The organism is Mycobacterium lacus (assembly GCF_010731535.1).
In the GTDB taxonomy this organism is placed as follows: domain Bacteria; phylum Actinomycetota; class Actinomycetes; order Mycobacteriales; family Mycobacteriaceae; genus Mycobacterium; species Mycobacterium lacus.
Genome location: NZ_AP022581.1, coordinates 749,085 through 864,427, shown reverse-complemented (window position 1 = coordinate 864,427; position 115,343 = coordinate 749,085). Strand labels below are relative to the sequence as shown.

The following is a 115,343-nucleotide window of genomic DNA, read 5'->3' as shown; positions in this document are numbered from 1 at the left end:
AGTTCCGGGATGAACGACGGCGCAGGTCCGAAGCCGACCCCAGCGATGGCGTGCATGCCGACCATAGCCGCCACGAACAAAATGGGCTCTCCGCTATCGATGAGCGGCATCACCACAAACGACCACGCTAGACACCCCGTCGCCCCGACCAACATCATGCGGCGGCGCCCGACTCGATCGCTCAAGCTGGCTGACAACGCGATGGACGCGATGCTCGCCAGCCCGCCCAGCAAGCCGGCGGACAGGATGAGGTCGCGGGAATAGCCCAGGTGGGCGCGGGCGTCGGCGGTCAGGAAGGTGGTGGACATGTAGGTGAGACCAAGAAAGCCGACGATGCTGCCCGTGGCCAGAGCGATCTCACGAGACTCTAGGCGAATGATCTCGATCAGCGGTGCCTCGGGCGCCTCGTTGGGGGTGTTTTCTCGGGCTTTCTCGCGGGCGAACACGGGGGTCTCGTCGATGTTGACGCGGACGTATACAGCGATGACGATCAGCCCCGCGCTAATCAAAAACGGTATGCGCCAACCCCATTGCATGAACGCGGGGCTGTGTTCTCCGATGGTGTGGTTCACTGCGAGAAAGATCAGGCTCGCCAGCACCACCGCGATTCCGGCGCCGACCGGTGTGAACATGCCGTACCTGCCGCGTTTGTCGGCGGGCGCGTATTCCGCACTCAGCAACGCCGACCCCGCCCATTCGCCACCGACGGCAAACCCTTGCAGCAGCCGCAGGCTGATCAGGATCAGCGGGGCTGCAGCGCCTATGGTCGCCGCGCTGGGAACCATGCCCACCATCACGGTCGATACGGCCATGATCAGCAGCGTGGCGACGAGGGTCTTCTTGCGGCCTAGCCGGTCCCCCCAGTACCCAAAGACGACGGCACCGAGCGGACGGGACAGAAACGCAGCGGCAAATGTCCCAATAGAAGCGACCGTGGCCACGGTGGGACCGAGGCGGGGAAAGAACACCGTCGGAAACACGAGCGCTGCCGCGGTGCCGTAGATAACGAAGTCGTAGAACTCGACTGCCGTGCCGGCAACACAGGCGACCGCAACCCGCTTCATCGGCGCGCCCCCGGGGCTGTCCGCAGCCGTCACGGCAAAGTCCCCGTTGCCCGCGTCCGCACACGACGACGCTACGTGAAGACGCGTCGCCCGGCCCAGGTGAAAATGCTGGCAGTTTCCTGCGTGTCGGGGCGCACGGGGCGGGCTGCTGCCGGGGCACGCATTATCGGCACGCTCGGCGCATGTCAGCGTTGTCGGCCAGCCCAGGGCTAGAAATCGGCCCGAAAACTCGCCATGAGTTCACGCTGGGCGCACGTCCGACAACCTTGGTTGACAGTTTGCTCCGCCGCGGCTATCGTTCATATTGTCAACCGTGTATGACAATTTGGCCAGGTGTCCGGTGCTCTCAAACGCGGCATGACGGCGACCGGGTGAGCCGGCACCAACACCTACGTGGAAGGGAGTTTGAAATGTCAAAGATTCGGACCCTATCGGCGGGTGTTCTGTGCGCGGTCGGCCTGTCACTCGCCGGAGCACTGGTGGGACCAGCCGTGGCTTCCGCCGAGCCGGGGCAGCCGATGGCGCCCGGGTCGCACGCGATGGCACCCGGGCTCCGCCCGGGCGCAACATCGATGCATCCGATGACACCTCCGATGCGCCCCGAGCCGCCTCCGACGCACCCGGTGTACCACTACACCGATGACCTGACGCACCCGGTGTGGTCGGTCACCCATCCGGTCTGGGCGCTGGTCCCCTAACCATCGGGCAGCCGGCATGTGGGTCACGTCGGCCGCATTCGGACCGGCTGGGAGCTGGGACGCGTGCGAGGTCCCAGCCGGTCCGGAATCGAATCGGTTCAGCTGCCGCTGCGAGCCTGCTTCTGCCGCTCGTCGTGGCTGGCTTTACGACGCCTCGTCCGCCACGGTCTGGCGCGCACCTCGAAGCGGCCCGCCATCTCCCCCATCGCACGCGGATCGGTCCTGAAACGCGTGCTCATGTCAGCTGCTCTCTGTGTTGAAATCGATTACAGCTCAGGCTGGTTCGGCTATCCGGCCGCCGGGATACGCGGCATCGAGTAGGCGCGGGGCGGCATCCGCAAAGCACTGGCCACACTGCCGCCGCCGACGTTGTTGGCCATCTGCCCGAGCGGCAACCCGCCCACCATGTGGCCTGGTGCGGCTCCAGCTCCAGCTTCGGCAGCGCCGGCCAGGCTGGTCAGCGGCAGCGCACGCGCCGCTGGGGTGACAGCCTGGTTGGCCGCGGCCCAGGCCTGCGGCACCGACAAGCCGCCGACCGACGCCGCCCGACCCAGGCCCGCCGCCACGCCGCCGCCCAAGCCCGAGGAACCCAGCCCGCTGCCCACCGACCCCATCGCGTTAGCTGCGTTTTCGACCGCCGTTTCGGCAGCCTTGGCCGCGGCGGGAGCGAAACCCTTCAACATCGAGCTCATGGTGTTGGTCATCGAAACGCCCGAGTTGGTCATCGACACGTGGTTGTTGACCATCGAGATGATGTTGCTCATGGGCGACAAGTGCGGCGAGACGGTCTTCCACAGCGCACCCAACTTCGACGTCGACGCGGTGTTTTGCGTGGGGGTGGCCATCTGCTGCAGCGCCTGGGGCACATTCGTCATCAGCTGGTTGGCCGCGGCGGTGTCGGTGGCCTCCTCCACCGCGGCGGCCTGCTCGACGAGCCCACCGGCGTTGGTTATCTCCGGAGCGTCCTCGAACGGGGCCAACGTCTCGGTGGCCACCGCCGCGGAGGCCGCATAGCCATACATCGCCGCGGCGTCCTGGGCCCACATCTCGCTGTACTCGGCCTCATTGGCCGCGATCGCCGCGGTGTTCTGCCCGAGCACGTTGGTCGCGATCAGGATCATCAGCTCGGCACGATTCTCGGCGATCACCGACGGGGGCACGGTCAACCCAAACGCCGCCTCGTAGGCCGCCGCAGCGGCCCGAGCCTGGTTAGCGGTCAGCTCGGCCTGAGCCGCGGTCACGCTCATCCACACCACATACGGCGAGGCCGCCGCGGCCATCAAACCCGACGAGGGGCCCAGCCACGACCCAGCCGTGAGCCCCCAAATCACCGACTGAAACGCCGACGCCGCCGAATAAAGATCGGCAGCCACCCCATCCCAGGTTTCCGCGGCCACCAGGATCGAGCTCGAACCCGGACCGGCATACATTTTCGCCGAGTTGACCTCAGGTGGTAACGCTCCGAAATCCATTGCTTTGCCCTTACTTTTCCGTCGGCTCGAATACCGTCGAGTCGGCTACTGGGTCGCCACGGCGTTGGCGGCCTCGGTCGCCGCATACGAACTCGCGCTGGTGGCCAGGGTGACCACAAACTGGTCGTGAATTGCCGCGGCCTTGGCGCTGACCGCCTGATACATCGCCCCGTGCGCGCCGAACTGCGCCGCCAGCAGCAGCGACACCTCGTCAGCGGCCGGGGGAACGACCCCGGTCGTCGTGGCGGCGGCGGCGGCATTGTTCGAGGCGGTCGAAGTGCCGATGGACTGCAGGACACCGGCTGCCGCCGCCAGCATCTCTGGCTGTGCATTCACAAACACGCGTTTTTCCTCCTGTAGCAACCCGAGCAATTGCCTGTGCGGATCACGATTTTGCTTGGTAGTCAAGAGATCCGGTCGCTTTGATTCCTTCGCACCATCGCCGTTGGTGGTGTCGAACTGGCCCCAATGATTGCGAAGACATAACGGAGACAACAGGTTAAATCCGCCCAACTTGCTGCGTCCGCAGATGCAAAATGCACCCGCCGGCCGGGCCAATGGTCGGATCTTCCCAAGCAGCCCAGACCGGGGGTGCAAAGTGCACACAGGGCTTCGCGTCGCGACACCCAAAGTACTTCTGTTGTTTACCTCATGTTCGCTTTCGCTCGATTTTTCGCGCGACCGCCGCCCGTGCTGGCCGCCCCGGACGCGGCCCCGCCGCCTAGAGCCCCCATAACATCCGTGTATTTTGCATCGCGGTGATCAGAATCGTTGGCGGTCACACGATCCGGTCCCTTCCGCAGCCAATGATTACCGTTGCGCCACGGCTGCCCAAAGGTGAAATCTTCACCAAGAAGTCCTGTCTCAGGGTGCAAAGTGCACACCCTGGGCCCTAAAGTCGGCCCATGGCCGCGCAACGCCCGTCGCCTCGTGTGCGCGAGCTCATCCGTGAGGGGGCACGGATCGCGCTCAACCCCAGCAAGGAGTGGATCGAAGAGCTCGACCGCGCCACCGTGGCGACCAACCCCGCCATCGCCAACGACCCCGTCCTGGCCAAAGTTGTCCGCCGCGCCAACCATGCCCATCTGGTCCACTGGGCGACGGCCAACATGCGTGACCCAGGAGCCCCGGTGCCGGCCAGTCTCGGCCCCGAGCCGTTGACCATGGCGCGGGACCTGGTGCGACGCGGGCTGGACGTGCTGGCGCTCGACATCTATCGCGTGGGCGAATACGTAGGTTGGCGACGCTGGATGGAGATCGCGTTCGACCTCACGTCCGACCCGCGGGAATTGCGCGAAATGCTCGATGTATCGGCGCAATCGATCAACGAGTATTTGGCAGCCACCCTTGAGGGCATCACCGCGCACATGCAGTTGGAGCACGACGAACTGACGCGCGGCACACACGCCCAGCGCCTCGAAGCCGTCGACCTCATTCTCGATGGAGCTCCCATCAGCCGCGAGCGCGCCGAAGCGCGGTTGGGCTATCGCCTCGACCAAAACCACACGGCCGCCGTGATCTGGAGCGACGACCTCGACGGTGACCACAGCTACCTCGACCGAGCGGCAGACGCCTTCAGCCACGCCGTCGGATCGGCACAACAGCTGATCGTGGTCGCCGGTGCCGCCACCCGCTGGGTCTGGCTGGCCGACGCCGCCGCCCTGGGCGTCGACGAGGTGCAGCGGGCGATCAGCACGCCCCACGCGCGTATCGCCATCGGGACCACCGCCCCCGGAGTCGAGGGCTTCCGGCGCAGCCATCTGGACGCTCTCACCACGCAGCGCACGTTGGCCCGGCTGGAGTCACACCAGCAGGTCGCGTTCTTCGCCGACGTGCAGTTAGTCTCGTTAATCACCCAGAATCCGCAAGCCGCAAGCGAATTCATCACGAGCACCCTCGGAGACCTCGAGTCGGCCAGTCCGGCGCTGCAGCAAGCCCTGCTGACGTTCATCAACGAACAATGCAACGCCTCCCGCGCCGCGAAGCGGCTTTACACCCACCGCAATACTTTGTTGCGCAGGGTAGAGTCCGCTCAACGGCTGCTTCCGCGGCCCCTGGACCACACCACCGTCCACATTGCCGTCGCCCTCGAAGCGCTGCAGTGGCGCGGCAAACACGCCACCACATCGGGTTCGGCCACCGGCCGTCGTGACGGCGTTCCGGCATAAATTTTTCAGCCTTCGTCCAGCAACTGCTTCTTGAGGACCTTGCCCAGCGCGTTGCGCGGCAAAGCATCCACGATCCGCACCTCGCGCGGACGCTTGTGCACCGAAAGCTGTTGGGCGACATAGTCGATCAGTCCGTCCGCCGCGACATCGGCGGAGCCTACGACGTACGCGACGATCCGCTGGCCCAAGTCCTCGTCGGGCAGCCCGACGACCGCCGCCTCCTGCACATCTGGATGGCCGAGCAGCGCGGTCTCGATTTCGCCTGCGCCGATGCGGTATCCGCCCGACTTGATCAAGTCGACCGACTCGCGTCCCACGATGCGGTGCATCCCACCACCGTCCACGACCGCGACATCACCGGTGCGGTACCAGCCGTCGGTGTCGAACGCCTCGGCGGTGGCGTCCGGCCGATTCAGGTATCCGTCGAACAGCGTGGGACCGCGAACCTGAAGCTTTCCAACGGTTTCCCCGTCGTGTGGGACCGAGCCGCCATCGTCGTCGACCAGCCTGGTCTGCACACCGGACAGCGGAAGGCCCACCCAGCCAGCACGACGGTCACCGTCGGCCCGCGTGGACACCGTGATCAGCGATTCCGAGGTGCCGTACCGTTCGATCGGACGGTGCCCCGTGAGTTCCGCGAGCCGGTCGAACACCGGCACCGGCAATGCGGCACTGCCGGACACCAACAATCGGGCCGATCTGAGCGCCTCGGCGGCCGCCTGGTCGGCGACCACGCGCGACCACACCGTCGGCACCCCGAAATACAGCGTCCCTGCGGCGGCACCGTAGCCGGCCGGCGTCGGTTTTCCGGTGTGCACGAACCGATTTCCGACTCGCAGCGAACCGAGCAAGCCCAGCACCAGGCCGTGTACGTGATAGAGCGGCAATCCGTGCACCAGAACGTCGTCGGGCGTCCATTGCCAGGCGTCCGCCAACGCGTCGAGGTCGGCGGCGATCGCGCGACGGCTCACCTGCACGCCCTTGGGTGGGCCGGTGGTGCCCGAGGTGTAGACCACCATCGCGATGGCATCGGGTGACGGTTCGGGATAACGGTGCCAGGAGCGGGCGTGCAAGCGCACCGGGATGTGCGGCAGCCCCTCCGGCGTATCGGGTACCGGGCCCAGCCAGGCCTGCGCCCCGGAGTCGCCGAGCATGTGCCGACGTTCGGCCACCCCGACGTCGGCGGGCACCGGGACGACGGACACGCCGGCGATCAGGCAGCCGGTGATCGCCAGGACCGTCGCCGCCGTCGGCGTGGCCAGGACCGCGACCCGGTACGCGCCGGCGACCCGCTCGGCCACCGACGTCGCCGCACCCACTAGATCGCTGCGGCTCAGCACGGCGCCATCGATGGTCACCGCGTCGCCGACGTCGGAGCCGGTGACAGCCGAGGGATTCAGGGAGGCCAGCAGCACGTGAGCGAGGCTACCTCGGGCAGCCGCCACGATGCTCGATGACCTGGTTGATGCCGCACAGCGGTAGCCATACCGCTGCTCCCAGATAGGATTCGGCGAGCGTCACACCGATCTGCTGTCGAACATGCTTCGCGCACGCATTGCGACTCTGATGTCGCGCCTACGTCTGCCTCACGCACATGTTCCGGTCGTGGGCGATGCACGGCGGGTAGTCCGGTCTTGGGAACAGCGGCCGCAGCACTGCCGGCGGCCGGAACGGGGTCCAGGTGCCGAGCGGCTGCGCCAGCCGGTCCGCGATGGCCCAGACCGTGGCCGGGTGGTGGCCGTAGCCGATGTGACTGCTGAGCACCGCAATGTTCTCCGCACGCTCCGATGGCGTGTCGATGCACGTTTGCCAGGCGACCATGCCGTCGTAGCGCGAGTAGATCGAGGTCGCCGGCACCAGGAGGGGTTCGGTTTCGGACGCCAGGGGTAAGCTGTGCCGCTCAGCATGTAGGGGCGCAAAGAGGTTGAAATGGCTTCCGGCGCGGGATTGGGCGTGGTCTTGCATCCGATATGGGCTGCCAAGGGTGATGACCTGACGCACCGCCGACGGATGACGGCGAGCGAGCGCCCGCGCGAAAATGCCGCCCAGGCTCCAGCCGATCAGGCTGACCGGGGTGTTGTATCGGGCGTGCAGCTCCTCGAGGCGGGCGTCCATCCCCGCCACCGCTTTGGCGGTGGGGCCGATATTGAGGCCAAGTCGCCAACCATGCACCCGATACCCGAGGCGACGCAACAGGCGGCGCAGGGTCCAGGTAGAGCCGTCGCCGGCCAGCAGGCCGGGCAGCACCAGCACCGGATGCCCGTCGCCGACCGGTAGCGCCCGCCGCAGCGGCAGCACGGAGACCAACTGGCCGTACTCGGCCACCGCACGCGGGATGTCGGTGAGATAGAGAGCCATTCTGGGCGCGATTGCGGACGCGACCGCAGGGGCGACCCCCGGGCGGTCCACGCGGTCCACAACTGCGGCTACAGACATGAGTCAGTCCTCCTCGTCCCAGATCTTCATAAGGGTAGCGAGAATCTCCTCGCCGCGGCCCAATCCGGCGAGATGACTTTCACCAGGCAAGTGAAACAGCTCGGCGTCGGGCAACCGGGAAACGACATGCTCACCGTGGGAGAACGGGATGATGTGGTCGTGGTCTCCGTGCCACCAGCGAACTGGGACTTTCACCTCTTCGAGGCGGAATCCCCAATCGCGAGCAAACAAGGTCACATCGTTGAACGGCGCGGCCAGCTGCTTGCGGCTGCCATTGAGCAAATCATCGAGAAACATCGCCTTGAGCTCGGGCCGGGCCAGCAGGTGCCGGTCAGCCTCGGGTGAGAGCAGGCCGTACACGTCGAGCGCCGGCGAGGCGATCGGGCGGGCCGCCCGAATCAGCAGGCTGGCGGCGAGCCGCAGCGGGCTGCCGCCCACTCGCAGCAGCGGCGCGACCCACACTCCGAGGCTCATCAAACCGCCGCTGATCGCATCGACGCCACGCGTGGGGGCCACGCCACCCAGGACACCGGCCGCCACCACCCGGTCGGGAAGCCCGGCCGCGCACGCGAGGGTGTACGGACCGCCGCCGGACAGCCCCACGACGGCCATCTTGCCTATTCCGAGTGTGTCCGCGATGGTCCGCAGGTCGTCAGCGAAGGCGGAGATGGTCTCGTACTGATGTGGTGTCGACGAGCCGATTCCGGGCCGGTCGACGCCGATCAGACGGATGTTGTGGTGTTCGGCGTAGACGCGGGCTTCGGTCGGGATCTGACGGCGGGCACCCGGGGTGCCATGCAGCCAGAAGACCGCGCGCCCCTGGGGGGCGCCGAACTCGGCGAAGCCGATCTGTCGGTCCTCGCCGACGGCGATGTTTCCCTCGAGTTTCGGACGGGCAATAGCGACGACCATGCCGGAGAGCTTCGCATGCGGAGACGCCATGATGCACCTTTTGGCACCGCGCGGGACCGTGTCGTGCGGGTCTTATGGTGCTGACGTGAAGGGGCAGCGGCCGCGACCGTAACGCCACGGCGAAAATCGGCGCGGAATTTCGCAGTGGCGTTACGCTCGCGCTGGACCGGAAGGGTAACCCGACGTGGAGCCCGGCGACGGGTCCCGTCATGCGGGCATCCCGATGGCCTTCGGCTCCATGTACTGGTGCAGGCCGGCGATCCCACCGCCCTCCCGACCGAACCCGCTCAGCTTGAAGCCGCCGAACGGCGCGTCACCGGGACCGCAGCCGTTGACCGCGATCTGGCCGGTACGGATGCGCCGGGCGACGCCGACGGCGCGGTCCACGTCGGCGCCCCACACGGCGCCGGAGAGTCCGTACCGGGAGTTGTTCGCGATGGCTATCGCGTCGTCGTCGTCACGGTAGCGCAACACCGTCAACACCGGCCCGAACACCTCCTCCTGGGCGATCGTCGAATCCGGGTCGACGCCGGTGAGAATCGTCGGTTCGAAGTAGAAGCCGACATCCAAGCCGGCCGGGCGACCACCACCGGTCACCAGCTTCGCTCCATCATTGAGCGCGCCCGCGACGTGCGCCGCAACACGCGCTAGCTGCGCCGCGCTGATCAGCGGCCCCATTTGCGCGTCCGGATCGGCGGGGTCGCCGACCTTCACGGCACGGGCCAGCGCGCCGAGCCGGTCGACGACCTCGTCGTGCTTGGAATCGGGCAGCAGCAGCCGGCTGTGCAGGATGCAGGCCTGCCCGGCGTGCAGTGAGCAGCAATCGAACAGCACCTGCCGCAGCATGTCGTCGGTCACTTGCGCGTCGTCGAGGACGATGCTTGCCGACTTCCCGCCGCATTCCAGCAGGATCCGCTTCATGGTGTGGCCGGCGGCGGACATGACCTCGCAGCCGACGGCCGAGCTGCCGGTGAAGCTGACCATGTCGATGCGCGGATCGGTGGTGAGCAGCTTGGCGGCCTCGACGGTCGACGGCGTGACGACGTTGACCACGCCGGGCGGGATGTCGGTGTGCGCGTCAATGATCCGGGCGAGCGCAAGCCCGGCGAGCGGCGTCAGCGGCGAGGGCTTGAGCACAACGGTGTTGCCCGCGGCCAGCGCGTTGGTCACCTTCATGACGTTCAGACAGTGCGGGAAGTTCCACGGCGTCAGGATCGACACGACGCCGAGCGGTTCGTGGCGCAGCACCGTCGTGCCGGCACCCATCCCGGCGAACGGCTCGTCGGTCAACGTCGCGGCGAGCTGGGCCGCGCGCGCGGACATGTATGCGGAGCTGTCGATTTGCATCACCCGCTCGTTCGCAACGCAGCCCCACTCCACCTGCGACAGTGCGAAGAACTCGTCCGCGCGCTCGCGCAACGCCTCGCCGAGCTGACTCAGGCAGCCGGCTCGCTCTTGCGGAGACATGGTGCCCCATGGCCCGTCATCAAAGGCCCGCCGCGCGGCCGCGATCGCCTCGCCGACCTGGCCGACGCTCGCGTCGGGCGCGGTGGCGATGGTCTCCTCGGTGGCCGGTGAGATGTCGTCGTAGCGGCCGTCCCTCGGCTCGACCCACCGCCCGTCGATGTAGAGCTGGTAATCGCCGACAAGCCCAACAAACCCCGCCATTTTCTTCCCGCCGCTTCGTCGGTCATCTAAACATCTGGTGTACACCCGTTGTATCCGCACGTCAATGACCAGCAGGGTGAATTCCAGGCTATTTCAATAGCTTTGTGGCCGTATTGACAGCGGTAACCGATTCGGAGTAGACACGATTCACAAGACAGATTGCGCTTATCTGTCGGATCGATCCCAGGTTCGGGGAGGCTCGCCCTGCACACCACCGCCTTCCCCCTGCATTCCCCCGATTTCTATACCGGTAACCCTTACCCGGTGTACCGGGAGCTGCGCGCGACGGCGCCGGTGTGCCGCAACGACGTCACCAACTTCTGGGCGCTGCTGAAGTACGAAGACATTCGCTTCGTGTCCAGCAACCCGGCCATGTTCTCCTCGGCCAAGGGCATCACCATTCCCGACCCGGCGCTGGCCAACCCGGTGCAACACGGCAGCCTCATCTTCACCGACCCACCGCGGCACCGGCAGCTGCGCAAGCTCATCAACTCGGGATTCACCCGCCGACGGGTGGCCATCCTGGAGCCGAAAATCCGCGAGATCGTGTGCGGGATCCTCGACGGCATCGACCCCGATTCCACGCACGAATTCGCCGAAGAGATCGCCGCTCCCCTGCCCACCCGCATCATCGCCGAGCTGCTCGGCGCCCCGCCCGACGACTGGGAGCAATTCCGGGCCTGGTCGGACGCGACCACCGGAACCGCCGACCCCGAAATCGAACTCGATACCTTCGCGGCGATCGGCCAGCTGCACAAGTACTTCCGAGGGCTGATCGCCGATCGGCGGGCGCAAGCGCGTGACGACATGCTGTCGATCCTGGTCAGCGCCGAGATCGACGGTCACCGGCTCACCGACGAGGAATTGGTCAACTTCGCCTTGCTGCTGCTGGTGGCGGGCAATGAGACCACCCGCAATCTGATCGCCCTGGGCACCCAGGCGCTGATCGAACACCCCGACCAGCTCCGCCTGCTGGTCGACGATCATGCCCTGATCCCCGGCGCCGTCGAGGAGATGTTGCGGTGGAACAGCCCGGTGGTCCACATGGCCCGCACCGCGACGACCGACGTCGACATTCGCGGTCAGCTGATCCGCGACGGTGACGTGGTGGTGATGCTCTACGGGTCGGCCAACCGAGACGAGGACATATTCGGTGGCGACTCTGAGGAATTCAAGGTCACCCGGCATCCCAACCCGCACATCGCATTCGGCTGCGGCGAGCATTCGTGCCTGGGCGCACAATTGGCGCGTCTGGAGGCATGCCTGCTGTTCGATGAGTTGTTACGTCGATTTCCGCGACTCGAGCTGGTCGGCGCGGTGGACCGAATGCGGGCCACCATGGTGCCCGGGGTCAAGCGGATGCCGGTGCGGCTAAGGTCCTGAGGGCCGAATGGGATGCGACCCGAGCACACGCGCGAGCAGAAGGAGCCTCCCGGTGACGGACCCACAGCCTCAGACCAAACTCCGGGCACTCGGCGGCCGGCCCAGTGGTGTAACGGTGTGCCCGCCAGCGGGCTGATCCTGGCGCCCGCCGACTGAGAGGAGCGTCATGCCCAAGCTCGCACCGCCGGCCTGCGCGATGACCCAGGCGGCTGCATCAACCCAGGGGACGGACACCCGCGACCTCATCGTCGAGTCCGCGTATGCGTGTTTCCGCAAACACGGACTGCAGAAGACGACGATCGTCGACATCGCCCGGGCGGCCAACGTGTCCCGGAGCACGATCTATGAGTACTTCCGGGACAAGGGCGCCATTCTCGAAGCCTGCGCCGAGCACGCTTCCGAGCGGTTCTACCGCGAGCTGTCCAAGGCCATGGACCGGGGCAGCTCACTGGAGGAAAAGCTAAGCAGGGCAGCGGTATTCGTGACCCAGGCACGACGGGCGATCGCCTCCGAAAAGTTCTTCGACGAAGAGGCGATCAGTCTGCTGCTCACCAAAGACGCCGGCGTGCTGTTGCGCGAATGCGTTGTCTTCTTCGCGCCCTATCTTTCCGCGGCCCGGCTCACCGGCGAGGTGCGCAATGATCTTGATGTCGAGGCCGCCGGCGAGTGGTTCGCGCGGATCTTGTTCTCGCTGTTCAGCACTCCGTCGTCGACCCTGAATATGGACGATCCCGTTGTCGTCGCCGAATTCGTGCGCGCGCACGTGGTGCGCGGGTTCGCCGGCGAGCGCCCGCGGCCGAGGCGGGGGGGCCAGGGTTGACGCCGGGCCGTTTCGCGGGCCAGACCGGCCTAGACACGGTCCTGCCCATTGCTGCCGAAGAACCTTCCACCGGACCCGCCGCGGCCCCCAGGCAGACTGGCACTGCCGAACCCGCCGTCGCCGCCGTTGCCAATGAATTGAGCGTTGCCGCCGTTGCCGCCGACGTTGCCGTTTGCGCCGGCACTGGTGCCGGAGTTGCCACCGTTGCCGCCGTTGCCGTACAGCAACCCGCCGTTGCCGCCGGGTCCGCCCGGGCCGGCGACGCTGTCGAGATCCGTGCCGGCCCCGCCGGGCCCGCCGTAACCGCCGTGACCGATCAGCCCCGAAGCGCCCCCGCTACCGCCGGCCCCGCCCGCGAGGGTAACGCCGTTGCCGCCCGGGCCGCCCGGGCCGCCGTTGCCGTAGAGCAGCCCGCCAAGCCCGCCCGGGCCACCGGGCGAGCCGGTCAGGCCCGCACCGCCGCGTCCGCCACCACCGCCGTGGCCGATCAGCCCGGCATCCCCGCCGATACCGGCGCTCCCGCCGGTGCCGGTCGGGAGATCGCCGCCGTTGCCGCCGGCCCCGCCATTGCCGTACAACAGCCCGCCGAATCCGCCGTTACCTGCGATGGCACCCGGGCCGCCGTTGCCGCCTTTACCGCCGTTTCCGATCAGCCCGGCGTTGCCGCCGTTGGTTCCGGACACCCCCGCGGTCGTGCTGGTATAGCCGGCCCCGCCGTTGCCATACAAATACCCGCCGTCGCCACCGGGCTGGCCCGGCATCGTCGCATCGGCGCCGTTGCCGATCAATGGTCGCCCGAAGAGCGTTTGCGTGGGCGCATTGATCACGTTGAGCGCACCTTGCTGCACCGCCTCGAGGGCAGAAGCGTTGGCAGCCTCAGCGCCGGCATACAACCCCGCACCGGCGGCCAGCGCCTGCACGAACTGGTGATGAAACGCTGCCGCCTGCGCGCCGAGCGCCTGGTAGGTCCGGGCGTGCGAGCCAAACAGCGCCGCGATCGCGATCGACACCTCGTCCTGGGCCGCCGCCAGCACCCCCGTAGTCGGTGCCATCGCGGCGGCGTTGGCCGCACCTATCGACGACCCGATACCCGCCAGATGCGAGGCCGCCGCCATCACCAGCTCCGGAAGAACGATCACAGATGACATCCGGCACCTCCCACAAGACCGCATCGTATCGCCGTCGGGGTAGGCGAATGAGCCTTTCCGTCGAAAGCCGTCCTATTCGGGATGCTCAGTGCCCTCGGTGGGCCAGCGCCCGCACAAAGAACGTCAGGTTGGCCGGGCGTTCGGCCAGCCGCCGCATGAAGTAGCCGTACCACTGGGTGCCGAACGGCACGTATACCCGCACGTGGTCGCCCGCGCCGGCCAGCCGCCGCTGCTCGTCGTCGCGGATGCCGTAGAGCATCTGGTATTCGAAATCGCCGTCGCCACGGCCTGATTCGCTGGCGATGAACGGAACCGCCGCGATCACCACCGGGTCGTGCGAGGCCACCATCGGATAGCCACGGCCCGCCATCAGCACGGCGAGGCACCGCAGGTACGCGTCGGTGACCTCGCCGCGGCGTCGGTAGGCCACCGACTTAGGTTCCTCGTAGGCGCCCTTGCACAAGCGAACCCGCGCGCCCACGGCGGCCAGCTCTTCGCAATCGCTTCGCGTGCGCCTCAAGTGGGCCTGCAAAACCGTGCCTAGCCAGGGGAAGTCGACGCGAAGGTCACCGGAGATCGACAAGGTCGAATCGGTGGTGGTGTGGTCTTCGGCGTCCACCGTGACCCAGGCGCCCACCTGCTCGGCCCGCGCGCAGATGCTGCGGGCGTTGTCCAGTGCGATCTTTTGCCCGTCCCGCTCGAGCGCCTGTCCGAGCGCCGAAAGCTTGAGGGACACCTCAAGCGGCCGTACGCCCTCGCGAGCCGTCTCGGCACGCCGGCCCAGCGCGTCGAGCAGCTGCAGGTACGTCCGCACAGTGGCGTCGGCGTCGTTTGCGTCGGTAACATTTTCCCCCAGGTAGTCGATGCTGACGAAGCGACCGGAATCCCGAAGCGCGGCAACGATGTCCAGCGCGCTCTCGATCGTCTCCCCCGGCACGAATCGGCGCACCACGCGGCGGGTGAGCGATGAGCGTTCGACGGTGCGGCGCAGCTGGTCGGCCCGGCCGGCCGCCAGCAACACCGGGCGCACGGTATGGGCGAACATTCCGGACATCAGTCGGCCGCCATGTGCGGGTAGGTGTGGTCGGTGGCCGCGACGAACGTCTCCTTGATGGTGCGCGCCGACGTCCAGCGCAGCAGGTTCAGCGGCGACCCGGCCTTGTCGTTGGTGCCCGACCTGCGCGAGCCCCCGAACGGTTGGCGCCCGACCACCGCCCCGGTCGGCTTGTCGTTGACGTAGAAGTTTCCCGCCGCGAACCGCAGCCGATCCTGCGCGGTCAGCACGGCCTCGCGGTCGTCGGCGATGACCGCGCCCGTCAGCGCGTAGCGGGATCCGGTGTCGACGACGTCGAGGATCCGCTCGTACTGCCCGTCGGGGTAGACATGCACCGACAGCAGCGGCCCGAAGTACTCGGTCGCGAAGGATTCGTCGGTCGGGTCGTCCGACAGCAACACGGTGGGGCGCACGAAATAGCCTTCGCTGTCGTCGTATTCGCCACCGACCGCGATGGTGACTCCCGCCGCGCCTTTCGCCCGTTCGATGGCATCGACGTTCTTGACGAAGGCCCGCTGGTCGATCAGCGCTCCGCCATAGTTGGACAGGTCGGTGATGTCGCCGTAGCGCAGCCCGGCGACCGTGCCCAGGAAGTCGTCTCCCATCTTCTGCCACACGGAGTGCGCGATGAAAGCCCGTGACGCCGCCGAGCACTTCTGGCCCTGGTAGTCGAAGGCCCCGCGAATCAGGGCCGTGCACAGCACATCCGGGCGCGCCGAGGCGTGCGCCACGACGAAGTCCTTGCCGCCGGTCTCGCCGACCAGACGCGGGTAGCTAAGGTAGCGACCGATGTTGGCGCCTACCTGTTGCCACAGGTGCTGAAATGTGGCCGTCGACCCGGTGAAGTGGATGCCAGCCAGCCGCGGATCGGTCAGTGCCACATCGGAAACCGCGAAGCCGTCGCCGGTGACCATGTTGATCACCCCAGGTGGCAGCCCTGCGGCCTCGAGCAGTTGCATGAGCAGATACGCCGACAGGGTCTGGGTGATCGACGGCTTCCACACCACCGTGTTGCCCATCAATGCCGGGGCCGTCGGAAGGTTGCCGGCGATCGAGGTGAAGTTGAACGGCGTGATCGCATAGACGAAACCGTCCAGCGGGCGGTAGTCGGTCCGGTTCCATTCCCCGCGAGCGCTGATCGGTTGCTGCGCCATGATTTGACGGGCAAATGCGACGTTGAAACGCCAGAAGTCGATCAGCTCGCAGGGTGCGTCGATCTCGGCCTGGTATGCGGACTTCGACTGGCCGAGCATCGTTGCGGCGGCGATTTTTTCCCGCCAGGGTCCGGCCAGCAGATCGGCCGCGCGCAGCAACACCGCGGCCCGCTCGTCGAAAGGCATTGCCGCCCAGTCATTTTTCGCGGCCATGGCCGCCGCGATGGCCGCCGCGGCGTCCGCGTGGTTGGCGTTGGTCAGGGTGCCCAGCTTGTTGGCGTGCCGGTGCGGCTGCACGACGTCGATCGGCTGGCCGTCGCCCATCCGGTGTCTGCCGCCGATGACGTGCGGGAGGTCGATCGGGTGGTCGGCCAGCGTATTCAGTTCGGCACGTAACCGGGTCCGTTCGGGGGATTGTGGCGCATAGTCGTGGACCGGCTCGTTGGCCGGCACCGGCACTTGGGTGATCGCGTCCATGCCTGTCAGGATCCCCGCCGCGAGGGCTCAACTGGTTGTCTGATCAGACAGCATTATGAGTATGTGCTAGTAGAATCGGACAATATGCGAGTAGCTGGCGTCGGGCTGGGCCAGCTGCTGCTCGCCCTGGACGCGACGATGGTCAGCCTGGTCGATGCCCCCCGGGGCCTGGACCTTCCGGTGGCATCGGCAGCGCTGATCGATTCCGACGACGTGCGGCTGGGACTGGCAACCGCGGCCGGCTCGGCGGATGTCTTCTTCCTGCTGGGCCTCACCGACGACGAGGCGCTGCGCTGGCTGGACGGGCGGGCGCCGGTGGCGATCTTCGTCAAGGAGCCATCGGACGCGCTGGTGGCCAAGGCGGTCGCGGCCGGATCGGCGGTCGTGGCCGTGGAGCCGCGGGCCCGCTGGGAGCGGCTCTATCGGTTGGTCAACCACGTCTTCGAGCATCACGGGGACCGCGCCGACCCGACAGATGACTCGGGCACCGATCTGTTCGGGCTGGCGCAATCCCTGGCCGACCGCATTCACGGCATGGTCAGCATCGAAGACGCCCAGTCGCATGTGCTCGCCTATTCGGCGTCCAACGACGAGGCCGACGAACTGCGGCGGTTGTCCATCCTGGGCCGCGCCGGTCCGCCCGAGCATCTGGAGTGGATCAGCCAGTGGGGCATCTTCGATGCGCTGCGGGCCAGCGACGAGGTGGTGCGCGTCGCCGAGCGCCCAGAGCTGGGTCTGCGTCCGCGGCTGGCGATCGGGATTCATCAGCCGCCGGTGGGGGCGCGGCGGCCGCCGGTGTTTTCCGGCGCCATCTGGGTGCAGCAAGGCTCCCAGCCGCTGGCCGACGACGCCGAGAAGATGTTGCGCGGCGCCGCGGTGCTGGCCGCCCGGATCATGTCGCGGCTGGCCGCCCGGCCGTCCACCCATACACGCCACGTGCAGCAGCTGCTGGGCCTGGCCGACGGCGACCCCGTGGACTTGGCGGTCATCGCACGGGATCTCGGCCTGGTCGCCGACGGGAACGCCGCGCTGATCGGGTTTGACGGTGCCGACCGTCAGGCACGGCTGGCGGATGTTTTGGCGTTGAGCGCCAGCTCTTTTCGCCGGGATGCTCAGGTTGCGTCGAACGGCTCGCGGACTTATGTGCTGCTGCCGCAGACCACTGCCAGCCGGCCGGTCACCTCGTGGGCCCGCGGCACGATCGGCGCGCTGCGCACCGAGCTGGGCCTGCAGCTGCGGGCCGTCATCGCCGCGCCCGTCGCGGGGCTGGCGGAGGTCGCCGCGGCACGCACCGAGGTCGACCGCGTGCTCGATAGCGCTGAGCGCCATCCGGTTTCGATCGGAGAGGTGACGTCGCTGGCCGAGGCGCGTACCACCGTCCTGCTCGACGAGATCGTCACGCTCGTCGGCGCCGATGCCCGGCTCGTCGACCCGCGGATACGTGACCTGCGCGCGCAGGATCCGGTGCTGGCCGAGACGCTGCGGGTGTACCTGGACAGCTTCGGCGACATCGGCGCCGCGGCCCGGCGGCTGCACGTGCACCCCAACACCGTGCGCTACCGGGTGCGGCGGATCGAGAAACTGCTGTCGGCGTCATTGGCCGATCCCGATGTGCGGCTGCTGTTTTCGTTGGGGCTGCGGGTGACCGAGGGTTCCGCGTAGGGCGTGGGGCGTGATTTCACATGGGTCACATGAGTACCGTCCGCCGACCATAAGGCGATCCACGAACCCGCTATCACCGGCGCTATCACAGGCAAGAATCGCCCAATAGTTGGTCAGGCGCGGCGCCTGCGCCACCCAGGGCCAAGCCGTGCGGCGCCGCGGCCCTGGGTTTCGTCAGCGTGGTGTCATACCAAACTGTCCAGCCCGCCGACCGAACCAAATGATGACTAGGCCCTCCAGCCGGGCGGCCCGATGAGCGATGAAGCTACGATGCGCCTCCGCCGCTTGTTGGCGAGCAACGCGCTCAGCGGGCAAGTGGTGCGAGGAGTTGTTTCACCTCCCGAGGTTTCGATACAGCTGTCAGACATATTCATCAACAGATATGAGCAGCGTGGACGCAGGAGTATTTAGGTCATCAATATATTGATGCCCTGGTCCTTTAATATCAATCAATGGTTCTATCATGTCGAGGATCTCTGCCAGTTTCACATCGTCGAATCGCCACACAACGGTTTGCGATCCTAATTCGATGTCAGCCGCGCCGCTTTGCCGCACTATTTGATGCTGAATTCCGTCAACTTCGAAAGTCGCTTGACCGTCTTCCCGTGCCGACCGCACTGCGGACTGAAAAATGCGAAGCCCATCCCGATCCGCAGCTGCCAGAACTGCATCGCTCCACTTGAAATCGGGAAAAAGATTGACACGAAAAACACTCATGGCCCCTCCTTCAAGTATGGGAGATCGCCTATGGGAACGTTACCCCATCTAGAATTTGGCGTATTGTGGGGATTGTAATCCCAATGCGGATAGTGCCACTTATCGCCGGGATAGTATCGCCATTCGCCACCGTTTTGGTCCCAGAGACTCTGGCCGCCGCGAGCCTGTTCGCTAGGGCGGCTGGCTCGCCCTACCCTCAGGGGCCCTTCGACAGGAGGGGTAATGCCGTCGGGAGGTAAACCTCGGCCCGGAGGTTCGCCGGCGGGATCGGGAGCGGGCGGCTCTTCTCCCTCTATCGGTATGCCCAAGTCCCTTAACCGGGCCCTAATCGCGGCCTGCCTCTCAAGGAGCGGGCCCCTATCGGCAATGCAGGCGTCGTATGCCGCCTGTTCGTTCGGCAAAACGAAGGTGCGCCCGCATCTCGCGCTGTAGCGAGCGATGTCGGCGTTGACGGCGTCCCATGCCGCGCGTGCCTGCGCTGCCGTCATGTCTTTGGGATCGACCGGCACGGGCGGGTCTTGTTTCCAGGTGTGGTTGTCGACCGCGTGGATGGCGCCCTTGCGGTTGTCCGTGGTGGTGGGCGCGGGTGTGGTGGCGCTGGTGTTGCCAAGCACGGGCCTCGCGAACTCGGTGACGGGCTGGCGCCATCGCGCGGGGGCCATGCCCGCCAACTGCGCGGCCCCGGCGTGCAGCTTGGTGGCGATGCTCGCATTGGCGCCCTGCAGCCGGGCGGCCCGATGAGCGATGAAGCTACGATGCGCCTCCGCCACTTGTAGGCGGGCAACCCGCTCAGCGGGCGAATGCCTCAAGCGAGTGTCGGTGACCGACAAATCCTCACCCACACCAAAACCGTCGATCTCGGCCTCAGCAATCGCCTCCAACGCCTCCCCGCGCGCCCCGCGCAGGGCCTCACCGCCCCGCTCGGCGACATCAGCCATCTGGTGCGCGTGGTCGACAGCGGAGATCACCGCCATCTTGTCGGCGTGAGCCATTCGGAAGGCCGATTCGGCGGCCTGCCCCTCCCATTCGGTCCCATTGGGGCTGCCCATTTGGTCGACGTAGGCGCTTGCGGCGCGCTCCAGCAGCGCCGCCCGTGCCCGCCGCAGCGCTCAACATGTCGGCGGTCTGATCAAAGCCTCGATACGCGACCGGGTCAGCGGCCCCTCGGCGGCCATCACGGCTAAAGAATCTGAACGGGGGCGACCAAGGCCAGCGCCGCGCTGTTGGCGTCATCCATCGCAACGAACGCCCCGGACGCCACCGTCAACGCCGCCGATGCCGATGAAAGTCGCTGGCTGAATGCGCCGCAATACTCACCCAAGGCGGCATGCATAGCCGCCGCGGCCACACCGGACAACTCCGCCGACCCGCTCAAACCGCCCGCCGACGACGCCACCTGCGCCGCATGCCCAGCGATGACGACGCGGCCCGCAGCGCTCCGCCAACAACATCCAACGTCTCGGTACCACTCGCCACGCGCCCCCTCCACAGCCAACCGTGATGGTCCGGAACTCTAGGCACCGCCACGTGAGGTTGTCACACCGAAGCCCAAGTCATCTAACCGAGAGCCCGTGATCGCCTACCGGCGAATTACCCACCACCGCAACAGCACAACAACCGCTTTCCCGCCGGCGCGGCGGCATGATGCCCACCAGCCGCCGCCCTCATGGGCCAGCTCGGACTCCGCTCAAGAATCATCTTTGGGCTGAAGGTAACTGAATGTCTTGCAGCGCATTTCCGCCCAGTTAGGCTTTCTGGGTGGCAGATACCCCGTCGTCATACCTGGTGCTGGCCTCCCAGCGCAGCGGCAGCACGCTGCTGGTCGAATCGCTGCGCGCCACCGGCGTGGCCGGCGAGCCTCAGGAGTTCTTCCAGTACCTGCCAACCACGAGCCAGGCCCCGCAGCCGCGGGAGTGGTTCGCCGGTGTGAAGGACGAATCGATCCTGCGCCTGCTTGATCCGTTGGACGAGGGCAAGCCGGACCTCGCGCCGGCCGAGATCTGGCGCGACTACATCCGCACGGTCGGCAGGACACCCAACGGCGTGTGGGGCGGCAAGCTGATGTGGAATCAGACGCCGCTGCTCATGAACCGCGCGAAAGACCTGTCGAACCGATCCGGCGACGGCCTGCGCGCAGCGATCCGCGACGTGGTCGGCGAGGATCCGGTGCTCATTTACGTCTACCGGCCCGACGTCGTGTCGCAGGCGGTGTCGTTTTGGCGCGCGGTGCAGACGCGGGTCTGGCGGGGCAGGCCCGATCCGGTCCGCGATGCGCGCGCCGTGTATCACACCGGGGCGATCGCTCATATCGTCACCATGCTGCGTGCCCAGGAGGAGGGCTGGCGAACGTGGTTTGCCAAGGAAGACGTGAAACCGATGGAGATTGCGTATCCGGTGTTGTGGCGCAATCTGACTCAGCTGGTGGCCGCCATCCTTGAAGCACTCGGACTCGACCCGCGGCTGGCGCCCGCGCCGGTGCTCGAGCGGCAGGCCGATCAGCGATCCGACGAGTGGGTGGACCGCTACCGCGCCGACGCCGAAAGAGAGGGACTGCCAACATGACACGCGTCGGCGACGATGCAGTGGGGGCACCGCCCGCGTGCGGGGGAGAGCGGCGCACATGACAACGACGCTGACCGACGCGCGGCACGTCGACGAACTGCGACTGCTGGAAGCCGAGGCCGTACACATCATCCGCGAGGTCGTCGCCGAGTTGGAGCGGCCGGTGCTGTTGTTTTCGGCCGGCAAGGATTCGATCGTGCTACTGCGCTTGGCGGAGAAGGCCTTCCGACCGGCGCCCCTGCCGTTTCCAGTGATGCACGTCGACACTGGCCACAACTTCGGTGAGGTCATCGAGTTCCGCGACCGCAGGGTCACCGGCCACGGCCACAGGCTGATCGTTGCGTCGGTGCAGGAATCGATCGACAACGGCCGCGTGCCGGACCCTGGTCCGGGCGCGTCGCGCAACCGGGCGCAGACCCGCACCCTGCTCGACGCGCTGGAGGCCGGGGGCTTCGATGCGGCGTTCGGGGGTGCCCGCCGCGATGAGGAGCGCGCCCGCGCCAAGGAACGGATCTTGAGCTTCCGCGACGAGTTCGGCCAGTGGGATCCGCGTGCGCAGCGTCCCGAGCCGTGGTCGCTCTACAACGGCCGGATCAAGAAGGGCGAGCAGGTGCGAGTGTTTCCGCTGAGCAACTGGACCGAACTCGACGTGTGGCGCTATATCGAGTTGGAAAGCCTTGAGCTGCCGTCGATTTACTATGCACACGAACGCGAGGTGTTCGAGCGCGACGGCATCCTGCTGGCGGTGTCGGAATACGCCGGGCCGCGGGACGGCGAAACCGCCGCCGTGGAGTGGGTGCGGTACCGAACCGTCGGCGACCTGACCATCACGGGGGCGGTGCGCTCCACGGCCACCGACATCACCCGGGTCATCGCCGAGATCTCGGCGGCGACGGTTTCCGAGCGCGGCGAGACCCGAGCCGACGATCGCACGTCGGCCGCCGCTATGGAAGACCGCAAGCGCGAGGGCTACTTCTGATGCCCACGGGCGTGACGCGCCAGCTGCTACGCATTGCCACCGCGGGTTCGGTGGACGACGGCAAGAGCACCCTGATCGGCCGGCTGCTGCACGACACCGACAGCCTGCCGCTGGATCACCTGGAAGCCGTCACCGACTCCGACGGCGTCGCCGATCTGGCGGCGCTGTCGGATGGTCTGCGCGCCGAACGCGAACAGGGCATCACGATCGACGTCGCGTACCGATTCTTTTCCACCGACACTCGCAGCTACATCCTGGCCGACACGCCCGGTCACGAGCGCTACACCCGCAACATGTTCACCGGCGCATCCAACGCACATGTGGCGATCCTGCTGGTCGACGCGCGCGCCGGGGTGCTGCGTCAAACCCGCAGGCATGCCCGAATCGCAAAGCTGTTGGGCATCAAGCACTTTGTCGCCACGGTGAACAAGATCGACCTCATCGGCTTCGACCAGGCCGGGTTCACCGAGGTGGCAGACCAGCTGCGCCAGATGGCGGCGCGCCTCGGCGACGTGGACATCACGGTGATTCCGATCGCGGCCAAACACGGCGACAACGTCGTGCGACGCTCCGGCCGCACCCCGTGGTACGGCGGCCCCACGCTGCTGGAATACCTGGAATCCGTCGAGTTGGCCGCGCCGCAGGCCGAGGCGTCGCGGCTGCGGCTGCCCGTGCAATGGGTGTCCCGCCCGACCGCCGACGTGCGCCGCCGCTACACCGGTCGACTCGCCGCTGGAACGCTCAGTGTCGGTGATCCCGTGGTGTCGCTGCCCGCCGGTACGCGTTCGATCGTGACCGCGTTGGATACCCTTGACGACGACCGCACGACAGCCGTTGCGCCGCTGTCTGTTTCGATCGAACTGGCCGACGATATCGACGTCGGCCGCGGCGACGTGTTGGTCAGCGGAGACAGCGATGCGGCGCCGCCGGTGCTCGCCCGAGAGCTCGACGCGACCGTGTGCTGGTTCGCCGACACTCGGCTGCGGGCCGGCGACCGGCTGGCACTCAAACAGACCACCAAGACCGTGCGGGCAACCGTGCAGGCGCTGCACACCCGGCTGGACCCGGAGACGCTCGACGAGCTCGACGGACCGGTTGAATTGGCGCTCAACGACATCGGCACCGTAACTCTGCGAACCAGCTCGATCATCCTCGCCGACAGCTACGACGACAACCGTGACACCGGCGCATTCATCCTGATCGACGAGTCCACCAACGACACCGTCGGCGCCGGCACCATCCTCGAGGCCCGGGAGGTCAAACCCGGCACCCATCCGCGCACCGACATCCGCTGGCATCCGTCGTCGCTGGACCGCGGCTACCGCTGGAGGGCGACCGGGCAAGCGGGTGCGACCATCTGGTTCACCGGCCTGCCCGCGTCGGGCAAATCGACAATCGCGGTCGCCGTGGAGCGCGCACTCGTCGAATCGGGACGGGTGGCTTATTTGCTCGACGGCGACAACCTGCGCCACGGCCTGTCCGACGACCTGGGCTTCTCACCCGGAGACCGCACCGAAAACATCAGGCGGGTGGGGCATTTGACGCGCCTGCTGGCCGACGCCGGGGTGGTCGCGCTGGCGTCACTGGTCTCGCCGCTCAAGTCGGACCGCGAGATCGCCCGCGCCCTCAACGACGCCGCCAAACTGCCCTTCATCGAGGTGTACGTCGCCACATCGCTGGCCGAGTGCGAAAAGCGCGACCCCAAGGGCCTGTACGCGCGGGCGCGCAGCGGCACCCTCGCCGGACTGACCGGTGTGGACGCGCCGTACGAGCCACCCGATAATCCGGACCTCGTGCTCGACACCACCGACGCCGACATCGACGACCTCGCCGCGCGGGTCATCGCTGTACTCGACGAGCGTAGCCCGCGCCTGGCCGGTGGCTCGGCAACCTGAAGCAAAGCTGCGAGCGATCGTGGTCGTGGACTTCCCGTTGCCTGAATCGACCCACAGTCATGGCGCACATATTCTTGTTTCTTGCTGGCCATCGTTCCCAACCCGAAAGTGAGCGGCCGAGTGTCCCATGATTCATGACCTGACCTTGCGTTGGGTGGTCAGCGCACTGTTCACATTGAGCGCAGCCGAATGCGGTATAGCGATCGTCACCCAACGTCGGCCGTGGACCTTGGTCCTCGGCCACGGCCTGCATTTCGCGATGGCGGTTGCAATGGCGGTGATGGCCTGGCCCCGGGGCGCACGGATTCCGGCGACGGGACCAGCAGTGTTTTTCCTGCTGGCGGCCGTGTGGTTCGTCACGATGGCCGTCGTCGCGTCCGGACCGCCCGCCCTGCGGTCATTGCGTGGATATCACGGCCTGATGATGCTGGCGACGGCCTGGATGTATGCCATCATGAGCGATCATCTGCTCCCCGTCCGATCGAGCATCCAGCAGCCCACTCAGCCGGATATGGCGATGCCGGCACAGGACATGGCTGGGATGAACATGCCGACCAGCGGCGCCTCCTCCCTATGGTTCAGCGCGGTGAACTGGATCGGTATGGTCGGCTTCGCGGTCGCCGCGGTTTTCTGGACATACCGGTACTCGATGGAGCGCCGGCACCACGCGACCCGGAGCAGATCGCTGGGCACCCTGGGTCAGGCGATCATGGCGGCCGGTATGGCAATCATGTTCCGCGCCGCGTTATCTCAGGTCTGATCTGACTCGCGCTGGCTGCGCGCGCGTCTGCGGTCCCAGACCCGTGTCGGGTGTTGCCGTCGAAGCGGCGTAGCCGTAGTGAGTTGGTTACCACGCTGACCGAGGAGAACCCCATCGCCGCGCCCGCCACCACCGGGTTCAACATGCCGAGCGCGGCTAGCGGGATCGCGGCGGTGTTGTAGCCGAAGGCCCAGCCAAGGTTCTGGTAGATGGTGCGCAGGGTTTGCCGTGAGAGCCCGATCGCGCGCACGACGCCGTCGAGTCGGTCGGACATCAGGGTGATGTCGGAGGCCTCGATGGCCACGTCGGTACCGGTGCCGATCGCAATCCCGAGATCGGCTTGCACCAGCGCGGGGGCATCGTTGACGCCATCGCCGACCATCGCGACCACCCGGCCCTCGTCCTGCAACCGCCCCACCTCGGCTACCTTGTCCTGCGGCAACACCTCGGCCAGCACCCGGTCGATGCCGACCTGCTGGGCGATCGCGTTTGCCGTGCGGGCGTTGTCGCCGGTGATCATGGCGACCTGCAGGCCCATGGCGTGCAGCTGACGGATCACGTCGACGGCGTCGTCCTTGATGGTGTCGGCCACCGCGAGCACACCCACAACCTGGTTGTCGCGGCCGACGAATACCGCGGTGCGGCCCCGCTCTTCGAACTCGGCGGCCGCGGCGGCCAGATGGTCGGGCAGCCGCAGATCCTGCTCGTCGACGAGCTTGCGGCGCCCGACCAGTACCGGCTTGCCGTCGACCTCGGCGCGCACCCCGTGCCCGGCGACGTTGGTGAACGCGGTGGCGGCCGGGATCTGCAGCCCCCGTTCGCGTGCACCGGCGACGATCGCGGCGCCGATGGGGTGTTCGGAGCCCGATTCGACCGCGGCGGCGATGCACAGCACCTGATCGGGGTGGCGCCGCGTGCCGGCAACGACATCGGTGAGCCGCATCTGGGCGCGGGTGAGGGTGCCGGTCTTGTCGAACACCACCGTGTCGATCTTCTTCGAGGCTTCCAGCACCTCGCCGCCCTTGACCAAGATGCCCAGCTCCGCGCCTCGGCCGGTGCCAACCATGATCGCCGTCGGGGTGGCCAGGCCCAGCGCACACGGGCAGGCGATGATCAGCACCGCGACCGCCGCGGTCATGCCACCGACCGGATTGCCGATCATCGTCCACCCCGCAAACGTCGCGACCGCAACACCAACGACGGCCGGAACAAACACCGCCGAAACCCGATCGGCCAACCGCTGCACCGGGGCCTTGCCGCCCTGTGCCTGCTCGACCAATCGCACAATCTGCGCCAGCGCGGTATCGGCGCCTACGGCGGTGGCCCGCACGGTCAACACACCATCGGTGTTGACGGTCGCCCCGGCGACATGGTCACCCACCGTCTTCTCGACCGGAACGGACTCTCCGGTCAGCATCGACTCATCGACGGCGGCGCGCCCGTCGATGACCTCGCCGTCGACCGGGATCTTCTCCCCCGGCCGCACCCGCACCAGGTCTCCGACTTGCACCTGATCAACCGGGACGCGCAGCTCCTCGCCGCCCACCAGCAGCGTGGCTTCCTTGGCGCCCATCTCCAGCAGCTTGCTGATCGCCTCGCGCGCCTTGCCCTGGGCCCTGGCCTCGAAATAGCGGCCCAGCACCACGAACGCGATGATCAGCGCCGAGGTGTCGAAGAACAGCGGCCCGCCGGCGAACAACTGATAGGTGGAGTAGCCAAACGCGGTCAACGTGCCCAGGGCGATCAGCGTGTCCATATTCGAGGTCAACGCTCGCGCCTGCCGCACCGCCCCCTTGAGGAACGGCCACCCGGCGACGAATTGCACGGGCACCGTCGCGGCGAAGGCCACCCACCCCGCCCACGGGTAGGCGCCGAAAAACATCGTCGAACCCATCGCCAGCAGCCCTAGCGGGAAGGCCAACCACACCCGCCGCAACCACTTTCGCCGCTCGCGCCGACTCTGCTCGTCCGGCGATAACTCGCTGCCGGCGACCGGTTTCGACCCGCAGCCGCCGCAATTCGCGACGTCCGGCGCACGGTCTCGCTCGCCACGGCGCAGGCCAAACAGCGCCAACCCGATGCCGCTGGCAATTCGCCGCACCAGACCGGTCTTGGGGACATCAGCCGAGTGCGGGGCACGCGCGGGCACCGATTCTGCCGGGACGTGCTCGGCTTCGACGATCGCCGACAGCACGTCAGCGGTGTCGCAGTGCTCCGGCGAATACCAGATCACGACGGACGCCGTGCGCGGATAGGCTTGCACGCCTTGCACGCCGGCCACTTGGGAGACCGTCTCCTCGATGGCGACGGCCCGAACTGCGTCGACACGAAAACCGTTGACACGCACCCGCATCCGCCCCGACGCTGTGGAGACAACTTTCAGCGCGTCGTCGGCACCGGTCAAGACACCAGTGGTCATCTGGCGTCACCCGAGTCCACCGCCGTCAGCGGTGAAACTTGCTCCCCGGCAGCCTCTTTGGCCTCGGCCACCACATCGGCGACCGTCAGCCGCACCTGCTCGGCGCTCTCGGCGACCTTGCGCTCGGCCTCGCGGACAACGCGGATGCCCCACGCGGTCGCGGCGACGGCCCCCTTGCGCAGCGGAGCCTTCGCGACCACCTTGCGTATAGCTTCATACGCCGCCACCCCCACCATGCCGGTCACCACAGTCGGCGCCGCCCTCATCAACAATCCATGCACCATCGGTGAAAACTCCCTTCGGATCGTTTGTCCCATGAACGGCGGCCGCGACTTCACTGGCGCGCACTCGCCCCGTGTGATGACACCTACTGGACACCCATAAGCCGCTACCGCTGACCGCCGGCAACCCGCGCTAGCAACTGGTCCGCCGGCCAGAATGTGGCGATCCGGGCCGCCGGTCCTCCGGCATCCGAATGATCCCGTCGCGTCGCCCCGCTCGTGCTAACCACAGACACCGCCCATCTTCGTCACCGGCAGCTGACACGAACCCAGTGTTATCCTTCCAGTACGCTGGAAAGTCAAGGAGAGTGGCATGAAGATCGGCGAGCTGGCGAAGCTCACCAACACCAGCACCAAAACCATCCGCTTCTACGAGGACTCGGGCCTGCTTTCGCCGCCGGCACGCACCGCGTCGGGTTATCGCGACTACGGACCCGAGATTGTGGATCGGCTGCGGTTCATCCGGCGCGGCCAAGCCGCCGGGCTGACCCTGCAAAAAGTGCGCCAGATCCTGGCGATCCATGACCGCGGCGAGGCGCCGTGCGGGCACGTCCGACACGTCCTGAGCGCCCGTCTTGACCAAGTCCGCGCCCAGATCGCCGAACTCGTCGCCCTGGAAGGCCACCTGCAAACCCTTCTCGATCACGCGTCGCACCATGCGCCCTCCGAACATGACCAGTCCACGGTGTGCTGGATTCTGGAAAGCGATCTCGACGCCCCAGCCCTCGGCGAACTTAGCGACTCGCGCTACTAGACCGCGAATTACGTTGGGAAGCCGCTGATTCCGTGTCTGGACCAGACGAGCCGATGCGATGGATCGCCGCGCGAAGCGATCAGCGGCAGGCCGTGTCTGGACCAGCCGACGGGCTCGGTTCCTGTCTCACGGTGCGAGCCTGATAAAGCCCGGCGGTGTGGGTCGCGCCGGCGCCGGCTCGACCGGACCGCCACGGCCGTTGCCGCCACTGCCGCCGCCGCCGATACCGCCGCCGCCGCCGTTGCCACCACTGCCGCCGCCGGCAGCGCCCCCCGGCTGAGGAGCATCAGCGGGAGGCTCCACTACCTCTTGCGGTGGCGGCGGGGGCTCCTGCGGCGGCGGGGGCGGCTCTTGCGGTGGCGGCGGGGACTCTTGCGGTGGCGGCGGCTGTTGCGGTGCCGGCGGCGACTGTTTTGGTGACGGCGCCGCCATCGGCGGGGTGGTGTCAGGATCTGCGCCGTCGGCGGTGGTGGTCCCGGAATCTGCGGCGGGTTCGGTAACAGGGGATCCCCCGCGGGAACCGCTCCGATCAGCGAGCCCGCCACGAAAACCCGGCCGTCTATCACATGAGACAGCCGCACCGCACCGGCGCCCGTCGGTTCCGGCCGCGCCACCGCCATATTGTGCATGTGCCCGGCGACCCGGTACGCCGGTTCCGTCGATCCCGGCGCGAAACTCGCCATGATGGCAGCGATCTTGGGTTGATCGTACGGGCAGTAGATCTGCACTGCCACAGCGATGAATCGGGTCATGGTGGTCGTGAGGCGGGCGGGGTACTGGCGCACGACCGGATCTATGTTGTACGCATCGTTTCTCAGCCCGTCCAGCACGTCGCCCACCGGCATGCCGGCATCGAGTTTGAGACAAACCTTATGGGCCGCGGCAATAACGCTTGGCACGTTCGCGACGGCCGGGATCTCTTTTTCGTTGAGCAGTGCCAGAAACTGCTCGTCTTGATTCGGGTCGGCCGCTGCCGTGCCACCGCGCAGGATTGCGCCCCCGGTGAGCACCACGACGGCGGCCACTAGCGCGCCGGCAAGGTTGGTGAACATGGCTAGGCCGCTCCCGGGTAGCACCACATTACGCCGGCCGTGCTCAGGGCTATGTGGATCAGCGGTCCGCCAGCGACGAGAAGCGTTGTGGCGGTGAGCAACAGCCCGGCGGTCCACAGACGTCGGGCCGCGAAGGGCGCCACCAGACGTTCGGCGCGGTCCAGCACATCGACGCCAGCTGCCGCCACAACGCCCTGCGGTGTCGGAGCACCGAGCGACAACGCCAGTAACGCGTCCAGCAGCGTCTGTGAGCCGTAGCGGCGGGCCGCTGCGTCGTCGGCCGACATCTCCAGCAACCGAGCGATCTCTTGGGCGCCCTTGCTGAACAGCGCCACCCGGGGAACGGCCGCCGCCAACGCGCGAGCGAACGCCAGGACTTGCTGGTGGTGCCCGGTCAAATGGGCACGCTCATGCGCCAGCACCACTTGAAGGTGGCGATCGGTGAGCGCGTCGAGCGCCGCGCTGGTCACGACGATGGTGTCCGGGCGACCAGCCACGCAGTAGGCGGCCCGCTCGGGGGCATCGATCACGACGGCGCCCACGCCATCGATTTGGCGGCCGATCATGCGGGCTTTCTCGGCATGCCCGCGGCTTTGCGCGCGTGCCCGCCACATCGATCTACCCAACCGCCAACCCACCATGGTCAGCGCGCCCACTGCGACCCCGGCCAGCGCCGCTATCCCGGCCTGCACGACTGGCCCGACGCCGCCGTCGAAGAGCCAACACAGCGCCGCGAAACACGCGTGGGCGAGCCGGCCCGGCTGCTCCCAGTGCCACGTGAGGGCCGCGATCAGGAAGCCGGCGGCGATCAGCCACGACGCGACGACGCTGATCATCGCCGCCAGCCACGCAACCACCCCCAGCCGCGGCGCGGTGCCCGCCCCGGTCAAGCGCTGCAGCACCGTCGGCGAGAGCACCGCGACCGCGACGCTGTACAACAGCAGACACATCACGACACTCATCACGGCGTCCTTTCCCGCCGTTCGGCGAGCATGGCATGGGCGGCCGTCGTGGCGTAGTTGACGTGCGCGGATTCGACACCGGGCTGCCTGCTCCGGATCCGTCGCACGCGGATCGCGCACGACGCGCAGGCCATCCCCTCGACCGAAAAATCAAGGCTCGCCGGCGAGATCGTGGTTTGCGTCATGGCGTCAGCCGTTCGCGGCTACCGCGTAACCCTGGTCCTCGATCGTGGCCACCAACGCGTCATGACCGATCAGGGCCTCATCGAAGTCCACGGTGACTCGCCTGCCCGGTATGTCAACAACCGCGGAGCGGACACCATCGAGGGGGCGTAGCGCGCCCTCAATCGCGGCTTTACAGGCCTCACACGAGATTTCGGGTACCGAAACGACCTCTATGCTCACCGCGATCACCTCCGATGCTGGTCGCGGCGTAACTCCGCTACCTGGCATCACCTCAAGTTTCATCCTTCCAGTGCACTGGAGGGTCAAGGGGATTATTGCTCGGGCAGAGACGGCGTCTTCCCGTTGTCTACTATATCGGTACGTAGACCGTAGATCGCGGTTGACTGTGGCTTGTTCCGGTGAAGGTGACGTCATGCAGTCGGTGCGGGGGGCCATGATGGGGCCCCGCATGATGGAAGCCGCCGGACTACCCGTAGCCACTACCGAGGGAGCCGTGAACGAGCCATGTTGCGACCCGGCAATTGTGGCGGCCTGCCAAGCGAAATCGCCAGCCACATACGAGGTCTGGCTACGCGGCAACCCTCACTTCCGTCGGGCGCGTCTGGCCAACCGCTGCAACGCCGCGCGCAAACGCTCGGATTCTTCGGGGCTGATCTGCTCGAGGAAGTGGGTCAGCACCAGTTCGGAACTCCCCCCACCGTCCAGCGCCTCGCGCATGAGCTGGGCGCTGTGCTGCTCCCGAGTCAGCGACGGCCAATACCGGTAGGCCTTACCGTCTCGTTCGCGCGCCAACCACCCCTTGGTGTGCAGGTTGTCCATGGTCGACATCACTGTGGTGTAGGCGATTTCGCGTTCGGCGGCCAGCTCGTCGAAGATCTCGCGGACGGTCGTAGTCCCGTCCCGATTCCAGATGCGATCCATCACCACCGCCTCCAACTCCCCGAATCCGCGCACCCGCACTCTCACGCCTCCGATCTCGATGCCACACTGCCGCCTGTGCCGGGTGACGCCACTCACGACCGTATACTTCCTACGTACACACATAGTAGATAAATGCCACTGCGCACACAATTCATCCAATCGCAACGGCCATGCACGCGAACAGATGGTGTCCGCCTGGGGATCAGGTTCTCGCCAGTGGCCAGTTCGCGACGCCGCACAGTCTCAACGCGTTGTTCTCCGCCTGCGCTCGAGTTCGGTGGCGCCATGCTTTGCCGGCCGCGCCGTTGGGGGCATAGGCGATCGCGCCATAGTGGGCAATCGGAGGGATGGGCAAAGCGCTCGCGCGTGCCGGTTCAACCAGCGTGACGGTCATCGCGGCGGCGGCCCCCCGGCTGGCGCCTGCGAGCGCGACTCGGCGTCGAAGCTCCGTCGCCATTTCGTTGCCCCTTCCGCGGGCCACCATCCCAATCGGTGCGGTGGTTGCCGGTAATAGCTACTATGCTACTACATACGTACATAGTCAGTATTTCTCCGGGCTACTATCTGGCGTCCCGAAGGGTCCGGCGGCCCTCGACCGCCGGCAACGGGCCGCGGCGGTGTTCCGCACGGCTGCCCAAGCCGTTCGTGTCGGTGCTCGAAGTCCGCATTGCCAGTCGCCTGCCTCTCGACTTACTATCTACGTACGCACGTAGTAGCGATAGCCCTCGCGCTTGAGTAGGCAACCTATCGCTTCGACCGTGAAGACGCCGTGGACATCCGAGATGACAGGGGTTGTGGTCGTTGAAAGAAGCCGGAATGCGCCGAAGACGGCGATCGTTTACTCCCCAGTACAGGTTCGAGGCCGCACATCGCATCATCGATGGCAAGGAGCGCGTCGCCGATGTCGCCCGCGAGCTGAACCTGCATAAGAGCGTGCTGCAGACCTGGGTGCGTGATGAACGGTGGCGGATGGCCGAGGCCGGTCCCGCCCGTCGGCCTTACGCCAATGGCGGTGAACCGCTTCTGGCCCACGAGCGCGCGGAGTTAGTGCGACTCCGCGCTCAGGTGTCGACCGTCACGTAATTCCCCAGGGCTGCCGTCACGGAATTCCCCAGGTGCGGGCCTCGATGGTATGTGTACCGTGCCCGCGGTGGCGTTGTCTAGCTGACGCTGCGTCCGGGCCGTTTGCGGGGCCGGTAGCTGGGTCCGTCCATGAGGATCTGGTAGCTGCTGTTGATGATCCTGTCGAGTAGCGATTCGGCGACGACCGGGTTCGGGAATAGGCCGTACCAGTCGTTGGGGGCGCGGTTGGAGGTCAAGATCAGCGGCTTGCCGCTGACCGCGCGTTCGTTGATTAGCTCGTAGAGGTCGTCGGCGTGCATGGTCGTGCTCGCGCATCGCAAAATCATCAAGAATCAACACGAGCGGTTTGGTGTATTCGCGGATGCGTTGGCCCCAACTGCGGTCGGCGTGCCCGCCGGACGAGGTCGGCGAGCATCCGAGAGGTTTTGGCGAAACGGACGTCGCCGCCGCGTCGGGCTACAGCATGCCCGAGTGCTTGTGCCACATGGGTTTTGCCTACCCCAACGGGTCCGTAGAGGATGACCGACTCGCCGGCGTCGAGCCAGCGCAGCGCGGCCAGGTCGCGCAGTATGGCGGCGGGCAGTTTCGGGTTGGCGGAGAAGTCGAAGGATTCGAAGGTGGCTTGTTCTTCGAACTTCGCGCGGCGGATGCGCCGTGTCAGGGCGGCCGATTCGCGGCGGGCGATCTCGTCCTCGCACAGTGCTTGCAGGAATTCGAGGTGCCCGAAGTCGCCGTTGCGGGTCTGGGCTAGCCGGGCGTCGAGGGTGTCAAGCATGCCCGACAGTTTCAGAGTGCGCAGCGCGTTGCGCAGCGCGGGTCACAAATACCCATGAAGTCGTGTTCTCCTTGTGAAATAGCTTATGTGGGTTGTGATTCGGTCAGATTCCGGGACCCGGGTGACTTTCAGCCGACTCCGCCGGTGTCGCCGGTGGCGAACTGGTCGGGGCCACGCAGGAACGCCGCGGTAGTGGCGGCGGCGCCGGTGGCCGGTTCGGCGGTGGTGGCGTCGTGTTCGGTGCCGGCGGCCAGGATGCCCTTGATGGTCCGATACGCCGGGTCGCCGACGGCGATCGCGCGGGCGCAGGCGGCTTCGAGCCGATCACAGCCGTGCTTGTCGCGCAGCCCGAGCACTCCTTGCGCCGAGCGCAGGTGGTGGATCGCGTTGTCGCGCATGAATTCGGCGATCACCGCTTCGCAGGCGGGGCCGACCTGGGCGGCGGTGTGCCGACACCAGGTGGGGGGTTTTCATCGCGAAGGCGACCTTCTCCGGCGGGTAGTGGGAGAAGTCGGTGGAGCGCCCCGAGGCCCGCCGCACATGGGTGGCGACGACCTCGTTGTGGGCAAAGATCTGCACGATGTCACCGGCGGTGCGGGCGTGCAGGCGCCGCCCGATCAGCCGCCATGGCACGCTGTAGAGGGCCTTGCCGACCTTGAGGTGCGTATCGACCCCCCACGGTGCCGATAGACCAGGTGGTGAGTTCGAACGCGTGGCGCGGCAACGGTTTCAACGTATCGGCCTCGATCGCTTCGAACACCCGCAGCGGCTGGCCGCCGTCGAGGGCCCGTGAATGTCGTAGCCCGGCCACCTCCCGGCTCCACCGGGCCGCCTCGCCCTGCATCTGAGCCAGCGAGGTGAACTCGCGGCCCCGCCAGAACGAATCCCGCACATACGGCATCGGCCGCTCGACACGAGGTTTGTCCTGGGCTTGAACGCCCGGGCCGGGTCGATCAAGCAGTCGTAGTGGGCGGCCAGCTCGGCGTAGGTGCGGTTGATCTTCGGGTCATATAGGTCGGGCTTGTCCACCCCGGTCTTGAGGTTGTCGCACACCAGCCGGGCCGGAATACCATTGAAGAATTCGAATGCCTCGACATGGCAAGTGCACCAGGTGGTTTGGTCCATCCTGACCACAGGGCGAACGAACAGGTGCCGCGAGCACGACAGCACCATGACAAACGCCCACACTGCGACTCGCTTGGCTGTGGCCGGGTTCAGCCACATTCCTAACCGGCCGTAGTCGATCTGCGCTTCGCTGCCCGGCGGCACTTCGCCGCGCGGCACGCTCACCCGAGCACGAGCCACCTCATCGGCGAAATTCATTGCCACCCAACGCCGCACAGAGGACTCCGACACGTCGACCTGATGGTCGTCACGTAGCCGCTGCGCGATCGTGGCGACCGTAACATCGGCGTGCAGCCAGTCCTTGATCCGGTCGCTATGCCGGTCGATCAACGGCCACGTCGATGCCCGCGCGCCGCGATCATCCAGTCCGGGAAACCACTGCGCGATCCGCGCCGCCCACTGCTCGGCGCTCAGCGGTTCTCCGCCTGGGCCAATGCCCTCGGCGACCGCCGGGGCCAGATACTTGCGGATCGTCTTACGATCCATCCCCAGCGACTGCCACAACTGCACCTGTGAGCGACCAGCCTGCCAATGCGTGTACAACTCGATCAGATCGAACATCTCGATATCTCTCCTCGCCATCAGTGCCCCTTCGTCCGCCGTACTCCGACGGATCAAGAGCGAACATGTGTGCGAGGCCCACACCCGGCAGACACACCGCCCAGGGTGGGGAATTACCTGACAGCCAGGGTGGGGAATTCCGTGACGGACAACCCCTCAAACCTGGGGAATTGCGTGACCGCTGACAGGTGGCTGAACAGGCAAAGACCATCGCATTCCTGAGAAGCGCCTCGGCATATATTGCGGCACAGCCGAACTGCCATGACGCCGAGCAGGTACGACCGGAGCATCAGGGGCAAGGCGGACCGGCTGGCCGGTGACAATGCCGATGACCATGACACCGGAATAGGCCGACGATGCGCGCGATGTCAGCGCGACTGGTCATGGGATGGATCCGGCGAGCACGTCGGCCCGAGCTTCATCCCGCCCGGCGAACCCATCGCGCGTGGAGGAGAATTCGGCCGGCTCCATCGCCAACCGGTAACCGCGTTTGATGACGGTTTGGACCGCACACGGCGCGCCAAGCGCCGAACGCAGTCTGGTCATTGCGGTATCGACCGCGTGCGGGTCTGCCCCGCCCCCGGGTAGCTGCGCGAGAAGTTCCGCCCGTGACACCACCCGGCCGGGGTTCGCCATCAACCGCCGCAGCATTGCCATCGCGGACGGCGGCACGGTCCGGACGTCGCCGTCGACCGCAACTGTTGCGCTGCGCACGCTGATGTGATGTCCTCCCGCGGTGAGATGGCGAGCGCGGCGCGGAACCTCGTCAGCGATCAACCGGGCCAGCGCACCCAGCCGGTAGCGGTCGGGGTGCATAGTCGGGACGCCCAACTGACGCAGCGGTGCCGACGTGACCGGACCCACACACATCGCCGCGACATCAGCGCGCAGCGCGGCGACGAGGTCGGCCACACTGCCGAGCACCTTGGCGCTCTGCAGCATTGACGCAACCGCCGGGGCGCTGGTGAAGCTCACCGCATCGACCTCGCCGCCGATGATCATCGCGATCAGCTGATTCATCCGCCGGCTGTCCTCGGGCGGCTCCCAGCGGTACACGGGAACCTTGATCACCTGTGCGCCAGCCAAAGTCAGCGGACCGCATATGTCGGCGTTGGGCTCCCATTCGGAGGCGGCACCATGCAGCTGCACCGCGATGCGCAGGCCCGCTGCGCCGTCGGCCAGCAACCGATCGAGTACCTCCTGCGAAGCCTCGGATGCTGGACTCCACTCCTCGCGCAGCCCGGCCTGACGAATGGCCCCGCATGCCTTCGGTCCCCGCGCAAGGATGCGTGTCGACGCGAGCGCGGCGACCAGATCGTCGGCAACGTCCCAGCCGTGCGCGGCTTCGATCCAGCCGCGGAAGCCGATGCCGGTGGTCACGATGACCACATCGGGCGGCGTCTCGACGAGCAGTGTTGTGACGCGCCGCAATTCGATGTCATCGACGAGCGGGATGATCCGGATGGCCGGGGCGTGCACCGCGGTCGCGCCACGGCGCTCCAACAACGTGATGAGTTCTTCGGACCGGCGCGCAGCCGTCACTCCGATGGTGAATCCTGCCAGTGGTTCACTTGCGGGCGATTGCAACGATTCCATCGGTCACCCGCACGTCGTACACCTTCAGCGGAATCACGCCGCTGCCAGCGCCTCTTCCGCGACCTTCGCGGTCGCCGAGGCGGTCGCCCTATTGGGCGTGCGCACATATGCGAACCACGTGATCGCCGCGCACAACACGTAAAAGGCCAGGAAGACCCAGAACGCCATCGTCGCCGACTTCGCCGACGACAGGTACGACGCCCGCAGCACCACGTTGATGCCGACGCCGCCGAGCGCGCCGATGGCCCCGGCGATCCCGATCAGCGCACCGGACATCCGACGCGACCAGTCGGCCTTCTCGACCTGGTCGAGGCCGTCCCTGCTTTGCGCCTTGGCGTCGAAGATCGACGGAATCATCTTGTATACCGACCCGTTTCCGATTCCCGACAGGATGAAAAGCGCGACAAACCCGACCACGTAGGCGGCCAGAATGCCACCCGATAGGGCACCATGCCTCGCGTCGGCGATACCACCGAACACCACAAGCCAGCCGGCGGCGGCGATCATCGCGGCGAACGTGTACAGCGTGACCCGGCTGCCGCCGATGCGGTCGGATAGCCAGCCGCCGACCGGCCGCGCGATCGAGCCCAGCAGAGGTCCGATGAACGCGATCTGCGCGGCGTGCAACGCCGCCTGGGCCGTCATCGCCGGGGTCACCTTGGCGCCAGCACTGAGGTTGGCCAGGACACTGATCTGAAGCACCTGGCCGAACGCGAACGAAAAGCCGATGAACGATCCGAACGTGCCGATGTACAGCAACGCGATCAGCCACGAGTCACGGTATCCCATCACATAGATCATCGAGCGGCCATTGATGCGTTGGTTGGTCAGGTTGTTCATGAACAGCGCGGCGCCGAGCGCGGCGATCGACAGCAGCACGAGATACACCGCGCAGACCCACTGCGGGGAACGGTTGCCAACCGTAGCGATCACCAGCAGCCCGACGATCTGGATTGTCGCGACGCCGATGTTTCCGCCACCGGCGTTCAGGCCCAGCGCCCATCCCTTGAGCCGCTGCGGATAGAACGCGTTGATGTTGGTCATCGACGAGGCGAAGTTTCCCCCGCCAAACCCGGCGATCGCCGCCACGATCATGAATGTTGTGTACGACGTGCCGGGGTGGGCAATGAAATACAGTGTCAACACCGTTGGGATCGCCAGCACCAGCGCGGAGAAGATCGTCCAGTTGCGGCCGCCGAACCTCGCGACGGCGAACGTATACGGCAGTCGCAGGATCGATCCGACCAGCGTCGGCATCGCGACGAGGAAGAACTTTCCCGCAGCATCGATGTGATAGACGTTCTGCGGCATGAACAGGACCATCACCGACCAGATCGACCAGACGGAGAACCCGACGTGCTCGGCGAAGATGGACCAGATCAGGTTGCGGCGCGCGATCGTCGCGCCGCCGTTGGCCCATGCGTCGACGTCTTCTGGGTCCCAGTCATCGATGGAATGTTCGCGCATCTGTAATGCCATGCGATCACCGTAGGAAAGTGTTGTTGCGGCAACGCTGCCCGCGATGACCTGCTTGCTACAAGTTGCTCACAAACCGGCATTGCAGCACCGTGAGTTCGATCTGAAGCCGCGTCACACCCAGCGGCTACGCGCGGGCGGTGCTTCGGGCGCCACCCACGCCTTTGCATAGCGGTTACCGGGCGCCTTCTGCGGGTCGCGACTGCGGTAGACCAAGTACGGACGAATCAGGTATCCGATCGGCGCACTGAACATGTGCACCAGTCGCGTGTAGGGCCAAATCCCCAGCAGTACAAGGACGATCAGCGCATGTGCCTGAAACGTCCACGGTGCACCGGCCATCAGGTCCATCGCCGGGTGCAGAGAGAACAGGCTGCGGAACCACGGCGAAACCGTGTCGCGATAGTTGTACGTCGCGAACACGTTGGTCAGGGTGTTCAGCATCCCGGTCAGCAACGCGCCCACGAGCAGCAGGTACATCAGCTTGTCGCTGCGGGTCGTCGCCTGGCGCACCGCGGGCACCGTAATGCGCCGGTACAACAGGATTCCCAGTCCGGCTACGACCGCGAAACCCGCAAGCGAGCCCATCGTGACGGCCATTAGGTGATACACGAGCTCGGAGATGCCGGCCGCCGAGGTCCACGATTCCGGAATGAGCAAACCAACGACGTGACCACCGAACACACCGAGCAACCCAAAGTGAAACAGCGGGCTGCCCATCCGCAGCAACCGGGTCTCGTAACTCTGCGAAGACCGTGTGGTCCAACCGAACTGATCGGTACGGTAGCGCCAGACATGGCCGAGCACAAACGACGTGAATGCGACATACGGCACCGTCATCCACAGCACGGTGTTCAATGTCGTCCTCCGGACTCCGGTTTCATCGGCGACCGCCCGACATCAGCGGGTCCATCGCGAACGGTTCCAACCCGACCTCTTCCACGGGCGGACCCTGTGCGGCCAGCTCGGCGATGCGGCGCCGGTCGGCGCTGCTGATGGGCGGCAGCGTCGCGAGGATCGCCGCCAGGACCGGGGCATACGCAGAATCGCTGTCCGCCAAGGACAGTCGCAGGAGCTCGAGAACCGGGACGTGCTCGGAGAGTAGTCGCTCCCCCTGAGCCCGATCGACCGTCGCGGCGAATTCGAGTACTAGCGGCAGGAAGTCGGGAAGCTCGCTTTCGTCAAGGCGCATTCCTGCCAGGCGGTAGGCGTGTTTGAAGCGCAGCAGCGCCATGCCCCGCTTTCGGGTGTCTCCGTATGCGTAGTACGTCAGATGCAGGCTGGCGCGCCGACGCATGTCGAAGGTTTCGACGTACCGCGCGGCGAGCTGCAAGGGGTCCGCGGTACCGAGCTCATGCAGGACGTGCAGTAGCGGCTCACGCACCGAATCGGGCAATTCTCCCGCGGCAGCGGTCAGTTGGTCGACCATAGCAAGTGTCGCGGCGCTCGGGTAGTCCAGCAACAGCGCGGCGATGCGCCACACCAGGCGCCGGTCGCGCTCGGACAACCCGGCGGCGCGTGCCGGGTTGCGAGCAAGGGTCAACATCTTCACTTTGTCGGCACCAGCCCGTCGGTGCTTCTGCCGTCCCAGTTGAGCAGGTTGACCCGCGCCGGCTTGCCGTTGCCGTTGCCGCTTCCGTTGCTGAGATGGAACTTGTCGGCCATCGCGTCGAACGCCGTCATCCCCGGCCCGCCGTCGCCGTCGAGGCTACACCCGGTCGCAAGCGCGTCGAGGCGGTGCGCGTCCGATCCTGCTCCGCTTGGAATCACGTAGCGTTCGGCGTATTTGGCGATCGCCAACAGCCGGTACATCGCTTCGATCTCTTCGCCGCTCAGGCGCACGGACGCCGGGATCGAGTCGTCGAATTCCTCGCCCAGGTTCGCGGCGCGCATGTACGAGCGCATCGCCGCAAGGCGTTGCAGCGCAGCGCGAACCGGCTTGACATCGCCGGCGGTGAACAGCTCGGCGAGATACTCGACCGGGACGCGCAGGGCGTCGATGGCGCCGAACAAGTTGTTCGTGTTCTCGCCGTCGTGGCCAGTCTCGGTGAGGATGTCGACGACCGGGGACAGCGGCGGGATGTACCAGACCATCGGCATCGTGCGGTACTCCGGGTGCAGCGGAAGCGCCAGCTGGTAGTCCACGATGAGCCGGTACACGGGCGAGTTCTGGGCGGCCTGTATCCATTCGCTCGAAATCCCGGCGCGCTCGGCCTCCGCGACCACCCGCGGGTCGTGGGGGTTCAAAAAGACACCGAGCTGCGCGGGATAGAGGTCTTTCTCGTCGGGCACCGACGCCGCGGCCGCAACGGCATCGGCGTCGTAGAGCAGCACCCCGATGTAGCGCAACCGGCCGACGCAGGTCTCCGAGCACACGGTCGGAATCCCGACCTCCACGCGCGGGTAGCAGAACGTGCACTTCTCGGCCTTGCCGGTTTTGTGGTTGAAGTAGATCTTCTTGTAGGGGCAGCTGGTGACGCATTGGCGCCAGCCGCGGCACCGGTCCTGATCGACCAGCACGATGCCGTCCTCGCTGCGCTTGTAGATCGCACCGGACGGGCACGATGCCGCGCACGAGGGATTCAGGCAGTGCTCGCAGATGCGCGGCAGGTAGAACATGAAGGTCTGCTCGAACTCGAGCTTCACTTTGTCGGAGACCTTGGCCAGCAGCGGATCCCGGCCAATCTGCTCGGGGCCCCCGCCCAGGTCGTCGTCCCAGTTCGCGCCCCAGGTCACCTTGGTGTCTTGGCCGGTGATCAGAGACTTGGGACGGGCCACCGGCGTGGTGTCCATCGCGGGCGCGGACAGCAGGTTCTCGTAGTCGTAGGTCCACGGCTCGTAGTAATCCGACACCGTGGGCAGGTCCGGGTTGGCGAAGATGTTCAGCAACCGCTTGATCCGCGATCCCGACCTCAGCGCGAGCTTGCCCCGCTTGTTGAGCGTCCAGCCGCCCTTCCACTTCTCCTGGTCTTGGTAGCGGCGCGGATATCCCTGTCCGGGACGGGTTTCCACGTTGTTGAACCAGACGTACTCCACACCACCGCGGTTCGTCCAGGCCTGCTTGCACGTGACGCTGCAGGTATGGCAGCCGATGCATTTGTCGAGGTTCATCACCATCGCGAGCTGAGCCATGACTTTCATCGTCAGTACTCCACTTCCTGCGAGCGCCGCCTGATCGTGGTGACCTCGTCGCGCTGGTTTCCGGTGGGACCGTGGTAGTTCAGCGCGAAGGACTGTTGGGCGTACCCCCCGATCAGGTGTGACGGCTTGATCATGATCCGGGTGAGCGCATTGTGGATGCCGCCGCGCTTTCCGGTCTTCTCGGTGCGCGGCACGTCCACCGCCTTGTCTTGGGCGTGGTACATGAACACCAGGCCCTCGGGCATCCGATGGCTGACGATGGCACGCGCATTCACCACACCGTTGCGGTTCGTGCATTCGATCCAGTCGTTGTCCTTGACGCCGATCTTCGCCGCGTCCACATCAGACATCCAAATCGCCTGCCCACCACGGGAAAGCGTGAGCATGTGCAGGTTGTCCTGGTACGCGGAATGGATGGACCACTTGGAGTGCGGTGTCAGATATCGCACCGTGATCCCGCCGCTGGTGTCGCCAATCGCCGGCTCGTCGAACAGCGCCGTCATGTCCAACGGCGGCCGGAAGATCGGCAACTGCTCCCCGAGCTCACCCATCCAGTCGTGATCGAGGTAGAAGTGCTGGCGACCGGTCAACGTGTGCCACGGCTTGAGTCGCTCGGTGTTGATCGTGAACGGCGAGTAGCGACGTCCCCCGGTTTCCGAGCCGGACCACTCCGGCGACGTGTTCACCGGAACCGGCCGGGACTGCGTGTCGGCGAACGTGATTCGTCGACCCTCGTTCTCCTTCGCGAGGTCGGCGAGCTCGATGCCGGTGCGTCGCTGCAGCGCCTCAAACCCCTCCACCGCGAGCCGTCCGTTCGTCGTTCCGGACAGCGCCAGGATGGCCTCCGCGGCGTGAATGTCCTTGGCCAGCGACGGACGTCCCACCGCCACCCCGCTGACCACGGCACCGTTGACGCCGCGCAGGTAGTCGACCTCCGCCTCCGGATGTGTGGTGACCCCCTTGACCGTGAGGCCGACCTTTTCGACCATCGGCCCCAGCGCGGCCATCTTCTCGGCGACCGCCGGGTAGTCGCGCTCGACCACGACCAGGCGGGGCATCGTCTTGCCCGGAATCGGTTCGCACTCGCCAGCTTTCCAGTCCAGCACGCGCCCGCCCGGCTGAGCGGTGGCGTCGGCGCTGTCATGCTGCAGCGGCACCGCCACGACGTCTTGGCGCTTGCCCAGGTGCTTCTCGGCGAGCCAGCAGAATCCGCGCGCGATCCGGTGAAAGGCCTCGAAGTCCGTCTTGGTCTCCCACGGCGGTGAGATCGCCGGTGAGAAGGCATGCACGAACGGGTGCATGTCCGTGCTGGACAGGTCGTGCTTCTCGTACCAGGTGGCGGCGGGCAGCACGACGTCGGAAAACAGCGTGGTGCTGGTGTTTCGAAAGTCCAGTGACAACAACAGGTCCAGCTTGCCCACCGGTGCCTCGTCACGCCAGCGCACCTCCTGCGGGCGCACGCCATCCTCGTCACGGGCGGCGACGTTGGAATCGGTGCCCAGCAGGTGTTTGAGGAAGTACTCGTTACCCTTCGCCGACGAGCCGAGCAGGTTCGACCGCCACACCGTCAGGCAGCGCGGAAAGTTCTCCGGAGCATCCGGATCCTCGCAAGCGAAGCGAAGATGGCCGGACTTCAGCCCGTCCACGACGTACTCCGACGCGTCCTTGCCCAGCCGCGCCGCCTCGTCGGCCAGGTCCAGCGGATTGCGATTGAACGTCGGATAGCTCGGCATCCAGCCCAGCCGGCTCGCCAACGCGATGTTGTCGGCCGCCGTGCGGCCCGTAAACCGGCCCTCGGCCAGCGGGGACGCCATCACCTCAGAGGTGAAGCGGTCGTAGCGCCACTGGTCGGTCGACAGGTACCAGAACACTGTGCCCTGCATCTGCCGCGCCGGCCGCTGCCAATCGGACCCGAACGCCAGCGTCGACCACCCGGTCACCGGTCGGCATTTCTCCTGGCCGACGTAATGCGCCCAGCCGCCGCCGTTGACGCCCTGACAACCGGTCAACATCACCAGCGTGAGAAACGAACGATAGATCTGATCGGAGTGAAACCAGTGGTTGGTCCCCGCGCCCATCAGAATCATCGACCGGCCGCGCGAACGTTGCGCGTTGTCGGCGAATTCACGCGCAACCCGCTCCGCGGCCTTAGCCGGAACACCGGTGATCGGCTCCTGCCAGGCCGGCGTGTACGGCTGGGTCGCGTCGTCATAGCCCGTCGGCCAGTCGCCAGGTAGACCCTCCCGGTAGATGCCATATTGCGCGAGCAATAGGTCGAACACCGTCGTAACTCGTTGTCCGGCAATGATCTTCGTCGGAACGCCGCGGGTCAGCACGCCCGGGAGGTCGCCGTCGAACCGGGGCAGCCGCACCGCGGTCACGTCCTCATGGGTGCCGTATAGCGTGAGCAACGGGTCCACGCCGCGCAGGTCGAGGTTCCACATGCCCTCGCCGGATGCGGTGAACCGGTGTCCCAGCGAGCCGTTCGGCACTACCGGGTTGGCCTGCGCGTCGAGTAGCACCGTCTTGGACGGGCCGCCTTCGCTGGTATCGCCGAGATCGGCTGCGGTGAGGAACTTTCCGGGCAGCCAGTCACCGTCGCGCTCGGCCAGCGTCACCAGGAACGGCAGATCCGTGTACTTCTTCACGTAGTCGCGGAAGTACGGGGTGGTGCGGTCGACGAAGAACTCCTTGAGGATCACGTGCCCCATCGACATGGCCAGTGCGGCATCAGTTCCCGGCCGCGCCGGCAGCCATTCGTCGGCGAACTTCGTGTTGTCCGCGTAGTCGGGTGAGACCACGATCACCTTTTGGCCGCGATAGCGCGCCTCGGTCATGTAGTGCGCATCGGGTGTGCGGGTGACCGGAACGTTGGAGCCCCACATGATCAGGTATCCGGCGTCGAACCAGTCGGCCGACTCGGGCACGTCGGTCTGGTCGCCGAACACCTGCGGCGAGGCCACCGGCAGGTCGGCGTACCAATCGTAAAACGACAGCATCGAGCCGCCGATCAGCGAAATGAACCGCGCCCCAACGGCGTGACTCACCATCGACATCGCCGGTATCGGCGAGAAACCGGCGACCCGGTCGGGGCCGTACCGTTTGATCGTGTGCACGTGGGCCGCGGCCGCGATCTCGGCGGCCTCCCACCACTCGGCCCGGACGAACCCGCCCTTGCCGCGTGCGGCCTTGTACCGCGCGGACTTCACTGGATCATCGACGATGTCGGCCCACGCCAGCACGGGGTCGTTCAGTCGCTCCTTGGCCTCGCGGTAGTACTCCAGCAGGACGCCGCGCACATACGGATAGCGCACTCGCGCAGGCGAATACGTGTACCAGGAGAACGAAGCGCCACGGGGGCAGCCGCGCGGCTCGTACTCCGGCTTGTCGGCGCCGACCGACGGGTAGTCGGTCTGCTGGGACTCCCAGGTGATGACGCCATCCTTGACGTAGACCTTCCACGAACACGAACCGGTGCAATTGACGCCGTGCGTCGAGCGAACAACCTTGTCGTGCGCCCACCGGTCCCGGTAGAAGTCGTCCGCCGACCGGCCGCCGACCTTGTACAGCGCCCGGTGATCCCGGGAAATCTCCCCGCGATGAAAATACTTGCCGAATCCGAGCAGGGCGTCGGCGGCGGTCTGGCGACCGTGGTTCAAATCGACCACCATGCCTCCTATCGACAACGCCTACCACGGGGTCATTCACCGAGCGTAAGGCAGGTTTTGGGGTGGCCAAAATTTCGCACGGGTACGCGTAGGCGGCCGTGCGATTGCTTTAACACCCCGGTCATATTGCGGCCGGCGAGGACGCCACGGTTTTGCTGCCGGGTCGAGAAAACGCGCTGCTAGGGGACGTAATCGGACGGACGGCGAGGCCAACGAATCGCGGCGGGCGTCACAATGGCGGATGAACAATTTTTCTTGCCGTTAACACGTAAATTGCGTGTCCAGTGGCCCAGGGACCCCCCACTCGGACCACGATTTGGACTCGGCGTCAACTAATTTCACGAACTGCAACATGCAGGTAACGTGGCCTTCATGTCCACCTCGTCGGTCGTCTCTTTGTTGCGGGAACGTGCGGGTCTGCCTGCCCGAGATCCTCGACCACGTCATACGCGGGGTCGCTCATCGTTATGGGCCGGTTGCCGGTCTGGCGGGCCTTTCCGGTGACACGCAGCAGCTGGCCGGGCTGGATGTCGGCGGCGCGCCCAGGATGGAACGTGACGCGGGGTTTCGAAAGGTGCGTCGGCGTTTGGTGATGTCCTCGACTTGGTTGACCCGGCCCTCGAAGGTGGCGCGCTGCCCAGGAATAAGGCCCGCCACCGGGATCACCGACGTCGGGCGCTCCGGGTGCTCATACGCGTCGACTTCCTGTCGCTCACCCTGCGAAACCCAGGCCTCGAGCTTGTCGAGTTCGCGCTCGACCCGTTGCTCGAAGCGATCCGGGTAGGCCTCCTGGATCCGGCTCTGCACGTCGTAGGGCACGATCGTCGCCGCGGCGTCCGGGACCAGGCTGACGGCCGGGGCGATCTTGTCCGCGGTGCGGTCGTGCAGCAGTCGGCCCAGCGGCGGCGCATATGTTCGGCGCGGCAACAGCACGGTCACATTGGTGTCCGGATGTTCCTTGCCCGCTTTGGCGACCAGCACCTGCGCGGCCCGGGTGATCCGCCGGTCCGGGCAGTCCACGACCCGCAGCCGGGTGTCGAGATCGTAGTGTTCCCACCGCTTTCGCAACTGCATGGTGTGGGCCTCGTCGACCATGAAATGCGCCGCGACCAGCTCGTCGGCCCGCAGTCCTTTCCCGTAGCGCAACGCCTCCAGCACGGCAAGGTCGACCGAATTCACGAAGACGAATACCCGATGGCGCGCACTTCACCAGTTCGGGCCGATCGGTGCGGATCATCTCGAGAATTGCGGCCTCGGCTCGATACTCGCGGTTGAGCCGCATGAGCGCCAGCACCAGCAGCGGGACAGGGTGCCGGAAAAGTCGCGTCTCATGAGGTCAGGACCAGTTTGAGGGCATGGTCTGGGTGTGTGGCGTGGTGGCGTAGGCCGGCGGCGATGTTGTCCCAGCCGGTGATTCGCAGGATGCCGATGGCGAGGTTGCGGCAGGTGGCCATCACCCGTGGTGCTTGGCCGGTGCGTACCTGCGAGGAGTCCTCGGCGAAGGTGACGTCTCGGACCCAGTGGAGGCGATTTTCTATGCTCCAGTGCCCTTGGACCCAGGTGGCGAGCCGCTGGGGCGGTGCGGCCGTGTGGTTTGCTGAGGTGATCAGGTACACGACCTCGACGGTTTTGCTTCCGTCAACGGTGACGGTGCGGCGCAGCTGGGCGACTTGGGTTGCACCGGGAAAGTCGATCCAGTCGGGAACGTCGGCGACCTTGATCGAACGGGTGATGTGTCGGCCACGCTCAGCGGCCCGGGTCGTGTGGGCGGGCATGTCCTTCCAGGGCAGTGTCTTGAGCTTGTGGTGCAGGGTCGGCATATTCGCCTTCACTGTGAACACGTAGTCGCCGCCTGCGCCGGTGATGAGTGTGGCGGTATCGGTTTGGGTGTGCATCGCATCGAGGGTCACCACTGCATCGTCGAGATCGAGATGCCTCAACAGTGTTCGCGCAGCGGGTATTTCGTTGCTCTTTGCGTCGACGGCCACCTGTCCTAGCACGACTCCGGCACCGTGGTCGAATGCGGCGATCAGGTGGGGCCTTGCCACCAGCGCGGGTGCGCGCGCCTCGGATCGTCTTGCCGTCGATGGCGATCACGCGACGCTGCTCGACGGTGAAGGTTCGCGTCCACATCCACACGCCCAATGCTTGGTCGAGGGCGTCGGCATCGAGGCGGGCGAACAATTTGCGCAACGTCGATTCGTCCGGGGCGCTGCCGCTGGTGACTCCGAACGAAGCCAGTGTGCCACTTGCCGCCTCTGCGGCCCATTGGCCGATCGCCGCGAACGACCGGCACCCGGCCAGGTAGCTGTGACCGCCAGTGCGAGCACCCCGGCCAACGAGTAGCGCACCCGCGCCGGTCGCGTGGGTCGGGCACTGTCTGCAGGGCTTGCAACAGGCGTTCGTGGCGCGTCGGGTTCGCATCGGCAGGCGGCGTCGGAGAAGATGGCACGTGGGTGTGACCTCGGGTTCGGATGGTTGGCTTCGCAACCTGCATCCAAGCCCGTTGGCCACACCCGCCACATCCGACACGCCGGTCACACACTGATAACGGCCGAGGTCACAGCTCTACGCATCAACCTTTCCGGCGCCCTGAGCAGCGGGAAGACGACGACCAGCCACGCACCCTCGGTGAACTTCGCCACCGCGAAGATCCCGACCACGAACCGTCGACAAGATTCCCGCGGACAGGTTGATCGCCAGCCGGTGTCGCCAGCCGGGTTCTCGGCGCGTCAAATGGTGTTTGGTCATCCCGTAACCGGCCATCGAGAACCCGGTGAACACCCCGATCGCGTAAAACGGGACCAGCGCGTTGACGGAGCCGCCCGTCGTGACCAGCAAAACCACCGACAGCGCCGTGAGCGTGAACACCAGGCGATGGCCGCGCTTCATCAGTTGTCTTGGCAGGAAGCGGTCTTCGGCGACGAAACTGGCCAGTGCCGGGAAGCCGTTGAAGCTGGTGTTCGCGCCGGTGAACAAGATTGCCGCGGTGGACGCCTGGACCAGAATGAAGAAGATGTTGCCGGCTACCCCGTCGCCGAAGACCGCGCGGCCGGCCTGTGACGACACCGACGGATATTCGGTGCGATACGGGGCCGCATGGGTGACGTACGCCAGGTAGGCAACACCGGCGAGCAAGAACCCGAGAATTCCGGCCATGACGGTGAGCACACGACGTGCGTTGTGGCCCTGTGGCTTTCGGAAGACATCGACGGTGTTGGAGATCGCTTTTACCCCCGTCAGCGATGAGCCGCCGTTGGCGAACGCACACAACAACACCAGGATCGTCGCGCCCATCACCAACCCGTTGCCCTGATGAACCGGTACCGTTCCGGCCAGCTGCTGGGGATCGTATATCGGTAATCCCCAGAATATTTCGCGGATGACACCGACGACGGTCGTCAGGGCGATCATGCCGACGAAGGAGTAGGTAGCGACAGCGAACGGCCAACCCGCTTCCCGCAATCCCCGCAGGTTCGCCTAGCAAATGGCAATCACCACGCCAACCGTGATTTCCCAGCTGTAGGGACCCAATACCGGAATCGCCGACACCACCGCAACCGTGCCGGCCGCTGACTGCACCGCCACGGTGACCACGTAATCGATCAACAGTGCCGCGGCGGCCACCTGCGCCACGCGGGCCCCGAAGTTCTCCCGCGCGATGATGTAGAGCCCTCCCGCCCGCGTGTAAGCCGTGACGACCTGCCGATACGAGGCGGCCACCAACACCAGGATCAACACGATGACCCCGGTGATGGGGAGCAGCAATGCAAACGCCGCCAACCCGGCATTCGGCAGCAGCTCGATCAGGATCTGCTCCGGGCCATAGGCCGGACGAGATCGCGTCCGGCGAAAGCGCGCCAAGCGCAACGGGATTCGATAGCTTCTCGGCAGTGAGTTCCTCGGTGATCAGCGGCTTTCCCAAAAAGACACGCTTGGCTATGTCCGCCATCGAGACCGGGATGTGCAGCTTGGCCGTCGAATTACCAGCCGAGGTTGTCACGACCACGTTCCTTTCTGGGGGTTCACCGCCGAAAGAGCCTGCGATGCATTCTGCCGGGTAACCGTCGCCGGCGGGCAGCGCGACTTCGCCGAGCAGACGCAGAATCGCCCTAAAACCGTGGTTTTAGGGCGATTCTGCGTCTGCTCGCGCAGCTAACCGAGCCGGTGCGCGGCGGCGGCGATGCGCTCGTCGGTGGCGGTCAGCGCCACCCGCACGTGCTGCGCACCGCCGGGGCCGTAGAAATCGCCGGGGGCCACCAGGATGCCCCGCCGAGCAAACCACGCAACCGTCTGGTGGCATCCCTCGCCGCGGCTGGCCCATAGATAGAGCCCCGCAGCGGAATAGTCGACGACAAAGCCCGCCGAGCGCAGCGCCGGCAGCAGGCTGGCGCGCCGCCGCGCATACCGCTCCCGCTGCACCTTCTCGTGATCGTCGTCATCCAGGGCTGCCACCATCGCGGCCTGCACCGGTGTCGGCACCATCATCCCCGCGTGTTTGCGCACCGCCAGCAGCTCGGCGACCACGCCCGGATCACCGGCGACAAGGCCAGCCCGGTAGCCGGCCAGCGACGAACTCTTCGACAGCGAGTGCACCGCCAGCAGGCCGGCGTGATCGCCGTCGCAGACCGAGGGGTGCAGCACGGACAGCGGTTCGGCGTCCCAGCCCAAACCCAGATAGCACTCGTCGGAAGCAACGAGAACGCCACGCTCGCGCGCCCACCCGACCACCTTGCGCAGATGGTCTAGCCCCAGCACGCGCCCGGTCGGGTTGCTCGGGGAGTTCAGGTACACCAATGCCGGCGATTGCGGGCCCAGCGCAGTCAGCGAGTCCGCGCGCACCACCGGGGCCCCGGCCAACCGGGCGCCCACCTCATAGGTCGGATACGCCAGTTCGGGCACCACCACCACATCCGCGGCGCCCAAGCCCAGCAGCGAAGGCAACCAGGCGATGAGCTCCTTGGTACCGATCACCGGCAAGACCGCCGCCTCGGTCAGCCCGCTGATCCCGTAGCGGCGGGCCAGCGCGGCCACCGCCGCCTCGCGCAGCCGCGCGGTGCCGGCGGTGGCGGGATACCCCGGCGCCGAACTGGCGGCCGCCAGGGCATCCTGGATCATCGGCGCGACCGGGTCCACCGGGGTGCCGACGGAGAGGTCGACGAGGCCGTCCGGATGCGCCCCCGCCAGCGCCTTGGCGTCGGCCAGCGTGTCCCAGGGAAAAACCGGCAGGGACGCCGACACCGGCCGGCGATGGCGGGGTCCTAGGGGCCCGCTCAGGCGTCCTCGCCCTGCGGCGCCAGATCCTTGACCACCTGCGGGTCGTTCTCGGTCATCCCGACCTTGGCGGCGCCGCCCGGTGATCCCAGCTCGACGAAGAAGTCGGCGTTGATCTGCGTGTAGTGGCTCCACTGTTCGGGTACATCGTCTTCGTAGTAGATCGCCTCGACGGGGCAGACCGGTTCGCAAGCCCCGCAGTCGACGCATTCGTCGGGGTGGATGTAGAGCATCCGGGCACCCTCGTAGATGCAGTCGACCGGGCACTCCTCGATGCATGCCTTGTCTTTGATGTCGACGCAGGGTTCTGCGATCACGTACGTCACGGACGTCTCCTCAAGGTGTCCTCTGTGTGCTGCCCAATGTGGCTGCGGTTGGCGTCGCCCCGGGGCTCAAGGGCAGAGCGTTTCGATTACTGATACTAGACGTTGCACATACACGTCATCCACTTGGCACACCCAACAATGTCCTATGCTCCCCGGGTCGCGCAGGCCGCCGAGGAGAAGTCATGAACGCTTACCCGAATCTGCTGTCCCCGCTGGATCTCGGTTTCACCACGTTGCGTAACCGGGTGGTCATGGGTTCGATGCACACCGGACTGGAAGACCGCGCGCGGCATCTCGATAGGCTCGCCGAATACTTCGCCGAACGCGCCCGCGGCGGCGTCGGGCTGATCATCACCGGCGGCTACGCGCCCAACCGCACCGGATGGCTGCTGCCGTTCGCGTCGGAGCTCGTCACGGCGGCCGAAGCCCGTCGGCACCGTCGCATCACCCGGGCGGTCCATGACTCGGGCGCCAAGATCCTGCTGCAGATCCTGCACGCCGGACGCTATGCCTACCATCCGCTTTCGGTGAGCGCGTCGGCTATCAAGGCGCCGATCAACCCGTTCCGCCCGCGAGCACTGTCGGCCCGCGGCGTCGAGGCGACCATCGCCGATTTCGCCCGCTGCGCGCGGCTGGCCCGCGACGCCGGCTACGACGGGGTCGAAATCATGGGCAGCGAGGGGTACCTGCTCAACCAGTTCCTGGCCCCACGCACCAACAGGCGCACCGACTCCTGGGGCGGCACGCCGGCCAACCGCCGCCGGTTTCCGGTCGAGATCGTGCGCCGCACCCGGGCCGCCGTCGGTTCGGACTTCATCATCTGTTACCGGATGTCGATGGCCGACTATGTCGAGGACGGTCAGAGCTGGGACGAAATCGTCGCACTGGCGACCGAACTGGAGGCCGCGGGCGCAACCATCATCAATTCCGGATTCGGGTGGCACGAGGCGCGAGTGCCCACGATCGTCACGTCGGTGCCCAATAGCGCCTTCGTCGACATCAGCGACGCCGTCGCCCGACACGTCAGCATTCCGGTGATCGCGTCCAATCGAATCAACATGCCGCACGCGGCCGAACAGATCCTGGCCGAAACCGGGGTGCAGTTGATCTCGATGGCCCGGCCGCTGCTGAGCGACCCGGAGTGGGTGCTCAAGGCGCAGTCGGACCGCGCCGCGGAGATCAACACCTGCATCGCCTGCAATCAGGCCTGCCTGGACCACGCCTTCACCAGGAAGATGGTGTCGTGTCTGCTCAATCCGCGGGCCGGGCACGAGACGCGACTGGTGTTGTCGCCGACCCGGCGCGCTCGCTCGGTGGCCGTGGTCGGAGCCGGTCCGGCCGGGCTGGCCGTGGCGGTCAACGCCGCCCGGCGGGGCCATCGGGTGACGCTGTTCGAGGCCAACGACGTTATCGGCGGCCAGTTCGACCTGGCCCGCCGCATTCCCGGCAAGGAGGAATTCGGCGAAACCATTCGCTATTTCTCGACGATGCTGGCCAAGCACGACGTCGAGCTACGGCTGGGCACCCGGGTGTCGGCTCCTGACCTGGGCGGATACGACGAGGTCGTGTTGGCCACCGGTGTGGTTCCGCGCATTCCGGCCATCCCCGGCATCGATCACCGGATGGTGTTGAGCTATGCCGAGGCGATCACCGGCGCCAAAACGGTAGGGCGATCCGCGGCAGTGATCGGCGCCGGGGGTATCGGGTTCGACGTCGCCGAGCTCTTGGTCACCGACCATTCGCCGACTCTGGACTTGGCGGCATGGAAGGCGGAATGGGGCGCCGCCGATCCGCAGAAAGCCCGCGGTGCGCTGACCACTCCCCTGCCCGCGCCGCCCGCACGTGAGGTCTACCTGCTGCAGCGCACCCAAGGCCCGCAGGGCAAGCGCTTGGGCAAGACCAGTGGATGGGTCCACCGGGCGTCGCTGAAGTCCAAGGGCGTGCACCAGCTCTGCGGGGTGAACTACGAACGGATCGACGACGACGGCCTGCACATCAGCTTCGGCCCGCGCCGCCAACGGCCACGGCTGCTGGCCGTGGCCAACGTCGTGGTCTGCGCCGGCCAGGAACCGCTGCGCGACCTGGAGACCGACTTACGTCGCGCTGGCATCGAACCGCACATCATCGGCGGCGCCGCGTTCGCCGCCGAGCTGGACGCCAAGCGCGCCATCAAGCAGGGAACCGAGCTCGCGGCCAGGCTCTGAGCCCGATTTCCACCGGAACTGTCGACCCCGTAATGAGGCCCTGACCTGCGGATAGTTATGCCTCGGGGGGCGTGCGCGATAGCCCGTTCGACAAGAGTCGGCCCACGGCGCCTGGTAGCCTTTACCGAAGACGGCAACCCGCTGGGCAGATGTCGTCGCCGTCGCTTCGGCGGTGCACTAATTGGGGAAGGTGTCGACAAATGGTGAGGCTGTCGTTGGCCAAATTGGCTGCCACAGTTGGCGGTATGGCGGTGGCGTCGATCGCCGCGGCCGGGATCGCATCAGCGGATCCCATTGACACGGTCATCAATACGACCTGCAATTACGGGCAGGTGATCGCGGCGCTCAACGCGACGGATCCGGCAGCTGCCGCTCAATTCAACGCGTCGCCAGTGGCGCAGTCCTATCTACGTCAGTTCCTCGCCGCACCACCGCCGAGACGCGCACAGATGGCCGCGCAGTTGCAGGCCATGCCGGGGGCCGCACAGTACTTTGGCCTCGTCGAGTCGGTCGCCGGCACCTGCAACAACTACTGAGTAGCCCAGCAGCCGGATAGTCAGGCCGCCAGCGGCGCGTACGTGGTGGTCCGCTGGCGTGCCGGGCGGCCGATGCCCTCGGCGATTGCGACCAGCTCCGCGACGGTCTTGGCCGACCCGTGTTCCGAACCGGCCATCCGCGAGATGGTCTCCTCCATCAGCGTTCCGCCCAGGTCGTCGGCACCCCCGTTGAGCATCACCTGCGTGCGCTCGACGCCGAGCTTCACCCAGCTGGTCTGTACGTGGGAGATGCGGCCGTGCAACATGATCCGCGCCAGGGCGTGCACCGCCCGGTTGTCGCGATGGGTGGGCCCGGGCCGCGCCGCGCCGGCCAGATACAACGGCGAATTCTGGTGCACGAACGGCAGCGGGACGAACTCGGTGAAGCCGCCAGTGCGGTCCTGAATGTCGCGCAGCACGTTGAGATGGGCTACCCAGTGCTTCGGGCTGTCGACATGTCCGTACATCATCGTCGACGAGGACCGCAATCCCACCTCGTGAGCGGTGGTCACGATCTCGATCCACAGCGACGTCGGCAGCTTGCCCTTGGTGAGCACCCAGCGCACCTCGTCGTCGAGGATCTCGGCGGCGGTACCGGGGATGGTGTCGAGCCCGGCCTCACGCAGGCTGATCAGCCACTCGCGAATGCTTAAGCCGCTCTTAGTCGCCCCGTTGGCGATCTCCATCGGGGAAAACGCGTGCACATGCATCGACGGCACCCGCGCCTTGACGGCTCGGACCAGGTCGGCATAGCCGGTCACCGGCAGCTCGGGGTCGATGCCGCCCTGCATGCATACCTCGGTGGCGCCCGCGACGTGAGCCTCCCACGCGCGCGCGCCGACCTCTTCGGTGGACAGCGAATAGGCGTCGGCGTCACCTTTGCGCTGGGCGAACGCGCAGAACCGGCAGCCGGTGTAACAGATGTTGGTGAAGTTGATGTTGCGGTTCACCACGAAGGTCACGTCGTCGCCGACCACGTCGCGACGTATCGAATCCGCCAGTGCGGCAACCGCTTCCAGCGCGGGACCGGCCGCCGTGGCCAACGCCAGGTACTCGTCGTCGGTGCAGCCGGCGGGGGCACGTTCGGCCGAACGCAGGGCGGCCAGCACGTCGGTGTCGATGCGCTCCGGTGCGCTGACGACAAGTTCGTGCACCTGCGCGCGGATCGATTCCCAGTCACCGAAGGCGCTGTCGAGGTCGCTGCGGGCCTCGGTGCTGCGGCCCTCGGTGTCGATCGCCGCGTTGAGGTCCACCCGGCCGGCGGACTCGACGTCGTCGGGCTCCTGCCAGGGCCCGCCCACCGGGCTGACGTCGCGGGCCAGGCCGGTCGGATCGGCCAGCGCCGCAACATGACTGCGCACCCGCGGGTCAATCCAGGCGGCGCCTGCCCGCACGTATTTGGGTTGTGCGGTCAGCCGCTGCACCAGGTCGTATCCGGCCTCCGCGGTGATGGCCGCCAGCTCGTCCAAAGCGGGCCAGGGCCGTTCGGGGTTGACATGGTCGGGCGTCAACGGCGACACCCCGCCCCAGTCGTCGACGCCGGCGGCCACCAGCGCCAGGCATTCGTCGCGGGACACCAGGTTCGGCGGCGCCTGAATGCGCATGCCCGGGCCCAGCACCAGGCGCGCCACCGCCACCGTCGCCAAGTAGTCCTCGATGCCCGCGTCGGGCACAGCGGCCATCGCGGTGTGCTCCTTGGCCCGGAAATTCTGCACGATCACTTCCTGGATGTGCCCGAACTCCTTGTGCAACTTGCGAATTGCGTGCAACGTATCGGCGCGTTCGGGTAGCGTCTCACCGATGCCGACCAGCAGACCGGTGGTGAACGGAATGGACAGCCGGCCCGCGTCGGTCAGCGTGCGCAGCCGCACCGCAGGGTCTTTGTCCGGGCTGCCGTAGTGTGCCAACCCCCTCGTTTCGAACAGCCGGCGCGACGTCGTCTCCAGCATCATGCCCATCGAAGGCGCCACCGGTTTGAGCCGTGACAGCTCCGACCAGGTCATTACCCCGGGATTCAAGTGCGGCAACAGCCCGGTTTCCTCCAGCACCCGGATCGCCATCGCCCGCACGTAGGACAGCGTGGAATCGTAGCCTCGCTGACCAAGCCACTCGCGCGCCTCGGGCCAGCGTTCCTCAGGGCGATCGCCAAGGGTGAATAGTGCTTCCTTGCAACCGAGCTCGCCGCCGCGGCGGGCGATGTCGAGGATCTCGTCGGGCTCCAAATACATGCCCGCTCCTTGGGCGCGCAGCCTGCCCGGAACGGTGACGAAGGTGCAGTAGTGGCAGTTGTCCCGGCATAGACGCGTAATCGGGATGAACACCTTGCGCGAATAGCTGATCGGCAGCCGCCCGTTCGGGCCCCGCCATCCGGCCGACTCCAGACCCGCGTCGCGTACCCGCGCCGCGCTCGCGCACAGGGCGGCCAGGTCGTCCCCGCGAGCGGTCATCGCAATGGCCGCTTCATCGACGTTCAGCGCGACGCCGACCCGGGCCCGCCGCAACACCCGCCGCAGCGCCGGCGCACCGGCCCTGGAAGAGGACGCGGCCGAGACAGCCGGGACGACGGGGCTGGGCAGCGCGATGGGCTCCGGAGTCAGCGGCACGTTGGTGTAACTTCCCGACGATCGAATTTCATCCGCTCGTCCCCAACATCCGCGGACCTCGGCAGCCTTGGTGCCATATGCGCAACAGTAGCGGCAGGCCGCGGTCCACCCGCGGTCGAGGCTCCCGGCCACTTATTTCTTCGTCAGTGTCACCTCAGACCGCCGATCGAGCTACGATATGCGCCTGCCGTGCAACATCGGAGAGGTAACTGGATGTCATTCATGCGCGCGGCGCCGGACGCGATGGTGGCAGCGGCTTCGGACATCGCCGGTATCGGTTCGTCGATCAACGCCGCCAATGCGGCGGCGGCGGTCCCGACAACCGGGACGTTGGCGGCGGCCGCCGACCAGGTGTCGGCGCAGGTCGCCGCGCTGTTTTCCGCGCACGGTCAGGGGTATCAGCAGTTCAGCGCGCAGCTGTCGGAATTCCATGACCGGTTCGTGCGGGCGATCACCGCAAGTGCGAACGCATACGCGGCGACCGAGGCCAACGCCGCGCAGACCTTGGTGAACGCGATCAACGCACCGGCCGAGAAACTGCTGGGGCAGCCGTTGATCGGCGGCACCGCCGCGACGGCGGCCGGCAGCGCGCTGCCGAATGCCCTGGGGCGGATCGGCGACCTCTTCCTCGGCACGAACGGCTCCAGTGCGCTGCGGCTCCCGCCCACCGGCACGGGCGGTCTCGCCGTCGCTCGCGCGCTGCTGGCGCCCGCCGCCGCGGCGTCGCCCGCGGCGGTGATACCCGTGTCGGTCGGCACCGCCATCGAGAATCTGTACCTGGCCGTCGAGCCCTGGGTGGCCTACGGCTTCAACCTCGCCGCCTGGGCGGCGGGCTGGCTGCCCTGGGTCGGCATTCTGGCGCCGCAGATCAACTTCTTCTACTACCTCTTTGAGCCCATGGTTCAGAGCGTCCTGTTCAACACGATCGACTGGCTGGATGGGACAGTCACTTTCAGCCAGGGGCTGAGCAACATCTGGGCGGCCACCACGGCGTCGGTCAATCAATTCATCAACACCGAGATCTCCTGGATACGTAGCTTCTTCCCGCCGCTCCCGCCGCTCCCGCCGCTTCCGTAGTCCGGCCGGTCAGCCGCGGGCGGCGCGCCGCCACAGCACCCACGCCGGAGGCGCGACCCCCAGCACGATCAGGATGAGGGCCCCGTACCTCAGAATCCCCTGGCCGCCCAGGATGACGTCGTCGTTGGGAAAGCCCAAGCCCATCGCCCCCACCGTGATGAGCCAGGTCCACAGCGGCAACGCCGCCACCCGCGGAGAGTGGGTCCATCGCCCGGCCGCCCATACCAGCGCCGCGTTGACCAACCCACTGAGCAAAGCGCTGACCGGGAACGGGATTGAGCCGATATAGAGGGGCATCAGCAGCGCCCCCGCAAGTGCGGATAGGACGCCGTCGACGGCCAGCAGCGCCAAGATAACGATACGAATCGAGGGATCTGTCGCGCCGTTTTCTTCGCTCGTCACGGCGCGCGGCCGGGCTTCGATCAGGTTGGGACGCTATCGATCTGAGAAAGTATCGAGCCGAGTACCCATTGCAGGCTGTCGAGTCGGTCCTGCCAATGCTGCAGGTTGGGATCCAGGTCGGGGTCCATGGGAGTTCCTTCCGCGGCTGCCTGTGTGGGAGCCTACCGCGTGCCGAAGCCGGTGAAACCTAGTCCGGCGAGCAGATCCGTTTCCCAGCCGCGTTCATCGCGATCCCCGGCGCGGCCGGCGGCCAGAACGTAGTGCTCCTGACCCAGGATGGGCAGGGCAAGGTTGTTCGACAGCGCGCAGGCACGGCCCGTCGGGCCGACGACGACCTGGGTGGCATGCGCGGCGAGCGCCGCGGCCTTCGCGATGCGCGCTTCTTCCGAGGCCTCGACTACGGCGTCGATGTCGTCGTCCGAATACCCGAAAGTCACATCCTCTGGCGACGGGAGCACCCAGTCGGGCAGCAAGTCGTCGGGATCCACCGCGCTTCGGGCCGCGATGAACGCGCTCGTCGCGAAGACGGTCCAGTAAAACTTGGGCACCGTCCAGGGCTCGCCCGGGTAATCGGTGGTGGGAGACCCCGAGCCCGCGGCAGCCACCGCGGCCGTCGTGACGGTGTGCGTGTGCACGTGGTCGGGGTGGCCGTAGCCGCCGTTGGGGTCGTAGGTCACGACGACGTGCGGCCGCAGCCCCCGAATGATCGCGACCAGCGCCCCGACAGCCTCGCGTTCGTCGGCGTCGACGAATCGCCGCCGACCCCGCTGCTGCGTGCCGGGCATGCCGGAATCGCGCCAGCGACCCGCACCCCCTAGGTAGATCGGCGCGCTGACACCCAACGCGCGCAGTGCCGCGGTGAGCTCGCCGATCCGATAGCCGCCAAGCTGGTCAGCGTGCGCGACGCTGAGCTGAGCCCAGCGGTCGCCGATGACCTCGCCCTCCTCGCCGAGGGTGCACGTGACGACATGCACCTGTGCCCCGCGGGCGGTGTAGTGCGCGATGGTGGCGCCGTTGCTGAGGCTTTCGTCGTCGGGATGTGCATGAACGAACAGCAGTCGCGGCGTCTCAGCCATGGCCGCACCTTACCGTCCGCGCCGGCGGCGTCGAGGCGCCCTACGCAGCCGATGCTGTTGCGGCGGATGACGACAAGTAGGAACGCCGACGGCTACTATCGACCAATGGCGCAGCCGACCCTGACCATTTCCACCGCCAACCGGAGCCGTCGGCGAGGCGAGGTGCTCGAACGCGCGCTCTACGAGGCCACCCTTGCCGAACTGACTTCGGTCGGCTACGGCGGCCTGACGATGGAAGGGATCGCCGCGCGCGCCCGCACCGGCAAGGCGGCGTTGTACCGGCGCTGGGCCAGCAAGCACGACCTCGTGCAGGCCGCCCTGCAACATGCGCTCCCGCCATTGCCCGAGCCGCGCCCCGGCCGATCGGCGAGGGAAAACCTGCTGGCCGTGTTCACCGCCCATCGTGACGTGCTGGCCGGCAAGACCGCCTTCCCTGGCCTGGACATCGTCAGCCAGCTCTTGCACGAGCCGGAACTGCGCGCCATCTTCACCCACTCCGTGGTGGCCCCGCGCCTGAACATCGTCGAATCGATCCTGCAAGCGGCGGTCCGCGACGGCGACCTCGACCCCGCGGCCGTCACCCCGCTGACCGCGCGCGTCGGACCCGCTTTGATCAACCAGCACTTCATGCTCACCGGGGAACCGCCCAGCCGCCGGGAACTGGGGCTCATCGTCGACACGGTCATCCCGCCGACTCGGGCGGCGGGCCGCGCTCACTGACGAAGCCAGTTAAGCAACCCTGATACCGAGCCGCCGACGCGAGACGCGCCAGACGCTTCCGTCCTGACCCAAGCAGGTATTAGCGACGGATCGCAGTGTGACGCTGGCGACAATAAGGCCGTTTCCAGGAGAAATTCCAGGAGAAAGTTGTCGACCGTTCACCGCAGAGTTTAGCCCGCGTAGACGCACGTGGGCCGCGAGTTTACGGCTGGCCCGTAATGAGGCCGACGAAGTCGGCACCGACCATCAGGCTCTGGTCGAAGGCGCCCACCAGGCCGCCGATCTGGCCGCCGTTGAAGACCTGGGCCGCGCTGCCGGTGAGCAGACCCTGGGTGAAGGCCGGCTGCGGGACGAGCGCGCCTGAGAGCCCGTTGACCGCTTGCTGGCCAGTGCCGACCAGCAGGTTGACGACGTTGAAACTCCGGTTGAGCACGCCGTTCAGGGCGCTATCGGTGCCAAAGATGCGTTGCTCCAACGCGATCTCGTTGGTCAGCAGCGACTTGTTGAAGACGAGCTCGCTGTTGACCAGGTTGGTGTTGTAGTTGATCTGCGCCGTCTCAATTTGCTGCAGGAAACTGCCCAGCGGCGGCGTCAGCAGCGCCTGGGCGGGCGCGGGGAGCGCACTCAGCACCGCCTGGGCCGGTGCACTGCCCACGACGAGGCCGGCCACATCAGCAGCGACAACCAGGCTCTGGTCGAAGGCGCCCAACGGGCCGCCGATGGCGCCGCTGTTGAAGACCTGCGCCGCGCTGCCGAGCAGCAGGCTGGAGGTGAAGTTTGTCGGGACTGGCGCACCCACGACGGTGTTGAGCGCTTGCTCGCCGGTGCCCACCAGCAGGTTGGCGACGTTGAAGCTGCGGTTGAGCGCGCCGTTGAGGGCGCTGTCGGTGCCAAAGATGCCTTTCTCCAACGCGATCTCGTTGGTCACCAGCGCATGGTTGAAGGCGAGCTCGTTGTTGACGAGATTGGTGTTGAAATTGATCTGCGCCGCTTCAAGTTGCTGGAAGAGGCTGCTTACCGGGTTCGCCGACGCCGCCTGGGCGGGCGCGGCGACCGCACTCGCAAGCGTCCGCACGACGTTGGCCTCAGCGTTGGCATAGGCGCTCGCACCGGCGTTCAAGGCCTGCACAAACTGCTCATGAAATAGCGCCGCCTGCGCGCTGAGCGCCTGATATGCCTCACCGTGCGCGGCGAACATCGCAGCAATCCTTGCCGACACTTCATCGAGGGCCGCGGGAATCACCCCAGTGGTCGCGGCCGCTGCCGCGGCGTTGGCGGCGCTCATCGTCGAACCAATACCCGCCAAATCCGCTGCCGCCGCCGACACCAGCTCCGGCGTCGCGATCAGGTACGACATCGCGCACCTCCCAGCCCAGCCCACGCATTACCGACGGACGGATAGTATCGCGATCCGTTCACCCCTTCGGACGTTTCCACATTTCGACCAGCAAATATTCGAGCGCGCGGAGACGGGTTCGACGTGCAGGTTATGGCCCGGTCTTGACCCATTGTCCGGCGTCGCCGACGATGCCCACCGGCACCGCGCCGGACAAGCTGACGTTCTGCACGCTCGGGCCGGCCCCCACGATCGTCGTATCCTGCAGGATTGGCAGCACCGTCGACATGTTCCACAGCCGCGGTTCGACCGCCGTGATCACGTCGTTGATGTTCTTGGTTCCGTTGAGTGCGGCATCGATATTCGACTGGATGCTGCGATCGCAGATTCCGGTCAGGTTCGACGGCGCTTGCACCAGCGCGCCGGGCTCCGGGGGGCGGCTCGGCTGGGTCGATATCGGGGGCGGCGTCGGGGTGTCAGGACCGGGAGACGATGCAGGCCCGGCCGGGCCAGTGGGATTAGCCGGCGGCTTGCCGGCAGTCGATACCGGGGTCGTCTGCAACGCGGGGCAGCCGTAGCGGGAGGCCAGCAGCGTCGCCAGGTTTCCGCCGGCCCGATGCCAGCCCACGATGGCGTCCACCTGGTTGTTGTTCAACGCGTCGCGATAGAGCGTCACCGGGTCGAGCGCCAGCACGGTCGCCGCGATACCGACGTTGCGCAGCTGGTCGGCGGCCGTGTTGGCGACGGCCACCGACGTCGGGTCGTTTGCCGCCACCCCGATGACCAGCGCCAGCTGTTGGCCGTCCTTGCTGATCCGGCCACGGATGACTTCCGGCGGCCCGGTGCTGACCGGTGTCGTCGCATCGGGCGCCGTTGATGCCGACGTGTTGCTCTCGATCTGGTATCCGGCCCCCGCCAACAACGCCAGCGCCGCCTGCGTGGTCATCGCGGGTGGCGCGGTCGGCACATAACCCGGATCGCTCGGCGACCGGATCTGTGCCTGATCCAGGGTGACGGTGTTGTCGCTGCCGGCGCCCACCGCGGCGAGCAGGTCAACGTCGAGCAACCCCAAAATCGCCTTGCGGACCGCAGCGTCGGCCAGCTTGGGCTCGTTGGCGCGCAGCGTGAGCTGCATGACCCGCGGTGTCACGATCCGGGCGGTCCGGACGTCGGGAATGGCCGACAACTGCGCGAAGGCCGCCGAGCCGCCGTGCACCTGGGCCACTTGGGTGTCGCCGTTGCGCACCGAATCGGCCAGCGCGGCCGGTGCCCCGGCCCGGCGGAACAGGATGAGGCCGGGCTTGGCGGGCGGCCCCCAATAGCGATCGTTGCGGGCGATCAGGATTTCGTCGCGCTGCGGGTCGATGTTCTCCACCCGGAACTGTCCGCCGGTGACCGGCAGCGCCCGGGCCAGTCCCGCGGCGAACCCGCCCGGCACGTCCTTGACGATGTGCGCCGGCAGGATGTTGTTGAACAACTCCCGCCAGCCCGGATAGGGCTGGGCGAAGGTGACGACGGCCTGCTTGCCGCCCTCGAGTGACTGCACACCGGTGATCAGGTCATAGCCGGCCGGATCGACCACGCCCGGCTGGCTGACCATCTGCCGCCACAGGTACCAGAAGTCGTCCGCCGCGATCGGGGCGTTGTCGGTCCATTGCGCCTCGGGCCGAATCTTGTAGGTCACCGTGAACGGGTTTTCGTTCGTCACGTCGGCGGAGACCAGCAGGGTCGGGTCCATCTCCCAGCGCGAACCCGTCGGCGAATTGGGATCGGGCACCGGCCGGAACGCGCTGGGCAACACCAGCGCGCTGATGGCCGCATTCACCGGCGACAGATCGGAGAGCAAGTGCGGGTTGAACCCGGCGCCGATCGAGTCGATGCCCATGATGATCTGGGTGGGACGCGGCGGCGGCGGCATGTTGTGCGGAGTGTCGGTGCTTTGCGGGGCCGGCGGCGGGCTGACGGTACACGCGGACAACACCAGGGCACTCAGCGAGACCAGCGCGCCGATCGTCAGGCAGAGGCGGCGGATCGGTCTCGGCACGCCCATCAGGGTATCGGGGAGCGATCGCGCCGCCCGGCGCGCCGCGAGCGTAACGGGGTTGCGAAAAACCGGGCCGGATTTCGCAGTGCCGTTACACTCGCGGGCCGATGCCGACACCGATCTATCCCCGGGCCTTGGCCCGCGCCCGGCTGCGGGCCCGCGCGGTGGCGTCCAGTTCGACCTTGCGCACCCGCACGATCTCGGGAGTCACCTCGACGCATTCGTCGGGCGCACAGAATTCCATGGCCCGCTCCAGGTCGAGGTCGAGTGGCTTGGCCAATGTCTCGATCACATCGGCGGTGGATGACCGCATGTTGGTCAGCTTTTTCTCGCGGGTGACGTTGATGTCGAGGTCCTCCGGACGCGGGTTGATCCCGACGACCATGCCCTCGTAGGTGTCCTGGCCGGGTTCGACGAAGAACTGACCCCGATCGGCGAGCTGAAGTAGCGCGAACGCCGTGATGGTGCCTGACCGGTCGGACACCAGCGACCCGGTGTGCCGGGCCCGGATCTCGCCCACCCAGGGCCGGTAACCGTCGAACACGGCGTTGGCGATGCCGGTGCCGCGGGTGAGGGTGAGGAAGTCGGTGCGGAAGCCGATCAGGCCCCGGCTGGGAACGACGAAATCCATCCGGACCCAGCCGGCGGCATGGTTGGTCATCTCCTCCATGCGGCCCTTGCGGCCGGCCATCAATTGGGTGATGGCGCCGACGAATTCCTCGGGACAGTCGATCGTCATGGCCTCGAACGGCTCGTGCAGCCGACCGTCGATCGTCTTGGTGACCACCTGCGGCTTGCCGACCGTGAGCTCGAAGCCCTCCCGGCGCATCTGCTCGACCAGCACGGCCAGCGCCAGCTCGCCGCGGCCCTGCACCTCCCAGGCGTCGGGCCGGCCGATGTCGACGACCCGGATGGAGACGTTGCCGACCAACTCGGCGTCCAGGCGGCTGCGGAGCATGCGCGCGGTCAGCTTGTGCCCGGACACCTTGCCGGCCAGCGGGGAGGTGTTGGTGCCGATCGTCACCGAGATGGCCGGCTCGTCGACGGTGATGCGTGGCAGCGCGTGGGCATGGTCGGGATCGGCCAGGGTGTCGCCGATCATGATGTCGGGCAGCCCCGCGACCGCCACGATGTCACCGGCGATCGCCTCGTCGGTGGCGCTGCGCTCGACGCCCTCGGTCGCGAGCAGCTCGGTGATCTTGGCGCTGGTGATGACGGGCACCCCGTCCACCTCGCGCATCCATGCCACCTGCTGGCCCTTGCGGATGCGTCCGTTGTGGATGCGGATGAGCGCCAGCCGGCCCAGGAAGGAAGACGCGTCCAGGTTGGTGACCAGGGCCTGCAGCGGCGCGTCCGGGTTGCCCTTCGGCGGTGGCACGTGCTCTTCGAGGACCTCGAACAGCGCGTCCAGGTTGGTGCCCTCGGGAACGTGGCCGTCGGCCGGCTGGGTGGTGCTCGCCACCCCGGCACGCCCGGAGGCGTACAGCGTCGGCAGGCCCAGCGCGTGCTCGGCGGCCTTGGCGGCTGCGTCGTCGAGATCCGACGCGACATCGAGCAGCAGGTCGTGGCTGGCCTCCACGACCTCGGCGATGCGCGCGTCGGGCCGGTCGGTCTTGTTGACGACGAGGATCACCGGCAGGTGCGCGGCCAGCGCCTTGCGCAGCACGAACCGCGTCTGCGGCAGCGGGCCCTCGGACGCGTCGACCAGCAGCAGCACCCCGTCGACCATGGACAGCCCGCGCTCCACCTCGCCGCCGAAGTCGGCGTGTCCGGGGGTGTCGATGACGTTGATCACGGTCACGGATCCATCGCCGCGATGGCGATGCACGGCGGTGTTCTTGGCCAGGATGGTGATGCCCTTTTCCCGTTCCAGGTCGCCGGTGTCCATCACCCGTTCCTGCACTGCACCGCGCTCGTGCAGCGCGCCGGACTGCCGCAGCATCGCGTCGACCAGGGTGGTCTTGCCATGGTCGACGTGGGCGACGATGGCGACATTACGGAATGGCACGTCGGTGATTGTGGCAGCGGGGGCCTATCAATGGCGAACTGGCGGCCCACTCACCAGCCGCGCCGGCGGGGTGCCGAACCGATCAATTCGTTCTTTTCCGGCGCCTCGCGAGTGCGGTACACGATGTAGGGCCGAAACAGGTACGCGATCGGCACGCTAAACGCGTGCACCAACCGGGTGAACGGCCAGAGGGCGAACAACGCCAGCGCGATCAGCACGTGCACCTGGTAATACACCGCCGCGTGCGCCATCAGATCCCCCCGCGGGTCGAGGATCCAGATCGACCGGAACCATACCGACACCCTTTGGCGGTAGTCGTGCAGCTCGCCGAGGTGGGTGGCACCCATCAGGGTGCAGCTCATGCCCGCCACCAATGCGCACGCCAGCACGAGGTACATCAGCTTGTCGTTGCGGGTGGTGGCCCGGAAGACCGGCCCGCGGGTGCGCCGCCGGTAGATCAACAACGCGATACCGGCCAGGGTGGCCGCACCGGCGGGCAGGCCAAGCAGCAGCGCCTGCAGGTGATACAGGTGATCGCTCAACCCGACCGCTCGGGTCCAGGATTCCGGAATGAGTAGCCCCACGGCGTGGCCCATGATGACAACCAGGCTGCCGAAGTGAAACATCGGGCTGCCGATCGACAACAACCGTGACTCATAGAGCTGCGACGAACGCGTGGTCCATCCGAACTTGTCGTAGCGGTACCGCCACCAGGTGCCGACGACCGCGATCGCCAGCACGACGTAAGGCGCGTCGTCCCAGAAGATCTCGATTAGTCTCATGTGCACAACCGTCAGCCTCCCTCGGTGCGCTTGGGCGGTACGGTCAAGGTAAATGGTTGCAGCCCAACGGATTCCACAGGAGGACCGCTCTGGGCCAACCGCTGTGCCCGGCGCACGTCCTGGTCGTTTGCCGCCGGCAGCGTGGCGCAGACCGCCGCCACGGTATGTGCGTACGGCGACTTGGCGTCCGCCAGGGCGCAGCGCAGCACGTCGATCGGGACGCGATGCTCGGTGAGTAATCCGCGCCCGACCTCGGGATCGACGATCGCGGCGAATTCCAGGACGACGGGTAGGTGATCCGGTGCCTCGGCGCGCGGCGGCTCCACCCCCGCGCCCCGGTAGGCGGTGGCGAACGCCAGCATCTCCCGGCCACGATTTCGGGTGTCCCCGGCCGTCCAGTACGTCAGGTACATCGTGGTGCGCCGCCGCATATCGAACGTCTCGACGTAATCCATCGCGACGGCCATCGGCTCGCGTGCACGCAGCGCCTCGACGGTCCGCCCGAGCAGCGTCGCCGCGGGTCCGCTGATGTGGGCCAGCAGTTCGTCGACGGTGTCCAGCCGCGCGGCCAGCCCGCCCAGGCCGTCCTCCGGGTAGGACAGCAGCAGCGAGGCCGCCTGCCACACCAACCGGTCCCGCATCGTCCTGGTGGCCGACCGGTCCCGTGCTAAGGACGACAACCTCATCGCTTGGGCTCCGGGAACAGTCCCTCGGGCGCGCCGTTGCCATCCCAGTTGAGGAGATTCACCCTGGAGCGACCGCCGCCTCCCCGCTGTCGCTGCTGCAGCGCGTGGAACGTCTCCACTGCGACCGGAACGGGGGTTCCGCTGCCCTCGCCGAACGGACCGTATTCGTACATGCCCGGCCCGCCCTCGTACGACAACGAACACGCCGCCTCCTCTACCCCGGCAACATTGGCCGGCGCGGGCAAATCCGCCGCGTACGCGGTCGGAATAACGTAGCGCTCTTCGTATTTCGCCACGGCCAGCAGCCGATACATCCCGTAAATCTCTTCTTCGGTCATCCCGACCGCGTGCGGAATGTGCGGCTGGGTTTCGCGGCCCAGGTTGATGTCGCGCATGTAGGACCGCATCGCCGCCAGCCGCCGCAGCACACCTTCGACCACCGCGGTGTCGCCGGCGGTGAAAAGCTCGGCCAGGTAGGCCATCGGGATGCGAAGCGCCGCCAGCGCGCCGAACAGGTTGCCCAGGTCCTCCCCGTCGTGGCCGTCGTGGCTGATCGCGTCGACCACCGGCGACAACGGCGGGATGTACCAGACCATCGGCATGGTCCGATACTCCGGGTGCAGCGGCAGCGCCACCCGGTAGGTGTTGATCAACGCATACACCGGCGACCGTTGCGCGGCCTCGATCCACTCCGCGGAGATGCCCTGTGCCCGGGCGTGAGCGATCACGTCGGGATCGGCTGGGTCCAACAGGATCCGGCGCTGCGCCTCATACAGGTCGGTGTCGTCTTCCACCGACGCCGCCTCGAGCACCCGGTCCACGTCGTAGAGCACCAGCCCGAGGTAGCGCAACCGTCCCACGCACGTTTCCGAACACACCGTGGGCAACCCCACCTCGACGCGCGGATAGCACAGGGTGCACTTCTCGGCCTTGCCGGTTTTGTGGTTGAAATACACCTTCTTGTAAGGACATCCGGACACGCACATCCGCCAGCCGCGGCAGCGGTCCTGGTCGACGAGCACGATGCCGTCCTCGCTGCGCTTGTACATCGCCCCCGACGGGCACGAGGCCACGCATGACGGGTTCAGGCAGTGCTCGCAGATTCGCGGCAGGTAGAACATGAAGGTCTCTTCGAGCTTCAGCTTCACCTCGTCGCCGACCTTTTTCAGGATCGGGTCGTTGGGCACGATCTCCGGTGACCCGGCGAGGTCGTCGTCCCAGTTCGATCCCCACGACACCGTCATCCGCTCACCGGTGATCAGGCTGCGCGGCGGCGCGACCGGGAAGGTGTCACCCGCCGGCGCCTGCGTCAGGTTTTCGTAGTCGTACGTCCACGGCTCGTAGTAATCGTCGATGCTCGGCAGCCTGGGGTTGGCGAAGATGCGCAGCAGCTTTTGGATGCGGCCGCGGTCGCGCAGCCGCAGCCGGCCCTTCCTGTCGCGCACCCATCCCCCGCGCCACCGGTCCTGGTCCTCGTAGCTGCGCGGATAGCCGACGCCCGGACGGGTTTCGACGTTGTTGAACCACACATACTCGGTTCCGGCGCGATTGGTCCACGCTTGCTTGCAGGTTACCGAGCAGGTGTGGCAGCCGATGCATTTGTCGAGGTTCATCACCATCGCCATCTGGGCCATGACCTTCATCGTCAGTAGGTCACCTCCTGGCTGCGGCGACGCACCACGGTCACCTCGTCGCGCTGGTTGCCGGTCGGGCCAAGGTAGTTGAACGCGAACGCATTCTGACCGTAGCCACCGGCGAGGTGGCTGGGCTTGATCCGCACGCGGGTCAGCGCGTTGTGGGTGCCGCCGCGTTTGTTGTTGGTCTCGGTGCGCGGCACGTCCACGGTGCGTTCCTGCACGTGGTAGACGAACACCACGCCGTCGGGCATGCGGTGCGAGACGATCGCCCGGCACACGTAGATGCCGTTGGCGTTGACCGCCTCGACCCAATCGTTGTCGCGGACTTGGATTTTCGCCGCATCGCCCGGGCTCATCCACATCGTCGGTCCACCGCGCGACAACGACAGCATGTACAGGTTGTCCTGGTATGTGGAGTGGAACGACCATTTCGAGTGCGGCGTCAGGTAGCGCACCGTGAGCCCGATGCCATCCTCGATGGATCCGAGGTGGGGCTGGTTGAACAGCCGGGCCATGTCCAGCGGCGGCCGATAGACGGGCAGCTGTTCGCCGAGCTCCTCGACCCAGTCGTGGGCGACATAGAAGTGCATCCGTCCGGTGAGGGTGTGGAACGGCTTGAGGTGCTCGATGTTGATCGTGAACGGGGCGTAGCGGCGGCCACCGGTCTCGCTGCCGGACCATTCCGGGCTGGTGATCACGGGGACCGGACGGGCCTGGGTATCGGCGTAGGTGATCCGGCGTTCCTCGCTGCCCTCGGCCAGATGTGCAAGCCGTTGTCCGGTGCGCTTCTCCAGCTCGCGGAATCCCTCGACGGCGAGACGGCCATTGCACGTCGGAGACAGGGCCAGGATTGTATCGGCCATCCGACGGGCCGTGGTGATCGCCGGACGGCCCGCGGCCGCACCGGAATTCATCACCCCGAACTTGGCAGCCAGTTCGTCGACCTCGCGGAAGGGATGGACCGTGTAGCCCTTGACGGTCATCCCGAACTTGTCGATGAGCGGTCCCAGGGTGAGCCACTTGTCGTAGGTCGCGGCGTAGTCTCGCTCCACGACCGTGAGCTTGCCCATCGTCCTGCCCGGTGTCGGGGTTTCACCGGCGTGCAGCCAATCGCGTTCGGTGCCATCGGGATACGCCATCGCATCCGGGGTGTCGTGCGACAGCGCGGTCAGCACCACATCGTTACGCGTACCCAGATGACACTTGGCCAACGTGGAAAACACACGAGCGATGGTGGCGAATGCGTCGAAGTCCGAACGGGTTTCCCACGGCGGGTCGATGGCGGGACTGAACGCGTGCACGTACGGGTGCATGTCGGTGCTGGACAGGTCGTGCTTCTCGTACCAGGTCGCGGCGGGCAGCACCACGTCGGACACCAACGTTGTCGACGTCATCCGGAAGTCGATCGACATCATCAGGTCGAGCTTGCCCTCCGGGATGCCGTCGGCCGGGGGTTGCACCTGCACGTTGGAGTCGGTGCCCAGCAAATGCCGCAGGAAGTACTCGCCGCCCTTGCCCGACGAGCCGATCAGGTTGGACCGCCAGACGGTGAGCACGCGCGGCCAGTTGACCGGGTTGTCGGGATCGCTGACCGACAGCTTCAGGTTGCGCCGGGCGAGTTGTTCTGTGATGTAGTCCGCGACGTCGCGGCCCGCCTCCCGCGCCTCGTCGGCGACATCCAGGCTGGACCGGTCGAACTGCGGGTAGAAGGGACTCCAGCCCATCGCCGCCGCCGACGCCAGCAGATCCATCGTTTGCTTGCCGGCGAACCTGCCGCGGCCGACCGGGCTGGCCAGCTTGTCGGCCCCGTAGCTGTCGTAGCGCCACTGGTCGGTGTGGACATACCAGTACGAGGTGCCGGGCACCTGCCGCGGTGGCCGCGCCCAGTCGGTCGCGTTGGCCATGGTCTGCCACCCGGTCAGGGGACGGACCTTCTCCTGACCGACGTAGTGCGCCCACCCGCCGCCGTTTCGACCCATCGACCCGGTCAACATCAGCAGCGCCAACACCGAGCGGTAGATGACGTCGCTGTGGAACCAGTGGCAGATGCCGCCGCCCATGATGACCATGGATCGCCCGCCGGATTCCTCCGCGTTGCGCGCGAATTCCCGGGCGATGCGAATGGCCTGCGCGGCCGGCACTCCGGTGATCGATTCCTGCCAGGCGGGAGTGTTCTGCCCGGTGGGATCGTCGTAGTCGGTGGGCCATTCGCCGGGCAGCCCGTCGCGCCGCACCCCGTACTGGGCCAGCATCAGGTCGAACACCGTGCACACTAGATGCGTGCCGACGCGGCGCGCCGGCACGCCACGCGACACCGTCTCGCCGTGGCCATCGATCGTGTCGAAGCTGGGCAGTTCAATCGGTTGAGCGTTTTGATCGGCGCGTTGGACGCTCAGCGCCGGCACCACCGAACCCAGGTCCAGGTTCCACTTTCCGACACCGTCCTCGCCGAAGCGGAATCCCAGCGAGCCGTGTGGGACAACGACACGGTCGGTAACCTCGTCCAGGAGCGCGGGTTTGAACGCGGCGTTCTCGACCTCTTCGCCAATGTCTGCCGCGGTCAAGAACTTTCCCGGCACCAGCGCGTCGCCTCGCCGTTCGAGCTTGATCAGGAACGGCAAATCGGTGTAGCGACGCGCAAAGTCGGTGAAGAACGGAACCTGTTTTTGCACATAGCATTCCGTGAGAATCACGTAGCCCATCGCCATGGCCAGCGCGGCGTCGGTGCCCGCGGCACACCTCATCCACTCGTCGGCGAATTTGGTGTTGTCGGCGTAATCCGGGCTGACCACAACGACTTTGGCGCCCCGGTAACGCGCCTCGGCCATCCAGTGCGCGTCGGGCGTCCGGGTGACCGGGACGTTGGAGCCCCACATGACCAGATAGGACGCATCCCACCAGTCCCCGGATTCGGGTACGTCGGTCTGGTCACCGAACACCTGCGGCGAGGCCACCGGAAGGTCGGCGTACCAGTCATAGAACGACGTCATCACGCCGCCGATAAGTTCGATGAACCGCGATCCCGCGGCGTGGCTCACCATCGACATCGCCGGGATCGGCGTGAAGCCGGCGACCCGGTCCGGGCCGTATGTCTTGATGGTGTGCACGTGGGCCGCGGCCACCATCTCGCTGGCCTCGGCCCAGCTCACCCGGATCAGCCCCCCCTTGCCGCGCGCCTGCTGATAGCGGCGACGGCGCTCCGGATCGGCCTGGATGTCGGCCCACGCCAGTACCGGGTCACCAAGGCGGGCCTTGGCCTCCCGATACATGTCGACCAGCACGCCCCGGGCGTACGGATAGCGCACCCGCGTGGGCGAGTAGCTGTACCAGGAGAACGACGCACCCCGCGGACAGCCGCGTGGCTCATACTCGGGCCGGTCCGGGCCCACCGAAGGATAGTCGGTCTGCTGGGTCTCCCAGGTGATGATCCCGTCCTTGACGTAGATCTTCCACGAGCACGATCCGGTGCAGTTGACGCCGTGAGTGGAGCGGACCACCTTGTCGTGGCTCCACCGGTCCCGGTAGAACACGTCACCTCCGCGGCCGCCGCGCCTGGTCACCGTGCGCAGATCGGCCGAGAACTCACCCGGGGTGAAGAAGCGGCCGCTGCGTTCCAGCAGCTCCTCGAGCGGTCCACCGACGTGTGGTGTCACGGTCAAGGGTCAGGCCTCCTCGTCGATAGCGCACACGGTCGGCCCGCGCTGGCCGGCAGGTGACCGGGCCCCGGCGCGGGTCCCGCGACATTTCTCATCATGCACAGCGGGTCAACAGGAACCGGGGTCATCAGCGTCGTGATTCTGCGGGGACGTGTCCGTGAAACCATCGCGATCGCCACCGGCACGCAAATCCAGGTTTGGGCTCGGTCGCGCTGTCTTTGCCCAGTCTAATTTCAGCGCAGGGCGGCTTGCCCCGATCGCGCTGTGCGATGGCTGGGTAATGGCTGTGACGTCCTTCAGGTAACGGCCCGAGTCAGGTCGGCAAGCCAGCCGCGGTCGGCCGGCACCCAGTCGAGCGCGTGCAGTTCAGCCGCGCTCACCCAGCGCAACGCTCGGTGGTCGCGCGCGTGCGGTTCGCCGCGAATCAGGCGCACGCGGTACGCGCGCAGCGTCGTGTCGGCATTCAGCGAAATATCGCCGCCCAGACGGTCACCCACTGCGACGTCACCAACCTCGAGGCCCAGTTCCTCGGCCAGTTCGCGGGCCAGCGCGGCGCGCTCGGTTTCGCCGGGCGAGACCTTGCCGCCTGGTAGTTCCCAGCGGCCCGCCAACTCCGGTGGCCGAACCCGTTGCGCCACCAGGACCGTGGCGCCGCAGATGACGGCACCGGCGACGACGATCTGGTCGGCCATGGCCAGTGACGGTATACCGTCGAAAGCATGGCTGTGTTAACGGATGACCAAGTGGACGCCGCACTGCCCGAGCTCAACGGCTGGGAGCGCGCCGGGGGTATCCTGCGCCGGAAGATCAAGTTTCCGACGTTTCTCGCCGGCATCGACGCCGTGCGCCGGGTGGCCGAGCACGCGGAAGCCAAGGATCACCACCCGGATATCGATATCCGTTGGCGGACAGTGACTTTCATGCTGGTTACGCATGCGGTCGGCGGTATCACGCAAAACGACATCGACATGGCGCGCGACATCAACGCGATCATCGGGACTTGACCGTTCCGACGGCGCTTCTCCCGGTAGTGGCGATCCAGCCCAGGGTCGCCAGCGTCGCCACCAGGTAGACGAGCCCGGCCCAGGCCAGATACCAGGGTCGGCCGATCTGCCAGATGGTTGGTTGGGCGAAGCTCAGCAACCATGGGACGCCGACGATGGTCAGCGCCAGCCACCCCCAGCCCAGAATCCGCGCGCCATGTCGCGCGCGCAGTGGCCCCTGTATCAGCCAGATCATCAGCGGCACCAGCCACACCCAGTGATGCGTCCACGAGATCGGGGACAGCAGCAGCCCGAACAGCTCGACCACGAGCAACTTGCCGAGGTGGTCGGCATCCTGAAGGGCACGCCACGCCAGCATGGCCAGCGCCGCCGTGGCCGCGATCCCGGCCAGCACCAGCGGACCGAAGCCGGCGTCGTGGCCGAGGATCCGCGAGATCGCGCCCCGCCAGGATTGATTGAACGAGGTGGCGATCGGCCCAATCCGGCGAGCGTCGCCCAGCAGGTCGGTGAAGTAGTAGCGGGCCTGATCGCCGACGACCAGCACCGAAACCCCGACGGTGGCAACGAACACGACCGCCGAAAACAGCGCGGCGCGCCAGCGCCGAACGGCGAGGAAATACATCCCGCTGATCGCCGGCGTCAACTTGATTCCGGACGCCACGCCGACCAGCAGGCCCGAGAGCCACCACCGCGTGGTGTGGACCGCCCACAGCACCGCCAGCACCAGCGGCACATTGATCTGCCCGTAGTCGAAGTTGCTGCGCAGTGGCTCGATCCAGATGGCGATTGCGGTCCAGGCCATCGCGGCACGCCGGCCGTTGGGGCCGGCGACGCCGATCAACCGCTGGCTGATCCGGACCACGCCGTACAGCGCGGCGATCGTCGCGACCTGCCACAGCAGGGCGACCGGGCCGAACGGCAGCAGATGCAGCGGGTAGAAGACGACCGCCGCGAACGGCGGATACGTGAACGGCAGCGGGAAGTCCGGCGTCTGGTCGGCGTAAACGTAGCTGTACAGGGTGCCGGGATGGTCCAGCGCGGCCGCGCCGCCCACGTAGACATGCAGGTCGACGAAGTTCGCGCCGTTGGGCATCAGATAGGTCCAGGCGAGCCGCGCCGCGACGCTGAGGATCAGCAGCACCGGCGCCGCGCGTGTCGTCCAGGCGGTTACCGCCGGGCTCGCTGAGGTGGTGTTTATCCGCCCGACTCTAGCCGCGAACTCGTTCTCCAGGTGTCCGGTCACCGCCACCACACGTATCCGTAACGATCGGATAACCGCCACACGTGTCACTTGAGTCACTTTTGTACCGCGATACCTTCGGGCTCGGGTCCTGTCGGGGTCCCGTCATCGACAACCAGGGAGAGTCATGCCAACCATCTGGACGTACGTACGCGTCGGCGCCGTCTTGGTCGGATCGTCGGCCGCGCTATTGACGGGCGGTATCGCCCACGCCGACCCGGCACCTCCGCCGGAGCCGGCGGCGCCCAACCCGGCCAGCGTTGCCCAACAGCTGATCGCCTCGGCGGCCAACGCGCCACAGATATTGCAAAACTTCGCGACGGCGCTCGGCGCCACCCCGCCGGTGGCGCCCGCGCGGGCGCCCGAGCCGGCGCCCGCGACCGTGCCGGGCATACCGGGCTTAACCCCGGCCGCACCGGCGGCACCCGCTTCGGCCCCGTCGGTGACTCCGTCGATTCCCGGGGTGAACGCTCCCCTGCCGGGGATCACCGCGCCGGCGGCACCCGCTTCGGCCCCGGCGGTGACTCCGTCGATTCCCGGGGTGAACGCTCCCCTGCCGGGGATCACCGCGCCGGCGGCACCCGCCGCACCGGCGGCCCCGGCGATTCCCGGGCTGCCGGGCATCCCCGCGATTCCCGGCAGCACCCCGGCTGCCCCGGCGGCCGCACCGGCGGGGGCCCCTGGTCTGGTCCCGACGGCTAAGGTCGACATGCCGTCGCTGCCCTACCTCCCGGTACAGCTGCCTCAACAGGTCTCGCTGCCGCAAGACATTCCGGCGCTTGCGGCGGGCGCCGTCGCGGGGGCGCAGCCCCAGCCGGCGGCCCCCGGTGCGCCCGCGGCGCCCGCGGCGCCAACGTCATTGCTCGCCGCGCTGCCGTGAGCAAACCCTGATAGACGGCTGACCTACCACCGAGGACCGGGAGAACACCGTGGCAAGCACTGGGAGACTGTCCAACGGTTTGGCCGCTGCCGTCATTACCTCGGCTGCCGCGCTCGCGCTTTGCCCGAGCGCGGCAGCCGACCCGTCGGCGTCGCAGCCCAACCCCCAGCTACCGGGATTGCCGGCGTTGGCCCAGTTGAGTCCGATAATCCAGCAGGCAGCCAGCAACCCCGCGCAGGCGACACAGCTGCTCATGGCCGCCGCGTCGGCGTTCACGCACAGTCCGACGACGCCGACCGAGTCCAAGAACGTCGCCTCTTCGGTGACCCAGTTCGTGCAGGAGCCGGCAAATCCCACCCCTGGCGCTCCTGCCATGGGCGTGCCGGCTCCCGCGCCCATGGCCACCCCGCCCGACGCCACCCCGGTGCCACACGTGCCACCGATCGGTGTGGAGCCCGGCACGCAGGCGCACCTGCCGACCGGTGTCGACCCAACCCATGTTGCGGGCCCCGCCCCCATCGCGGCACCGACGACTCTCCCACCGGCAGCGGCGCCGGCGCCCGGGCCGGCCGCCGCTCCCGCTGCCGCGCCGGGTTTCGGCCCCGACGCGCCGCCCACGCAAGACTTCATGTACCCGTCGATCGGCGTCAATTGCCTGGGAGAAGGCAGTAACGCCCTCGCGACCGCACTGTCGGTGGCGGGACCGGCCAAGATACCGGCTCCCGGTCCGGGACCCGGCCAGACCGCTTATGTCTTCACGGCGGTCGGCACCCCTGGTCCCGCCGAGGTGCAACGGCTGCCGTTGAATGTCACCTGGGTGAACCTGACTACCGGCAAGTCCGGGAGCGCCACGCTCAAGCCGCGTCCCGACATCAATCCCGACGGCCCAACGACGCTGACGGTCATCGCCGATACCGGTTCGGGCAGCATCATGTCGACGATCTTCGGACAGGTCACCACCAAGGAACGGCAGTGCCAGTTCATGCCGACGATCGGCTCGACAGTGGTGCCGTAGCCGCGGCCTAGCCGCGGGATCAGTACGCCATGAACAGAATTGCGTCGCGGTCGTACTCCAAGCCCGGATGAACGCTGGCTAGGTGGGCTTGGGTCAGTTCGACCAGCTCGTCTTCGTCCTTGCCGACGATGGCTTCGCCACACGGACATGTTATGTGTGTCTTCACGGTGCCGCCTTTCCCTTCGCTGCCGCCTTCATCTGCTTCTTATGCGACCGCACCTGCCCAAGCGAGCGGGCATCGACGATGTCGGCGACGGACATGTAGGTGCCGGGTTGCCCGAATTCCCCGGCCGCCGCTCGCCAGCCCGGTGGCGTCACGCCGTACTGCTTGCCAAGCAACGCCACAAAGATCCGCGCCTTCTGCTCCCCAAAGCCGGGTAGCCCCTTGAGCCGCCGGAGCAACTCCTTCCCGTCGGGTCCACCCGCGGTCCACAACGCCGCCGCATCCCCGTCGTAGCGATCCACGATGATCTGCGCAAGGGCCTGGATACGCTTGGCCATCGAACCCGGAAAGCGGTGTATCGCAGGCTTTTCCGAGCACAATGCGGCAAACTTGTCTGGGTCGTGGTCGGCAATCTCGCCGACATCGAAGCTGCCCATCCGGTCGGCGATCTTCTTCGGTCCCGCGAAGGCGGTCTCCATGGGCACCTGCTGATCAAGCAACATTCCGACCAGTAACGCGAACGGGTTGGAGTCCAGCAACGCGTCAGCGGCTGGATCTTGGACAAGCTGCAGTTTCGGCACCCACACAGTCTAGAGGTGCGGCGTACGGTCCCAGAGGCCCACGGCAGACTGCCGCAGCTGGCAACCGAATTTGGTCTTGCCGCAATGGTTTCCGGGCTAGCCGCTCTTGCGGCGGAATTCCCGGCGACTCTCCACCGGGCCATGCGCCCGCGCCTGCTTGCCGCCGCCGTCCTTGTGCTCGGATCCCCCCGATGACTTCGCCATCTTGCGATCGAGGGCTTCGCGGAACTTACGCTTGGTCTCGTCCTCTGGTGCAGAGCCTGCCGGGGGGTTCGATTCAGCCATGACGGCAGCCTAGCGCGTGGTTACCGCATACCCGGGGGCATGCCGTAGAGATGCGAGATCGGCAGCGTCAGCAGCACCCGCCGATCGGTGACCATGGCCTCGCGGTATTCGTCCCAGTCCGGATGCTCACCAGCGAGGTTGCGATACAAGACAATCAGCGCCTCCACGGTGTCGTCATCGGGCGCGGCCGCAGGCGGTGTCAGCTCGGCGGTGCCCTCGGCGACCGCATACGACCATCCGTCGTCGGCATCGACCAGCAGCGAGGCGCGCGGGTCGCGGCGCAGGTTGCGGGTCTTGGCCCGCGGCTCGGTGATCGACACCTGTATCACCAATCTGCGCGGGTCGAAGTGATACTGCACGTTCGACAGCTGGGGGCGCCCGTCGCGCTTGATGGTGGCCAGCACGCCGATGGAGTTCCCACTGATCACGGCCAACAGCTTGTCGTCGAACACTTGGCGTCCCATGCCGAAAGCCTACGTCGCACCCCGGCGAGCTGGTGGAATCGGATCATGACCCATTTCGCGGCATTTCTACGCGGCGTCAACGTCGGGGGCGTCAACCTCAAGATGGCCGAGGTGGCCGCCGCATTGACCGACACCGGATTCACCCACGTCCGCACCATCCTGGCCAGCGGCAACGTGCTGCTGGAGTCGTCCTGGGGTGTCGGCGCGGTGCGCGAGAAAGCCCAAGCCGCGTTGCGCGAGAGGTTCGGCTACGACGCGTGGGTGCTGGCCTACGACATCGATACGGTGCGCGCCATCGTCGCGGCGTACCCGTTCGAACGCGAGGTCGACGGATACCAGTCCTACGTCACGTTCGTTGCCGACGAAGAGGTGCTCGGTGAGCTTGCGGCGCTGACACATCGCTCCGACGAGAAGATCCGCCGCGGAGAGGGTGTCATCTATTGGCAGGTTCCCAAGGGCAGCACATTGGATAGCACCATCGGCCAGACGATGGGAAGGAAGCGCTACAAGTCGTCGACGACCACCCGCAACCTGCGCACCCTGGACAAAGTCCTGCGGTGAAGGCCAGTTGTTCGACACGCTTTAGTCGTCGGGCACGTTGGTGAGGTAGCGCATCGCGTCCGACTTGGTGAGCCCGAGCGCTCGGGCCACTTCAACGTATTCCTTGGCCGCGGCCGCCATCGCGGCGTCGGTCGGATCGAAACGGGAGATGAAAGTGCCGAAGCGTCCGCGTGTTTCGACGATCGCCGCCGACTCGAGCTCGCGGTAGGCGCGGGCGACGGTATTGGCGGCCACGCCTAGCTGACCGGCCAGGTCGCGCACCGTCGGCAACCGGGTGCCGGGCGGCAACGCACCGGCTCGGACTCCGTCGATCACCTGGGTTCTGAGTTGGTCGAACAAAGGCTTGCCGGCCTTCACGTCAACCCGTAGCAAATCCCGCAGCTCCACATACCCAGTATCTCCCAAGCCGGGCTATCTTTGTGGGATGCGAGTGACGGTGCTCAGCGGCGCGGGGATCTCCGCGGAGAGCGGCGTCCCAACGTTTCGCGATGACAAGAACGGATTGTGGGCCCGCTTCGACCCTTACGAGCTGTCGAGCACGCGGGGCTGGGAGTGCAATCCCGAACGCGTTTGGGGCTGGTACCTGTGGCGCCATTACCTGGTGGCCAAGGTCGAACCCAACGACGGGCACCGCGCGATCGCCGCCTGGCAGGACCACGCCGACGTCACCGTCGTCACCCAGAATGTCGACGACCTCCACGAGCGCGCCGGCAGCGCCCCGGTGCACCACCTGCACGGCAGCCTTTTCGAATTCCGTTGTGCGCGTTGCGGTGTGCCCTACAACGACCCGCTGCCCGAGATGACCGAGCCCGCGATAGAAGTGGAGCCGCCGGTCTGCTCCCGATGCGGCGGCCTGATCCGGCCCGACATCGTGTGGTTCGGTGAGGTGCTGCCGGAGCGCGCGTGGCAGTCCGCGGTGGCGGCAACCGAGGCCGCCGACGTGATGGTGGTGGTGGGGACGTCCGCGATCGTCTACCCGGCCGCCGGGTTACCCGAGCTGGCGCTGTCGCGCGGCGCGGCGGTGATCGAGGTCAATCCCGAGCCGACGCCGCTGACCCGCAGCGCCACCATCAGCATTCGCGAATCCGCAAGCCAGGCATTGCCCGGGTTGCTGCCGCGGCTACCCGCGCTGCTGAAGTAAGACGCGCATCGAGGCTGCGGAGGCGGCACCGAGACTGCGCACAGATCGGGGTTCGTCCACACGATCGCGCCCTGAGCGCAGTTTCGGCCGGCCCGTGTCGGCGCGACAGGCGAGCCTGCCGGCATGCCATCTCCATTCATCGGCAGTGAAGCCATCAGGGACGGGCTCCTGCGACCCCACCAGCTGCGCTCCGGGTACACGAGGGTATTCCCGGATGTATACGTACCGCGCGGCCAACCGGTCACCATGCGGCAAAAGGCGGTCGCGGCTTGGCTGTGGTCTCACCGACAGGGGGTGATCGCGGGGCTAACCGCGGCGGCCTGCCACGGCTCGAAATGGGTGGACGAACGCCTGCCCGTCGAGTTGATCTGGTCGAACGCGCGACCGCCCAACGGCGTGCGAACCTACGACGTGCGCCTTCGACCTCGGGAGTTCGGCCACAGCGGCCGCCTTCCGGTGACCTCACCGCAGCGGACGGCATTCGACATCGGTCGTCGCAGACCGATCGGGACCGCGATCGCGCACCTGGACGCCCTCATGCGGGCAAGCGGCGTCACGAGCAACGAAGTGGCCGAGCTGGCCCACCAGCATCGCGGTGCACGAGGGCTGCGACAGCTCGAAACGGCGCTGGAGCTCGTAGACCCCGGTGCACAGTCACCCAAAGAGACCTGGTTGCGGCTGTTGCTCATCCGCGCGGGGTTACCCCGACCGAACACCCAAATCCCCGTGACGACCCCAGACGGGACCGAGGTGTATTACCTCGACATGGGGTGGGAGGAGTTGATGGTCGCAGCCGAGTATGACGGCGAGCATCATCGCCTGGACCCCTGGCAATACAAGAAGGACATCCGCCGCAGGGAGACGTTGGAACGGCTCGGCTGGCTCGTTGTCCGGGTGATCGCGACCGATCGTTCGGGCGACATCATCCGTCGGGTTCGTGATGCGCTGGAGTTCCGCGCGTCGAGCCTGCATCGAAACTGAATAGGCGGCGCCGAGACTGCGCACAGACCGCGGTTGGCCGAGGAGTCCGCGCGCTGAGCGCAGTCTCGGCGCAACGCGCCAGATCAGGGCCGGCGCGCCCGGCCCAGGGCTAACTCCGACACCGGCAGCGGGGCCCAGGCCGGCAAGGTCCACTCCCGCCGGGCACTGTCCACCTCGAATCCGGCTTCGACGATCGCGCGCTCGGTGTCGCGATGCGTGTGGCAGTTACCCGCCACCCTGGGCCAGAAGGTCGCGTCGACAAACCGCTGCAGTCGGCCCCGGGCGCCGGCACTGGCTATGTGCTCGAGGTAGCGCAGCTGCCCGCCCGGGCGCAGCAACGAACGCAGCCGCCGCAGCACGCCGACCGGGTCGTTCACCGAACACAGGACCAGCGAGCACACCACCGCGTCGAACTGCTCCCCGTCGCTGAACCCCTCCGCCGTCGCACCGGTCACGACAACGGGAACGGGTGCGCCGATGGCGGCGGCGCGAGCCTTGGCCGCCAGCCGTGGCTCCGGCTCCACGGCGACGACCTGCCCGACCGACTTCGGGTAGTAGGCGAAGTTGGTCCCGACGCCCGCGCCGACTTCCAGTACCCGGCCCGACAAGCCGGCCAGATTCTCCCGGCGCAGGTCACGGATCGCCCTGGATTCGTGGGCCGCGACAAAGGGCCAGATCAGGGCGAAAAACGGGTGGTCGACCGTGCGCACCGAGGCCGGCGTCATACCCGCGACTCCTTCGCCGGGCGCCGCGCCAGCACCCAGCCGACCAGCTGCGCGGACGTGGCTTCCGGGCCAACCAACCCCGCCACCATATGACCGCAAAGGACCGCGCCCAGCACCCGGTCGGCGAAGGCATCGACATCTCCGAAGGGCAAGTGCGGCTTGGCGATCAACAGCGCCGCCACCCCGTGCGCAGCGCTCCATAGTTCCAGGGCGATGGTGGTTGGATCGTCGGCCCGGTAGATGCCTTCGTCCATCAATGTCTGCACCGAGTCGCGCATGTGCTTGAACGCCGAGCTCGCCAGGGCGATGTCGACATCGCTCCCGGAGCGCCATTCGCCCATGGTGGCGAGCCGGTACAGCTCCGGGGTCTGTATCGCGAATTGCACGTAGGCCAGGCCTTGGGCTCGTAGCACGTCCACCGTGGACGGTTGCCCGACGGCCACTTCCTCCATCGCGTGGTCAAGCCTCGCCAGGTAACGTGCGCACACCGCGTCCAGCAGGGCGTCTTTGTCCTCGAAGTGCAGGTAGATCGACGGCGGCGTGACACCGACGCGGTGCGCCACCGATCGGATCGACACCGACCTGGCATGCCCGGTTTCCAGCAGCAGTTCGGTTGCCGCGTCCAGGATTTCGTGACGGAGTCGATCACCCGACCCACGTGGGGCACGCGGGCGGCGCAGGCCGTCCATCGAGACGCTAACCACCGCGCGTCACCGAGGCGGGGATCGGTGGCACGTCGGAGCGCGCCGACGGCGACACGGCGGACTCGGGCGCCGCGGCCTCGTCGAGTGCCCCGGCTCCTTCTAGGCCCTCGCTGATGCCCAACCGCTCGTGCAGCCACACCAGAGGGTTGGGCGCCCACCAGTTCCACCGGCCCATCACGTGCATGAAGGCGGGCACCAGAACCATCCGGACCAGGGTGGCATCGGCGGCCACGGCAAGCGTCAGGCCGAGGCCGAACATCCGCATGAACGACACATGCGCGGCGATCAGCGCGGCGAACGACATCGACATGACCAACGCGGCGGCGGTGATCACCCGGCCGGTGCGGGCCACGCCGTGTGCCACGCTCTCGTCGTTGGCGGCGTGCGCGTGGGCCGCGCTCGGGTTTGCCGGTCGAGCGGCTCCGGAAGCCAGCCAGTATTCACGGATCCTGGAGATCAAGAACACCTCGTAATCCATGGACAACCCAAATGCAATGCAGAACAGCAACACCGGCATGTTGGCCACCAGCGTCCCGCTCGGGGTTGTCCCGAGCGCGCCGAGATGGCCGTCCTGGAAGATCCATACCAGCGCGCCGAACGCCGCCGTCAACGACAGCACATTACACATCAGCGCCTTGATCGGCAGCACCACGCTGCCGGTGAGCAGGAACAGCAATATGAAGGTGATGGTGGCCATCAGCCCCAGCACCAGCGGAAGCCGATCGGTCACCGCATCCACGCTGTCGCGGTTGACCTGCGCGACACCGGCCATCTGGACGGATCGGCCGGCGGGCCCGGCCACCTCGTGCAACCGCTTGAGCTGAGTGCCGGACGCCTCCGAAAACAGCGGCGCCGCGCTGCTCACGGTCAAAAATGCGCTGCCGTCGGCCAACCCGGTGGCCGCGGTCGGTGGGCCCACCCGGTTTCCGCCCACGAACGTGCCACCCGGCGCGCTCACCGCAGGCACGTCTGTAACCCGTGACAGATCGGCGGCATAGGCGTCCAGGTCCGCGGGGCTCAAGCCACGGGCGTCGGGGATAACGACGGGCACCGCGGTCGCGGAATCGCGCGCGAAACCGGTGCGCAACCGGTCACCGACCTGGTGCGACGACGCCGAAGTCGGCAGCACCCGGTCGTCCGGGAAACCCCATGTCACCGAGAAGAACGGAAGCCCGAGCAGCACCAGCAGCGCGACGACGGCCAGCCCGGTCGGCAGCCAGCGCCGCATCACAAACTTGCTCGACCGGTACCAGAACAGCTGCTCGACCGGTTTGTGCACCGGATCCGGCCGGCGCAATACACGCCGCGCCAGCCGGCGCACGTCCAAAGAATCCAGCCGGGGGCCCAGCAGCACGATCGCGGCCGGGGTTATCACGATGGACGCGGTCGCGACGAAGGCCACCGTGGCCACTCCGGCATAGGCGAACGACTTCAGGAAGTACATCGGGAACGCCACCGTCGCCGACATTGACAACGCCACGGTGATCGCGGAGAACAACACGGTGCGACCGGACGTCGCCATGGTCCGGATCAGTGCCTCGTCTCGATCACTGCCCTCGGCCAGCTCGTCGCGGTAGCGGCTGATGATCAGCAGCGTGTAGTCGATGGCCAACGCCAGACCCATCGCGGTGCTCAGGTTGAGCGCGAATATCGACACCTCGGTGGTATACGTGACCAGTCGCAGGACCGACATTGAGCCGACGACGGCCAATGCTCCGAGGGTCATCGGCAGTGCCGCTGCCAGCAGCCCACCGAACACCCAGACCAGCACCAGGAAGCTGAGCGGAATCGCGATCAGCTCCATGACCAGCAGGTCGTCCTGGTTCTGCGTGTTGATCTGGGCGTACTCCATCGCCGAGCCACCGGCGCGCACGGTGACGCCATCACGGTCGTGGACGACCTCGTCCGCCAGGGTTTGGGCGCTCCTCTGCGCGTCGTTTTCGCCGCCTCTGATGTTGACCACGATCAACCCCGACTTGCCGTCGGAGCTGACCAGATCCGCTGAGGCCCGCGGCGGCTCGGAACCAGGTCCGGTCCAGGGCGAGGTCACGTTGTATACCAGCGGCGACCGTTGCAGCTGGCCGACGACGTCGGTACCCACCTTGCGGGCCTGTTCGCTGTCGGCGCCAGCGGGAGCCGTCACCAAGATCAGCATCTTCTGACCGCTCTGCCCGAATTTGTCGGTCAACACCTTGATGGCCCGCGCCGACTCCGAGTTCGGGTCTTGGAAGCCGCCCGGGGACAGGCTCTTGGCAACCGGAATGCCGAAGACCGCGGCCGCGACAAAAACCAAGGCGGCCACCCCGATGATTCGACGCGGCGCCGCAATAGCAAGCCGAGCGATCCTCTGAAGCATGTTCGCGTCCCTCCACCGCGGATGCCCGGCCCCCCGAACGACCAGCACCGATATCCGCGATAACTTATCAGCGATAACTTACAGGTGTCAAACAACCCTGACTTGGGTACGACGGCGGACGCCGGGATGGTTCACCGCGATACGAAAAACCTGAACCGGCCGGGGTTGCGACAACCTCGGCGGAGTGACTTACCCGGCGGTAATAATTGCCACCATTTTCCGAATCGTGACTCACTGATTCCTTAATGGCGACTCCTAGGCTCGGTGCCATGTGGATCGACGACTCGAGTGCCGACGTCATCAAGGCTGACTTCGACGCTCTCTACCATGGCGACATGCTGGTGGAAGGCGAGACCTCGGAGCAGCTCGAAGACTGGCATCCGCTGCCTACGGCAAGCTGAGCCGATCATGAGTGTGCTTGCTCGGCTGCTGATGGCCGAACCCGCCATCACCCGATGGTTTCGTCGATAGCTTGGTTCCGATTTGGGCCCCCCGCGATGCGGGGGGTTTATTCGTTTCTGCTGTCGATCTAGCGCGGCGCCATGCGGATGGCGCCGTCCAGGCGGATGACCTCGCCGTTGAGCATCGGGTTTTCGATGATGTGCACGGCCAAAGCCCCGTACTCGTCCGGGTTGCCCAGCCGCGACGGATGCGGAACCTGCTTGCCGAGTGAGGCTCGGGCGTCCTCGGGCAGGGAGGCCAGCAGCGGGGTGTCGAACAACCCGGGCGCGATCGTGACCACCCGGATGCGGTGGCTGGCCAGGTCGCGCGCGATCGGCAGGGTCATCCCGACGACGCCACCCTTGGACGCCGAGTAGGCGGCCTGCCCGACCTGGCCATCGAACGCGGCCACCGACGCGGTGTTGATGATGACGCCGCGCTCCTCCCCGAGGGGCTCGGTCTTGGCGATTCGCTCGGCGCCCAGCCGCAGCACGTTGAACGTGCCCACCAGGTTGATATCCACGATCTTGCGGAAAGCATCCAACGGGAAGACGCCGTCGCGGCCCAGCACGCGAATCGCGTTGCCGGTGCCGGCGCAGTTGACGACGATGCGCAGCGGGCCCATTGATTGCGCGCTGTCCAGGGCGCCGGCGACCGCGGCCTCGTCGGTGACATCGGCCAGCGCGAAGCGCGCACGATCCCCCAGCTCGCCGACCACGTCGTCGCCCCTGAGGTCCAGCACCACGACCTGTGCCCCGGCGTCCAACAGCCGCTTGGTGGTCGCCAGGCCCAAACCCGACGCGCCACCGGTGACGACCGCTACGGCGTCCCTGATCTCCATGCGACTCCTTCGTCATCGCTCCAACTGCGGACTACCGCTTCGATGTCGTTCTCGGGCGCGCCCGGCGGGCGTGGTTGGTCCGGCATGGTCCGCGAGAACCGCGGCGCCGGCATCGGCTGCAAACCGCCGTTCACCTCATAGAAGGTGCGCCGCTCGGTGATGTGCGGCTCGTCGTGCACCTCGCCGAACGCCAGCACCGGCGTCACGCAGGCGTCGGAGTCGGCGAACACCTTGGCCCAATGATCCCGGTCGCGACCGGCGAACGCCTCCGTAAGCACGGCCCGCAGTTCGGGCCAGCGGGTGACGTCGTTCTGCGGCGGCAGGTCGGCGCCGTCCAGCCCCAGCCCGGCCAGCAGGGCGGAGTAGAACTGCGGCTCGATCGCGCCGACGGCGACGTAGCGGCCGTCGGCGCACTCGTAGGTGTCGTAGTAGGGCGCGCCGCCGTCGAGCATGTTGGTGCCACGGGTGTCCGACCACATGCCCGAGGCGCGCATCGCCCACATCATCTGCACCAGCACGCTGGAGCCGTCGACCATCGCGGCGTCGACGACCTGTCCCCTGCCGGACCTCTGCCGCTCCCACAGTGCGGCCAGGATGCCGACCAGCAGGAACATCGAGCCGCCACCGAAATCACCGACCAGGTTCAGCGGCGGCACCGGCCGCTCGCCCGCCCGACCGATGGCGTGTAGGACGCCGTTAAGCGAGATGTAGTTGATGTCGTGACCGGCCTGCTGGCTGCGTGGGCCGGTCTGGCCCCATCCGGTCATGCGGGCATAGATCAGCCGGTCATTGACCTTCGCGCAGTCTTCGGGGCCCAGGCCGAGCCGCTCGGTGACACCGGGGCGATAGCCCTCGATCATGACGTCGGCCTTGGCGACGAGCTTGAGCACCAGCTCACGGCCCTGGTCGGACTTCAGATCCGCGGTCACGATGCGCCGGTTGCGCAACATAGCGTCCTTTGCTGTGCCGCCAGGCCCGGCTGACGGGCGGTCGATGCGCACCACGTCGGCGCCGAGATCACCGAGGATCATCGCGGCGTGGGGGCCCGGCCCGATGCCGGCCAACTCGACGACTCGCAGCCCGTTCAGCGGTCCCGCCATCATGTACCGACCTTTCGTGCGCGGCGGCGGGCCCCTCACCGGGGCCGAAGGAAAGGCATGTCGTTCATACCGTCGCAACTGCGTCGTCGCCTAGAGTTATGCGCATGTCGAATTCGGGTATCGACACGCAGACAATTGTCGCGGGTCTTGCTGTCAGCCTGGTGGACGGGGTGCTGTCGGTGACCATCGATCGCCCCGAGAGCCTCAACTCGCTGACGCCGCCGATGCTGGAGGGAATGGCCGATGTCATGGAGCGCGCGGGCGGCGACCCACGGGTGAAGGTGGTCCGCTTGGGCGGTGCCGGCCGCGGCTTCAGCTCGGGCGGGGCCATCACCCTGGCCGATTTCTGGGGCAGCGGCTCGGCAATGACCTACGTGGAGGCGTGCAATCGCGCGGTGCGAGCGATCGCGGCGATGCCGCACCCGGTCGTCGCCGTCGTGCAGGGGCCGGCGGCCGGTTGCGGCGTTTCGCTCGCGCTCGCGTGTGACCTCGTATTGGCTTCTGAGAACGCGTTTTTCACGCTCGCCTACACGAATATCGGATTGATGCCCGACGGCGGCGCCTCGGCGACGGTGGCGGCCGCGGTTGGCCGGATCCGGGCGATGCGGATGGCGCTGCTGGCCGAGCAGGTGCCGGCCGTCGAGGCCTTGGCCTGCGGCCTGGTCAGCGCCGTCTATCCGGCGGCCGACTTCCAGGCCGAGGTGGACAAGGTCATCGAGAGGTTACTCGCGGGCCCTCCGATTGCGTTCGCCAAGACCAAGGAAGCGATCAACGCGGCCACTCTGGAATTGGAACCCGCTTTCGCCCGCGAATTGCAGGGCCAGGCGCTCCTGCTGCAAGCTAGCGACTTCGTCGAGGGCGCATCGGCGTTCCGGCAACGCCGCACCCCTACGTTCACCGGCTCCTGAGCGCTCAGACGCCGAACACCGGCGGAAGCGCGAGCACCATGATCAGACCCCAGACAAAATGGGTCAGCACCGGCGCCAATATCCCGCCGGTGGCCCGGCGTTCCAGCGCGCACACCGTCCCCAGGATGATCGCCGCGAAACCGAGCGTCGGGTTCCCAGTGGCCATGATGGCGCCGATGTACAGCAGGGTCGAGATGGCCACGGGATGGTGCCGGCCCAGCGCGGTGTACAGCGCTCCGCGGAAAAACATCTCCTCCGCGATGCCGTTGGCGAGGGCGATCAGCACGATCAGTAGAAACGATCCCTGATGGACGAATTGCAGTACGCGCGTGATCAACTCGGCTGTGCGCGGAAGTTCCTTGGTGATCAGCCCGCCCAGCACGAAGATGCCTCCGAGCAGTAGGCCGATGGTGGTCCCGGTGATGACCGGGCGCTGGTTTCGGCCGCGCCAGCAGATGCCACCCAGATGCAGCGGCCCGGAGATCAGCGCACCGACGCCCCACACGACCGCCAGCGCCATGGTCAGCCAGTAGAAGCTCGGCTCGCCCGGTGCCCGCCTCAGCGAAAAGCCCAGGACCGCTGCGCCGATCACCAGAGTGACGCCGACGACGATGCGCCGGCGCCGTATCACTGCGGGCGGTTCATGATGTGGCACAGCCACATTGGTGATCGCGCGACGAAACTCTTCGACAACGCCGGTGCGGTGGGGACTGGTGGGCTGACTCATGCCGGGCGAACCTTCGGGGTCAGGGTGATCAGGACGGCGGGGCCGGTTCGCAGCGCACCGGCGAACGGGCCGGGAACGCCGTTCACCAACCCCAGGGTGGGCCGTGCGATGGGTGGAGCGATGGCTCCGGCGAGCCGCCGGATGCGCAAAGCATCACCGCCGGCCCACGCCGGATCGGTGCCGGCGAGGTGATGAGGATCGGCCAGGGCGTTGACGGGCCGCGGCGCGCGGTCCGTCGAGTCCGCCAATGCCGGCGCGATGGCCTCCTCGACCCCGAACAAGCCGCCGGGCGGGTCGGGCACAAGACCTCGTAGGCCGCTGGCGGAACGCCCGCATCGGGTGGTCCAGCGACTCCACCAGGTCTGAAGCCAGGCCGGGAGGCACCGGTAGCGCGATCGCCGTGAACCGCGATGCCACCAGCCGGGTTTCGGGTCGCGGCCAGCACCCGATGGCCATCCGCCAGCAGTGCGGTCACCAGGCACGATCCGACGTAGCCGGTGGCGCCGGTCACCAGAATCCGCATTTTCCGACCCTAGCCCGTCGACGATGCGGGCCGTGGAACGGCCCGAGAAGGAGACGGGCAATCAGGCTCAGCCCGTCGACGATGCGGGCCGTGGAACGGCCCGAGAAGGAGACGGGCAATCAGGCTCAGCCCGTCGACGATGCGGGCCGTGCAACGGCCCGAGAAGGAGACGGGCAATCAGGCTCAGCCCGTCGACGATGCGGGCCGTGCAACGGCCCGAGAAGGAGACGGGCAATCAGGCTCAGCCCGTCGACGATGCGGGCCGCGCAACGGCCCGAGAAGGAGACGGGCAATCAGGCTCAGCCCGTCGACGATGCGGGCCGCGCAACGGCCCGAGAAGGAAACGGGCAATCAGGCTCAGCCCGTCGACGATGCGGGCCGTGGAACGGCCCGAGAAGGAGACGGGCCGCGGCCTCTGGCGGTGTCCGCCCGGTCCACATACGATTTGCTCCTGCGGGGGCACTCCGCGGGTTGGAGGTTTACTCATGTCGTTCATGGTCGCGCAACCGCAGATGTTATCCGCTACCGCAACGGATTTGGCGAGTATCGGTTCGGCGATCAGAGCGGCCAACGCCGCGGCGGCGGCCCCGACCACGGCGATACTGGCCGCCGCCGAGGACGAGGTGTCGGCCGCGGTGGCAGCAGTGTTCGGGGCGCACGCTCAGGGATATCAGGCAGTTTGCACCGACGCAGCCGCGTTTCACGATCAGTTTGTCCGTGCGCTGACCGCGGGCGCGGGCGCGTATGTGACCGCCGAGGCCGCCAACGTGTCGCCGCTGCAGGTGCTGGAGCAGAACGTGCTGGGCCTGATCAACGCGCCCACCCAGACGCTGCTGGGTCGCCCGCTGATCGGCAACGGTGCCAACGCGACGATGCCGGGGCAGCCCGGCGGTCCCGGCGGGCTGCTCTACGGCAACGGCGGCAACGGCTACAACAGCACCACACCCGGGGTCGCCGGCACCAGAGGCGGGGATGCCGGGCTGATCGGCAACGGCGGGGCGGGCGGGGCCGGCGGGCCGGGCGTTGCCGGCGGGGCGGGCGGGGCCGGCGGGCCGGGCGTTGCCGGTGGGCCCGGCGCGCGCGGCGGCGACGGCGGCAATGGCGGGCTGCTGTTCGGCAACGGCGGGGCGGGCGGCGCGGGCGGCGCCGGCGGCGCCGGCGCCAACGGGATGAATCCCGGCTTCGTTCCCCCTACCAGCCAGGCGAACAATGGCACCCCGGGCACTCCTAACGGCACCACAGTGACCGGAGGCGATGGTGGATCCGGTGATCCCGGCGCCATGAACGGCCAGGCCGGCGGCGACGGCGGTGCCGGCGGCGCCGGCGTCGCTACATCCAAAGCCGACGCTGCCCACGGTGGACGCGGTGGTGACGGCGGTAACGGCTTCGCCGGTACCGTCGGCGCGACCGGCGGCGACGGCGGCCGGGGTGGCGACGCCACCGCCAACGGCGGCCCGGCATTCGGGGGCGATGGCGGCAATGGGGGCAACGGCGCCACTGGCGACCCGGGCGGCGACGGGGGTAACGGCGGTGACGCGACGGCCGGGCCGGCACCGAGTGCCGGCGGGCACGGTGGCGCGGGCGGTACCGGCGGCACCGGTGCCAGCGGCGGCAACGGCGGCAATGGTGGTGAAGGTTTATTCAACGCCAGCGGCGGCGATGGCGGCCTGGGCGGCTTCGGCGGTGTCGGGGCTTCGGCGGCCGGCGGCGGCAGCGGCGGCGCCGGGGGTGCCGGCGGTCGTGGCGGATTGCTGTTCGGTATCGGCGGCGCCGGCGGCATCGGCGGCGACGGCGGCGGCGGCGGCGCTGGCGACGTCGGAGGGACCGGCGGTAACGGCGGCCACGGTGGCAACGGCGTCAACTTGGGCGGCAGTGGCGGCGACGGCGGCACCGGCGGCAACGGCGGCGCAGGTGGCGACGGCGGCAACGGCGGCAACGGCGGCGCCGGCGGGGCGGGTGGCCTGTTTGGTCACTCGGGCAGCTCGGGCGCTGGCGGCGCCGGCGGCAGCGGTGGGGCCGGGGGCGCCGGTGGCGCGGGCGGCGTTGGTGGCCTGCCCGGAACCGGGCTCGGCGGCGACGGTAACCCCGGCGCGCCCGGGGGATCCGGCAAAGCCGGCGCGTCCGGTGCCGCTGGCGCCGCCGGCCGATCCGGCTGACATCGAGCGCACGCCGGTCCGGGCCCGGGCGGGGCGGCGCCCGCAAGGGTGCGCAGGTCAACGCCCCCAACCGGCGGCGGCTGAACCTAGTCGGTGGCAGTAACGTGACTCATTACATGGAGACAACTGGGGGTAATTTGGCGTGTCTCGGTGCGCAAGCACCGACGGCCGGCACGACAGCTAATCCGACCATCGCGGGCGTGGCCGTGACGTTTCCGCCGCACCGATACAGCCAGGAGGAGACCATTGCGGCACTGACCGACTTTGCCGGCCCGGATTTTCGGCGGTTCGCTGTGACCAGCGGGGTCCAGGCCCGCCAGCTTGCGCTGCCACTGTCGCGATACCCCGAGCTGAGCGGCTTCACCGAGGCAAACGATGCCTACCTCGACGTCGCGCTCGACCTGGGCGAGCGGGCGCTGCTCGAGGCGCTCGATGACGCCAAGGTCAAGCCGGCAGAGGTCGATATCGTCTTTTCGACAACGATCACCGGGCTCACTGTCCCGTCGCTGGAGGGGCGGCTGGCCACGCGGGTGGGACTGCGACCCGACGTAAAGCGCGTGCCACTGTTCGGATTGGGCTGTGTCGGCGGCGCGGCCGGCCTCGCGCGCGTGCATGACTACCTGCGCGGCTTTCCCAACCACGTGGCCGCGCTGCTGGCGGTCGAACTGTGCTCGCTTACCGTTCAGCGCGACGACCGTTCGGTGGCCAATCTCGTCGCCTCCAGCCTGTTCGGTGACGGCGCCGCCGCCCTCATCGTGACCGGCGCCGACCGGGCAGCGGCCGGGCCTAAGTTACTGGCCACCCGCAGCCGGATCTATCCCGATACCGAGGAAGTGCTGGGCTGGAAGGTCGGCAGTTACGGGTTCCGGATCATTTTGTCGGTCGAGGTGACGACCGTCGTCGAGAAATACCTGGGCGACGATGTCCGGAGGTTCCTCGGCGACCACGGGCTGAGCACCACCGACGTGTCGACATGGGTCCTGCACGCCGCCGGCCCGAAGGTTATCGACGCCGTCGAGGATGCGCTCGAGCTACCCGCTGACGCCCTGGAGCGCACCCGAGATTCGTTGCGCGACAACGGCAACCTTTCATCGGTGTCGGTGCTGGACGTGCTGCGGCCGACTATGGCCGATCCGCCACCACCGGGCTCGATTGGCCTGATGATCGCGATGGGCCCGGGTTTCTCCTCCGAACTCGTGCTGTTCAAGTGGTAGGGCCGTATCACCTGCTGATCGGGGCGGTCGTCATCGAACGCCTCGCGGAGCTGGTGGTGGCTCAGCGCAATGCACGCTGGTCCTTCGCCCAGGGCGGCAAGGAGTTTGGTCGCCCACACTACGTCGTCATGGTCGTCCTGCATACGGGGCTGTTGCTTGGCTGCATCCTCGAACCGTGGGCGCTGCACCGCCCGTTCATACCGTGGCTTGGGTGGCCGATGCTGGCCGTGCTGGTGTTGAGCCAGGCGCTGCGCTGGTGGTGTGTCAAGTCGTTGGGCCGGCGGTGGAACACCCGCGTGATCGTGTTGCCCCACGCGCCGCTGGTGCGCCGGGGTCCGTACCGCTTGATGCACCACCCGAATTATGTTGCAGTGGTGGCCGAAGGGTTCGCGTTGCCGATGGTGCACACCGCATGGCTGACCGCGGTCGGCTTCACGCTGGCGAATGCGGTGTTGCTGAGCGTGCGCATCCGGGTGGAGAACTCCGCGCTGGGCTACACATGACGACCCGCGCCGGCGACGATGCAGAGCGAAGCGATGTGGGGGCACCTCCCGCTTGCGGGGGAGAGGAGCGGCGCTCATGGCATATGACGCCGATCTGCTGATCGCCGGCGGCGGCCCCGGTGGCCTCGCCACGGCGTTACACGCTCGCGCCCAAGGTCTTTCGGTGATCGTGGCCGAGCCGCGAGACAATCCGATCGACAAGGCCTGCGGCGAGGGGCTGATGCCCGGCGGCCTGGCCGAACTGACGTCGCTGGGCGTCGACCCGACCGGCATGCCGTTTCACGGGATCGCGTATGTGAGCGAACATCGCCGGGCCGAGGCGCGGTTTCGCGACGGGCCGGGCCGGGGGGTGCGACGCACCACGCTGCATGCCTCGCTGGCGGCGCGGGCCAAAGAGCAAGACACCGAATGGATCCGGGCGCGCGTGACCAGCGTCCAACAAGACGCCCATGGGGTGACGGCCGCTGGTGTGCGCGCGAAATGGTTGGTGGCGGCGGACGGACTGCATTCGCCGGTCCGCCGCGCCGTCGGGATCGAAGCGACGGCCGGAACACCGCGTCGCTATGGCGTGCGATGGCACTTCCGGCTGCAGACATGGTCGGAGTTTGTCGAAGTGCATTGGTCCCGTTGGGGTGAGGCGTACGTGACTCCGGTGGAGCCGGATCTGGTCGGCGTGGCGATCCTGTCCCGTCGGCGGCCCGAACTGGAGTGGTTTCCATGGCTGGCCAACCACCTGCAAGGTATGGGCCGCGGGCAGGCACGCGGCTGCGGCCCGCTGCGGCAGGTGGTGTCGCGCCGCGTCGCCGGACGCGTGCTGTTGGTCGGCGACGCGGCCGGCTACGAGGACGCCCTGACCGGCGAAGGCATCAGCCTTGCCGTCAAGCAGGCCGCCGCGGCGGTCCGCGCCATCGTCGACGACGCACCGTCGTCGTATGAGGCCGCGTGGCGCCGGGTTACCCGCGACTACCGGCTGCTCACCCGCGGGCTGGTGCTGGCCAGCACGCCACGCGCGGCGCGCCGGGCCATCGTGCCGGCGTGTGCACTACTGCCCCCGGTGTTCCGGTGGGGCGTGAACGTCTTGGCGCACTAGGTAGGGCGCCGCTGATTTGGCCACTAGATCGGTGGTGTCCCGGGCCGCGATAGTCACATCGGCCTCACGAATCCCTAGGCCGACCCGGTACACGGTTTGCCCATCTCACAGCGACAACGTAAGTCACACAAGGGATTTGTCGCTGCGAGGCGGGCACAACGAACACCCCAACCCGCGGATGCTCGCGTGACCGATGTGACCAGCTTGCCGTCGCGCCCACAGCTAGGAGGCACAACATCAGCAGCGTTCTTGCCTTAGCGCGCCTTCCAAACCGGCTCCCGCTTCTCGGCGAACGCCAACGGTCCCTCCTTGGCGTCCTCGGATCTGATCAGGGAACGCATCTCCCGCACGGTACGCTCCCAGCCCGCTTCCTCGTCGCCGATGACGCCGTCGTCGACGCCATAGGCGATGCGCTTGCTGGCCTGCACGGACAGCGGCGCGTTCACGGTCACCCGTGCCGCCAGCGCGAGAGCGGCGTCCAGCACCGAGCCCTCCTCGGTGACCTGATTGATCAGGCCCCATTCCCGGGCGTCGGATGCGGTGAGCGGCTCGCCCGTCAACAGCAGTTCCATCGCCACTTTGCGGGGCAATTGGTGGACGATCCGGAAAACACCGCCGGCAGCGGCGATCAGGCCGCGTTTGACCTCCGGCAGGCCGAACGTGGCGCACTGGTCGGCCACCACCAAGTCGCTGGCCAAGGCGAGCTCGGTGCCCCCGCCCAGCGCGGCGCCGTTGACCGCGGCGATGGTGGGCTTGTCGATGAAGTGGTGCACGTAACCGGCGAAGCCCCATTCGGGATGGTCCGGGTGATAGATGTTCTCCCGGCGCGCGATCGCCTTAAGATCCGCCCCGGCGCAAAACGACTTGTCGCCGGCACCGGTGATCACGACGGCCCGCACCTCCGGATCGTGTTGCGCAACGTCGAGCGCATCCCCGACGCCGACGCTGACGGCGCCGTTGACCGCGTTGCGGGCTTCCGGCCGGTTGATGGTAATGACCATGACGTTGCTTCTGCGCTCGACGAGCGCTCCGGGCTGCGTCACAAGAGCTCCAGGATGGTCGCATTGGCCTGACCGCCGCCCTCACACATGGTTTGCAGGCCATAACGAATTCCCTTGTCCCGCATGTGATACAGCAGCGTGGTCAGCAACCGCGCACCCGAGCCGCCGAGCGGGTGGCCGAGCGCGATCGCGCCGCCATTGGGGTTGAGCTTCTTCTCGTCGGCCCCGATGTCACGCAGCCAGGCCAGCGGGACGGGCGCGAACGCCTCGTTGACCTCGTACGCCCCGATGTCGTCGATGCTCAGCCCCGAGCGCTTGAGCACCTTCTGGGTCGCCGGGATGGGCGCCGTCAACATGATCACCGGGTTGGCGCCGGCCAGTGTCGCGGTGTGCACCTTGGCAATCGGCTTGAGCCCCAGCGATTTCGCCTTGTCGGCGGACATGAACAGGAGGGCGGCCGAGCCGTCGGAGATCTGCGACGAGTTGCCGGCGTGGATCACACCGTCTTCCTTGAACGCCGGCTTCAGCGAAGCCATCTTTTCCATCGAGGTACCGCGGCGGATGCCTTCGTCCTTGAGGATGACCGAATTTTCTGGACCGTCTTGGTCTTTGATGCCCACGATCTGCTCGTCGAATGCGCCGGAATCTTGTGCCGCGGCGGCCTTTTCGTGTGATTCCAGGGAGAACTCGTCGAGTGCGAGACGGTCGAAGCCCCACCGCTCGGCGATCATTTCGGCACCGATGCCCTGGTTGGGGACCTTGCCGTCGTAGCGCTGCATGAAGGCCTGCGGATAGGGGCGTCCGCCATTGGCCAGCGAGGATCCCATCGGGGTCCGCGACATCGACTCCACGCCCCCGGCCACGACGACGTCGTAGTGGCCGGCCACTACGCCGGCCGCGGCGAAGTGCACCGACTGCTGGCTCGACCCGCACTGCCGGTCGACGGTCACGCCGGGGACCGTCTCCGGCCAGCCCGCCGCCAGGACCGAGGTGCGGGCGATGTCGAGGGCCTGTTCGCCGGCTTGCATGACGCAGCCCCAGATGACGTCGTCGACGATCTCGGGGTCGATGCCGGCCCTGTCGACCAGCCCGTTGAGAACCTGCGCGGACAGGTCGGCCGGGTGCACCCCGGACAGCCCGCCGTTGCGCTTGCCGATCGGTGAGCGCACTGCCTCGACGATGACGGCTTCAGCCATGGGTATGTCTCCTTCGACATGGGGTTGTGCCTCGATTGTTGACCACGGCGGCGGGCGGCCGGGGGCCGGGTGGTCTCGGCTGGGTGGCTAGAGAATTGTCAGGTGCTGTTTTCCCGCACCGGGAACCGCGCTGCGCACAACGGACTGGTCGAAAGTGACAAACCTGCCGCCGTACTCGACCGCGAGTGCAAGTAGGTAAGCATCGGTGACCTGCTTGGAACTGTGCAGACGGGAACGATCGACGGCGTTCACGTCGAGAATGCTTACGGTGCAAGGCCAGAACTCGTGATAGGGCGTCCGCGTTGCACGAGCGAGCATGTCGATCGCGTGGCTGACTGGGACGGGACTGGGATAGCGCGCCTGGCTAATGATCCGGACGAAACCGTTCTGGGTAATCGCGCACGAGGCCCAGCCCTGCTCGATTTCTTCGGTGATCCAGGCCCGTGCCCGCTTATGGTCGACGTGGTCGCGGTCGAGCAGGGCTAGCAGCACATTGATGTCCAACAGTGCCCGCACCGATCACACGGCCTCGTCGTCACGAAGCCGATCGATCAGCGCATTTGAGATGGCTTCGCCACGATGCGGAAGCGGCTCGAAGCCATAGAACGCGTCGGCTTCGCGTGCGGGCGAGGCGTATTGGTTGGTCAATGCTTGGCGGGCAAGGTCCGATAGCACCGCTCCCGCGGTCCGGTTCTCCCGCAGAGCGCGCTCCTTAACGGCCAGCAGGACGTCGTCGTCAATGGTGAGCGTGGTGCGCATACATCAGATGCTACTGCATCACTCGCGCCGCAGGTGCCGATCGCCCACGCCCCCACTAGTTGGTGGCCTCGATGAGCGACTGGAGTCGGGCTAGGTCCCTGGCGTTGGCCCGCTTCATCGCCATCGCCAGGACGGCTGCCGCGATTCCCGAGAATCCCTTGGGTTCACCACGATTGCGCAGGGTCATCTTCGCCATACCGTTGGGGCCGTCCTCCCAGAGGGAGGTCGTCTCCACCGGGAACGGCCCTTCCGCCGCGCGCATCACGAAGCTCGTGTCCGGCGTTCTCCGGATCCGACGCGGCAACTTCACCTCGGGGCCCAGCGATCACGATCTCGCTTTCCGCGTTCCCTGTCGTCATCGCACTCCTAACCTTGCTGCCTCGACCATTCGGCGATGCGCCGCCGGCGGTGTCGTCGTTCCGGCGTAGTGACCGAGTCGGTGAGTGATGCCAGCGTCGCCTCCACCGCCTCGGCGAACCTGCCTTCGCGTGCCAACAATTCACCGCGGACGGCGTGCCAGCGTTGATCGGGCGCGAGTTGGTCCAGTTCGTGCAATCCTGCTGCCGCGCCTTCGGATTCGGCGACAGCAACCGCCCGGGCGAGTGCGGCGGGAGCGCTCGGCTGCACCGAGAGCAGCAGGTCGTAGAGGCGGACGATCTCGGCCCAGTCGGTGGCCTGATAGGACGCCGCCCGGGCGTGCTCCGCCGCGATCGCGGCCTGAAGCTGGTACGGGTCGGCAACCGTGCCGGTACGACGCAACGATTCATCGAGGAGATGCAAGGCCTCGTCGATCGCGCCGGTGTCCCACAGCGAGCGGTCCTGCTCGGCGAGCGTTACCGGGTCACCGGCGTCGTTGAGCCTTGCGGCGCGCCGGGATTCGCTCAGCAGCACCAGTGCCAGCACCGCCATGGGCGACGGTTCATCGGGCATCAGGTCGTGCACCAGCCGCGCCAAGCGCAGCGCCTCGCGGGCGCCGTCGACGTCGGTCAGCCGCTCGCCACCCGACGCGCTGTGGGCGATCGTGTAGGACGCATGCAGCACCGCGCATACCGCCGCCAGGCGCGCCGGCAGTTCTTCGTCGGCCGGCACGCGGTAGGGGATACCGGCGCGCGCGATCTTCTGCCGGGTCCGGGTCAGGCGCTTGGCGACCGCCGCCTCGCTGGTCAGCAATACCGCGGCAATCTGTGCCGGCGACAGGCCACACAGGGTGCGCAACGCAAGGGTCACCTGCGCCTCGAGGCTGAGCGCCGGGTGGCAGCAGGTGAAGATCAGCCGCAACCGATCGTCAGCCACCACACTGTCCGGCGGCGGGTCGGGAACCGCGAGCTCCACGCTGGCAAGCTCCTTTTGGGCGCGGGCGCCCTCGCGCCGCAGCAGGTCAATCGCGACCCGCCGCGCGGTCACCGTCAACCAGGCCCGCGGCTCGTCCGGGACACCCGTGCGCGGCCAGTCCCGCAGCGCGCGTAGTGCCGCTTCCTGCACCGCGTCCTCGGCGACCTGTAGGGAACCGACCGACCGCACGAGGGTCGCCAGGATGCGAGTCCCCTCAACCCGGACCGTCTCGGCGAGCGCGGAGTCTGCATCCACCAACCGGCGGCCCTCAACCGAATTCGATCACGGGACGCACTTCGACGGCGCCGTCCCAGGCGGCGGGGATCTCTGCGGCGATACGCAGGGCCTCGTCCAGATCGGCGGCCTCGATGATGTAGAAGCCGGTGAGGGCCTCCTTCGTCTCGGCGTACGGGCCGTCGCTGGTGACGACGTCGCCGCCACGGGCACCGGTGACGCGAACGGTCGTCGCGGTGCTGGTCGGGTACAGAGCGTTGCCACCACGAATCGCCGCGGCATGGTCCTGTCCGAACTTCATGTATGCGGCCATGTCCTCGGCCTGCTCGGGTGCTGACCAGTCGACGTCCCTGGTGTAGGTGAGAGCGGCATATTGCGGCATGGTTTCCTCCTGTCCCCATCATGATCCCGGCGATCCGGCGATCTCACCAATAGGACGATCGCCGAGGCGCCATGAGGACACCCGGACCGAAACGATTATCGGAATATTGGCGGGATTCGGCGCGATGTTGCCGACCGCGCAACTCCCCGCTGCGCGGGCTACCTCAGAGCCCGTTCATCCCGTTCTGCCCAAGCAGTTGCCCGCCCGCGCCACCGGTGCCAACCGTGCCAGGCGCAGAGCCGAGCAGGCCGCGGTTACCGCCGTTGCCGCCGACGCCGATCTGTTGGGCGTTGCCGCCGTTGCCGCCGTTACCGGCGGCAGCGGCGCCCAGGTTGATCCCGCCGGCGCCACCGTTGCCGCCGGTACCGATCAGTGCGGCCGTGCCGCCGGCCCCGCCGTTGCCGGCGGCGCCGGTGTTCGCGAAGCCACCGGCTCCGCCGGTGCCGCCGTCGCCGAAGAGTCCTGGGGCGTTACCGCCGGCGCCGCCGTTGCCGCCGGCTTTTCCGCCGCCACCGTTGCCGCCGGCCCCGCCGGAACCGAAGAACCCGCCGCCGTTGCCACCCGCGCCGCCGGCTCCGCCGGCGCTATCGCTGAGGCCGCCAGCGCCGCCGTTGCCGCCGTTGCCGAAGAGTAGCGCGGCGTTGCCGCCCTTGCCGCCGGTCCCGCCGGTAGCGGTGGTGCCCGGCCCGCCGGCTCCACCGGCCCCGCCGTCGCCGTAGAGCAGACCGGCGTTGCCTCCGGCGCCGCCGGCGGCACCCCCACCGGCTCCGACACCGAGCCCGCCGGCCCCGCCGGCCCCGCCGGTGCCAAAGAGCGCGCCCGCGTTGCCAGCGGCCCCACCGACCCCGCCGGCGCCAAGGCCGAGTCCGCCGGCGCCGCCGGCGCCGCCGGTGCCAAAGAGAGTGGCGGCGTTGCCGCCCAGCCCACCGGCCCCGCCGACCGTGGTGCCGGCGCCGCCGGCCCCACCGGCGCCACCAGTGCCGAAGAACGCGCCAGCGTTGCCGCCGGCCCCACCGGCGCCGGCGGCCCCACCGGGACTGGCGCCACCGCCAGCGCCGCCGGCCCCACCGTTGCCGTAGAACACGCCGCTGTTACCGCCGCTCCCACCGGCGCCGGCCCCGCCGGCGTCGCCGATACCACCGGCCCCACCGGCTCCGCCATTGCCGAAGAGAAGGCTTGACCCGCCGGCACCGCCGGCTCCGGCCGGGCCGGTCGGGCCGCCGGCACCGCCGGCACCGCCGTTACCGCCGCTGCCGAACAACCCGATACCACCAGCGCCGCCGACCCCGGCTTTCGCGGTGAAGCTCGCGCCGCCGTCCCCGCCGATGCCGCCAGCGCTGTACAGCCCGGCGGCGCCACCGGCACCGCCACGGCCACCATCACCAGCGAGTCCGACTCCGCCTTCACCGCCGGCACCGGCGGCGCCAGACAGCAGCCCGGCGGCCCCACCGTTGCCGCCGGACCCGCCGGTCGGCCCGGTCGCGCCGGACCCGCCGGCCCCGCCGTTACCCATCAATATCCCGCCGTCCCCGCCATTGGCGCCGGTTCCCGCAGCCCCGTTGACACCGTTGCCCAGCAACGGACGACCGAACAGCGCCTGGGTCGGCGCATTGATCGCATCGCGCACAGCCTGGCCGGGGGTGGCCAGGCCCGCAGCGCCGTTGGCGCCGGCAGTGCCCAGTGGGGTGCCGACCCCGGGGTTGCCACCGTTGCCGCCGAAGCCGAATATCTGGGCGTCGCCGCCTTTACCGCCGTTGCCGCCGGCAAAGCCTCCCACGTTGCGGCCGCCCGCGCCGCCGTTGCCACCGTCGCCGATCAGCGCGGCCTTGCCACCGGCCCCACCGGTGCCGGCGTTGCCGGGGGTGGCGGCCAAGCCGCCGTTGCCACCGGTACCACCGTCGCCGAAGAGGCCCAGAGCATTGCCACCGGCCCCACCGGCTCCGGCGGCGCCGGTGGCGCCGGCGCCACCGTTGCCGCCGGCGCCGCCGGAGCCGGCGAGCCCGCCACCGTTGCCACCAATGCCCCCGGTCCCGCCGGCGGTAGCCCCGGCACCACCGGCACCAGCGGTGCCGCCATTACCGACCAGTGTCGCGGCGTTACCACCGCTGCCGCCCTTGCCGCCGACGGCGCCCGGAGCGGCGCCGCCTCCGCCGGCACCGCCCGCGCCACCGTCGCCGTAGACCATCCCGGCGCTGCCGCCGCTGCCGCCGGCCCCGCCGCTGACTTGGCCGAGTCCGCCCGCGCCGCCCGCTCCGCCGGTGCCTGAGAGAGTGCCGGCCTGGCCACCCGCCCCGCCGGCTCCACCGGCGCCGAAGCTGGTCGCGCCGGCGCCGCCGGCCCCGCCGGTGCCGAAGAACGTGGCGGCGTTGCCGCCCGGCCCGCCGGCCCCGCCCGCCCCGACAGCGACACCGCCGGCACCGCCCGCGCCACCGTCGCCGTAGAACACGCCGGCGCTGCCGCCGGCACCGCCGGCGCCACCAATGGTGCCGGGGAGGTTGGCGCCACTGCCGCCGACGCCGCCGACGCCGCCGTCGCCGTAGAACGCGCCAGCGTTGCCGCCCTGCCCGCCGACGCCGCCGGCCGTCTGTCCGGCCCCACCGATTCCGCCGGCCCCGCCGTTGCCGAAGAGCAAGCTAGCCCCGCCGGCACCGCCGGCACCGCCGGCGGTAGCGCTGGCGGCGCCTCCTGCGCCCCCAACGCCGCCGGAGCTAAACAACCCGGCGCCGCCGGCGCCCCCGGCCCCACCGACGGTGCCGACCCCGCCGGCCCCGCCGGCACCGCCGGGGCTGAACAGCCCGCCGGCACCGCCCTGGCCGCCGGTCCCGCCAGCGCCGGCCACGCCAACACCGCCGACGCCGCCGGCGCCGGCGGTACCGTAGAGCAGCCCCGCGGCCCCGCCTCGGCCCCCGGCTCCGCCGGTTGCGCCGTTGGTGCCCGACCCACCGGCCCCGCCGTTCCCGATCAATATCCCGCCATCGCCGCCGTTAGCCCCGGTTCCGGGAGCCCCGTTGGCGCCGTTACCGATCAGCGGGCGCCCGACTAGCGCCTGGGTGGGCGCGTTGATCGCGTCGAGGAGGGGCTGCAACGGCGACACGGCAGCGGCCTCGGCGCTCGCATATGCGCCCGCGCCGCCCGTCAAGGCCTGTACAAACTGTTCATGAAACGCCGCCGCTTGAGCGCTGGCCGTCTGATAAGCCTGGCCGTGCGCAGCGAACAACGCTGCGATCTGCGTCGATATCTCGTCCGCGGCCGCGGCGGCCACCGTCGTCGTCTGCGCCGCTGCCGCCGTGGTGGCCGCGCTGAGTGCCGACCCGATGCCCTTCAAATCCGTTGCTGCTGTAGCTAAAAGCCCAGGGTCGACCGCCAAATATGACATGCGCCTTTCCTCACATCCTCGCATTCATCGACTGGCTGTGGTGCGGATCATATGCGACCGGAAGCTGTGATATAGCCCAAATCCGTTGCGCTCGTTATGCTATCGTGATGCCGCGTAAAGCCGCTGTACAGGGACGCCTATTCCCTGTTGCGCTGGCAGTTTTGTAAAGATGTTGGGCGATCGATGATTAGACCGGTCGAGACCGTAGTCGGGGTAGCCACGGCACGTCCAACTGATCGAGCAGAGCGGGGCGGCCGCTGACGGCCATCATCAAGGCGGCCGCCGGTCCGCGCACTTCGGCTCCCCGACCCCAACTTCCATCAATGTCGGTGGCATACAAAGAGATCCCCCAAAGTCGGCCCAGCGGCACGAAGCCGAACGGCCATGGCCCGGTCAGGATATTCAGTGCCAGACCGGCCAGCTCGGGGTCGGGTTCGAACGGCAGGTTGAGCGGAATCCTGATGTCACCGCCCTGGACCAAAGATATCGGCGGGCGAGTCGAGCGGCCCAAACAGCGGCGGGCTCAACCGGTGATCGGCACCCCCCTCAGACTGCTAGTGATGTCGGCGACCGGCAGCTGCGCGCGACGTCGCACGAGCTCGTCGATGGCGCGAGCCATGCTGCCACGCCGCCGCGCCGTCCTCAAGAAACCCAAAAGCTGTCGGCGAAGACGCTGACCAGGTGTGCGGTCACCGTCTTGATATCCCAGCCGGCGCGCAGGCTTGGGATCGCTGGCTAAGCGTCGTCGAGTTGGTCGATGAGCGCAGCGATCTGGCGCCGCTCGTTCGCGACAGCGCTGAAGACATACTCGCGGTCAACTCGCATCAGCAGCACTGTAGTGCGGAACAGATATTTGGTTGCCAACACGGGCCCGAAGAGATGCGTGACCGGCCCGTCCTCCAAGCTTGGTGCATTACCGAATCACATGCCCGGGGGCGTCCGCGCAGCGCGGCTGTGCATCGCGACATCCTCGAGGCGACCCGGGCGCTGATCGTCGCGAAGGGATACTCCAAGGTCTCGATGGACCGCGTAGCCGCCCGGGCCGAGATCGGCGTTCAGACGGTGTATCGACGATGGCCGTCGAAATCCCCTTTGGTGGCGGAGGCCATCCCGGACGCCACGAATCGATTCGGCCCAATCGAAATGCCCGACACCGGCGACATCGGTGCAGATTTGCGCGCTTGGCTGAGGTTGTCGGCAGAGTTTCTGGCGGCCCCAGGCAATCGCGTCTTTGCTCCGGGCCTTGGCAGCGGCAGCCGCCACAGATGCCGAAGCAGAAGCGGCCCTTTACCCGGTCCGACGCACGACGCTATCGTGCAGCGCCCTGATCGTGCCGTGCGAGCCGGGTAGGTGCGCCCACGACTGGTCTTGCTGCAATGGCAGATGCGTCGAGCGGTACGGTATTTTGAGGCACTGCTGGACGCACTTCTTACCGGCGTGACCGTGCGTGACGAGTGATCAACATATTTACGAGAATTTGTTATTTCTCGAAATAGCTTCCATGGGTAGCGCTGCCGTCGTATGACCGAAGGGTCCTACGCCCCGCTGATCCATCAACAGCTCGGCATCAAGTAATTCAGAGCGCTCACGCTAATCGCGCCGCCGTTAGCCAGACGGCTCGAACAGCACCGGAAGCGTTGTGGGCGAACGGAATACCTGCCCACGGATGTGTGGATCGTCGCCGTCGGGGTCGAGCCGCAGGTTGGGCAGGCGGTCTAACAGCACGTTGAGCGCCACCCGCATCTCCAACCGCGCCAGGTGCATGCCGAGGCAGACATGGACACCGTGCCCAAATCCGATATGCGCCCTCGCCGAACGGAAAATGTCGAAACGATCGGGGTCGGGGTATCGGTCCTCCTGCCGATTGGCCGCGCCAAGCATCGGCATGACCGACGAGCCGGCCGGGATGGGCACGCCGGCGAGCTCGGTGTCGCGGGTGGCCACCCGGGTGATCGTCAGCAGCGGCGGCTCCCATCGCACCGCCTCCTCGATCGCCTGCGGCAGCAGCCAACGGTCAGCCCGGAGCGCGTCGAGTTGATCTGTGTTGCAAAGCAATCCGAACAACATGTTTCCCAGCGACCGGTACGTGGTTTCCACGCCGGCGGGCAGCAGCAAACGCAGGAACGAGAAGATCTCCTCGTCGGACAGCTTGTGTCCGTCGATCTCCGCGTGGGCGAGGCCGCTGATCAGATCGTCACGGGGTGCTGCGCGCCGCGCCGCCAGGATCGGGGTGAAGTACTCCTGTAATGCCGCGGAGGCGGCGCGCCCGCGCCCCGGGTTGATCGTGAAACTCAGCAACGAGATCGACCAGCGCTGAAACTGCGGAAAGTCCTCGCGCGGCAGACCCAGCAGACCGGCGATGATCTGGGTCGGGTAGGGAAAGGTGAACTCCTTCACCAGATCAGCGCGGCCGCGGGCGGCGAACCGGTCGATCAGCTCGTTGCCGACCTTCTCGACCAGTTCGCCCTCCCAACGCGCCATCGCCTTCTGCGAGAAGGCTTTTGCGACCAGGGTCCGGTGACGACCATGTTCTGGCTCATCCATCCCGAGCATCACGTGGCGGCCCAGCACATCGCCGAACGCGTCGATGATGATTGCCGACGAGAACGTCTCGTTGTCGCGCAGCAGCTGCTGCACCTCTTCGTAGCGGTAGACGATGAAGACCGGCTTGGACTCCTCGTGCGGCATGCCCGAGGAGTCGATGCGCTGCACCGGTTGTTCGCGCCGCAGTCGGGCCAACTCGGCGTAGGGGTCGCGAACATCACCGGAGACAACGTCGTCGAAGGAACCGAAGTCCTCCAGATCGTCGAACAGTCGCAATCGCTTCTCCTTCAGCCGGCGGGATACCCCACGGACTTGATCTTGGTGTACTGGTCGAACCCGGCCACACCGTTCTGGCGGCCCACCCCGCTGGCCTTGTACCCACCGAACGGGGTGTCGGCGCCGTACGGGGCGGCGCCCTGCACGCCGATCCAGCCGGCCCGCAGCCGTCGGGCAACCGCCAGCGAACGTTCCAGGGAACCCGACATCACGTTGCCGGCCAACCCGTACACGCTGTCGTTGGCGATCCGGATAGCGTCTTCGTCGTCGTCGAATCCGATGACGGCTAGCACCGGCCCGAAGATCTCCTCCTGGGCGATCGTCATGGTGTTGTCGACATCGACGAAAAGCGTTGGCCTGACAAAGAATCCCTTGTCGAATCCCGTTTCGGCATCGGGACCGCCGACCAGCGCGGTGGCACCTTCTTCGACGCCCTTGTTGATGTAGCCCAGCACCCGCTCGCGCTGGCGGTGCGAGATCACCGGACCACACAGGGTTGCGGGATCCTGGGGATCCCCCGGCATGACGTTCTCGTAGATGCTCTTGAGGATCGCCACTCCCTCGTCGTAGCGGGACCGCGGCAGCAGCATCCGGGTCGGGTTGGCGCAGCCCTGGCCGGCGTGCATGCACGGCGCGATGCCGATCGCGCATGCCATGCCGAAATCGGCGTCGTCCAGCACGATGGTGGCCGACTTGCCGCCGAGCTCCAGGAACAGCCGCTTCATCGTCGCCGCGCCTTTTTCCATGATTCGCTTCCCGACCGCGGTCGAGCCGGTGAACGAGATCAGGTCGACCTTGGGCGACAGCGTCAGCTCCTCGCCCACCAGGTGATCCGACGCGGTGACGACGTTGACGACACCGGCTGGGATGTCGGTCTTTTCGGCGATCAGCCGGCCCAGGCGGGTCGCGTTGAACGGGGTGTCCGGCGCCGGCTTGAGCACGACGGTATTGCCGGTGGCCAGCGCCTGGCCGAGCTTGTTGATGGTGACCTCGAACGGGAAGTTCCACGGCACGATCGCCCCGACCACCCCCACCGGCTCCCGCCAGATCTTGCGGGTGGTCAGCTGGCCGGTGATGCTGATCGTTGCGTCGCCTAGGTCGGTTTCCCAGGGGTACTCGTCGATCAGCGTGGCGGGATAACGCAGCCCGTCGGCCAGCGGGGCATCCAGCTGCGGGCCAAAGGTGATGGCCCGGGGCGTGCCGACCTCAAGGATGAGCTCCTCCCGCAGCTCCTCCCGCTCGGCGTCCAGCGCGTCGTGCAGCTGCAACAGGCAGCGCTTGCGCAATGCGCGGTTGGTCGACCAGTCGGTCTCGTCGAAGGCCCGCCGGGCGGCGTCGATGGCCCGGCGCATGTCCGCCTTCGACGCGTCGGCGACTTCCCCGAGCGCCTCCTCGGTTGCCGGGTTGATGTTGGTGAAGGTGCCGGCCTGACCCTCGACGAGGGTGCCGTCGATCATCATCTTCGGCTCGAAGCGGACCTTTACAGCCTCAGTCATGTTTGTTCAGCTCTCATTAGACGACGCGCTGCTCAGAGCGCCGGGACGCGGGATGCCCATCGCAAGACGGGTCACCCTATGGAGAGCCTTACTGGAAAGCAGCCGGTTGGCAACCACCAGCATGCGGGCGTCGGCGCCGACGGCATGCCGGGCGAACGGCGCACGGTCGCCGGTAGCGAACATCCGCTCCCACAGGTCCATCGGCGTCTCTTCGGCCATCCCGGCGGCGGAAATCCCCGCATTGTGCACGAGCGCGTGTGGGGCCCCGACGGTCGACTCGATCGCCTTGGCCGCGGCGGCGACCGACGCGTAGTCGGTGAGGTCCAGCGGGATGGCGATCAGGCGGGGGTCACCGGCCGCGGCGCCGGTCTTGGACCGCAGGGCTTGCAGACCGGGCTCGGGTGTGCGCAGGGCCGCCACCACACGCCAACCCCGTTGGTACAGGTGCGCCGCCGACGCGAGGCCGAGCCCGCGGGACGCGCCGGTGATGACGACGCTGCGCTGCTCACACATGGCCGGCGGTACACCGGCCGCCGTCAGCCGGAAGCTGCACATCCGGGCGACCGTGTGGCTGGGCGCTCATCCAGGTCGACCAGATTCCCGCCGAGTACGGGCCGGGCTGACCGTTGCGCTCGTAAAAGCCCTGGGGGTCATACACTTTGGCCTCAGGGTATGGCCATGGACAGGCCACCGAGGTGGCGGTTTTCGTCCACTTGATGACGGCGAAGCCGGTGCAGTGCACCACCGCGGTCGGCTTCGCCTCGTGCAGGCTGCGGATCGCCGCACCGACGTCCTGCGCGGTTTGCGCGACCTGCGCCTCGGCGACGACGCGAATGCCCTTGCACCGGCATGCGTTTCGGAGGTTCTTGAGATAGCTCTCGCCGACCAGCGATTGCTCGACCAACACGCCCACCTCGGTGTGGCCGCCCTTGGTGAGCAGGTCCGCCCAGAAGATCGGTTCGTCGGTCATCGACCCCTGCGGAAACGCAAAGGTCCACTCCCCCAGCCAGTCGTCACTACCGCAGACGTTGATCGCAGGTACCCGCAACCGCTCCTCGATCGCCTCCCGCGTGGGTACCGCGTTCTCGGTGATGTGTGGCCCGAAAACCACCAGACAGCCCTCGTCGACGAGCTCGCCGTAGGCGTCGATGACCGCCTTGGCGGTGCCCTTGGGCAGCCCCTCGACCTCCCGGTACACGACCTGGACCGGTCGGTCGATGACCCGCTGACGCAGTCCGTCGTTGAACACCAGCTCGAAGGGCCGGATGAGGTCGTCCCGCATCTCCTGCGGGTAGAACTCCGGCAACAGGAAGTCAAACAGGTAGCCGATCTTGATGGGCTGCGCTGTGCTCTCGTAGGACAACTAGCCTCCGGATAATGAACCTAAAATTTGTTCCAACCCTAACGCGGGCGGCGTCGCACCGTCAATCGCACCGTCTAGCGGTCCACCAAATACGCGTCGATCATCGCCGACAGGCCGCTCGCGACATGCGAATCGTCGGTCAGCGGCCCGACGATGGCGGCGCCGGCGGCCTCGCGCGGGCCCAGTCCCTCCGAGATCAGCCGTCCCGCGGCGATGAGTATGGCTCAGCTGCTCGGGTCGGGCAATGGCGGCGTGGGCCGCACTCCCGAACGCGCGTCGCAATTCCTGGCGATCGGTGCCGGCGCCGATCGCCAGGCAGACGCACCCGATGCCCCGCCGGCGGGCTTCGGCCAGCGCGCGGTGGGCATCGGCCGCCCCATACCCGCGTTCATACCCGTGGTGGTACGCCAACCCGTCGGACAGCGCGACGAGCAGCCGTCGCGATGTGCCACCTCGGCTCTGCAGCACCGCGGCACCATGCCGGATCGCCGCGCCGAGCCGCGAATACGCGCCGGGCACCAGGCCGCGAACGCGCTGCAGCACCAGGGCATTCATGCCGTCGTCGATGCGCCTTATCGGCATCGGCCGCACGGCCGGTCGTCCCTGCGAATGGAAAGCGTAGAGGGCCAGGCGATCCCCGACCTCGTGCAGGGCAACGGCCGGGGCGGCGGCGCCCGCCCGTTGCTGTTCGTGCACGGTCCTACCGAGCGGCCCGGGCACGGCTACGGATCCGGAGACTATGCGCGGGTCTTCGTCGGCCTCGGCCAAGGCTGGCTCGCCGGACCCGGCAGCGCGCCGACCGCCGACGACATCGCGGCACATCTGGACGAGGTGTCGACGACCGAGCCCCCACCGTTCCCGCGTCGATCTTCGACGAGGTCTTCGGCGTCTGCGCGGCCTCTAGAATCGGCCAGTCACCATCGCAGGCAGCGGAGTTGCCACAAGCGGTCTGATAGCCTCCAACAAAGATTTGGTATGGCTGGGAGGAGGAACATGTTTTGTGGACCATGGTCCTCCGGACCGGTGTACAGCTAGCCATGGCCAAAGCCGATACCTTGGCGACAGGCCGTCGGGCCGACAACGCAACTGACGCCGGAACACGCAGGACCGAGATCCTGGAGACCGCGGCATCGCTGATCGCATCCTCGGGATTGCGGACTTCGCTGCAGGAAATCGCTGATGCCGCAGGCATTCTGCCGGGAAGCCTCTATCACCATTTCGAATCCAAGGAAGCCATCCTCGTTGAGCTGATTCGCCGCTATCAAGCCGATCTGGATCGCATCGGATTGGCCGCCCAGGCGAGGTTGGACGAGCCCGACTCGCGACCCGTCGCCGACAAGATCGCCGAACTCGGATCGGCGATCGCCAACGCCGCCGTGCGGCACCAGGCCGCCTTGCAGATGTCTTTTTACGAGGGACCCGGCTCAGATCCCGCGTTCGTCACGCTGACGCGGCAGCGGCCGACCGCGATCCAGGGGGCGATGCTGCAGACGCTGCGTGCCGCCAGGTGGAGCGGCTACATCAGGCCCGAAATCGACCTTCCAACCCTGGCTGACCGCATCTGCCAGAGCATGCTGCAGGTCGGGCTGGATGTCATCCGGCGCAACGCTTCCGCCGCGCAGGTGGCCGGACTCATGTGCCGAATCATCTTGCAAGGTTTGGCAGCCCGGCCACCCACCGATGCGAGGTTAGATCGTTCCCGTGCCTTCGCCGCGGCGAGTGACGTCATCCAGTCGTGGGCCGACGATAGCGAGGCCGACCCCAGCGACAAAGCGGCCCATCTTCGAGCTGTGGCGCGCATGGAGTTCGGCCGCAAGGGTTATGAAGTCACCACCATCAGGGATATCGCATCGGCGGCGGGCCTGGGTACCGGGACCGTCTATCGGGTGATCGGCTCCAAAGAGGAACTGCTCGCCTCGATCATGCGCTCGTTCGGCCAGAAGGTCGAAGCGGGGTGGGTCGGCGTCCTGCGTTCGGACGCGTCGAGCATCGAGAAGCTGGACGCCCTGAGCTGGGTCAACGTCAACGCGCTGGACCGGTTTTCCGACGAGTTCAGGATCCAGCTTGCCTGGATGAGGCAATCGCCTCCCGACACCGCCGATCCAGGATGGTCTTATGCGACCCGACTGAGGCAAATGAAATCCCTTCTTACCGAAGGGATCCGGTCAGGTGAGATACGCATCGACACACCGTCGACGGCGATGCTGGCACGGGTGATCATTGGCATCCAGTGGATCCCGGAGAACATCCTCCGCACGATCGGAACCCGTGCGTCACTCGTCCTCGCCCGCGACACGGTATTACGCGGTATCGCCGCGCGGGGCAAATAGAGGCGCCTGGGATCGAGTCTGCGCACAGGGCGTCGGCGCGGCCGGAAATCGCGCCGTCACCGCAGCCTCGATGCCATGGCCGCAGACTCGGGACGCAAAGCACGCAATCAGCCAGGCGCGCTGATCGGGTGGCTACCGCCGCGCCGGACGGACGCCGTCGCCGCCGGCCCGGGCTCCACCGCCCCCCGTCGGCGCGGCCACCAACAGCAGAACACGGGCAGTTTGGCCGGTGCAGCGCGAACCCATCATGCAAAGTGCACATAAGCCCTACAATCGGGCCGTGGTTTGGCAACCGCCTTCGCCGCGCGTGCAAGAGCTGATCCGCAAGGGCGCGTGGATGGCTCTCAATCCCCCAAGGGAGTGGCTCGAGGAATTCGATCGCGCCACGCTGGCGGCTAGCCCGCCCATCTCCCAGGACCCCGGCCTGGCGGCGGTGGTTACTCGCTCCAACCGCGCCAATTTGGTCCACTTCGCCTCCGCCATGCTGCGCAATCCCGGCGATCCGGTGCCGGCAAACCTCAGCGCCGAGACGCTGCGCATGGCTCGCGATCTGGTGCGCCGTGGCCTGGACGCATCCGCGCTGGAGGTCTATCGCATCGGGCACAACGTGGCCTGGCGGCGCTGGGTGGAAATCGCGTTCGAACTTACTTCCGACCCTGAAGAGCTGCACCAGCTGCTCGACGTGCCATTTCGGTCGGCCAACGAGTTCGTGGACGCCACCCTTGCCGGCCTCGCGGCGCAGATGCAGATGGAATACGCGGATCTAACCCAAGACATCCGCGCCGAGCGCCGCAAGATCGTCGAGCTCATCCTCGACGGCGCCCCCATCAGCCGAGAACGCGCCGAAGCGCAATTGGCCTATCCGCTCGACCGACTTCATACCGCCGTGATCATCTGGTGTGATGACCCCGACGTCGACGACAATCGGCTTGACCGAACCGTCGCCGCGTTCAGCCAAGCCGTCGGATGCCCGCAGCCACTGACAGTGGTCGCCAGCGCCGCAACTCGCTGGGTGTGGGCCAATGAGGTGGCCTCGCTCAACCCTCAGCAGATCCGCCGCGCGCTTGACGGCACACCCGATGCCCGGATCGCCGTCGGGACCACCGCGTCAGGAATCGGGGGATTCCGCCGCAGCCACCTGGATGCGCTGACGATACAGCGGATGTTGACTCGGCTGCGGTCGCGCCAACGGGTCGCCTTCTTCGCCGATGTCCAGATGATCGCGTTACTCACCGAAAACGCCGACGGCGCGGACGTCTTCATCACGAACACGCTGGGGGACTTCGAATCGGCCGACCCGATGCTGCATACGACGGTGTTGACCTACATCAAGGCGGAGTGCAACGCTTCGCGCGCCGCAAAACTTCTCTACACCCACCGCAACACCCTGTTGCACCGGCTCGAGACGGCTCAACGGCTGCTCCCCAGACCCCTGGACCACACCCTCGTAGAGGTTGCCGTAGCGCTCGAGGCGCTGCAGTGGCGCGGCGATCAAGCCGCTGGTGCCGTGCAAACGCCTTCCGGACAGCACATCGGCGCGTCGTCCTCCGTACCAGACGGGCACCTAAGCCACAGCCAGGCGTAGCTGGCTCCCGACGTTGGGCACCCGTCGCGCGGCAGAGTAACCTTGCCTACGCAGCTGGTCTGCCGTTGCCGCCCCACGCGGCGCCGGCATCGAGCGACACACGTTAGCGATGTGTCGCAAGAGGGAACCCGGTGAGAATCCGGGACTGTCCCGCAGCGGTGTGCAGGAACGACCGCCGTCTTATAGCACTGGTCTGGCGACTGGGAAGCGACGGCCAGTAGGAGCACCACCGGGTGCGCGCCTGCGAGTCCGAAGACCTGCCGGCTGTGCCGGGCGCGCCGCGTCCGGCGGCTCGTCGCCTCGTGGAATGGGCGTATGGCCGTGCCGGTTGCGGTTGCTGTAGAAGAAGGCGCGCGCCGCGGACCGGATCGGTTGTGCGTCCGCCGGCGGTGAGCGCCCCGTCGATTGAAGGACGACATAGTGACCGATAATTTTCGGAAGTTCACCGCAACCATCACCGGCTCCCCGCGCATCGGCCCGCATCGCGAACTCAAGCGCGCGACCGAAGGCTACTGGTCCGGACGCACCAGCCGATCCGACCTCGAGTCGGTCGCCGCCACGTTGCGCCGCGATATGTGGTCAGAATTGGCCGCGGCCGGTCTGGACTCCGTGCCGGTAAACACCTTCTCCTATTACGACCAGATGCTCGACACCGCGGTTTTGCTCGGCGCGCTGCCGGCCCGGGTGGCGAAAATCGCCGACGAGTTGGACCGCTATTTCGCCGCGGCGCGCGGCAACGACGACGTGGCGCCACTCGAGATGACGAAGTGGTTCGACACCAACTATCACTACCTGGTTCCCGAGATCGAGCCCACGACCCGGTTCGCGCTGAATCCGGACAAGGTGCTCTCCGAGCTGAAAGAAGCACTGCAGCAAGGGATTCCCGCACGCCCGGTCGTCATCGGGCCGGTCACCTTCCTGTTGTTGAGCAAGGGCGTCAACGGCGGCGGCGCGCCGATCGAGCGCCTCGAAGAGCTGGTTCCGATCTACTCCGAGCTGTTGTCGCTGCTCGCCGACAACGGGGCGCCGTGGGTGCAACTCGACGAGCCCGCGCTGGTCACCGACATCTCCCCCGACGCGCCCGCCCTCGCCGAGTGGGTCTACAACGCGCTCGGCGCCGTGAGCAACCGGCCCGCCGTTTACGTCGCCACCTACTTCGGCGACCCCGGCGCCGCCCTGGCGGGGCTGGCGCGCACGCCGGTCGAGGCCATCGGCGTCGACTTGGTCGCCGGCGCCGACACCGCGGTGGCTTCTATATTCGGGGCGCCCGAGCTGGCCGGCAAGACGCTGGTGGCCGGCATCGTGGACGGGCGCAATGTCTGGCGCACCGATCTAGAGGCCGCCCTGAGCCGGCTGGCGACCCTGCTGGGTTCGGCGGCCGCCGTTGCCGTCTCGACGTCGTGTTCCACCCTGCACGTGCCGTACTCGCTGGAACCAGAAACCGACCTGGACGACGCCTTGCGGAGCTGGCTGGCGTTCGGCGCGGAGAAGGTGCGCGAAGTCGTCGTCTTGGCGCGTGCCCTGCGCGACGGGCGCGATTCCGTGGCCGACGAGATCGCGGCGTCCAACGCCGCGGTGGCGTCCCGCAGGCGTGATCCGCGCCTGCGCAACGGGCAGGTCCGGGCCCGCATCGACTCGATCGTCGCCTCGGGTGCGCACCGGGGCGACCCCGCGCAGCGGCGGGCCAGCCAGGACGCGCGGCTGCATCTGCCGCCGCTGCCGACCACGACGATCGGCTCCTACCCGCAGACCTCGGCGATCCGCAAAGCGCGCGCGGCGCTGCGGGCCGGCGAGATCGACAACGCCGAGTATGTCCGGCGGATGAAGGCGGAGATCGCCGACGTCATCAAGCTGCAGGAGCGACTAGGCCTGGACGTGCTGGTGCACGGCGAGCCCGAGCGCAACGACATGGTGCAGTACTTCGCCGAGCAGCTGCAGGGATTCTTCGCCACGCAGAACGGCTGGGTGCAGTCCTACGGCAGCCGCTGCGTGCGCCCGCCCATCCTCTACGGCGACGTGGCCCGGACGCATCCGATGACGGTCGGGTGGATCACCTACGCGCAGTCGCTGACCGACAAACCGGTCAAGGGCATGTTGACCGGGCCGGTCACGATCCTGGCCTGGTCGTTCGTGCGTGACGACCAGCCGCTGGCCGACACCGCCAACCAGGTGGCGCTGGCCATCCGCGACGAAACCGTGGATCTGCAGTCGGCCGGCATCGCGGTCATCCAGGTCGACGAGCCGGCGCTGCGCGAACTGCTGCCGCTGCGTCGCGCAGATCAGGAGGAGTATTTGCGTTGGGCCGTAGGCGCTTTCCGGTTGGCGACGTCGGGCGTCGCCGACTCTACGCAGATCCATACCCACTTGTGCTACTCGGAGTTCGGTGAGGTGATAGGCGCTATCGCCGACCTGGATGCCGACGTCACGTCCATCGAGGCGGCGCGCTCCCACATGGAGGTGCTGGATGACCTGAACGCGGTCGGCTTCGCCAACAGTGTGGGCCCGGGGGTGTACGACATCCACTCGCCGCGGGTGCCGAGCACCGACGAGATGGCCGAGTCGCTGCGTGCCGCGTTGCGGGCCGTGCCGGCCGGGCGGCTGTGGGTCAACCCCGACTGTGGGCTAAAGACCCGCAACGTCAACGAGGTGATCGCGTCGCTGCAGAACATGGTCGCCGCAGCACAGGAGGTACGTTCCGGCTAGCTGGCGAGCAGACGTGGAATCGCACGACACGCCACGCGTGCGTGCGATTCTGCGTCTGCTCGCCGGCTATAGCACGTGGACCGGCACGTCGTCGGCCCAGGGCTGCCGGGTCACCATGTCGGCCACCCGGATGTAGCCGCGCTCGAACTCACCGGTCGCGGCGTCCACTAACCGATACTGCTGGGTCTGTCGGTGGATGGGCTGCGCGTCGAGCAGCACGATCCGCACCTCGCCAGGCTCGAACCGGCAGCGCTGTTGCATCGCACCGATCAGTTGCTCGTTGTGCATGTGGCCGTCGCCAAAATTCCATCCGACGGCGGTGCTGCAGATGCGTTCCCCGTCGATGATGGCGTAGTCGTCCTCGTTCTGGCCCGCCATCGCCCGGTGCGCCAGCGTGAACAGCGCCCGGCCGTGAGAGTTCATGGCGCGGAACGCGTATCCGAGATACATCGGGATCTGGGCGCGCTCCTTGCCGTAGTAGCGCTCCAGTTGTGCGGCCGGCATGCTGGCGATCGCGACGATGCCCCTATCGATCTTGTCCTCCGCAGAGGGTTTGACACACCACAGCGTGGTGTCCCAATTACCGGCGTAATAGCGCATGGCGGGCAAGAACGAGATCTTGCGCGGGAGCATGTTGCCCGCGATCACGATCCCCCCGATCATGGCGCACAGAATCGCCACCGGCACAGGGTTTTTCAGGTCGGTCAGGCCGAGACGGGCATGGCCGACGAACAGCGACAGCACGCCGAAGATCATGAACACGTTCCACTCCAGCGGGACGCCCATCGGGATCGCCGTCAGGATCCCGAGGTGGAAGCACACCATCACGATCGCGGCCACCGCCAGGGGCCAGCCGCTGTGGGAGAAGAACAGCACCACGGGCACACACATCTCGACGAAAGTGCTGACGTGAGCGAAGATCCGAGACAGGAGTCCGGGCCGCAGATCGTCGGGGAACCTCTCGAAGAACATGCGCTTGACGAACCGAGGCCGGAACAGCGGGTTGTTGGACATCATCGTGGAGATCACGAACGGGAAGTGGCGGTTGAGCTTCGACGTCGCCGCACCCATCCAGATCACCAGGAACACCACCTTGGCGGCGACGATCATGTCGACACCAAACAGAAAGGTCACCGTCAGCGTCGCGTAGACCTCGCCGCGGGCGGCCAGGAAGACCACCTTGTCGCGCAGCCCCAGCACGCCGAGAAGCAGCAGGATCAGCACGATCTCCCAGACCGGCAGCAGCCCGATCGTGGTGCCCAGCTCCGGTACCGGGCCGGTGCCATCTGCGAACAGCGCCGCCAGCAACATGATCAGCAGCAGCGCGTACAGCGCGACATCCACCGGCTTGCGCTTGGTGCCCTGCGTCAGCGGGACGCGATCGGGCCACGGCGGCAGCCGGATGGTGCCGAAGCGCATCCAGTACAGGATCGAGCCCATCGGCGGGAAGTACCGGTTGTTCAGCGGCCCGAAGCCGCAGCCCAGCCCGATCACCTCGAAAAGCATCGTGTAGAGCACGACCTTCTCAAACACGATCGGCTCGGCGTACCACGCCGTGACGTCGGTGAATCCCTGGATGCCCTTGGTGGTGACCACGATCAGCCAGGCAGCCAGGATATAGAGCAGGACCTTGGCCACGTAGAACAGGTGCAGTGCCATCGGCGTTCCGAAGCCCACCTCGGCCCAGTGCCGGGCCATCGGACGGATCTTCTCGCTGCGGGTGCCCTTGCTCCATTCGGTCATGTCGATCTGCGGCAGGTCGGGCTT

At 67.4% G+C, this 115,343-nt stretch carries 94 protein-coding genes, 13 pseudogenes and 1 riboswitch (2 of these 108 cut by a window edge); of the genes and pseudogenes, 31 read left to right on the top strand and 76 right to left on the bottom strand.

Annotated features, from left to right (window positions below; all coding sequences use genetic code 11):
• A protein-coding gene (locus G6N24_RS04080) for an MFS transporter (protein ID WP_085162119.1) crosses the window boundary here: on the bottom strand, positions 1–1,064 show its 5' portion. It extends 289 nt beyond the left edge of the window; only the first 1,064 of its 1,353 coding nucleotides appear in the window; the start codon lies at positions 1,062–1,064; the stop codon falls past the left edge of the window.
• 410 nt (positions 1,065–1,474) lie between these two features.
• Here G6N24_RS04080 and G6N24_RS04075 point away from each other — a divergent pair, with 410 nt between their 5' ends.
• Positions 1,475–1,762, top strand: coding sequence for a hypothetical protein (locus G6N24_RS04075; RefSeq protein ID WP_085162118.1), 288 nt, complete (start codon positions 1,475–1,477; stop codon positions 1,760–1,762).
• Positions 1,763–2,049: 287 nt separating this feature from the next.
• Here the strand turns inward: G6N24_RS04075 and G6N24_RS04070 are convergent, their stop codons facing one another.
• Positions 2,050–3,234, bottom strand: coding sequence for a PPE family protein (locus G6N24_RS04070; protein WP_085162117.1), 1,185 nt, complete (start codon positions 3,232–3,234; stop codon positions 2,050–2,052).
• Positions 3,235–3,279: 45 nt separating this feature from the next.
• Positions 3,280–3,552: a PE family protein gene (locus tag G6N24_RS04065; protein WP_232070768.1), complete on the bottom strand. Its 273-nt coding sequence runs from the start codon at positions 3,550–3,552 to the stop codon at positions 3,280–3,282.
• A 587-nt stretch (positions 3,553–4,139) separates the two neighbouring features.
• Here G6N24_RS04065 and G6N24_RS04060 point away from each other — a divergent pair.
• Positions 4,140–5,402: an Rv1453 family transcriptional regulator gene (locus G6N24_RS04060; RefSeq protein ID WP_085162116.1), complete on the top strand. Its 1,263-nt coding sequence runs from the start codon at positions 4,140–4,142 to the stop codon at positions 5,400–5,402.
• 5 nt (positions 5,403–5,407) lie between these two features.
• Here G6N24_RS04060 and G6N24_RS04055 read toward each other — a convergent pair whose 3' ends face one another.
• The 4 genes from G6N24_RS04055 to G6N24_RS04040 form a co-directional block, all read right to left on the bottom strand.
• Positions 5,408–6,817 (bottom strand): acyl-CoA synthetase, encoded by a 1,410-nt coding sequence (locus G6N24_RS04055; protein ID WP_085162115.1) that lies wholly within the window; start codon positions 6,815–6,817, stop codon positions 5,408–5,410.
• A gap of 160 nt (positions 6,818–6,977) precedes the next feature.
• Complete coding sequence (locus G6N24_RS04050) at positions 6,978–7,760, bottom strand: esterase/lipase family protein (protein WP_085162114.1); 783 nt, start codon at positions 7,758–7,760, stop codon at positions 6,978–6,980.
• Positions 7,761–7,841: 81 nt separating this feature from the next.
• Positions 7,842–8,750: an alpha/beta fold hydrolase gene (locus G6N24_RS04045; protein ID WP_085162113.1), complete on the bottom strand. Its 909-nt coding sequence runs from the start codon at positions 8,748–8,750 to the stop codon at positions 7,842–7,844.
• A 207-nt stretch (positions 8,751–8,957) separates the two neighbouring features.
• Entirely contained in the window at positions 8,958–10,418 is a 1,461-nt protein-coding gene (locus G6N24_RS04040; RefSeq protein WP_085162112.1) for an aldehyde dehydrogenase family protein, read from the bottom strand.
• Between the two features lie 225 nt (positions 10,419–10,643).
• On the opposite strand from G6N24_RS04040, the gene G6N24_RS04035 reads away from it, so the two are divergent.
• Positions 10,644–11,801 carry a cytochrome P450 gene (locus G6N24_RS04035; RefSeq protein ID WP_085162123.1) on the top strand — a complete coding sequence of 386 codons (1,158 nt, stop codon included), beginning with the start codon at positions 10,644–10,646 and terminating at the stop codon, positions 11,799–11,801.
• 196 nt (positions 11,802–11,997) lie between these two features.
• On the top strand, positions 11,998–12,621 hold the full coding sequence (locus G6N24_RS04030) for a TetR/AcrR family transcriptional regulator (RefSeq protein WP_085162122.1): 624 nt from the start codon (positions 11,998–12,000) through the stop codon (positions 12,619–12,621).
• Positions 12,622–12,674: 53 nt separating this feature from the next.
• Here the strand turns inward: G6N24_RS04030 and G6N24_RS25280 are convergent.
• The 3 genes and pseudogenes from G6N24_RS25280 to pruA all read right to left on the bottom strand — a co-directional run.
• Positions 12,675–13,769 (bottom strand): annotated as a pseudogene (locus tag G6N24_RS25280) (PE family protein); the annotation flags it as partial.
• Between the two features lie 85 nt (positions 13,770–13,854).
• On the bottom strand, positions 13,855–14,823 hold the full coding sequence (locus G6N24_RS04020) for a proline dehydrogenase family protein (protein WP_085162110.1): 969 nt from the start codon (positions 14,821–14,823) through the stop codon (positions 13,855–13,857).
• Positions 14,823–16,454 (bottom strand): L-glutamate gamma-semialdehyde dehydrogenase, encoded by a 1,632-nt coding sequence (gene pruA, locus G6N24_RS04015; protein WP_085162109.1) that lies wholly within the window; start codon positions 16,452–16,454, stop codon positions 14,823–14,825. The genes G6N24_RS04020 and pruA overlap by 1 nt, the downstream gene beginning before the upstream one ends.
• An 84-nt stretch (positions 16,455–16,538) precedes the next feature.
• Here pruA and G6N24_RS04010 point away from each other — a divergent pair, with 84 nt between their 5' ends.
• The gene (locus G6N24_RS04010) at positions 16,539–18,116 is read left to right on the top strand and encodes a PucR family transcriptional regulator (protein ID WP_085162108.1); all 1,578 of its coding nucleotides are present in this window, start codon (positions 16,539–16,541) and stop codon (positions 18,114–18,116) included.
• Positions 18,117–18,476: 360 nt separating this feature from the next.
• Here the strand turns inward: G6N24_RS04010 and G6N24_RS04005 are convergent, their stop codons facing one another.
• The 3 genes from G6N24_RS04005 to G6N24_RS03995 form a co-directional block, all read right to left on the bottom strand.
• Positions 18,477–18,833, bottom strand: a complete 357-nt coding sequence (locus G6N24_RS04005; RefSeq protein WP_085162107.1) for a hypothetical protein — start codon at positions 18,831–18,833, stop codon at positions 18,477–18,479.
• Positions 18,830–19,807 (bottom strand): hypothetical protein, encoded by a 978-nt coding sequence (locus tag G6N24_RS24150; protein ID WP_085162121.1) that lies wholly within the window; start codon positions 19,805–19,807, stop codon positions 18,830–18,832. The genes G6N24_RS04005 and G6N24_RS24150 overlap by 4 nt, the downstream gene beginning before the upstream one ends.
• Before the next feature lie 206 nt (positions 19,808–20,013).
• Positions 20,014–20,229, bottom strand: a complete 216-nt coding sequence (locus tag G6N24_RS03995) for a hypothetical protein (RefSeq protein WP_085162106.1) — start codon at positions 20,227–20,229, stop codon at positions 20,014–20,016.
• Positions 20,230–20,591: 362 nt separating this feature from the next.
• Here G6N24_RS03995 and stf0 point away from each other — a divergent pair, with 362 nt between their 5' ends.
• The 4 genes from stf0 to G6N24_RS03975 all read left to right on the top strand — a co-directional run bounded on the left by stf0 (position 20,592) and on the right by G6N24_RS03975 (position 25,029).
• On the top strand, positions 20,592–21,395 hold the full coding sequence (stf0, locus tag G6N24_RS03990) for a trehalose 2-sulfotransferase (protein ID WP_085162105.1): 804 nt from the start codon (positions 20,592–20,594) through the stop codon (positions 21,393–21,395).
• Positions 21,396–21,453: 58 nt separating this feature from the next.
• On the top strand, positions 21,454–22,374 hold the full coding sequence (cysD, locus tag G6N24_RS03985; RefSeq protein WP_085162104.1) for a sulfate adenylyltransferase subunit CysD: 921 nt from the start codon (positions 21,454–21,456) through the stop codon (positions 22,372–22,374).
• Positions 22,374–24,269 carry an adenylyl-sulfate kinase gene (gene cysC / locus G6N24_RS03980; protein WP_085162103.1) on the top strand — a complete coding sequence of 632 codons (1,896 nt, stop codon included), beginning with the start codon at positions 22,374–22,376 and terminating at the stop codon, positions 24,267–24,269. The genes cysD and cysC overlap by 1 nt, the downstream gene beginning before the upstream one ends.
• Positions 24,270–24,396: 127 nt before the next feature.
• Complete coding sequence (locus tag G6N24_RS03975) at positions 24,397–25,029, top strand: DUF5134 domain-containing protein (protein WP_085162102.1); 633 nt, start codon at positions 24,397–24,399, stop codon at positions 25,027–25,029.
• On the opposite strand, the gene G6N24_RS03970 is transcribed toward G6N24_RS03975, so the two are convergent.
• Both G6N24_RS03970 and G6N24_RS03965 read right to left on the bottom strand, forming a co-directional pair.
• Positions 24,998–27,382 carry a copper-translocating P-type ATPase gene (locus tag G6N24_RS03970; protein ID WP_139822536.1) on the bottom strand — a complete coding sequence of 795 codons (2,385 nt, stop codon included), beginning with the start codon at positions 27,380–27,382 and terminating at the stop codon, positions 24,998–25,000. The two genes, G6N24_RS03975 and G6N24_RS03970, sit on opposite strands and share 32 nt — an antisense overlap.
• Before the next feature lie 62 nt (positions 27,383–27,444).
• Positions 27,445–27,732 carry a DUF1490 family protein gene (locus G6N24_RS03965; protein WP_085162100.1) on the bottom strand — a complete coding sequence of 96 codons (288 nt, stop codon included), beginning with the start codon at positions 27,730–27,732 and terminating at the stop codon, positions 27,445–27,447.
• A 310-nt stretch (positions 27,733–28,042) separates the two neighbouring features.
• On the opposite strand from G6N24_RS03965, the gene G6N24_RS03960 reads away from it, so the two are divergent.
• Entirely contained in the window at positions 28,043–28,483 is a 441-nt protein-coding gene (locus tag G6N24_RS03960) for a hypoxia response transcriptional regulator (protein WP_085162099.1), read from the top strand.
• A gap of 126 nt (positions 28,484–28,609) precedes the next feature.
• On the opposite strand, the pseudogene G6N24_RS03955 reads toward G6N24_RS03960, so the two are convergent.
• From G6N24_RS03955 to G6N24_RS03930, 6 genes and pseudogenes are all read right to left on the bottom strand, one after another.
• A pseudogene (locus tag G6N24_RS03955) lies at positions 28,610–29,535 on the bottom strand (DUF732 domain-containing protein).
• 2 nt (positions 29,536–29,537) lie between these two features.
• Positions 29,538–30,497, bottom strand: a complete 960-nt coding sequence (locus G6N24_RS03950; protein ID WP_085161080.1) for a M56 family metallopeptidase — start codon at positions 30,495–30,497, stop codon at positions 29,538–29,540.
• A complete protein-coding gene (locus tag G6N24_RS03945) occupies positions 30,497–30,682 on the bottom strand; it encodes a heavy-metal-associated domain-containing protein (RefSeq protein WP_085161078.1) in 186 nt (61 codons plus the stop codon). The genes G6N24_RS03950 and G6N24_RS03945 overlap by 1 nt, the downstream gene beginning before the upstream one ends.
• Positions 30,683–30,686: 4 nt before the next feature.
• On the bottom strand, positions 30,687–30,902 hold the full coding sequence (locus G6N24_RS03940; RefSeq protein ID WP_197743109.1) for a cation transporter: 216 nt from the start codon (positions 30,900–30,902) through the stop codon (positions 30,687–30,689).
• 363 nt (positions 30,903–31,265) lie between these two features.
• Positions 31,266–31,643: a BlaI/MecI/CopY family transcriptional regulator gene (locus G6N24_RS03935; RefSeq protein WP_085161076.1), complete on the bottom strand. Its 378-nt coding sequence runs from the start codon at positions 31,641–31,643 to the stop codon at positions 31,266–31,268.
• Positions 31,644–31,836: 193 nt separating this feature from the next.
• Positions 31,837–31,962 (bottom strand): annotated as a pseudogene (locus tag G6N24_RS03930) (DUF4189 domain-containing protein); the annotation flags it as partial.
• Between the two features lie 458 nt (positions 31,963–32,420).
• Here G6N24_RS03930 and G6N24_RS03925 point away from each other — a divergent pair.
• Positions 32,421–32,687 (top strand): transposase, encoded by a 267-nt coding sequence (locus G6N24_RS03925; RefSeq protein WP_139822437.1) that lies wholly within the window; start codon positions 32,421–32,423, stop codon positions 32,685–32,687.
• A 77-nt stretch (positions 32,688–32,764) separates the two neighbouring features.
• Here G6N24_RS03925 and istB read toward each other — a convergent pair.
• The 14 genes and pseudogenes from istB to fdxA all read right to left on the bottom strand — a co-directional run bounded on the left by istB (position 32,765) and on the right by fdxA (position 50,629).
• Positions 32,765–33,518: pseudogene (istB, locus tag G6N24_RS03920) on the bottom strand (IS21-like element helper ATPase IstB).
• Positions 33,519–33,590: 72 nt separating this feature from the next.
• Positions 33,591–35,148, bottom strand: a pseudogene (gene istA, locus G6N24_RS03915) (IS21 family transposase).
• 381 nt (positions 35,149–35,529) lie between these two features.
• A complete protein-coding gene (locus G6N24_RS03910) occupies positions 35,530–36,744 on the bottom strand; it encodes a uroporphyrinogen-III synthase (protein WP_085162259.1) in 1,215 nt (404 codons plus the stop codon).
• Positions 36,745–36,777: 33 nt separating this feature from the next.
• Positions 36,778–38,223: a nitrate/nitrite transporter gene (locus G6N24_RS03905; protein ID WP_085162258.1), complete on the bottom strand. Its 1,446-nt coding sequence runs from the start codon at positions 38,221–38,223 to the stop codon at positions 36,778–36,780.
• 111 nt (positions 38,224–38,334) lie between these two features.
• Positions 38,335–39,078 carry a respiratory nitrate reductase subunit gamma gene (gene narI, locus G6N24_RS03900; protein ID WP_085162257.1) on the bottom strand — a complete coding sequence of 248 codons (744 nt, stop codon included), beginning with the start codon at positions 39,076–39,078 and terminating at the stop codon, positions 38,335–38,337.
• Between the two features lie 22 nt (positions 39,079–39,100).
• Complete coding sequence (gene narJ, locus G6N24_RS03895) at positions 39,101–39,772, bottom strand: nitrate reductase molybdenum cofactor assembly chaperone (protein ID WP_085162256.1); 672 nt, start codon at positions 39,770–39,772, stop codon at positions 39,101–39,103.
• Positions 39,769–41,352 carry a nitrate reductase subunit beta gene (gene narH, locus G6N24_RS03890; protein ID WP_085162260.1) on the bottom strand — a complete coding sequence of 528 codons (1,584 nt, stop codon included), beginning with the start codon at positions 41,350–41,352 and terminating at the stop codon, positions 39,769–39,771. Before narH (G6N24_RS03890) ends, narJ (G6N24_RS03895) begins: the two co-directional genes overlap by 4 nt.
• An 11-nt stretch (positions 41,353–41,363) precedes the next feature.
• Positions 41,364–45,032 carry a nitrate reductase subunit alpha gene (locus tag G6N24_RS03885; RefSeq protein ID WP_085162255.1) on the bottom strand — a complete coding sequence of 1,223 codons (3,669 nt, stop codon included), beginning with the start codon at positions 45,030–45,032 and terminating at the stop codon, positions 41,364–41,366.
• Positions 45,033–45,399: 367 nt separating this feature from the next.
• A pseudogene (locus G6N24_RS03880) lies at positions 45,400–46,332 on the bottom strand (DNA-binding protein); the annotation flags it as partial.
• 25 nt (positions 46,333–46,357) lie between these two features.
• Positions 46,358–47,077: an ISAs1 family transposase gene (locus G6N24_RS03875; RefSeq protein ID WP_197743108.1), complete on the bottom strand. Its 720-nt coding sequence runs from the start codon at positions 47,075–47,077 to the stop codon at positions 46,358–46,360.
• 142 nt (positions 47,078–47,219) lie between these two features.
• Positions 47,220–47,453 (bottom strand): annotated as a pseudogene (locus G6N24_RS25675) (hypothetical protein); the annotation flags it as partial.
• Between the two features lie 170 nt (positions 47,454–47,623).
• Positions 47,624–48,981: pseudogene (locus tag G6N24_RS03870) on the bottom strand (APC family permease); the annotation flags it as partial.
• A 203-nt stretch (positions 48,982–49,184) separates the two neighbouring features.
• Positions 49,185–50,270 (bottom strand): succinyldiaminopimelate transaminase, encoded by a 1,086-nt coding sequence (dapC, locus tag G6N24_RS03865; protein ID WP_085156536.1) that lies wholly within the window; start codon positions 50,268–50,270, stop codon positions 49,185–49,187.
• A gap of 32 nt (positions 50,271–50,302) precedes the next feature.
• A complete protein-coding gene (gene fdxA / locus G6N24_RS03860; RefSeq protein WP_085156533.1) occupies positions 50,303–50,629 on the bottom strand; it encodes a ferredoxin in 327 nt (108 codons plus the stop codon).
• Between the two features lie 182 nt (positions 50,630–50,811).
• Between fdxA and G6N24_RS03855 the strand changes: the two genes are divergently transcribed.
• Positions 50,812–52,833: an NADPH-dependent 2,4-dienoyl-CoA reductase gene (locus G6N24_RS03855; protein ID WP_085156530.1), complete on the top strand. Its 2,022-nt coding sequence runs from the start codon at positions 50,812–50,814 to the stop codon at positions 52,831–52,833.
• A gap of 203 nt (positions 52,834–53,036) precedes the next feature.
• The gene (locus G6N24_RS03850; RefSeq protein ID WP_085156565.1) at positions 53,037–53,369 is read left to right on the top strand and encodes a hemophore-related protein; all 333 of its coding nucleotides are present in this window, start codon (positions 53,037–53,039) and stop codon (positions 53,367–53,369) included.
• Between the two features lie 20 nt (positions 53,370–53,389).
• Here the strand turns inward: G6N24_RS03850 and G6N24_RS03845 are convergent, their stop codons facing one another.
• The gene (locus G6N24_RS03845; RefSeq protein ID WP_085156527.1) at positions 53,390–55,972 is read right to left on the bottom strand and encodes a bifunctional FO biosynthesis protein CofGH; all 2,583 of its coding nucleotides are present in this window, start codon (positions 55,970–55,972) and stop codon (positions 53,390–53,392) included.
• A gap of 213 nt (positions 55,973–56,185) precedes the next feature.
• Between G6N24_RS03845 and G6N24_RS25275 the strand changes: the two genes are divergently transcribed.
• Positions 56,186–57,049: a PE family protein gene (locus G6N24_RS25275; protein WP_085156524.1), complete on the top strand. Its 864-nt coding sequence runs from the start codon at positions 56,186–56,188 to the stop codon at positions 57,047–57,049.
• A gap of 9 nt (positions 57,050–57,058) precedes the next feature.
• Here G6N24_RS25275 and G6N24_RS03835 read toward each other — a convergent pair whose 3' ends face one another.
• Positions 57,059–57,472 (bottom strand): hypothetical protein, encoded by a 414-nt coding sequence (locus G6N24_RS03835; protein ID WP_372514513.1) that lies wholly within the window; start codon positions 57,470–57,472, stop codon positions 57,059–57,061.
• A 140-nt stretch (positions 57,473–57,612) separates the two neighbouring features.
• Entirely contained in the window at positions 57,613–58,527 is a 915-nt protein-coding gene (gene mshB, locus G6N24_RS03830; protein WP_085156521.1) for an N-acetyl-1-D-myo-inositol-2-amino-2-deoxy-alpha-D-glucopyranoside deacetylase, read from the bottom strand.
• Between the two features lie 105 nt (positions 58,528–58,632).
• Between mshB and G6N24_RS03825 the strand changes: the two genes are divergently transcribed.
• Positions 58,633–59,247 (top strand): TetR/AcrR family transcriptional regulator, encoded by a 615-nt coding sequence (locus G6N24_RS03825; RefSeq protein WP_085156518.1) that lies wholly within the window; start codon positions 58,633–58,635, stop codon positions 59,245–59,247.
• Positions 59,248–59,449: 202 nt separating this feature from the next.
• Here the strand turns inward: G6N24_RS03825 and G6N24_RS03820 are convergent, their stop codons facing one another.
• The 8 genes from G6N24_RS03820 to G6N24_RS03785 all read right to left on the bottom strand — a co-directional run bounded on the left by G6N24_RS03820 (position 59,450) and on the right by G6N24_RS03785 (position 72,088).
• Entirely contained in the window at positions 59,450–60,604 is a 1,155-nt protein-coding gene (locus G6N24_RS03820; protein ID WP_085156515.1) for a PE family protein, read from the bottom strand.
• A 130-nt stretch (positions 60,605–60,734) separates the two neighbouring features.
• Positions 60,735–62,633, bottom strand: a complete 1,899-nt coding sequence (locus G6N24_RS03815; protein ID WP_085156511.1) for an ABC transporter family substrate-binding protein — start codon at positions 62,631–62,633, stop codon at positions 60,735–60,737.
• Between the two features lie 115 nt (positions 62,634–62,748).
• Entirely contained in the window at positions 62,749–64,635 is a 1,887-nt protein-coding gene (gene typA / locus G6N24_RS03810) for a translational GTPase TypA (protein ID WP_085156507.1), read from the bottom strand.
• 50 nt (positions 64,636–64,685) lie between these two features.
• A complete protein-coding gene (gene narI / locus G6N24_RS03805) occupies positions 64,686–65,417 on the bottom strand; it encodes a respiratory nitrate reductase subunit gamma (RefSeq protein ID WP_085156504.1) in 732 nt (243 codons plus the stop codon).
• 11 nt (positions 65,418–65,428) lie between these two features.
• On the bottom strand, positions 65,429–66,103 hold the full coding sequence (narJ, locus tag G6N24_RS03800) for a nitrate reductase molybdenum cofactor assembly chaperone (RefSeq protein ID WP_085156501.1): 675 nt from the start codon (positions 66,101–66,103) through the stop codon (positions 65,429–65,431).
• Positions 66,100–67,746, bottom strand: coding sequence for a nitrate reductase subunit beta (gene narH, locus G6N24_RS03795; protein WP_085156498.1), 1,647 nt, complete (start codon positions 67,744–67,746; stop codon positions 66,100–66,102). The genes narJ (G6N24_RS03800) and narH (G6N24_RS03795) overlap by 4 nt, the downstream gene beginning before the upstream one ends.
• A 2-nt stretch (positions 67,747–67,748) precedes the next feature.
• Positions 67,749–71,399 (bottom strand): nitrate reductase subunit alpha, encoded by a 3,651-nt coding sequence (locus G6N24_RS03790; RefSeq protein WP_085156494.1) that lies wholly within the window; start codon positions 71,397–71,399, stop codon positions 67,749–67,751.
• 293 nt (positions 71,400–71,692) lie between these two features.
• Positions 71,693–72,088: a (deoxy)nucleoside triphosphate pyrophosphohydrolase gene (locus G6N24_RS03785; RefSeq protein ID WP_085156491.1), complete on the bottom strand. Its 396-nt coding sequence runs from the start codon at positions 72,086–72,088 to the stop codon at positions 71,693–71,695.
• Between the two features lie 27 nt (positions 72,089–72,115).
• On the opposite strand from G6N24_RS03785, the gene G6N24_RS03780 reads away from it, so the two are divergent.
• Positions 72,116–72,400: a 4a-hydroxytetrahydrobiopterin dehydratase gene (locus tag G6N24_RS03780; RefSeq protein ID WP_085156488.1), complete on the top strand. Its 285-nt coding sequence runs from the start codon at positions 72,116–72,118 to the stop codon at positions 72,398–72,400.
• Here G6N24_RS03780 and G6N24_RS03775 read toward each other — a convergent pair.
• Positions 72,387–73,643, bottom strand: coding sequence for a mannosyltransferase (locus G6N24_RS03775; protein ID WP_085156558.1), 1,257 nt, complete (start codon positions 73,641–73,643; stop codon positions 72,387–72,389). The genes G6N24_RS03780 and G6N24_RS03775 overlap by 14 nt on opposite strands.
• A 124-nt stretch (positions 73,644–73,767) precedes the next feature.
• Here G6N24_RS03775 and G6N24_RS03770 point away from each other — a divergent pair, with 124 nt between their 5' ends.
• Together G6N24_RS03770 and G6N24_RS03765 are read left to right on the top strand one after the other, a co-directional pair.
• Positions 73,768–74,520: a hypothetical protein gene (locus G6N24_RS03770; RefSeq protein ID WP_085156485.1), complete on the top strand. Its 753-nt coding sequence runs from the start codon at positions 73,768–73,770 to the stop codon at positions 74,518–74,520.
• Positions 74,521–74,569: 49 nt separating this feature from the next.
• Positions 74,570–75,535 carry an Rv1157c family protein gene (locus G6N24_RS03765; protein WP_085156482.1) on the top strand — a complete coding sequence of 322 codons (966 nt, stop codon included), beginning with the start codon at positions 74,570–74,572 and terminating at the stop codon, positions 75,533–75,535.
• Positions 75,536–75,554: 19 nt separating this feature from the next.
• Here G6N24_RS03765 and G6N24_RS03760 read toward each other — a convergent pair whose 3' ends face one another.
• The 4 genes from G6N24_RS03760 to G6N24_RS03745 all read right to left on the bottom strand — a co-directional run bounded on the left by G6N24_RS03760 (position 75,555) and on the right by G6N24_RS03745 (position 77,028).
• Entirely contained in the window at positions 75,555–75,701 is a 147-nt protein-coding gene (locus G6N24_RS03760) for a hypothetical protein (protein WP_003875447.1), read from the bottom strand.
• Positions 75,698–76,279: an HhH-GPD-type base excision DNA repair protein gene (locus tag G6N24_RS03755; RefSeq protein ID WP_085156555.1), complete on the bottom strand. Its 582-nt coding sequence runs from the start codon at positions 76,277–76,279 to the stop codon at positions 75,698–75,700. The genes G6N24_RS03760 and G6N24_RS03755 overlap by 4 nt, the downstream gene beginning before the upstream one ends.
• Positions 76,280–76,375: 96 nt before the next feature.
• Positions 76,376–76,564 carry a DUF5302 domain-containing protein gene (locus G6N24_RS03750; RefSeq protein WP_085156479.1) on the bottom strand — a complete coding sequence of 63 codons (189 nt, stop codon included), beginning with the start codon at positions 76,562–76,564 and terminating at the stop codon, positions 76,376–76,378.
• A gap of 20 nt (positions 76,565–76,584) precedes the next feature.
• Complete coding sequence (locus G6N24_RS03745) at positions 76,585–77,028, bottom strand: PPOX class F420-dependent oxidoreductase (RefSeq protein WP_085156476.1); 444 nt, start codon at positions 77,026–77,028, stop codon at positions 76,585–76,587.
• 45 nt (positions 77,029–77,073) lie between these two features.
• Here G6N24_RS03745 and G6N24_RS03740 point away from each other — a divergent pair, with 45 nt between their 5' ends.
• Entirely contained in the window at positions 77,074–77,589 is a 516-nt protein-coding gene (locus G6N24_RS03740) for a DUF1697 domain-containing protein (RefSeq protein WP_085156473.1), read from the top strand.
• A gap of 21 nt (positions 77,590–77,610) precedes the next feature.
• On the opposite strand, the gene G6N24_RS03735 is transcribed toward G6N24_RS03740, so the two are convergent.
• Complete coding sequence (locus tag G6N24_RS03735) at positions 77,611–77,976, bottom strand: GntR family transcriptional regulator (RefSeq protein WP_085156470.1); 366 nt, start codon at positions 77,974–77,976, stop codon at positions 77,611–77,613.
• 37 nt (positions 77,977–78,013) lie between these two features.
• On the opposite strand from G6N24_RS03735, the gene G6N24_RS03730 reads away from it, so the two are divergent.
• Complete coding sequence (locus G6N24_RS03730; RefSeq protein ID WP_085156467.1) at positions 78,014–78,730, top strand: NAD-dependent deacylase; 717 nt, start codon at positions 78,014–78,016, stop codon at positions 78,728–78,730.
• Between the two features lie 123 nt (positions 78,731–78,853).
• Positions 78,854–79,711: a hypothetical protein gene (locus tag G6N24_RS03725; protein WP_085156464.1), complete on the top strand. Its 858-nt coding sequence runs from the start codon at positions 78,854–78,856 to the stop codon at positions 79,709–79,711.
• Between the two features lie 83 nt (positions 79,712–79,794).
• Here G6N24_RS03725 and G6N24_RS03720 read toward each other — a convergent pair whose 3' ends face one another.
• The 3 genes from G6N24_RS03720 to G6N24_RS03710 are packed head-to-tail and all read right to left on the bottom strand — an operon-like array spanning position 79,795 to position 83,496.
• Positions 79,795–80,436: a methyltransferase domain-containing protein gene (locus tag G6N24_RS03720; protein WP_085156461.1), complete on the bottom strand. Its 642-nt coding sequence runs from the start codon at positions 80,434–80,436 to the stop codon at positions 79,795–79,797.
• Complete coding sequence (locus G6N24_RS03715) at positions 80,433–81,125, bottom strand: TetR/AcrR family transcriptional regulator (protein ID WP_085156549.1); 693 nt, start codon at positions 81,123–81,125, stop codon at positions 80,433–80,435. Before G6N24_RS03715 ends, G6N24_RS03720 begins: the two co-directional genes overlap by 4 nt.
• 7 nt (positions 81,126–81,132) lie before the next feature.
• On the bottom strand, positions 81,133–83,496 hold the full coding sequence (locus G6N24_RS03710) for an MMPL family transporter (protein WP_085156545.1): 2,364 nt from the start codon (positions 83,494–83,496) through the stop codon (positions 81,133–81,135).
• A gap of 269 nt (positions 83,497–83,765) precedes the next feature.
• Between G6N24_RS03710 and G6N24_RS25270 the strand changes: the two genes are divergently transcribed.
• The gene (locus G6N24_RS25270; RefSeq protein WP_119185005.1) at positions 83,766–83,897 is read left to right on the top strand and encodes a hypothetical protein; all 132 of its coding nucleotides are present in this window, start codon (positions 83,766–83,768) and stop codon (positions 83,895–83,897) included.
• Between the two features lie 128 nt (positions 83,898–84,025).
• Here the strand turns inward: G6N24_RS25270 and G6N24_RS03705 are convergent, their stop codons facing one another.
• Positions 84,026–84,778 (bottom strand): 3-hydroxyacyl-CoA dehydrogenase, encoded by a 753-nt coding sequence (locus G6N24_RS03705; protein WP_085156458.1) that lies wholly within the window; start codon positions 84,776–84,778, stop codon positions 84,026–84,028.
• Positions 84,757–85,878 (bottom strand): CaiB/BaiF CoA transferase family protein, encoded by a 1,122-nt coding sequence (locus G6N24_RS03700; RefSeq protein ID WP_085156542.1) that lies wholly within the window; start codon positions 85,876–85,878, stop codon positions 84,757–84,759. The genes G6N24_RS03705 and G6N24_RS03700 overlap by 22 nt, the downstream gene beginning before the upstream one ends.
• Positions 85,879–85,982: 104 nt before the next feature.
• Between G6N24_RS03700 and G6N24_RS03695 the strand changes: the two genes are divergently transcribed.
• Positions 85,983–86,786, top strand: a complete 804-nt coding sequence (locus G6N24_RS03695; protein WP_085156539.1) for an enoyl-CoA hydratase — start codon at positions 85,983–85,985, stop codon at positions 86,784–86,786.
• Positions 86,787–86,790: 4 nt separating this feature from the next.
• Here the strand turns inward: G6N24_RS03695 and G6N24_RS03690 are convergent, their stop codons facing one another.
• From G6N24_RS03690 to G6N24_RS24140, 3 genes and pseudogenes are all read right to left on the bottom strand, one after another.
• Positions 86,791–87,513, bottom strand: coding sequence for a CPBP family intramembrane glutamic endopeptidase (locus G6N24_RS03690; RefSeq protein ID WP_085156455.1), 723 nt, complete (start codon positions 87,511–87,513; stop codon positions 86,791–86,793).
• A pseudogene (locus G6N24_RS03685) lies at positions 87,510–87,930 on the bottom strand (NAD-dependent epimerase); the annotation flags it as partial. The pseudogene G6N24_RS03685 and the gene G6N24_RS03690, both read right to left, overlap by 4 nt.
• Positions 87,931–87,976: 46 nt before the next feature.
• Positions 87,977–88,036: pseudogene (locus G6N24_RS24140) on the bottom strand (hypothetical protein); the annotation flags it as partial.
• A 485-nt stretch (positions 88,037–88,521) separates the two neighbouring features.
• Between G6N24_RS24140 and G6N24_RS03680 the strand changes: the two are divergent.
• The 4 genes from G6N24_RS03680 (at position 88,522) to G6N24_RS03665 (ending at position 92,999) form a co-directional block, all read left to right on the top strand.
• A complete protein-coding gene (locus G6N24_RS03680) occupies positions 88,522–90,192 on the top strand; it encodes a PE family protein (RefSeq protein ID WP_163745407.1) in 1,671 nt (556 codons plus the stop codon).
• 116 nt (positions 90,193–90,308) lie between these two features.
• On the top strand, positions 90,309–91,406 hold the full coding sequence (locus G6N24_RS03675) for a type III polyketide synthase (RefSeq protein ID WP_085159439.1): 1,098 nt from the start codon (positions 90,309–90,311) through the stop codon (positions 91,404–91,406).
• Positions 91,400–91,909 carry an isoprenylcysteine carboxyl methyltransferase family protein gene (locus G6N24_RS03670; RefSeq protein WP_085159441.1) on the top strand — a complete coding sequence of 170 codons (510 nt, stop codon included), beginning with the start codon at positions 91,400–91,402 and terminating at the stop codon, positions 91,907–91,909. Before G6N24_RS03675 ends, G6N24_RS03670 begins: the two co-directional genes overlap by 7 nt.
• Positions 91,910–91,985: 76 nt before the next feature.
• Complete coding sequence (locus G6N24_RS03665; protein ID WP_085159442.1) at positions 91,986–92,999, top strand: NAD(P)/FAD-dependent oxidoreductase; 1,014 nt, start codon at positions 91,986–91,988, stop codon at positions 92,997–92,999.
• A gap of 254 nt (positions 93,000–93,253) precedes the next feature.
• Here G6N24_RS03665 and G6N24_RS03660 read toward each other — a convergent pair whose 3' ends face one another.
• The 9 genes and pseudogenes from G6N24_RS03660 to G6N24_RS03620 all read right to left on the bottom strand — a co-directional run bounded on the left by G6N24_RS03660 (position 93,254) and on the right by G6N24_RS03620 (position 102,104).
• The gene (locus tag G6N24_RS03660) at positions 93,254–94,000 is read right to left on the bottom strand and encodes a crotonase/enoyl-CoA hydratase family protein (RefSeq protein ID WP_139822344.1); all 747 of its coding nucleotides are present in this window, start codon (positions 93,998–94,000) and stop codon (positions 93,254–93,256) included.
• A 38-nt stretch (positions 94,001–94,038) separates the two neighbouring features.
• Complete coding sequence (locus G6N24_RS03655) at positions 94,039–95,196, bottom strand: thiolase family protein (RefSeq protein WP_085159446.1); 1,158 nt, start codon at positions 95,194–95,196, stop codon at positions 94,039–94,041.
• Positions 95,197–95,283: 87 nt separating this feature from the next.
• Positions 95,284–95,712, bottom strand: a complete 429-nt coding sequence (locus G6N24_RS03650; RefSeq protein WP_085159448.1) for a type II toxin-antitoxin system VapC family toxin — start codon at positions 95,710–95,712, stop codon at positions 95,284–95,286.
• 3 nt (positions 95,713–95,715) lie between these two features.
• Positions 95,716–95,955, bottom strand: a complete 240-nt coding sequence (locus G6N24_RS03645; RefSeq protein ID WP_085159450.1) for an antitoxin — start codon at positions 95,953–95,955, stop codon at positions 95,716–95,718.
• 55 nt (positions 95,956–96,010) lie between these two features.
• The gene (locus tag G6N24_RS03640) at positions 96,011–96,217 is read right to left on the bottom strand and encodes an SRPBCC family protein (RefSeq protein WP_139822343.1); all 207 of its coding nucleotides are present in this window, start codon (positions 96,215–96,217) and stop codon (positions 96,011–96,013) included.
• A 104-nt stretch (positions 96,218–96,321) separates the two neighbouring features.
• Positions 96,322–97,542: an RNA polymerase sigma factor gene (locus tag G6N24_RS03635; protein ID WP_085159454.1), complete on the bottom strand. Its 1,221-nt coding sequence runs from the start codon at positions 97,540–97,542 to the stop codon at positions 96,322–96,324.
• Positions 97,543–97,555: 13 nt separating this feature from the next.
• Positions 97,556–97,834 carry a YciI family protein gene (locus tag G6N24_RS03630; protein ID WP_232070765.1) on the bottom strand — a complete coding sequence of 93 codons (279 nt, stop codon included), beginning with the start codon at positions 97,832–97,834 and terminating at the stop codon, positions 97,556–97,558.
• A 232-nt stretch (positions 97,835–98,066) separates the two neighbouring features.
• On the bottom strand, positions 98,067–101,279 hold the full coding sequence (locus tag G6N24_RS03625) for a PE family protein (protein WP_163745406.1): 3,213 nt from the start codon (positions 101,277–101,279) through the stop codon (positions 98,067–98,069).
• Positions 101,280–101,466: 187 nt separating this feature from the next.
• Positions 101,467–102,104: pseudogene (locus G6N24_RS03620) on the bottom strand (maleylpyruvate isomerase family mycothiol-dependent enzyme).
• Positions 102,105–102,158: 54 nt separating this feature from the next.
• Here G6N24_RS03620 and G6N24_RS03615 point away from each other — a divergent pair.
• Positions 102,159–102,629 (top strand): TetR/AcrR family transcriptional regulator, encoded by a 471-nt coding sequence (locus G6N24_RS03615; RefSeq protein WP_085159857.1) that lies wholly within the window; start codon positions 102,159–102,161, stop codon positions 102,627–102,629.
• 255 nt (positions 102,630–102,884) lie between these two features.
• On the opposite strand, the gene G6N24_RS03610 is transcribed toward G6N24_RS03615, so the two are convergent.
• The 6 genes and pseudogenes from G6N24_RS03610 to G6N24_RS24130 all read right to left on the bottom strand — a co-directional run.
• Positions 102,885–104,099, bottom strand: a complete 1,215-nt coding sequence (locus G6N24_RS03610; RefSeq protein WP_085159856.1) for a cytochrome P450 — start codon at positions 104,097–104,099, stop codon at positions 102,885–102,887.
• 11 nt (positions 104,100–104,110) lie between these two features.
• Positions 104,111–105,595 (bottom strand): aldehyde dehydrogenase family protein, encoded by a 1,485-nt coding sequence (locus G6N24_RS03605; RefSeq protein WP_085159854.1) that lies wholly within the window; start codon positions 105,593–105,595, stop codon positions 104,111–104,113.
• Positions 105,596–105,601: 6 nt separating this feature from the next.
• A complete protein-coding gene (locus G6N24_RS03600; protein ID WP_372514542.1) occupies positions 105,602–106,150 on the bottom strand; it encodes an SDR family NAD(P)-dependent oxidoreductase in 549 nt (182 codons plus the stop codon).
• Entirely contained in the window at positions 106,101–106,958 is an 858-nt protein-coding gene (locus tag G6N24_RS03595) for an ABC transporter substrate-binding protein (protein WP_085159852.1), read from the bottom strand. The genes G6N24_RS03600 and G6N24_RS03595 overlap by 50 nt, the downstream gene beginning before the upstream one ends.
• A gap of 74 nt (positions 106,959–107,032) precedes the next feature.
• Positions 107,033–107,179, bottom strand: a pseudogene (locus G6N24_RS24135) (CbbQ/NirQ/NorQ domain-containing protein); the annotation flags it as partial.
• A gap of 1 nt (position 107,180) precedes the next feature.
• Positions 107,181–107,696, bottom strand: a pseudogene (locus G6N24_RS24130) (nitric oxide reductase activation protein); the annotation flags it as partial.
• Between the two features lie 299 nt (positions 107,697–107,995).
• Between G6N24_RS24130 and G6N24_RS03580 the strand changes: the two are divergent.
• The 3 genes from G6N24_RS03580 to metE all read left to right on the top strand — a co-directional run bounded on the left by G6N24_RS03580 (position 107,996) and on the right by metE (position 113,576).
• A complete protein-coding gene (locus tag G6N24_RS03580) occupies positions 107,996–109,288 on the top strand; it encodes a TetR/AcrR family transcriptional regulator (protein ID WP_085159863.1) in 1,293 nt (430 codons plus the stop codon).
• Between the two features lie 280 nt (positions 109,289–109,568).
• Complete coding sequence (locus tag G6N24_RS03575) at positions 109,569–110,873, top strand: Rv1453 family transcriptional regulator (RefSeq protein WP_179963464.1); 1,305 nt, start codon at positions 109,569–109,571, stop codon at positions 110,871–110,873.
• Positions 110,874–110,966: 93 nt separating this feature from the next.
• A riboswitch (cobalamin riboswitch) is annotated at positions 110,967–111,134 on the top strand.
• Positions 111,135–111,293: 159 nt separating this feature from the next.
• Positions 111,294–113,576 (top strand): 5-methyltetrahydropteroyltriglutamate--homocysteine S-methyltransferase, encoded by a 2,283-nt coding sequence (gene metE / locus G6N24_RS03570; protein ID WP_085159851.1) that lies wholly within the window; start codon positions 111,294–111,296, stop codon positions 113,574–113,576.
• Positions 113,577–113,642: 66 nt separating this feature from the next.
• Here the strand turns inward: metE and G6N24_RS03565 are convergent, their stop codons facing one another.
• A protein-coding gene (locus G6N24_RS03565) for a DUF3556 domain-containing protein (RefSeq protein WP_085159849.1) crosses the window boundary here: on the bottom strand, positions 113,643–115,343 show its 3' portion. It continues 12 nt past the right edge of the window; the window shows 1,701 of its 1,713 coding nt (coding positions 13–1,713); its start codon lies beyond the right edge, outside the window; its stop codon occupies positions 113,643–113,645.

Bases quoted from the DNA above. Each gene is read 5' to 3' on its own strand.
- G6N24_RS03600 (WP_372514542.1), bottom strand. From the start codon at position 106,150: ATGTGCAGCTTCCGGCTGACGGCGGCCGGTGTACCGCCGGCCATGTGT.
- pruA (WP_085162109.1), bottom strand. From the start codon at position 16,454: ATGGACGCGATCACCCAAGTGCCGGTGCCGGCCAACGAGCCGGTCCAC.
- cysC (WP_085162103.1), top strand. From the start codon at position 22,374: ATGCCCACGGGCGTGACGCGCCAGCTGCTACGCATTGCCACCGCGGGT.
- G6N24_RS25270 (WP_119185005.1), top strand. From the start codon at position 83,766: ATGTGGATCGACGACTCGAGTGCCGACGTCATCAAGGCTGACTTCGAC.
- G6N24_RS03640 (WP_139822343.1), bottom strand. From the start codon at position 96,217: ATGCGCGCGGCGGAAGGGCCGTTCCCGGTGGAGACGACCTCCCTCTGG.
- G6N24_RS04020 (WP_085162110.1), bottom strand. From the start codon at position 14,823: ATGTCCGGAATGTTCGCCCATACCGTGCGCCCGGTGTTGCTGGCGGCC.
- G6N24_RS03965 (WP_085162100.1), bottom strand. From the start codon at position 27,732: ATGGTGCATGGATTGTTGATGAGGGCGGCGCCGACTGTGGTGACCGGC.
- G6N24_RS03625 (WP_163745406.1), bottom strand. From the start codon at position 101,279: ATGTCATATTTGGCGGTCGACCCTGGGCTTTTAGCTACAGCAGCAACG.
- G6N24_RS24150 (WP_085162121.1), bottom strand. From the start codon at position 19,807: ATGGCGGTGATCTCCGCTGTCGACCACGCGCACCAGATGGCTGATGTC.
- cysD (WP_085162104.1), top strand. From the start codon at position 21,454: ATGACAACGACGCTGACCGACGCGCGGCACGTCGACGAACTGCGACTG.
- G6N24_RS03975 (WP_085162102.1), top strand. From the start codon at position 24,397: ATGATTCATGACCTGACCTTGCGTTGGGTGGTCAGCGCACTGTTCACA.
- G6N24_RS03580 (WP_085159863.1), top strand. From the start codon at position 107,996: ATGGCCAAAGCCGATACCTTGGCGACAGGCCGTCGGGCCGACAACGCA.
- G6N24_RS03925 (WP_139822437.1), top strand. From the start codon at position 32,421: ATGCGCCGAAGACGGCGATCGTTTACTCCCCAGTACAGGTTCGAGGCC.
- G6N24_RS03615 (WP_085159857.1), top strand. From the start codon at position 102,159: ATGCGTGACCGGCCCGTCCTCCAAGCTTGGTGCATTACCGAATCACAT.
- G6N24_RS03745 (WP_085156476.1), bottom strand. From the start codon at position 77,028: ATGGGACGCCAAGTGTTCGACGACAAGCTGTTGGCCGTGATCAGTGGG.
- G6N24_RS04045 (WP_085162113.1), bottom strand. From the start codon at position 8,750: ATGGTCGTCGCTATTGCCCGTCCGAAACTCGAGGGAAACATCGCCGTC.
- G6N24_RS03715 (WP_085156549.1), bottom strand. From the start codon at position 81,125: ATGGACGGCCTGCGCCGCCCGCGTGCCCCACGTGGGTCGGGTGATCGA.
- G6N24_RS03885 (WP_085162255.1), bottom strand. From the start codon at position 45,032: ATGGTGGTCGATTTGAACCACGGTCGCCAGACCGCCGCCGACGCCCTG.
- mshB (WP_085156521.1), bottom strand. From the start codon at position 58,527: ATGGCTGAGACGCCGCGACTGCTGTTCGTTCATGCACATCCCGACGAC.
- G6N24_RS03910 (WP_085162259.1), bottom strand. From the start codon at position 36,744: ATGGAATCGTTGCAATCGCCCGCAAGTGAACCACTGGCAGGATTCACC.
- G6N24_RS03680 (WP_163745407.1), top strand. From the start codon at position 88,522: ATGTCGTTCATGGTCGCGCAACCGCAGATGTTATCCGCTACCGCAACG.
- G6N24_RS03730 (WP_085156467.1), top strand. From the start codon at position 78,014: ATGCGAGTGACGGTGCTCAGCGGCGCGGGGATCTCCGCGGAGAGCGGC.
- G6N24_RS03750 (WP_085156479.1), bottom strand. From the start codon at position 76,564: ATGGCTGAATCGAACCCCCCGGCAGGCTCTGCACCAGAGGACGAGACC.
- G6N24_RS03960 (WP_085162099.1), top strand. From the start codon at position 28,043: ATGAAGATCGGCGAGCTGGCGAAGCTCACCAACACCAGCACCAAAACC.
- G6N24_RS03770 (WP_085156485.1), top strand. From the start codon at position 73,768: ATGCCAACCATCTGGACGTACGTACGCGTCGGCGCCGTCTTGGTCGGA.
- G6N24_RS03740 (WP_085156473.1), top strand. From the start codon at position 77,074: ATGACCCATTTCGCGGCATTTCTACGCGGCGTCAACGTCGGGGGCGTC.
- G6N24_RS03645 (WP_085159450.1), bottom strand. From the start codon at position 95,955: ATGCGCACCACGCTCACCATTGACGACGACGTCCTGCTGGCCGTTAAG.
- narI (WP_085156504.1), bottom strand. From the start codon at position 65,417: ATGAGACTAATCGAGATCTTCTGGGACGACGCGCCTTACGTCGTGCTG.
- G6N24_RS03655 (WP_085159446.1), bottom strand. From the start codon at position 95,196: ATGGCTGAAGCCGTCATCGTCGAGGCAGTGCGCTCACCGATCGGCAAG.
- G6N24_RS04060 (WP_085162116.1), top strand. From the start codon at position 4,140: ATGGCCGCGCAACGCCCGTCGCCTCGTGTGCGCGAGCTCATCCGTGAG.
- G6N24_RS03825 (WP_085156518.1), top strand. From the start codon at position 58,633: ATGGCGCAGCCGACCCTGACCATTTCCACCGCCAACCGGAGCCGTCGG.
- G6N24_RS03725 (WP_085156464.1), top strand. From the start codon at position 78,854: ATGCCATCTCCATTCATCGGCAGTGAAGCCATCAGGGACGGGCTCCTG.
- narH (WP_085156498.1), bottom strand. From the start codon at position 67,746: ATGAAGGTCATGGCCCAGATGGCGATGGTGATGAACCTCGACAAATGC.
- G6N24_RS03780 (WP_085156488.1), top strand. From the start codon at position 72,116: ATGGCTGTGTTAACGGATGACCAAGTGGACGCCGCACTGCCCGAGCTC.
- G6N24_RS03720 (WP_085156461.1), bottom strand. From the start codon at position 80,436: ATGACGCCGGCCTCGGTGCGCACGGTCGACCACCCGTTTTTCGCCCTG.
- G6N24_RS04010 (WP_085162108.1), top strand. From the start codon at position 16,539: ATGCGAGTAGCTGGCGTCGGGCTGGGCCAGCTGCTGCTCGCCCTGGAC.
- G6N24_RS03690 (WP_085156455.1), bottom strand. From the start codon at position 87,513: ATGAGTCAGCCCACCAGTCCCCACCGCACCGGCGTTGTCGAAGAGTTT.
- G6N24_RS03820 (WP_085156515.1), bottom strand. From the start codon at position 60,604: ATGTCGTACCTGATCGCGACGCCGGAGCTGGTGTCGGCGGCGGCAGCG.
- narJ (WP_085156501.1), bottom strand. From the start codon at position 66,103: ATGAGGTTGTCGTCCTTAGCACGGGACCGGTCGGCCACCAGGACGATG.
- G6N24_RS04040 (WP_085162112.1), bottom strand. From the start codon at position 10,418: ATGGCGGGGTTTGTTGGGCTTGTCGGCGATTACCAGCTCTACATCGAC.
- G6N24_RS03660 (WP_139822344.1), bottom strand. From the start codon at position 94,000: ATGGTCATTACCATCAACCGGCCGGAAGCCCGCAACGCGGTCAACGGC.
- G6N24_RS03630 (WP_232070765.1), bottom strand. From the start codon at position 97,834: ATGGCCGCATACATGAAGTTCGGACAGGACCATGCCGCGGCGATTCGT.
- G6N24_RS03945 (WP_085161078.1), bottom strand. From the start codon at position 30,682: ATGACGCAAACCACGATCTCGCCGGCGAGCCTTGATTTTTCGGTCGAG.
- G6N24_RS04070 (WP_085162117.1), bottom strand. From the start codon at position 3,234: ATGGATTTCGGAGCGTTACCACCTGAGGTCAACTCGGCGAAAATGTAT.
- G6N24_RS04005 (WP_085162107.1), bottom strand. From the start codon at position 18,833: ATGAGTGTTTTTCGTGTCAATCTTTTTCCCGATTTCAAGTGGAGCGAT.
- G6N24_RS04050 (WP_085162114.1), bottom strand. From the start codon at position 7,760: ATGGCTCTCTATCTCACCGACATCCCGCGTGCGGTGGCCGAGTACGGC.
- G6N24_RS03695 (WP_085156539.1), top strand. From the start codon at position 85,983: ATGTCGAATTCGGGTATCGACACGCAGACAATTGTCGCGGGTCTTGCT.
- G6N24_RS03675 (WP_085159439.1), top strand. From the start codon at position 90,309: ATGGAGACAACTGGGGGTAATTTGGCGTGTCTCGGTGCGCAAGCACCG.
- G6N24_RS03970 (WP_139822536.1), bottom strand. From the start codon at position 27,382: ATGCGGGTGCGTGTCAACGGTTTTCGTGTCGACGCAGTTCGGGCCGTC.
- G6N24_RS03605 (WP_085159854.1), bottom strand. From the start codon at position 105,595: ATGACTGAGGCTGTAAAGGTCCGCTTCGAGCCGAAGATGATGATCGAC.
- G6N24_RS04075 (WP_085162118.1), top strand. From the start codon at position 1,475: ATGTCAAAGATTCGGACCCTATCGGCGGGTGTTCTGTGCGCGGTCGGC.
- narH (WP_085162260.1), bottom strand. From the start codon at position 41,352: ATGGCTCAGCTCGCGATGGTGATGAACCTCGACAAATGCATCGGCTGC.
- G6N24_RS03710 (WP_085156545.1), bottom strand. From the start codon at position 83,496: ATGCTTCAGAGGATCGCTCGGCTTGCTATTGCGGCGCCGCGTCGAATC.
- G6N24_RS04030 (WP_085162122.1), top strand. From the start codon at position 11,998: ATGACCCAGGCGGCTGCATCAACCCAGGGGACGGACACCCGCGACCTC.
- G6N24_RS25275 (WP_085156524.1), top strand. From the start codon at position 56,186: ATGTCATTCATGCGCGCGGCGCCGGACGCGATGGTGGCAGCGGCTTCG.
- G6N24_RS03705 (WP_085156458.1), bottom strand. From the start codon at position 84,778: ATGGAGATCAGGGACGCCGTAGCGGTCGTCACCGGTGGCGCGTCGGGT.
- G6N24_RS04065 (WP_232070768.1), bottom strand. From the start codon at position 3,552: ATGCTGGCGGCGGCAGCCGGTGTCCTGCAGTCCATCGGCACTTCGACC.
- G6N24_RS03950 (WP_085161080.1), bottom strand. From the start codon at position 30,497: ATGAGTGTCGTGATGTGTCTGCTGTTGTACAGCGTCGCGGTCGCGGTG.
- G6N24_RS03785 (WP_085156491.1), bottom strand. From the start codon at position 72,088: ATGGCCGACCAGATCGTCGTCGCCGGTGCCGTCATCTGCGGCGCCACG.
- G6N24_RS03855 (WP_085156530.1), top strand. From the start codon at position 50,812: ATGAACGCTTACCCGAATCTGCTGTCCCCGCTGGATCTCGGTTTCACC.
- G6N24_RS03665 (WP_085159442.1), top strand. From the start codon at position 91,986: ATGGCATATGACGCCGATCTGCTGATCGCCGGCGGCGGCCCCGGTGGC.
- G6N24_RS03905 (WP_085162258.1), bottom strand. From the start codon at position 38,223: ATGGCATTACAGATGCGCGAACATTCCATCGATGACTGGGACCCAGAA.
- G6N24_RS03815 (WP_085156511.1), bottom strand. From the start codon at position 62,633: ATGGGCGTGCCGAGACCGATCCGCCGCCTCTGCCTGACGATCGGCGCG.
- G6N24_RS03700 (WP_085156542.1), bottom strand. From the start codon at position 85,878: ATGGCGGGACCGCTGAACGGGCTGCGAGTCGTCGAGTTGGCCGGCATC.